General features: G+C 63.4%; 107 protein-coding genes, 1 tRNA gene, 6 pseudogenes and 1 riboswitch (1 of these 115 cut by a window edge). Of the genes and pseudogenes, 39 read left to right on the top strand and 75 right to left on the bottom strand.

Going from position 1 to position 113,140, the window contains the following annotated elements; translation table 11 throughout:
- Positions 1-70: 70 nt before the first annotated feature.
- From OKW38_RS20750 to OKW38_RS20735, 4 genes are all read right to left on the bottom strand, one after another.
- Entirely contained in the window at positions 71-1,861 is a 1,791-nt protein-coding gene (locus OKW38_RS20750) for a M61 family metallopeptidase (RefSeq protein ID WP_429362891.1), read from the bottom strand.
- Positions 1,862-2,006: 145 nt separating this feature from the next.
- Positions 2,007-2,732 carry a DsbC family protein gene (locus OKW38_RS20745; RefSeq protein WP_090802025.1) on the bottom strand — a complete coding sequence of 242 codons (726 nt, stop codon included), beginning with the start codon at positions 2,730-2,732 and terminating at the stop codon, positions 2,007-2,009.
- A gap of 205 nt (positions 2,733-2,937) precedes the next feature.
- Positions 2,938-4,110 carry a UbiH/UbiF family hydroxylase gene (locus OKW38_RS20740; RefSeq protein ID WP_429362890.1) on the bottom strand — a complete coding sequence of 391 codons (1,173 nt, stop codon included), beginning with the start codon at positions 4,108-4,110 and terminating at the stop codon, positions 2,938-2,940.
- Between the two features lie 236 nt (positions 4,111-4,346).
- Positions 4,347-4,715 (bottom strand): hypothetical protein, encoded by a 369-nt coding sequence (locus OKW38_RS20735; RefSeq protein ID WP_429362888.1) that lies wholly within the window; start codon positions 4,713-4,715, stop codon positions 4,347-4,349.
- Between the two features lie 268 nt (positions 4,716-4,983).
- Here OKW38_RS20735 and OKW38_RS20730 point away from each other — a divergent pair.
- A pseudogene (locus OKW38_RS20730) lies at positions 4,984-5,082 on the top strand (GTPase); the annotation flags it as partial.
- A 171-nt stretch (positions 5,083-5,253) separates the two neighbouring features.
- A complete protein-coding gene (locus OKW38_RS20725) occupies positions 5,254-5,421 on the top strand; it encodes a tyrosine-type recombinase/integrase (protein WP_429363791.1) in 168 nt (55 codons plus the stop codon).
- 63 nt (positions 5,422-5,484) lie between these two features.
- Here the strand turns inward: OKW38_RS20725 and OKW38_RS20720 are convergent, their stop codons facing one another.
- Positions 5,485-6,234, bottom strand: coding sequence for a hypothetical protein (locus tag OKW38_RS20720; protein WP_429362887.1), 750 nt, complete (start codon positions 6,232-6,234; stop codon positions 5,485-5,487).
- Positions 6,231-7,124 carry a hypothetical protein gene (locus tag OKW38_RS20715; protein ID WP_429362885.1) on the bottom strand — a complete coding sequence of 298 codons (894 nt, stop codon included), beginning with the start codon at positions 7,122-7,124 and terminating at the stop codon, positions 6,231-6,233. The genes OKW38_RS20720 and OKW38_RS20715 overlap by 4 nt, the downstream gene beginning before the upstream one ends.
- An 84-nt stretch (positions 7,125-7,208) precedes the next feature.
- On the opposite strand from OKW38_RS20715, the gene OKW38_RS20710 reads away from it, so the two are divergent.
- Positions 7,209-7,712 carry a hypothetical protein gene (locus tag OKW38_RS20710; protein WP_429362883.1) on the top strand — a complete coding sequence of 168 codons (504 nt, stop codon included), beginning with the start codon at positions 7,209-7,211 and terminating at the stop codon, positions 7,710-7,712.
- Here the strand turns inward: OKW38_RS20710 and OKW38_RS20705 are convergent.
- The 4 genes from OKW38_RS20705 to OKW38_RS20690 all read right to left on the bottom strand — a co-directional run bounded on the left by OKW38_RS20705 (position 7,687) and on the right by OKW38_RS20690 (position 11,542).
- On the bottom strand, positions 7,687-8,670 hold the full coding sequence (locus OKW38_RS20705; protein ID WP_429362882.1) for an ADP-ribosylglycohydrolase family protein: 984 nt from the start codon (positions 8,668-8,670) through the stop codon (positions 7,687-7,689). The genes OKW38_RS20710 and OKW38_RS20705 overlap by 26 nt on opposite strands.
- Positions 8,671-8,782: 112 nt before the next feature.
- Positions 8,783-9,391: a PH domain-containing protein gene (locus tag OKW38_RS20700; protein ID WP_429362880.1), complete on the bottom strand. Its 609-nt coding sequence runs from the start codon at positions 9,389-9,391 to the stop codon at positions 8,783-8,785.
- A gap of 41 nt (positions 9,392-9,432) precedes the next feature.
- Positions 9,433-9,789 (bottom strand): lysozyme inhibitor LprI family protein, encoded by a 357-nt coding sequence (locus OKW38_RS20695; protein WP_429362878.1) that lies wholly within the window; start codon positions 9,787-9,789, stop codon positions 9,433-9,435.
- Positions 9,790-9,877: 88 nt separating this feature from the next.
- A complete protein-coding gene (locus OKW38_RS20690; RefSeq protein WP_429362876.1) occupies positions 9,878-11,542 on the bottom strand; it encodes a lysozyme inhibitor LprI family protein in 1,665 nt (554 codons plus the stop codon).
- 116 nt (positions 11,543-11,658) lie between these two features.
- On the opposite strand from OKW38_RS20690, the gene OKW38_RS20685 reads away from it, so the two are divergent.
- A complete protein-coding gene (locus OKW38_RS20685) occupies positions 11,659-11,916 on the top strand; it encodes a helix-turn-helix domain-containing protein (protein ID WP_429362875.1) in 258 nt (85 codons plus the stop codon).
- Positions 11,917-12,086: 170 nt separating this feature from the next.
- Here OKW38_RS20685 and OKW38_RS20680 read toward each other — a convergent pair.
- A pseudogene (locus OKW38_RS20680) lies at positions 12,087-12,659 on the bottom strand (recombinase family protein); the annotation flags it as partial.
- A 150-nt stretch (positions 12,660-12,809) separates the two neighbouring features.
- Positions 12,810-13,445 (bottom strand): hypothetical protein, encoded by a 636-nt coding sequence (locus tag OKW38_RS20675; RefSeq protein WP_429362874.1) that lies wholly within the window; start codon positions 13,443-13,445, stop codon positions 12,810-12,812.
- Between the two features lie 133 nt (positions 13,446-13,578).
- Here OKW38_RS20675 and OKW38_RS20670 point away from each other — a divergent pair, with 133 nt between their 5' ends.
- Both OKW38_RS20670 and drt2 read left to right on the top strand, forming a co-directional pair.
- Positions 13,579-14,613, top strand: coding sequence for an HNH endonuclease (locus tag OKW38_RS20670; RefSeq protein WP_429362873.1), 1,035 nt, complete (start codon positions 13,579-13,581; stop codon positions 14,611-14,613).
- 2,524 nt (positions 14,614-17,137) lie between these two features.
- Entirely contained in the window at positions 17,138-18,409 is a 1,272-nt protein-coding gene (gene drt2 / locus OKW38_RS20665; RefSeq protein WP_429362872.1) for an antiviral reverse transcriptase Drt2, read from the top strand.
- A 202-nt stretch (positions 18,410-18,611) separates the two neighbouring features.
- On the opposite strand, the gene OKW38_RS20660 is transcribed toward drt2, so the two are convergent.
- From OKW38_RS20660 to OKW38_RS20645, 4 genes are all read right to left on the bottom strand, one after another.
- Positions 18,612-19,190, bottom strand: coding sequence for a hypothetical protein (locus OKW38_RS20660; protein ID WP_429362870.1), 579 nt, complete (start codon positions 19,188-19,190; stop codon positions 18,612-18,614).
- Positions 19,191-19,212: 22 nt separating this feature from the next.
- Positions 19,213-20,175, bottom strand: coding sequence for a toll/interleukin-1 receptor domain-containing protein (locus OKW38_RS20655; protein WP_429362868.1), 963 nt, complete (start codon positions 20,173-20,175; stop codon positions 19,213-19,215).
- A gap of 105 nt (positions 20,176-20,280) precedes the next feature.
- Positions 20,281-20,964 (bottom strand): hypothetical protein, encoded by a 684-nt coding sequence (locus OKW38_RS20650; protein WP_429362866.1) that lies wholly within the window; start codon positions 20,962-20,964, stop codon positions 20,281-20,283.
- Positions 20,965-21,087: 123 nt separating this feature from the next.
- Positions 21,088-22,293 (bottom strand): tyrosine-type recombinase/integrase, encoded by a 1,206-nt coding sequence (locus tag OKW38_RS20645; protein WP_429362864.1) that lies wholly within the window; start codon positions 22,291-22,293, stop codon positions 21,088-21,090.
- Positions 22,294-22,378: 85 nt separating this feature from the next.
- Here OKW38_RS20645 and ychF point away from each other — a divergent pair, with 85 nt between their 5' ends.
- Positions 22,379-23,473, top strand: a complete 1,095-nt coding sequence (ychF, locus tag OKW38_RS20640; RefSeq protein ID WP_429362862.1) for a redox-regulated ATPase YchF — start codon at positions 22,379-22,381, stop codon at positions 23,471-23,473.
- Between the two features lie 77 nt (positions 23,474-23,550).
- Here ychF and OKW38_RS20635 read toward each other — a convergent pair whose 3' ends face one another.
- The gene (locus tag OKW38_RS20635) at positions 23,551-23,784 is read right to left on the bottom strand and encodes a hypothetical protein (RefSeq protein WP_429362860.1); all 234 of its coding nucleotides are present in this window, start codon (positions 23,782-23,784) and stop codon (positions 23,551-23,553) included.
- A gap of 409 nt (positions 23,785-24,193) precedes the next feature.
- On the opposite strand from OKW38_RS20635, the gene ugpB reads away from it, so the two are divergent.
- The 6 genes from ugpB to OKW38_RS20605 all read left to right on the top strand — a co-directional run bounded on the left by ugpB (position 24,194) and on the right by OKW38_RS20605 (position 31,636).
- Positions 24,194-25,519, top strand: coding sequence for a sn-glycerol-3-phosphate ABC transporter substrate-binding protein UgpB (ugpB, locus tag OKW38_RS20630; RefSeq protein WP_090802032.1), 1,326 nt, complete (start codon positions 24,194-24,196; stop codon positions 25,517-25,519).
- A 72-nt stretch (positions 25,520-25,591) separates the two neighbouring features.
- The gene (gene ugpA, locus OKW38_RS20625; RefSeq protein ID WP_090802034.1) at positions 25,592-26,476 is read left to right on the top strand and encodes a sn-glycerol-3-phosphate ABC transporter permease UgpA; all 885 of its coding nucleotides are present in this window, start codon (positions 25,592-25,594) and stop codon (positions 26,474-26,476) included.
- Positions 26,473-27,318, top strand: coding sequence for a sn-glycerol-3-phosphate ABC transporter permease UgpE (ugpE, locus tag OKW38_RS20620; protein ID WP_429362858.1), 846 nt, complete (start codon positions 26,473-26,475; stop codon positions 27,316-27,318). Before ugpA ends, ugpE begins: the two co-directional genes overlap by 4 nt.
- Before the next feature lie 50 nt (positions 27,319-27,368).
- Positions 27,369-28,457, top strand: a complete 1,089-nt coding sequence (locus tag OKW38_RS20615; RefSeq protein WP_429362857.1) for a sn-glycerol-3-phosphate import ATP-binding protein UgpC — start codon at positions 27,369-27,371, stop codon at positions 28,455-28,457.
- A 231-nt stretch (positions 28,458-28,688) separates the two neighbouring features.
- On the top strand, positions 28,689-30,353 hold the full coding sequence (gene ettA, locus OKW38_RS20610) for an energy-dependent translational throttle protein EttA (protein ID WP_429335371.1): 1,665 nt from the start codon (positions 28,689-28,691) through the stop codon (positions 30,351-30,353).
- 158 nt (positions 30,354-30,511) lie between these two features.
- Positions 30,512-31,636 carry a DUF748 domain-containing protein gene (locus tag OKW38_RS20605; protein WP_429362855.1) on the top strand — a complete coding sequence of 375 codons (1,125 nt, stop codon included), beginning with the start codon at positions 30,512-30,514 and terminating at the stop codon, positions 31,634-31,636.
- A gap of 14 nt (positions 31,637-31,650) precedes the next feature.
- Here OKW38_RS20605 and OKW38_RS20600 read toward each other — a convergent pair whose 3' ends face one another.
- Genes OKW38_RS20600 through OKW38_RS20590 form a run of 3 tightly spaced genes read right to left on the bottom strand, consistent with a single transcriptional unit; the run spans position 31,651 to position 34,419 of the window.
- Complete coding sequence (locus OKW38_RS20600) at positions 31,651-32,274, bottom strand: HAD family hydrolase (protein WP_090802041.1); 624 nt, start codon at positions 32,272-32,274, stop codon at positions 31,651-31,653.
- Positions 32,275-32,307: 33 nt separating this feature from the next.
- Entirely contained in the window at positions 32,308-34,122 is a 1,815-nt protein-coding gene (locus tag OKW38_RS20595) for an aminopeptidase P family protein (RefSeq protein ID WP_429362853.1), read from the bottom strand.
- A gap of 18 nt (positions 34,123-34,140) precedes the next feature.
- The gene (locus OKW38_RS20590; protein WP_429335374.1) at positions 34,141-34,419 is read right to left on the bottom strand and encodes a hypothetical protein; all 279 of its coding nucleotides are present in this window, start codon (positions 34,417-34,419) and stop codon (positions 34,141-34,143) included.
- 229 nt (positions 34,420-34,648) lie between these two features.
- On the opposite strand from OKW38_RS20590, the gene OKW38_RS20585 reads away from it, so the two are divergent.
- The 7 genes from OKW38_RS20585 (at position 34,649) to OKW38_RS20555 (ending at position 40,814) form a co-directional block, all read left to right on the top strand.
- Entirely contained in the window at positions 34,649-35,359 is a 711-nt protein-coding gene (locus tag OKW38_RS20585; protein ID WP_090802046.1) for a response regulator transcription factor, read from the top strand.
- A gap of 79 nt (positions 35,360-35,438) precedes the next feature.
- Positions 35,439-36,725 carry a glutamyl-tRNA reductase gene (gene hemA / locus OKW38_RS20580; protein WP_429362851.1) on the top strand — a complete coding sequence of 429 codons (1,287 nt, stop codon included), beginning with the start codon at positions 35,439-35,441 and terminating at the stop codon, positions 36,723-36,725.
- 121 nt (positions 36,726-36,846) lie between these two features.
- Positions 36,847-37,929, top strand: a complete 1,083-nt coding sequence (gene prfA, locus OKW38_RS20575) for a peptide chain release factor 1 (protein WP_090802049.1) — start codon at positions 36,847-36,849, stop codon at positions 37,927-37,929.
- Between the two features lie 10 nt (positions 37,930-37,939).
- On the top strand, positions 37,940-38,827 hold the full coding sequence (prmC, locus tag OKW38_RS20570) for a peptide chain release factor N(5)-glutamine methyltransferase (RefSeq protein WP_429362849.1): 888 nt from the start codon (positions 37,940-37,942) through the stop codon (positions 38,825-38,827).
- A gap of 112 nt (positions 38,828-38,939) precedes the next feature.
- Positions 38,940-39,251, top strand: coding sequence for a Grx4 family monothiol glutaredoxin (gene grxD, locus OKW38_RS20565; RefSeq protein ID WP_018420101.1), 312 nt, complete (start codon positions 38,940-38,942; stop codon positions 39,249-39,251).
- A gap of 40 nt (positions 39,252-39,291) precedes the next feature.
- The gene (locus OKW38_RS20560) at positions 39,292-39,894 is read left to right on the top strand and encodes a UbiX family flavin prenyltransferase (RefSeq protein ID WP_184052382.1); all 603 of its coding nucleotides are present in this window, start codon (positions 39,292-39,294) and stop codon (positions 39,892-39,894) included.
- Positions 39,895-40,028: 134 nt separating this feature from the next.
- Positions 40,029-40,814, top strand: a complete 786-nt coding sequence (locus tag OKW38_RS20555; RefSeq protein ID WP_429362847.1) for a DODA-type extradiol aromatic ring-opening family dioxygenase — start codon at positions 40,029-40,031, stop codon at positions 40,812-40,814.
- A 117-nt stretch (positions 40,815-40,931) separates the two neighbouring features.
- On the opposite strand, the gene OKW38_RS20550 is transcribed toward OKW38_RS20555, so the two are convergent.
- Positions 40,932-42,527: an APC family permease gene (locus tag OKW38_RS20550; RefSeq protein ID WP_429335379.1), complete on the bottom strand. Its 1,596-nt coding sequence runs from the start codon at positions 42,525-42,527 to the stop codon at positions 40,932-40,934.
- A 430-nt stretch (positions 42,528-42,957) separates the two neighbouring features.
- Between OKW38_RS20550 and OKW38_RS20545 the strand changes: the two genes are divergently transcribed.
- The gene (locus tag OKW38_RS20545) at positions 42,958-43,161 is read left to right on the top strand and encodes a cold-shock protein (protein WP_007180251.1); all 204 of its coding nucleotides are present in this window, start codon (positions 42,958-42,960) and stop codon (positions 43,159-43,161) included.
- Between the two features lie 133 nt (positions 43,162-43,294).
- Here OKW38_RS20545 and OKW38_RS20540 read toward each other — a convergent pair whose 3' ends face one another.
- On the bottom strand, positions 43,295-44,545 hold the full coding sequence (locus OKW38_RS20540; RefSeq protein WP_429362846.1) for an Hsp70 family protein: 1,251 nt from the start codon (positions 44,543-44,545) through the stop codon (positions 43,295-43,297).
- Positions 44,546-44,733: 188 nt separating this feature from the next.
- On the opposite strand from OKW38_RS20540, the gene OKW38_RS20535 reads away from it, so the two are divergent.
- The gene (locus tag OKW38_RS20535; RefSeq protein WP_090802058.1) at positions 44,734-46,227 is read left to right on the top strand and encodes an MFS transporter; all 1,494 of its coding nucleotides are present in this window, start codon (positions 44,734-44,736) and stop codon (positions 46,225-46,227) included.
- A 103-nt stretch (positions 46,228-46,330) separates the two neighbouring features.
- Here the strand turns inward: OKW38_RS20535 and OKW38_RS20530 are convergent, their stop codons facing one another.
- Together OKW38_RS20530 and OKW38_RS20525 are read right to left on the bottom strand one after the other, a co-directional pair.
- On the bottom strand, positions 46,331-46,948 hold the full coding sequence (locus OKW38_RS20530; protein WP_090802060.1) for a nitroreductase family protein: 618 nt from the start codon (positions 46,946-46,948) through the stop codon (positions 46,331-46,333).
- Positions 46,949-47,117: 169 nt separating this feature from the next.
- Entirely contained in the window at positions 47,118-48,401 is a 1,284-nt protein-coding gene (locus OKW38_RS20525; RefSeq protein ID WP_090802061.1) for an MFS transporter, read from the bottom strand.
- A 153-nt stretch (positions 48,402-48,554) separates the two neighbouring features.
- On the opposite strand from OKW38_RS20525, the gene OKW38_RS20520 reads away from it, so the two are divergent.
- Positions 48,555-49,202 carry a TetR/AcrR family transcriptional regulator gene (locus OKW38_RS20520; RefSeq protein ID WP_429362844.1) on the top strand — a complete coding sequence of 216 codons (648 nt, stop codon included), beginning with the start codon at positions 48,555-48,557 and terminating at the stop codon, positions 49,200-49,202.
- 58 nt (positions 49,203-49,260) lie between these two features.
- Positions 49,261-49,815: a DUF1415 domain-containing protein gene (locus OKW38_RS20515; protein ID WP_429335383.1), complete on the top strand. Its 555-nt coding sequence runs from the start codon at positions 49,261-49,263 to the stop codon at positions 49,813-49,815.
- A 20-nt stretch (positions 49,816-49,835) separates the two neighbouring features.
- On the opposite strand, the gene OKW38_RS20510 is transcribed toward OKW38_RS20515, so the two are convergent.
- Positions 49,836-50,678 (bottom strand): class I SAM-dependent methyltransferase, encoded by an 843-nt coding sequence (locus OKW38_RS20510; protein ID WP_184009166.1) that lies wholly within the window; start codon positions 50,676-50,678, stop codon positions 49,836-49,838.
- Positions 50,679-51,066: 388 nt separating this feature from the next.
- Between OKW38_RS20510 and OKW38_RS20505 the strand changes: the two genes are divergently transcribed.
- Positions 51,067-51,387 (top strand): DNA-binding protein, encoded by a 321-nt coding sequence (locus tag OKW38_RS20505; protein ID WP_090802066.1) that lies wholly within the window; start codon positions 51,067-51,069, stop codon positions 51,385-51,387.
- A gap of 135 nt (positions 51,388-51,522) precedes the next feature.
- Here the strand turns inward: OKW38_RS20505 and OKW38_RS20500 are convergent, their stop codons facing one another.
- The gene (locus OKW38_RS20500; protein WP_090805487.1) at positions 51,523-51,732 is read right to left on the bottom strand and encodes a DUF1059 domain-containing protein; all 210 of its coding nucleotides are present in this window, start codon (positions 51,730-51,732) and stop codon (positions 51,523-51,525) included.
- Positions 51,733-52,173: 441 nt separating this feature from the next.
- Here OKW38_RS20500 and OKW38_RS20495 point away from each other — a divergent pair, with 441 nt between their 5' ends.
- Complete coding sequence (locus tag OKW38_RS20495) at positions 52,174-53,445, top strand: TIGR03862 family flavoprotein (protein WP_429362842.1); 1,272 nt, start codon at positions 52,174-52,176, stop codon at positions 53,443-53,445.
- A gap of 15 nt (positions 53,446-53,460) precedes the next feature.
- Here OKW38_RS20495 and OKW38_RS20490 read toward each other — a convergent pair whose 3' ends face one another.
- The gene (locus OKW38_RS20490; RefSeq protein ID WP_429362840.1) at positions 53,461-54,585 is read right to left on the bottom strand and encodes a methyltransferase; all 1,125 of its coding nucleotides are present in this window, start codon (positions 54,583-54,585) and stop codon (positions 53,461-53,463) included.
- Positions 54,586-54,772: 187 nt separating this feature from the next.
- On the opposite strand from OKW38_RS20490, the gene OKW38_RS20485 reads away from it, so the two are divergent.
- Positions 54,773-55,006 (top strand): hypothetical protein, encoded by a 234-nt coding sequence (locus tag OKW38_RS20485; protein ID WP_429335387.1) that lies wholly within the window; start codon positions 54,773-54,775, stop codon positions 55,004-55,006.
- Positions 55,007-55,016: 10 nt separating this feature from the next.
- Here OKW38_RS20485 and OKW38_RS20480 read toward each other — a convergent pair.
- The 7 genes and pseudogenes from OKW38_RS20480 to OKW38_RS20450 form a co-directional block, all read right to left on the bottom strand.
- A tRNA-Thr gene (locus tag OKW38_RS20480) sits at positions 55,017-55,092 on the bottom strand.
- 19 nt (positions 55,093-55,111) lie between these two features.
- Complete coding sequence (locus OKW38_RS20475) at positions 55,112-55,609, bottom strand: ClpXP protease specificity-enhancing factor (RefSeq protein WP_429362838.1); 498 nt, start codon at positions 55,607-55,609, stop codon at positions 55,112-55,114.
- A gap of 66 nt (positions 55,610-55,675) precedes the next feature.
- Positions 55,676-56,287: a glutathione S-transferase N-terminal domain-containing protein gene (locus OKW38_RS20470; protein ID WP_006052302.1), complete on the bottom strand. Its 612-nt coding sequence runs from the start codon at positions 56,285-56,287 to the stop codon at positions 55,676-55,678.
- A 95-nt stretch (positions 56,288-56,382) separates the two neighbouring features.
- Positions 56,383-57,009, bottom strand: a pseudogene (locus tag OKW38_RS20465) (cytochrome c1); the annotation flags it as partial.
- A 152-nt stretch (positions 57,010-57,161) separates the two neighbouring features.
- Positions 57,162-58,542, bottom strand: a pseudogene (locus tag OKW38_RS20460) (cytochrome b).
- Complete coding sequence (petA, locus tag OKW38_RS20455) at positions 58,542-59,162, bottom strand: ubiquinol-cytochrome c reductase iron-sulfur subunit (RefSeq protein WP_090802072.1); 621 nt, start codon at positions 59,160-59,162, stop codon at positions 58,542-58,544. Before petA ends, OKW38_RS20460 begins: the two are co-directional and overlap by 1 nt.
- 220 nt (positions 59,163-59,382) lie before the next feature.
- Positions 59,383-60,129, bottom strand: a complete 747-nt coding sequence (locus OKW38_RS20450; RefSeq protein ID WP_090802074.1) for a Nif3-like dinuclear metal center hexameric protein — start codon at positions 60,127-60,129, stop codon at positions 59,383-59,385.
- Positions 60,130-60,148: 19 nt separating this feature from the next.
- On the opposite strand from OKW38_RS20450, the gene OKW38_RS20445 reads away from it, so the two are divergent.
- Positions 60,149-61,369, top strand: a complete 1,221-nt coding sequence (locus OKW38_RS20445; RefSeq protein WP_090802075.1) for a Do family serine endopeptidase — start codon at positions 60,149-60,151, stop codon at positions 61,367-61,369.
- An 89-nt stretch (positions 61,370-61,458) separates the two neighbouring features.
- Here the strand turns inward: OKW38_RS20445 and tatC are convergent, their stop codons facing one another.
- The 28 genes and pseudogenes from tatC to OKW38_RS20305 form a co-directional block, all read right to left on the bottom strand.
- Positions 61,459-62,244: a twin-arginine translocase subunit TatC gene (gene tatC / locus OKW38_RS20440; RefSeq protein WP_429335389.1), complete on the bottom strand. Its 786-nt coding sequence runs from the start codon at positions 62,242-62,244 to the stop codon at positions 61,459-61,461.
- Between the two features lie 34 nt (positions 62,245-62,278).
- Positions 62,279-62,821 (bottom strand): Sec-independent protein translocase protein TatB, encoded by a 543-nt coding sequence (tatB, locus tag OKW38_RS20435; RefSeq protein ID WP_090802078.1) that lies wholly within the window; start codon positions 62,819-62,821, stop codon positions 62,279-62,281.
- Positions 62,822-62,869: 48 nt separating this feature from the next.
- The gene (gene tatA, locus OKW38_RS20430; RefSeq protein ID WP_090802080.1) at positions 62,870-63,115 is read right to left on the bottom strand and encodes a Sec-independent protein translocase subunit TatA; all 246 of its coding nucleotides are present in this window, start codon (positions 63,113-63,115) and stop codon (positions 62,870-62,872) included.
- A gap of 268 nt (positions 63,116-63,383) precedes the next feature.
- Positions 63,384-63,749 carry a histidine triad nucleotide-binding protein gene (locus tag OKW38_RS20425; RefSeq protein WP_429335390.1) on the bottom strand — a complete coding sequence of 122 codons (366 nt, stop codon included), beginning with the start codon at positions 63,747-63,749 and terminating at the stop codon, positions 63,384-63,386.
- Between the two features lie 93 nt (positions 63,750-63,842).
- A complete protein-coding gene (locus tag OKW38_RS20420; protein WP_184065591.1) occupies positions 63,843-64,238 on the bottom strand; it encodes a DUF4870 family protein in 396 nt (131 codons plus the stop codon).
- 90 nt (positions 64,239-64,328) lie between these two features.
- Entirely contained in the window at positions 64,329-64,724 is a 396-nt protein-coding gene (locus OKW38_RS20415; RefSeq protein WP_090802085.1) for a phosphoribosyl-ATP diphosphatase, read from the bottom strand.
- On the bottom strand, positions 64,721-65,131 hold the full coding sequence (gene hisI / locus OKW38_RS20410) for a phosphoribosyl-AMP cyclohydrolase (protein WP_090802086.1): 411 nt from the start codon (positions 65,129-65,131) through the stop codon (positions 64,721-64,723). The genes OKW38_RS20415 and hisI overlap by 4 nt, the downstream gene beginning before the upstream one ends.
- Before the next feature lies 1 nt (position 65,132).
- On the bottom strand, positions 65,133-65,906 hold the full coding sequence (gene hisF / locus OKW38_RS20405; RefSeq protein ID WP_090802088.1) for an imidazole glycerol phosphate synthase subunit HisF: 774 nt from the start codon (positions 65,904-65,906) through the stop codon (positions 65,133-65,135).
- Between the two features lie 244 nt (positions 65,907-66,150).
- Positions 66,151-66,903, bottom strand: coding sequence for a 1-(5-phosphoribosyl)-5-[(5-phosphoribosylamino)methylideneamino]imidazole-4-carboxamide isomerase (gene hisA, locus OKW38_RS20400; protein ID WP_090802089.1), 753 nt, complete (start codon positions 66,901-66,903; stop codon positions 66,151-66,153).
- A gap of 181 nt (positions 66,904-67,084) precedes the next feature.
- Positions 67,085-67,726 (bottom strand): imidazole glycerol phosphate synthase subunit HisH, encoded by a 642-nt coding sequence (gene hisH, locus OKW38_RS20395; protein WP_184035773.1) that lies wholly within the window; start codon positions 67,724-67,726, stop codon positions 67,085-67,087.
- Positions 67,727-67,887: 161 nt separating this feature from the next.
- The gene (gene hisB, locus OKW38_RS20390; RefSeq protein ID WP_013090696.1) at positions 67,888-68,475 is read right to left on the bottom strand and encodes an imidazoleglycerol-phosphate dehydratase HisB; all 588 of its coding nucleotides are present in this window, start codon (positions 68,473-68,475) and stop codon (positions 67,888-67,890) included.
- A 115-nt stretch (positions 68,476-68,590) separates the two neighbouring features.
- Complete coding sequence (hisC, locus tag OKW38_RS20385) at positions 68,591-69,661, bottom strand: histidinol-phosphate transaminase (protein ID WP_429335391.1); 1,071 nt, start codon at positions 69,659-69,661, stop codon at positions 68,591-68,593.
- A 250-nt stretch (positions 69,662-69,911) separates the two neighbouring features.
- Entirely contained in the window at positions 69,912-71,246 is a 1,335-nt protein-coding gene (gene hisD / locus OKW38_RS20380; protein ID WP_429362837.1) for a histidinol dehydrogenase, read from the bottom strand.
- Between the two features lie 58 nt (positions 71,247-71,304).
- Positions 71,305-72,006: an ATP phosphoribosyltransferase gene (hisG, locus tag OKW38_RS20375; protein ID WP_090802096.1), complete on the bottom strand. Its 702-nt coding sequence runs from the start codon at positions 72,004-72,006 to the stop codon at positions 71,305-71,307.
- Positions 72,003-73,266, bottom strand: a pseudogene (gene murA / locus OKW38_RS20370) (UDP-N-acetylglucosamine 1-carboxyvinyltransferase). Before murA ends, hisG begins: the two are co-directional and overlap by 4 nt.
- 111 nt (positions 73,267-73,377) lie before the next feature.
- Positions 73,378-73,617: a BolA family protein gene (locus tag OKW38_RS20365; protein ID WP_429362835.1), complete on the bottom strand. Its 240-nt coding sequence runs from the start codon at positions 73,615-73,617 to the stop codon at positions 73,378-73,380.
- A 15-nt stretch (positions 73,618-73,632) separates the two neighbouring features.
- A complete protein-coding gene (locus OKW38_RS20360) occupies positions 73,633-74,397 on the bottom strand; it encodes an ABC transporter permease (protein WP_429335393.1) in 765 nt (254 codons plus the stop codon).
- A complete protein-coding gene (locus tag OKW38_RS20355) occupies positions 74,394-75,326 on the bottom strand; it encodes an ABC transporter ATP-binding protein (RefSeq protein WP_090802100.1) in 933 nt (310 codons plus the stop codon). Before OKW38_RS20355 ends, OKW38_RS20360 begins: the two co-directional genes overlap by 4 nt.
- Before the next feature lie 191 nt (positions 75,327-75,517).
- Positions 75,518-75,838, bottom strand: coding sequence for an STAS domain-containing protein (locus OKW38_RS20350; protein ID WP_090802102.1), 321 nt, complete (start codon positions 75,836-75,838; stop codon positions 75,518-75,520).
- Positions 75,835-76,467 (bottom strand): MlaC/ttg2D family ABC transporter substrate-binding protein, encoded by a 633-nt coding sequence (locus tag OKW38_RS20345; protein ID WP_090802103.1) that lies wholly within the window; start codon positions 76,465-76,467, stop codon positions 75,835-75,837. The genes OKW38_RS20350 and OKW38_RS20345 overlap by 4 nt, the downstream gene beginning before the upstream one ends.
- 114 nt (positions 76,468-76,581) lie before the next feature.
- Entirely contained in the window at positions 76,582-77,562 is a 981-nt protein-coding gene (locus OKW38_RS20340) for an MlaA family lipoprotein (RefSeq protein ID WP_090802105.1), read from the bottom strand.
- 19 nt (positions 77,563-77,581) lie between these two features.
- Positions 77,582-78,112, bottom strand: coding sequence for an outer membrane lipid asymmetry maintenance protein MlaD (gene mlaD / locus OKW38_RS20335; RefSeq protein ID WP_090805493.1), 531 nt, complete (start codon positions 78,110-78,112; stop codon positions 77,582-77,584).
- A 91-nt stretch (positions 78,113-78,203) separates the two neighbouring features.
- A complete protein-coding gene (gene mlaE, locus OKW38_RS20330) occupies positions 78,204-78,971 on the bottom strand; it encodes a lipid asymmetry maintenance ABC transporter permease subunit MlaE (RefSeq protein WP_018420057.1) in 768 nt (255 codons plus the stop codon).
- The gene (locus OKW38_RS20325; protein WP_429362833.1) at positions 78,968-79,792 is read right to left on the bottom strand and encodes an ABC transporter ATP-binding protein; all 825 of its coding nucleotides are present in this window, start codon (positions 79,790-79,792) and stop codon (positions 78,968-78,970) included. Before OKW38_RS20325 ends, mlaE begins: the two co-directional genes overlap by 4 nt.
- 91 nt (positions 79,793-79,883) lie before the next feature.
- Positions 79,884-80,987, bottom strand: a complete 1,104-nt coding sequence (thiE, locus tag OKW38_RS20320; protein ID WP_090802106.1) for a thiamine phosphate synthase — start codon at positions 80,985-80,987, stop codon at positions 79,884-79,886.
- Positions 80,984-81,799, bottom strand: a complete 816-nt coding sequence (locus OKW38_RS20315) for a thiazole synthase (protein WP_090805494.1) — start codon at positions 81,797-81,799, stop codon at positions 80,984-80,986. Before OKW38_RS20315 ends, thiE begins: the two co-directional genes overlap by 4 nt.
- A gap of 107 nt (positions 81,800-81,906) precedes the next feature.
- Positions 81,907-82,104, bottom strand: coding sequence for a sulfur carrier protein ThiS (gene thiS / locus OKW38_RS20310; RefSeq protein ID WP_026225709.1), 198 nt, complete (start codon positions 82,102-82,104; stop codon positions 81,907-81,909).
- A 59-nt stretch (positions 82,105-82,163) separates the two neighbouring features.
- Complete coding sequence (locus OKW38_RS20305) at positions 82,164-83,300, bottom strand: FAD-dependent oxidoreductase (protein WP_090802108.1); 1,137 nt, start codon at positions 83,298-83,300, stop codon at positions 82,164-82,166.
- A gap of 221 nt (positions 83,301-83,521) precedes the next feature.
- Positions 83,522-83,645: riboswitch (TPP riboswitch) on the bottom strand.
- A 430-nt stretch (positions 83,646-84,075) separates the two neighbouring features.
- On the opposite strand from OKW38_RS20305, the gene OKW38_RS20300 reads away from it, so the two are divergent.
- From OKW38_RS20300 to OKW38_RS20280, 5 genes are all read left to right on the top strand, one after another.
- A complete protein-coding gene (locus OKW38_RS20300) occupies positions 84,076-85,827 on the top strand; it encodes an ABC transporter ATP-binding protein/permease (RefSeq protein WP_429362831.1) in 1,752 nt (583 codons plus the stop codon).
- A complete protein-coding gene (locus OKW38_RS20295) occupies positions 85,824-86,603 on the top strand; it encodes an SDR family NAD(P)-dependent oxidoreductase (protein WP_429362829.1) in 780 nt (259 codons plus the stop codon). Before OKW38_RS20300 ends, OKW38_RS20295 begins: the two co-directional genes overlap by 4 nt.
- A gap of 205 nt (positions 86,604-86,808) precedes the next feature.
- The gene (locus tag OKW38_RS20290) at positions 86,809-87,282 is read left to right on the top strand and encodes a hypothetical protein (RefSeq protein WP_429362828.1); all 474 of its coding nucleotides are present in this window, start codon (positions 86,809-86,811) and stop codon (positions 87,280-87,282) included.
- A gap of 64 nt (positions 87,283-87,346) precedes the next feature.
- Positions 87,347-88,015, top strand: coding sequence for a hypothetical protein (locus tag OKW38_RS20285; RefSeq protein ID WP_429362827.1), 669 nt, complete (start codon positions 87,347-87,349; stop codon positions 88,013-88,015).
- 101 nt (positions 88,016-88,116) lie between these two features.
- A complete protein-coding gene (locus OKW38_RS20280; RefSeq protein ID WP_184052280.1) occupies positions 88,117-88,860 on the top strand; it encodes a response regulator in 744 nt (247 codons plus the stop codon).
- Between the two features lie 94 nt (positions 88,861-88,954).
- On the opposite strand, the gene OKW38_RS20275 is transcribed toward OKW38_RS20280, so the two are convergent.
- Both OKW38_RS20275 and OKW38_RS20270 read right to left on the bottom strand, forming a co-directional pair.
- The gene (locus OKW38_RS20275) at positions 88,955-89,626 is read right to left on the bottom strand and encodes a flagellar basal body L-ring protein FlgH (RefSeq protein ID WP_429362826.1); all 672 of its coding nucleotides are present in this window, start codon (positions 89,624-89,626) and stop codon (positions 88,955-88,957) included.
- A gap of 121 nt (positions 89,627-89,747) precedes the next feature.
- Positions 89,748-90,233 (bottom strand): annotated as a pseudogene (locus OKW38_RS20270) (hypothetical protein); the annotation flags it as partial.
- A gap of 434 nt (positions 90,234-90,667) precedes the next feature.
- Between OKW38_RS20270 and OKW38_RS20265 the strand changes: the two are divergent.
- Positions 90,668-91,408: a response regulator gene (locus OKW38_RS20265; RefSeq protein WP_184065535.1), complete on the top strand. Its 741-nt coding sequence runs from the start codon at positions 90,668-90,670 to the stop codon at positions 91,406-91,408.
- Complete coding sequence (locus OKW38_RS20260; RefSeq protein ID WP_429362824.1) at positions 91,405-92,712, top strand: ATP-binding protein; 1,308 nt, start codon at positions 91,405-91,407, stop codon at positions 92,710-92,712. The genes OKW38_RS20265 and OKW38_RS20260 overlap by 4 nt, the downstream gene beginning before the upstream one ends.
- Positions 92,713-92,903: 191 nt before the next feature.
- On the opposite strand, the gene OKW38_RS20255 is transcribed toward OKW38_RS20260, so the two are convergent.
- Positions 92,904-93,779, bottom strand: coding sequence for a tyrosine-protein phosphatase (locus OKW38_RS20255; RefSeq protein WP_429362822.1), 876 nt, complete (start codon positions 93,777-93,779; stop codon positions 92,904-92,906).
- A 353-nt stretch (positions 93,780-94,132) separates the two neighbouring features.
- On the opposite strand from OKW38_RS20255, the gene OKW38_RS20250 reads away from it, so the two are divergent.
- Positions 94,133-95,392 (top strand): MFS transporter, encoded by a 1,260-nt coding sequence (locus OKW38_RS20250; protein WP_429362821.1) that lies wholly within the window; start codon positions 94,133-94,135, stop codon positions 95,390-95,392.
- A 28-nt stretch (positions 95,393-95,420) separates the two neighbouring features.
- Positions 95,421-96,686: a D-amino acid dehydrogenase gene (locus OKW38_RS20245; RefSeq protein WP_090802121.1), complete on the top strand. Its 1,266-nt coding sequence runs from the start codon at positions 95,421-95,423 to the stop codon at positions 96,684-96,686.
- Positions 96,687-96,883: 197 nt separating this feature from the next.
- Here the strand turns inward: OKW38_RS20245 and OKW38_RS20240 are convergent, their stop codons facing one another.
- The 3 genes from OKW38_RS20240 to OKW38_RS20230 all read right to left on the bottom strand — a co-directional run bounded on the left by OKW38_RS20240 (position 96,884) and on the right by OKW38_RS20230 (position 104,223).
- Positions 96,884-98,353: a glutamate synthase subunit beta gene (locus OKW38_RS20240; RefSeq protein ID WP_090802122.1), complete on the bottom strand. Its 1,470-nt coding sequence runs from the start codon at positions 98,351-98,353 to the stop codon at positions 96,884-96,886.
- Positions 98,354-98,458: 105 nt separating this feature from the next.
- On the bottom strand, positions 98,459-103,162 hold the full coding sequence (locus OKW38_RS20235) for a glutamate synthase-related protein (protein ID WP_429362820.1): 4,704 nt from the start codon (positions 103,160-103,162) through the stop codon (positions 98,459-98,461).
- A gap of 353 nt (positions 103,163-103,515) precedes the next feature.
- The gene (locus OKW38_RS20230) at positions 103,516-104,223 is read right to left on the bottom strand and encodes a transposase (protein WP_187612932.1); all 708 of its coding nucleotides are present in this window, start codon (positions 104,221-104,223) and stop codon (positions 103,516-103,518) included.
- A gap of 187 nt (positions 104,224-104,410) precedes the next feature.
- Here OKW38_RS20230 and OKW38_RS20225 point away from each other — a divergent pair, with 187 nt between their 5' ends.
- Together OKW38_RS20225 and OKW38_RS20220 are read left to right on the top strand one after the other, a co-directional pair.
- A complete protein-coding gene (locus OKW38_RS20225) occupies positions 104,411-105,136 on the top strand; it encodes an OmpW/AlkL family protein (protein ID WP_187612933.1) in 726 nt (241 codons plus the stop codon).
- 366 nt (positions 105,137-105,502) lie between these two features.
- Positions 105,503-105,883: a DUF883 family protein gene (locus OKW38_RS20220; RefSeq protein ID WP_090802126.1), complete on the top strand. Its 381-nt coding sequence runs from the start codon at positions 105,503-105,505 to the stop codon at positions 105,881-105,883.
- A 100-nt stretch (positions 105,884-105,983) separates the two neighbouring features.
- On the opposite strand, the gene OKW38_RS20215 is transcribed toward OKW38_RS20220, so the two are convergent.
- From OKW38_RS20215 to pilM, 7 genes are all read right to left on the bottom strand, one after another.
- On the bottom strand, positions 105,984-107,186 hold the full coding sequence (locus OKW38_RS20215) for a deoxyguanosinetriphosphate triphosphohydrolase (protein WP_429363789.1): 1,203 nt from the start codon (positions 107,184-107,186) through the stop codon (positions 105,984-105,986).
- 144 nt (positions 107,187-107,330) lie between these two features.
- Positions 107,331-108,416: a 3-dehydroquinate synthase gene (gene aroB / locus OKW38_RS20210; protein ID WP_429362818.1), complete on the bottom strand. Its 1,086-nt coding sequence runs from the start codon at positions 108,414-108,416 to the stop codon at positions 107,331-107,333.
- The gene (locus OKW38_RS20205) at positions 108,416-108,967 is read right to left on the bottom strand and encodes a shikimate kinase (RefSeq protein WP_090802131.1); all 552 of its coding nucleotides are present in this window, start codon (positions 108,965-108,967) and stop codon (positions 108,416-108,418) included. The genes aroB and OKW38_RS20205 overlap by 1 nt, the downstream gene beginning before the upstream one ends.
- Before the next feature lie 114 nt (positions 108,968-109,081).
- Complete coding sequence (locus tag OKW38_RS20200; RefSeq protein WP_429362816.1) at positions 109,082-110,800, bottom strand: type IV pilus secretin PilQ; 1,719 nt, start codon at positions 110,798-110,800, stop codon at positions 109,082-109,084.
- Positions 110,797-111,729, bottom strand: a complete 933-nt coding sequence (locus OKW38_RS20195) for a hypothetical protein (protein WP_429362815.1) — start codon at positions 111,727-111,729, stop codon at positions 110,797-110,799. Before OKW38_RS20195 ends, OKW38_RS20200 begins: the two co-directional genes overlap by 4 nt.
- Positions 111,726-112,412: a fimbrial assembly protein gene (locus OKW38_RS20190; RefSeq protein ID WP_429362814.1), complete on the bottom strand. Its 687-nt coding sequence runs from the start codon at positions 112,410-112,412 to the stop codon at positions 111,726-111,728. The genes OKW38_RS20195 and OKW38_RS20190 overlap by 4 nt, the downstream gene beginning before the upstream one ends.
- Positions 112,409-113,140: the 3' portion of a pilus assembly protein PilM gene (gene pilM / locus OKW38_RS20185; protein WP_090802137.1), read on the bottom strand. 258 nt of this gene lie beyond the right edge of the window; the window shows 732 of its 990 coding nt (coding positions 259-990); its start codon lies off the right edge, out of view — the gene reads right to left on this strand; the stop codon is at positions 112,409-112,411. Before pilM ends, OKW38_RS20190 begins: the two co-directional genes overlap by 4 nt.

Below are 113,140 nucleotides of genomic sequence, written 5' to 3'. Positions count from 1 at the left end.
TCCTCCGCCGATTGACGACGGGACAGGCGACGATCGGTGGACCGCCCGGTGCGGCCCACCACCACGCCGATCACTTCGTCAGCCAGCGCTCAAGGGCTTTGCGCGCGCCGGGACGGTGATCGCTGACCGTGAGCTTGTAGCGGGCCACTTCGGGACCGTCGAGCTTCACCTGCGCGACGCGCAGCTCGTCGCGGCGGAACGCGTGCACGTCGACTTTCGCGCCCGGCTGATAGCGCGACAGCAGAGCATCGATATTCCCGCCGGTCACGCGCAGACCATCGATCGCGATCAGCACGTCGCCAGCGGAGAGGCCGGCCTTCTGCGCGGCGCTGCCCTCGTGCACGGTCGCGAGCGCGCAATCCGCGCCGCCGCGTAGCCGCACGCCGAGCGACGGCTTGCCGTTTTTGTCGACGTCCGGCGCGAGCGCCACGCCGAACGGCGCGAGCAGCGCGTCGAGCGGCAGATCGCGCGTGCCGCGCACGCCCTCGGCGAACAGTTCGGCCAGTTGCGCGCCGCTCGCTTCCGCGAAAATCGCCTCGATCTCGCTTTCGTCGACGCCGACCGGCTTGCCTCGATAAAATTCACGGCCAAAGCGCTTCCACAGCAGACGCATCACGTCGTCGAGCGATTTCTGGTGGCCGGTCTGCGCGCGGATCGTCAGGTCGAAGGCGAGCGCGATCAGCGAGCCCTTCGTGTAATAGCTGACGATCGCGTTCGGCGCGTTCTCGTCCTGCCGGTAGTACTTGACCCACGCATCGAACGAGCTTTCGGCGACGCTCTGCTTGAGGCGCCCGCTGCCGCGCTGCACCCCGCCGATCACCTTGCCGAGCAGGCCGAAATAGTCGTCCTGCGAGATCACGCCGCTGCGTACGAGAATCAGGTCGTCGTAATACGACGTGAAGCCCTCGAACAGCCACAGCATCGACGTGTAGTTTTCGACGCCGAGGTCATACGGCGCGAACTCGGCCGGCTTGATCCGCTTCACATTCCACGTGTGGAAATACTCGTGGCTGCACAGACCGAGATAGGTCCGGTAGCCCTCGCTCATCGGCTCGCGGCCCTGCACCGGCAGATCGGTGCGATTGCAGATCAGCGCGGTCGACGCGCGATGCTCGAGCCCGCCGTAACCGTCGGTGACAGCCTGCGTCATGAACACGTAGCGCTCGACCGGCGCCTTCTTCGACTTCGGTTCGAACAACGCGATCTGCGCTTCGCAGATGCGCTTCAGATCCTTGCACAGACGCTCCATGTCGAGCCCGATCGCGCGACCGCCGATCACGACGTCGTGCGGCACGCCGTGCGCCTTGAACGTCGCGAGCGCGAATTCCCCGAGCGTCACAGGATGGTCGATCAGTTCGTCGTAGTTCTGCGCGCGGTATTCGCCGAAGCCGTAGCGCTTCGTGCCGCGCGCTTCCGGCAGCGCGGTCGCGACGCGCCAGCCGCGATACGCGGCGCCCTGCGGCTTCTGGATATCGACCACGCACTGCGCGTCCTCATGGCCGAGCGGCGACAGGAACACGCTGGTGCCGTTGAAAAAGCCGATCGTGTCGTCCAGATGCGCGGCGCGCACCGACAGGTCCCATGCGTACACCTCGTAGCGCAGCGTCAAGGCTCCCTTGACCGGCGCGGCCTGCCACGTGTGCTTGTCGATCTTCTCGACGCGCACCTTGCGGCCCGCGTCATTCACCGCGCGCAGCGTGACGATGTTGCGCGCGAACTCGCGCACCATGTAGCTGCCCGGAATCCACACCGGCAGCATGAAACGCTGACCGGCCGGATCGGGATCGGCGACGGTCACGGTGACTTCGAACAGGTGGGCGGCGGGGTTACCCGGAACGATGGTGTAGCGGATCGGCTTCATCGGCGGCGCTTGGGAGTGTCAGGAGAGTGAGGCGGAGAAGTTCGGGGCTCGATGCGAAAGGAGGCGCTGCGTGCGCCTCCTTCAGTTTGAACGTTGCATCTGTTGCGCGCCCGGGGCGGGCGTGGCGCTGTGGCCAGCGCGCTGTTCAGTGCACGGCCGACAGTTCCTTGTCGAGCCGATCTGCCGGCACCGCGCCGGGCAGGCGGCGACCGTCGGCGAGAAACACCGTCGGCGTGCCTTCGACGTTCATCGAACGGCCGAGCGCGAGGTTCTTGTCGATCGCGGCGGTGTCGCAGGTGGCGGCGGCGGTCGGCGCCTGACGGTCCTGCATCCACGATTCCCACGCCTTCGCGCGATCGGCCGAGCACCAGATCGACTTCGACTTGGCCGTCGAATCGGGCGACAGCACCGGGTACAGGAACGTGTAGACCGTCACGTTGTCGATCGACAGCAGCGTTTTTTCGAGCTGCTTGCAGTACGGGCAGTTCGGATCGGAGAACACCGCGATCTTGCGCGCGCCGTTGCCGCGCACGACCTTCACCGCGTTGCCGAACGGCAGGCTCGCGAAGTCGATGCGGTTGGTTTCCGACAGGCGTGCCTCGGTCAGATTCTTGCGCGTCTTCGAGTCCACCATGTCGCCGAGCATCAGGTAGTCGCCGCTCGCATCGCTGTAGACGATCTGCGTGCCGAGATTCACTTCGTACAGGCCCGCGATCGGTGTCTTCGACACGCTTTTGATCGTCACGTCGGAAAGACGGGTTTGCAAGGTGGCCTTGAGCTTGTCGGTGGTCTGGTCGGCCTGCGCCGAGCAGCCGAGCATAGCGGCACCGATCGCGAGCGCGGCGGCGGCGATGCGGAAGGTCTTTTTCATGCTGGAGTCCTGGAGTCAGTCGCGCACCTGCGCGTTTTTTACGTTCCGGCCGCGAGTTTCGGCCGCCTATCTGTTCAATCAGGCTCGATCAGGTTCGATCGGGGGTCGGATAAGGGGCGGATCGCAGCGCTTCGATCCGGTCATGATACCTGTCCCGGGCGCCGGTGACCGGCCATCGGCTATCCGCCCGACGCCTCGTCGCGGTTTACCCCAGCGCGGCCGACACCAGCCAGCGCTTGATGAATGGCTGCGCGCCGACGAACGCCATGCCGGTATTGCGCACGGCGCGCGCGAGCGGACCGGGCACCGAGAACAGTTTCTGCAGGCCGTCGGTGGCGATCATCAGCGCGCGAATGTCTTCGCGGCGCGCGCGTTCGTAGCGACGCAGCAGCACCATGTCGCCGAGATCGCGGAACGACTCCTTGTCGCCGATCGTGCTCGCGAGCGCGGCGACGTCGCGCAAGCCGAGGTTCATGCCCTGTCCTGCCAACGGATGGATCAGATGTGCGGCATCGCCAACCAGCGCGACACGCGGGGCGACGAGCCGGTCCACGGTCTGCAACGCGAGCGGGAAGCCCTGCGCGGGCGTCACGCAGTCGAGCGCACCGAACTGTTCACCGCTCACGTGCTCGACTTCGGCGGCGAGCCGCTCGGGATCGAGCGCGAGCAACTGCTCGGCGTGTTCGGTGCGCGCCGACCAGACCAGCGACACGTGGCCGTCCGGCATCGGCAGCAACGCGATGATCTCGCCGTCGCGGAACCACTGATACGCGGTTTCGCCGTGCGGCTTCGCAGCCTTGAAATTGGCGACCACACCGATTTGTCTGTAGTCGCGGCGCACCATCTTCGAGCCGATCTGCGCGCGCACCCACGAGTGCGCGCCGTCCGCGCCGACTACCAGATCCGCTTCGAGCACGCTGCCGTTCGCGAGGCCGACGCTCGCGTTGTCGACGGAGAAATCGAGCGCCTGCGCGCGCGCGTCGAACCACGTGAGGTTCGGCTGGAAGCGCAGCGCGGCATCGAGCGCGCGCTCGATCACCGACGACTCGACGATCCACGCAAGTTGCGGTACCGATGCCTGAAACGCCGAGAAATGCAGCTCGGCGTGCGCGTCGCCGTAGACGCGCATGTCGTAGACGGGACCGAGCCGTGTGTGATCGAGCGCCTGCCAGACCCGCAGCCGTTCGAACAAGGCCTGCGAACTCGACGACAACGCATAGACGCGCGAGTCGAAGACAGCACCGGCGGGCAGCGCCGCGCAAGGCTGCGCGAGCAGTGCGACGCGCAGTCCGGCTTGCGTGAGCGCGAGCGCCGCGGTCTTGCCGACGAGCCCGCCGCCGATCACGGCGGCATCAAAGGTCTGGTGGTGTGCGTTCATGCGCGCATTATAGCCGCGGGGGGTGCGGGGGACGGATCGACGGGCGCGCCGTTGGGCGCTGTGCGCGGGGTCTCGCGGGCTCGTGCCGGACATGGTGTCTGGGGGCAGAGCCTGAGGTTGTCGGCCGGGACTGTGCGAGTCTGATGCCGACCGCTCGCGCAACCCGCACTTCATGCGTTGGCGGCCACGCGCATTTGAGTCCCGGGCCGGTGGCCGCGCGGCCTCGATGCGTCGTGCTAATGCGTCGCGGCGCTTGCCGCGAGCGCCGCGTTCGCCTCGCGCATGCGCATGAAGTCGCGATTGGACGAGAGGTTGCGCCACGCGGCCGCCTCGAGCTCCGCCTTGCGACCGCGCTGATCGCTGCGGACCGCGCAGTCGGGGAACACGCGGTCGAACACGCGCCACAGCGAGTCGTAGTCGTTCTTATCGGCGAACCGCGCGATGTCGGCGTGATCTTCGTGCGACAGGTGGGTCGTCAAACAATCGATGGTCTGCCGGTCCGTGGTGGCTTGCGCTTCGTCGAAATTCGGCGCGACCCATGTCGCGACCGAGCCCACCACGACCGCGGCGACGACGCCGATCCCAACCCATCTGATGAGTCCCACGTTGCTCCCCCGGAAATTGAGCTCTGCCGGCTTTGAACTGACGATTCTACAGTGGCTTCGGGCCAATGCGCCGGCGGGTCCGCGCGGGCGAACGGGTTACAATTGCGCTTTGCGTGAAAACTCGCACTCAATCGTCGAGCCAACGCCCCGATTCGGTGTTTTGTCCGCTCCGCTGAGCCTGCCGCGCCCCACCTTACGCGAAGGCTTTCCGAATCCGCGCGCAGCGTCGAGCGCATCACGCAACCTACTGATTCACTGAAGGATTTCCATGAGCCTCAAATGCGGCATCGTCGGCCTGCCCAACGTCGGCAAGTCCACCCTGTTCAACGCGCTGACCAAGGCGGGAATCGCCGCCGAAAACTATCCGTTGTAACGATTGGGTCAACGTCCGCTTTGTTATCAGATAGTTAGAGGCTGTCTCGGGGATTGAGAGACAAATCAAGTACAAAAATCTGGGCGCACCTGTCTGCTGAATACAGCAGATTCACAATGTTAACAAGTAGGTACGTCGGCTGTCACCTAACACAGAGATACTGGAATCGCCGACATCCACTGGCACGACCTACGGCATACGGCCATTACTCGATTGGCGCAGAAGCTGCCGAACGTCATCGAACGGGCCGCTGTCTCGGGCCACCGCAGCTTGGCGATGTTGAAGCGGTACTACCATCCGTCGGCAACCGAGTTGGCTCGAAAGCTAGGTTGATACATTTTACGGGGCGACGCTCTCGGGGCGTCCTCAGTTCCGCCGCTTCCTAAGATGTCTTGGTCAGGTGGATCGCACACCAGCCAACACGTGCGCCTTGTTCATCGCATAGTCCAGCAAGACCACGCCGTCGAACGACGTGCAAAAGTGATGCGCGAATACCGAATCGTGCACTGACCACGCCGCCGACCCGCTGAATCCCTGCAACACGATCAACAGCCAGACATCTTCGACGCGTTTTCTGTACGCCGCAACCTTGCGTTCCTTTCTATCAATCGTGGCTTGTACATCCGCTGGCGATGCCACCGGAACCCACCATGCACTCACCGGCTGCCACCGAGAGCGTGGACAATTCGGATGATGGTGCAGCCAGACGGACGTGAACAGATCGGACTCGAAATCCGTACCCTCTTCCAGCCTTGCGGCGAACACACCGGTAGGTATCGACGGAATCCGTGAGCCTACTATCGCAACGAGGTTGGTCGCTGCCGCATCTTGGTCTTTCGGCCTCAGCGCCGCGTGCTCCCGAAAGACCACCTTGACGTCAAGACAGTCCGCATTGACGTCTTTCAGGAAGCCTATTTGGGCTTTCTCGCAAATCAATCTGCGTGTTTCCTCGACGGCCCGCACGTCACTACGTATCAGTTCAGTCACTTCGACGCCATATCGACCTGCGGGACCTAGAACAAGAATGTCCGGTTCTTCGCTCGTTGCATCCACGGTTCCATGAGGCCAACAAGTCAGCAACGCTTGCGCACGCTCGAAGAAGATCGATTCAGCAAGCTTTCTGCGTTGTGTCTTCGTCAAGCTCACCCAGCACCCTTCTCGGTTGCGTGCGGCATACGACTTTGAACCGCCAATGCAAACGTCGTCGCGAAATTCACCGCGAATGTCGCGTCAGCAGCGGTCAAGTGTGACGCATCTCGCATCCGGTCCCAAGTAAAATTCCCTGCCATCATGCGATGAACAATCGGAACGACCGACTCGAAACGAATCAGGTCGTTGACGTTAATCGCGAGGGCAAGCATCAGCGAGATACGCTCGCTTCTTGATGCGGTGCCGTCCACATACCTTTCGATGTCGCGGACCAACCGTGCAGCAGGATCGTCGTACCGCAAGCCAGACGACAGGCTCATAGTGTTGCGCCGCCGAGAAAGCAGCACGATCAGTTCGCCGGTTGCGATGTCAACCGCTTCGGCGCTATGTCCGAATGCGGCTTCCAGTTCTTCTTCCAGCAGACCACGTTCAGCGAGTTTCAGCCGCTCCCGCACGGCGGTCGATGTCACTAGATCGGTGATGGAAATGTCGCTAAACCTGACACCGAAAAAGCGTTCCGCTGCGATGTCGAAGAAATCTTGCGCGTAGCCTAGCATTCGACGCGCGTCCGTCTTATCAGGAATCAGTCCATAGTGCTTGAAATTTACGCGTGCCTTGTTGAGTTCTATCAGCTTCGCGCGAAACGGAACATATTTACTCTCATCTTGATCCGCTGCCGCATCAATGTAGTCCATGCACTTGATGAACTCATCGGGGATTTTCTGTCCCGCGACGGGTCGATCTTTCATTACAGCACGCAAAAAAAGCTCGACGGCATCCTGTGCAATCGACACCGCGAGACCGATATGAACAGTGTCATTGCGGACAAGATATGTTTCCGCTTCCGCGTACAGGGCGCGACAAAGCACGACTTGGTGAAGCTCCATATATCTTCCAATGGAAACGCCGACCGCCGATCTTACAATGACGTGTGAGCAAAACCCGAACGCTTTTCTTTTATGAGATCAGAGATGGAAGTAGAAGCAACGTTTCCCCACGTAACCAAGAACGATCTTTATGCCGCGCTGGTTCAGATTGGCGTCGAGAAGGGCTACATTGTCATCCCTGAGTTCCGGGTGCATCTGGACAATGGCAAACGAAAAAAAAACATAGACTTGGTTTGGGTCACCCGAAAAACCAACATGGCCGCTCATCAGGATCGACCAAGTTTGGATTACTGGAACCTGCATGCTACGTTCGAGATCGAATCGTGCGATGTGCGCAATATTCCGGGCAAGGAGTTCGACCGACACATTCGCGACCTTCCAACCATCCAGAACCCCGGGGCCACGGTACCAATTACCCACTTCATAACTTTGTACACAACCGCGCACGACCGGAACTGGAATTTTCGACGAGACGTTGAAGCCGATATAAGCGAACGGAGAGGCTGGGCTAAAGGCGCCAGCATTTCGGTTGTCGATGGTCGCGATCTCACCGTTGTCCTAGCTATGCCTGTCGCGGGCAACCCGTAAGCTTACGAAGCAACGGTTCCGCGAACTCGAAGCCTCGCAACTGCGTCAGCCATCGTTCAGGGATTTCATCGACGCCGAAGCGAATTCCCGCCAACCCACATGCGACCGCCGCTGTCGTGTCTGTATCCGATCCGAACAGGATCGCAGTTCGCGCAACGTCTTCAAACGAATCTTCTTTCAGCGCCTTCCGGGCCGACCAAATAGTATCAAGCACGTAGCCGGTGCCGCATGGCTGATCGGTTTTCCCGAACCGTCTCAGCACGTCCAGTTCGTTGAGAAAGTCGTTCCGGCGGTGCGGTTCGGGCCAGATACGATAGATTTCTTCGAGACGTTGATCGGCCCACGACCAAGGGTCGGCCACCTTTCGCGAGTATCCGCGTGCCGTGAGACAGTAAAACGCGCAAGCGACCAATGAACGTGGGTGTGCGTGCGTCGGCAACGATTGAAGATGTGCGTCGCCGACCAATGCGTCATCGGGACCGGTGTGCCACAGGGCCAGCGGCAATACACGCATCAGGGACCCATTACCATTGTCACGTTCAGTAGCGCCACCCGATTCTCGGGCTGGTACGCCGTCACGAAGCCTACGAATGGCGCTGGCGGTCTGGATTCCGCAGTCGAACACATCGCCATCGACCGCCATGTATCCGTCGTCAAGCCAGCTTACCAATCGGCGCGAAAAATCGGTCAGCGAGAAGAGACCACATTCTTGCAAGCTCGCTAACAGGCAAAGTGCCTGTGCCCCATCATCCGACCACGTGCCCACCGGCACGCCCGCGTGCGACTTCCTGAATCCCGAAGGCGGTTGCATCTCGATCTGATCGCGCGGTGGAAGCAGGCTTGGCGTCTTAAACTCGAAACTCACGCCTAACGCGTCGCCCACAAGTACGCCGATCAGTCCGGCCACACGCGCGTCCGCGCATGGCCGCAGCCTGAGAAACCCTTCGTTGTTGTTCATCTGATCTCCCACAGACACGACATAGTGCTGGCGCTGTGTTGCACCGGGCAGCGAAAGAAAAAGCCGCCATCAGGCTATTGCAATCAAGCGGTTCGCGCGTCCGACGGGATTTTCAGAACTGGCTAACGACCCGTGCCTTGATGGTCTCGAACTCCGAGTCGCTAATCAGACCCGCTTCGAGCATGCTCTTGGCTTTTTTCAACCGTTCCACAGGGTCTTCGGTTGCACTGGCCGATGATCCGTCACCACCCAAGCTCCCCTGAAAACCGCCTGACTTGGCCCGCAGTTCTTCCAGTTCACGGAGACGCCGCTTCTCCCGCCATGCCTGTTCTTGCGCTTGGCAGATTCGGTAGATCGACTGAGCTTCGTCTTTCCGAAGGCCGGAAAACTCGAACGGGCGCACCGCGCCACCAATGGCGAGATCAGGCATAGTCAACGCGGTAACGCGCAAAGTGCTACCGAAAATGCCCGCCTTGATGTGGGCCGACTTGATGTCTTGCCACCGAATATCAACCGGAGTGAATCCACCGATCAAGCCCCGATCCAGCCCGATCAGACGCCCGGTGGTAGCGGCGACGATCGAGCGCCGATGAAGCAAAGCGAACAGCCTACGTTGTACCGCCGTCGATTGAATCTTCTCGCCCGCAACGAGCATCGAATCTAGCGAGCCATACGCCTTTTCGAGGCCCGCTTCGCGCGGCTTCATTTGGTCTTCACTCATGTGTATTCCCCGTTGATGTGGTAATAGTTCTCGTTTCCGGCTTACTGGATGTCTTCGGACTGCACACACGCCGCATGAATCCCGGTGACGACCGGCGCATCGCAGACATCATCAACACGCTTCCGGTACAAATCGGCGAGACACTTCTCGCTCGTACATTTGTTGCGTCGAGCGACCCATGCCCGTTGTTCTTTCTTCAAGCTAGCCCCGCCGTCGCCCAAATCGGAAGCCAGCATGTCGCGGTAGTTGTCCGCCAGCGCATCATCCAGTTTCCCGAGCAACGGACTAGAACAGATCGTCTTCTCGACGTAGGTCGAGGCCTTCTTGCAGTCAAACGAAGTAGCGTGCGCCAGCGGCGACAAGATCAGTAAGGCCGCAATCAGATGTCGAAATTTCATACACTTCCCCCTTGTCACCGTTTAATTATGAAAAACCGCCGATGAACGGCGGTTCTAAAGTCGTTTTTGCGCTCGAATCCTACCAGCGTCACATGGCAGACAGGACTTGGATGCGTGCTTCCGTCGTTTTGATGAGACAGGCTGTATCGTCACAGGCATTCCTCTCCTTCAGCCACTCGCGTTGCTGCTGCTTCAGTGCTGCGGCATCGCTCGCATTCGCAGCCGCCGCCCGATATGCCAACGCGAGCCGCCGATCTGCGTCCGCTGTGGCGGGACTGGAACAGACTAGCTTCTCGATCCTCGACGACGCCTTTCCACAGTCGAATGAAGCCACGACGGACGACTGTGCGGGCGGCAACGGTTCCGCCTTGGTCGAAGTGGTGGTGTTAGGCTGAGTTGTCTGCGCCTGTTGCTGCGGCTGTGCTGTGGTCGGCTGCGCTACTTCACTTCCCGGAACTGCCGCGCTGGCCTGCACTGCCGACGCCGCTACGTCCGCTGCGGACTGATCCCCGAGAACCGATGCAAGGCTCTGGGTCAGCGGGCATTGTTGATCGAGTGCCGCTGCCAGTTTCTTGAAGTTAGGCAACAGGTCGCCGGAGAGCGGTCCAGCGCCTTGCAGGGCGTAACCGATGCGGGCCATCTGCCGTTCGCCGACGACCTTCTCCACTGCATTCATCTGGCACGTGCAACGCTCGACACCACCAGATTTGCTACAACCTTGGACCGTCGCATCCTTGAATGCCTTACTCCACGGCGTAGAGTTCGCCGATGTCGGCGTGATGTCCGGCGTTGCAAACGCGAGAACTCGGTAGTCCGCCATGTAGGTCTTCAGGCGATTGTCTACAGCGGCATCTTCCTGCGTGGTCAGGGTAATGATGGGACCTTGTTTCTGCTCAGAGGCGTCGGACGGCGCCGCAAGTTGATACGTGATCGGTGCGATGAAGGTCGGATCGGTCAGGGTGTCACTCGCATGTTCAACCGCGACATGTTGCAGTCCCTGCACAGCACGCTCGATGTCTTGCTTGGGGAAATCGATCACGAAGTTCGCCGCACAATCGACATTCTTCGCGTCGTTGTTCCGCGCCATCTCATGAATCGTATCGACGTGAACCTTGATGCGGTTGTCCTGCACCGCCCAAACCAGATCAGGGATGCCGCTTTCGACCAGTTGCTTCCCGTAGGCATCGACTATATATGCCTTGACGTTCGGGGCCGCACAATCAAGCCCATGAGCGCCGCCAAGCAGACTTGCAAGGTTGAACGACGATCCACCAGATGACGCCTGATCGATGGATGATCCGTTCACATCTGCTGCACTGAGGGTGGTCGCAAGCAAGCCAAAAACTACAGCAGCATAGGCGATGACACAGGCGAAAGCCGCAAGGACCGGCATCGCCATCGACTTCTTGGCGTAGGTCTTCCCGAAGTTTTCTTTGACGAAGCTGATCTGCTTCCGACCAGACGCGACATACCAGATGAACCAGTAAAGCAGTGCGCCACCGTTGATGATCCCGCGAATGTCGTCATTGCCAGCGGCAGTCTTGCCGACAAAGAGAACCGTGACGACGGCCATCGCGACTAGCACGATCAGGCTGATGTAGAACCAAACCTTTGACGCGGCGGCCCTTTCCGGCTGCCCCAAGGTGCGCCAGTTCGACGCCTGTAGATAACTCCCGAAAGTCGGTGTAAGGATGAAGCTGAGACTGGCGACCCGAGACGGGTTCCAGATCGGTTGATTCTGGGTATTTTGCATATGGATATTCCCCCGAGTTGTTGTACTTCTTTGGTCTCAATCGGGACCCACAATCGGTCCCTGCACGGATGCAAGTCCAAAACTTTATATAAAACCAAACTTATAGTGTGTGGTTTTTGGCAGACAACACCGGAAAACTTCCGGGCATGCCAAACCCAACCCAAACGTGTGATGCGCAGCGCCTGTTCGCGACGAACATGCGGCGCATCCGCAAAGAAAAAGGGTTGACGCAAGAACGAGTTGCCGAAGCGGCGGGGCTACACCCGAACTATGTCAGTTCCGTCGAGCGTGCCGAACGCAATATCTCAATCTGCAATATTGAGCGGATCGCCGTCGCGCTCGATGTCACGATGGCAGAACTCGTTTCCCGGTGAAGCTACTGGCTAAGTTGACACTCGTCGATTGCACTGCGGCTGATTTGCGTCTGTGCATCTTCCGCGCGGCGCAATCATACGTCGCGTGACTTGCCGCGATCCCACTCAATCCACGCACATGGGACACCATCGCTTCCCATACCGGTCAGGTCAGCCCGCGCCGATGATGACATCGACTGCCGTACCCGCATGATGGTTTGCCGACTGGTCTTCATCTCGCGGGCGATCTGGGCGACGGAAACACCGGCGTTCAGTTGTTGGATGACCGTCACACGTTGTGCTTCGGAAAGTGCGGACGGACGCCCGAAGGTTTTCCCTTCTGCCCGAGCGCGACGAAGACCCGATTGAGTACGTTCGATCAGCAAGTCACGTTCGAACTCAGCGACCGCGTTAATCACTTGCATTGTCATCCGACCAGCCGGACTGGTCAGGTCCACGCCGCCAAGGGCGAGACAGTGAACACGGACCCCGATGGATGCCAACCGTTCAACCGTGGACCGCACGTCCATCGCGTTTCTGCCCAATCTGTCGAGCTTGCTCACTATGAGTAAATCTGAATCTTCAAGACGGTCCACCAGCTTCGCGAAGCCCTTGCGTTCGAATGCCGGAACCGAACCGGAGACCGTTTCACAAATGATGCGTTGCTTCGTTACTGCAAACCCGGCTGCTTCGATTTCTTGTACTTGATTGTCGGTCGTCTGGTCGGCGGTTGATACCCGGCAGTAAGCGAATATGCGTGTCATCGGCACCTTAATATGTACGAAATGGGAGTCCGAATAGTACCAGGTGTACGTAACGTATACAAGCTAATTTTTGGACATGCGGTACTTTGGTGTCCGCGAGTGCTGGATTTCGGACATCTAGGAAGCGCACGCGGCTACCGGAAGCGGACTTCAGAACACCGGCGGCTTCCCGCCCACCATGATCGTTGCCTTTTCTCTGCGCTGATCTCCAATACTGAAAGGGATGCCCGCATCGTGTAAAGCCTTCGCAATTTCAATCGCTGCTGGATCATCAGTTTGATAGACGATCAGGCCGGTCCATATAACGCCCAAGGGGAATTCCTTCTTATCTACGACCCACCCTGCATCCGTGAACGTCTTTAAGATGTCAGCGGCGTACATTCCCGATTCAGGATCACCCATCGCTTCCATGTTGAAACTGTTGGGATGCTTCGACAAAATCGCAACCAATTCAGCGTGTTGTTTCGCCGTAATTCGCCGATTCGCGAACTTCTCGCGAAGCTCGATGTTTTGTTTTTCCACTTGCGCGGCGTGCAAGGAGGCTTCCGCAGCGGCTTTGTTCGCCACGGCAGCAGCTTGGTTGGCATGCGCGGCATCGGAACCCGCCCGTGCGGTTTCCATTTCGTTGTTACTTATGCGCAGGTCCGAGTAATGATCTCTGATCTTACCGGTCCAGATCGCGCCCATCGTGGCTACAGCAACGATGATCGCACCAACTATCAGCGCAATATTGAAGGCGTTGAAGAGCGTGTCTGCTGTTTCCGATGAAATGTTCAGGTTAGGCATGTCAGGTTCCACCGTGATATTGGCGTGTACTGGTCCCCATTTGGATGTCCCGCATAATACGATGGCCGCATGCCGCAACCCTAACACCACGACAAACCTGCCATCGTTCTTCGAACAATGAAGGTAAAAAGCAATGAGCAATCCACGCGCATGGTCGCTACTCGCCGTTGATGGCGCCCGACAATACGGCGGAAACACTGGCTATCAGGACGATCCGTCACAGGTCTATCGGTACGATAGTTTCGTCGCCAATCACCAACAGGTCTCGAAGAACGACGTGGTCGTCATTCGTTCATCGCTGGGCGTGCTTGGCGTCGCGCAGATCACCAGCATCGAACTCGGGAAGGGTGAGAAGGAGCGGCAGCGGTGTCCGATCTGCGGCGTTAGCGACATCAAGCGTCGCACTACAATCGAACCACCGTGGGTCTGCCGGAACCGGCATGAATTCGTGGAACCAGTGCGAGAGAAAGTGACCGTAGAAACATTCGCTGCGCACTACGGTGAGACGTTCCGGCCAGCGCCGTCTGGTCTGACGCTGGACCGATTGGCTGCCGCGGTAGTTCGACCCAATGACCAGATGTCGATCAAGGAAATCGACTTGGTGCGAATCGAACCGTGGTTTAGAGATGACGCTGAATGCAACTCATTGCTGAAAAAGTTCGTCCGCGACATCGACATCGATAACGTGGATAACGGTACGGACGCCGATCCACCGCACTCCATCATCGAAGCGCGAAGGCGCGTGCTTCGGGAAGTGAACGAGCGACGCGGACAGGCAAAGTTTCGAAATCGGCTTATTGCCCGATACGGCGCTGCCTGCCAGATAAGTCGTTGCGCATTTGCGGGACTGGTGGAAGCCGCACACATCCGGCCATACGCCGAGACGAATGACAACGGAGCGAACAACGGACTGCTGCTGAGAAGCGACCTGCACACCCTGTTCGATCTCGATCTGTTAGCAATCAATCCGTCAACCCTGACCGTCGCGTTGCATCCAGACGTGCGTGCAGCGGGCTATGAAGCATTTGACGGCATATCTATTTTCCTCAACGGCACGTCTGGCCCTGATCTGGCCGCGTTGGCCGACCGATGGGAGTGTTTCCAACTACGACAAGTAGCGGACGATGCACCAAGTCAATCGGTGCCAGCGGCGATCCTTGTTGAGTAGTTCGCACGATCCGGTTCGGTTGACACTTGGAAACGCGCTTTCCGAACTGGAACCGTATAGGTCCGCTTGGGCCATAGCCAAAAGGGACCCTTGATGGACCGTAGTTCCTCGGAAACTTGCGCATAGAATGAGGCAGATGTCAACAAAAAAGGTTGACATCTGCCCATGTTTGCGGTATAATATCGGTTCTGATGAAAAGTGCGTCGTTCGACCGATCCTTTTCAAGCGGAAACTTGCTCCGCATCTATATGAATTTCCCCGGTGGTTTCCTCGAACATCATTCGTGATGTTGCAAAAAGCCTTGTTCGGGCCTTGCTGTGAAACCGATCCCCTCCGTCTTCACGTCACTCTTATTACTCGCTCGCGTCCGCACTCGGATGTAGGTATGGCGCTGAAGGCATGAAATTTTAGAAATAGATGCGAAACATTAAATCTTCCGAATTCGCAGTTGTAGCTGGCGTAAAGGCAATCCGAGACGCCAAGAAACCTGGTCCCGTCACGGTGATGCAATATGAACACGGCGTCCCGGCATCGTCATGCACGATGTCTGCTAGGGCGCATCGGTCTAGCCGGTCTGCGAATTCTGAAAAATCTCGAATGACTAAATAGTAGTAGAAGAATGTGGTGCGAAGCGTTCCGGCATCAATGACCGGGCAAGCTTCCCCGCAATATACAAGTGAATCACTTCGGAAGTTAAAGCCTTGTGTCGGGCGATTACCAAGACATGGCGAACCTGTTCTAACAGAGACAGTAGCCTTCGAGATTCCGACTCGCTATAAGAAGCAGACAGCAGCGATGGGCTTCAAACATCGTAAATGATGGTGGATACAAACGACCACCTTCGTGCATCTCGTATCAGACCGAGATGAACAACACGAGCGTCATAAGAAAGGGTTAAAGGGGTACAGCGTGACCGCCCCACATCGAAAGATGTCCTAGTCTGGTTGTGTCTTGTTCAGATACAGTTCGGGTCGGACAGCCGAATTGTGTCTGTAACAATCGTTCACTGGTCAATGACTAGTTAAAACAAATCAGTGAACGGGCGCGAAGCGCACGGCCCGAAGGGCATGAATTAGAACCAATGATGAATAACTATTCATAATAGGGCAAGGTCCAGCCCTGCGGGCCGTGCTTCGCACGCGAACTGGATTAACACCAATGAACGACTAACTATCATAATAGGGAAAATTCAGCCCTTCGGGCCGTGCGCTTCGCGCCCGTAAACAGGTAAGATGAATTCGAATTCCTATTCATGACTGGTTATCATCAGGGCCGATATGTGCCTATTCCTAATTCTCTGTAACACCAATCGTTACTTCATGCGCCACAACCAGTGCCGGTCATCTGTCACCGCTGGTTAATCACCGCTGCTGGTTCACTACCACCGCTGGTTAATCACCGCTGCTGGTTCACTACCACTGCTGGTTCACTACCAGTGCTGGTTAATCACCGCTACTGATTCACTACCACTGCTGGTTCACTACCACTGCTGGTTCACTACCGCTACTGGTTCACTACCGCTGCTGGTTAATCACCGCTACTGGTCCACTACCACTGCTGGTTAATCACCGCTGCTGGTTCACTACCGCTACTGGTTCACTACCGCTGCTGGTTAATCACCGCTACCGGTCCACTACCACGGCTGGTCATTCACCACCACTGGTTACACCACCACTAGTTAATCACCACTGCCGGTTCATTACCACTGCCGGTTCATTACCACTGCCGGCCCCATTACCACCACTGGTTCATTACCAACGCTGGTTCACTATCATCCGCTGGTTCATTACCACTACCGGTTCGTTATCATCGCTGGTTCACTACCAGTGCTGGTTCATTACCACTGGTGGTCCACTACCGGTGCTGATTCATTACCACTCGCTGGTTCATTACCACTGCTGGTTCATCACCAGTGCGGTTCACTACCACTGGTGGTCCACTACCGGTGCTGATTCATTACCACTCGCTGGTTCATTACCACTGCTGGTTCATCACCAGTGCGGGTCACTACCACTGACGACCGAAGCGCGCCGGAACTGATCGCGCGCGCGGCACTCCGCAGCCGAAACAATACCAGCTCAATCTGGAATTGCATCATTCGCCGTTGCGCGGGTTACTTATGTCCGATGCGGTGCGGCAGCACCCGTTGTTTGAACGGCGCAAGCATTGAAGCACGATAGGGGGACCCGTTGCATGCACATCAGATTTGCAGTTGCGGAGACGACCCTGTTTGCCTTATATTCCGAAGGCTCCCCGGATTTGCCGGAGAGGAAAGTGACAGGTTGTCAAGCCACGCCGAATTGCTCGCCGAGCACAGACGCAGTGCAGACAACACGTAGACCACGATTTCCGTCATGCGGAACTCCAAGGTTACACTGACATGATATTGCATTTCTAACATTAGCGGCCAAAGCCCGGGCTTATGTCTGGGTGAGATAATGTAAAGAACATTGGTGTATATCCGGGAGTGCGCATTTTTGGAATGCCGCCAACCGCCGCACTCCCGGTTTGCTAGGTAGCCGCGATGAACAATCTTGTTGACTGGTATAAGCCGCGCAGGTATCTGCATTTCGACATTCCAATCAGTGAAAAAGCCGCGATTGCCATTGCAGGTAATCCTGCTGTTGTAGCCCGCCATGCTTTCTACCCACTTGTCAACTTCATCATACACAGCAAAAAGGTGAAATGGGATTCAGCGACTAAAAAACTATCGCTCATTCCGAAGGAGCGACCAGTTAGTTATGCGTCTCATGTCGATAGTCACATATATGCGTTTTACGCGTCGGCACTGAGCGACAAATACGAAGCGCATCTTAAAACAGCCAATTATCAGCCCGCAGTTCTGGCTTTTCGCAAGTTGGGGAAAAGCAACATAGAGTTCGCAAAAGAGGCGTTTGCTGCAATTCGGGAAATCGGCAATGCAGACGTGATCACAACCGACATTCAGGACTTTTTTGGAAACCTCGACCATAATATCTTAAAGGCGGCGTGGCGATCCATTCTAGGCACAGAAGCCTTGCCGAAGGATCATTATAATGTATTCAAATCGCTGACGAGATTTTCTTGGGTCGATAAGCGCAATCTCTACGCCGCGCTCCATATCTCCCTGAATAATCCACGGGCGTCTCGCTCGCGAATATGCGAACCTGAGGAATTCCGCAAAGTGGTACGTGGATGCAAACTGATCCAAACAAACCCACATCCCCGAGGCATTCCACAAGGCTCGCCCATAAGCGCACTCCTGTCCAACATCTATATGGCGAACTTTGATGAGATGATGTGGAATGCAGTCACAGCTTGGGGTGGCAAATACTTCCGTTACTGCGATGACATGCTAATCATCGCGCCGCATGGAAAAGGGAAAGACCTGCTGGCGCTCGCACAGGAATTCGCTGATCTTCACAAACTTCCTCTACATCCGAAGAAGACAGAAACGCGCACGTTTAATTTGAATTCAGATGGTCTAACAGCGGATAAACCCCTTCAGTATTTGGGATTTTTGTTCGATGGTAAGCGGGTAATTTTACGTTCAGCGTCTCTTGCGCGGTATTCTGACAGGATGAAACGCGGCGTCCGGCTTGCCAAGGCGACTATGCGAAGCCGGAATGATCTACGCATGGCGCGTGGTGAGACGCCAACCATCCTGCACAAGCGAAAACTGTATAAACGGTACTCTTACCTCGGCAGACGAAATTTCGTCTCATATGCTTTGCGTGCGGCGGGAATCCTCGAAGCCAAGGAAATTAAGCGCCAAGTGAAACCCTTGTGGAAAAGGCTACGTAAACACATGAAGTAGCACCCGTTGGGGCGTAAGATTTAGCGACGTGAAGGCACGAAAGAAATAACGCTGCACGTCGCACATCGGAAAACCCAATCACACCGCTAATGCATCCGGTTCGCCCTTCGACTCGATCAACTGTCCGACAGTCGGCCTCGGCTGCTGAATGTGGAGACGCGGCAATGACTTCACGATCCTCATGGTTTCGAGACTGACTGTACTAGTCGCCCAATCGGAACGCCGGTAGCGCCAATAACCGAGTCGCCATACTCATCGCGAAAGTGGCATCGGTAAGCAAGTGAGTCTCTGCCGGACTCATACTGTCCACGACGCGACGAGAGAGATTCGACGGGTCGTCGATGGAACGGTAGTGCGTGAGCGGATTACGCAGGTTCATAAGGCGACGTAGATCGTCCGCGTCCTGCTGCGTGATGACATCTCCCGAGACGCATCGCTGCAACGTCTCGTTGAAAGACACCCGATCCGGCAACTTTTCGGCATGAAGTCCAAGGGTCAGGTGCGCGGCAAGCATGTGTTCGGCAAGACCTTGACATAACAACACTGTCGCCACGAAATTGCCGTGAACGAAGCTGGATCGTGCTTCCGTCCAAGCGGCCAAAGCCGTTTCGCCACCCGGCATCATGGTCCCTGCCGAACCGAGCGACATGGAGAGGTCTGCAAGCTGCCGGAATCGCACGACCTTGCCCTCCATGTCGTCGTGCAAGTCCGCCAGCAAGATACGGAACACATCCACGTCTCGGATAGACGACAGCAATTCCGTTTGGATGTGATCGATCATGATTGGTCGAAGAAATCGGTTCTCACGCGTGTGATGCGCCGAGGGACCGACGAAGCATCGGACTGATCTGATGCACAACCGTCACGCCGCCCAATCCTCGGATCGCCTTCACAACCCCTTGGCCTTCAAGGTATCCAATCGCATGATCTACAAGCGGGTAGGGTTCGCCAGTAGCGGCGGCGATGCCCGCGCCGTCAGTTATTCCGTCATTCGTCAAGCACAACCCGACCTTGCGGATCAGCGGTGATTCTTCGCTCCCCAGAACCATCGAGACGCCGTAGGGTTGAACCCGCGCGTGGTAAGGCCCCGGACCCAAGTGTTTGAGTTGTTCGATGTAGCCTTGATGTTCCAATACATCCAAACTATCCGAAACAACCGAGGTATCCAGTCCTTGTTCGGTCGCAGCCGCCAGAACCGCGTCCGGCGACACATAATCCCTACCGCGCATCAAGAAGTTATCGTACAAAACCTTGAGAGTGAAGCGGTCGGCAGAGGACAAGCCTCCGATCTGAGGCAGTGCAACGCTGTGGACATAGGCCGGGGCCGATCCGATAGGCGGCTTTGCTGTATGGCCGAACACCGCATCTACAACGCGAGAAAGGCAATCGCCGAAGTCGTTGACATCCTTCACAGACTCCCACAATAGAGACTTGAGGGCTTCGGGAACCTCGCATTGCTCAAGCACAACCGGGATGATCTTGGTTCCTTTCTGAATGCGGCCTACCACGGCTGCGTTCAATTCTTCACGAACCCAAGGCTTCACGACGCTTGCGTTGGAAATGACGATGACAACAGCGGCAGCTTCCTTCAACCCTTCTTCGAAAATCTTATCGACCAAGCTATCGCCGGGAAGCATCTCCCATCGGTCTACCCATGCGTCGATGCCACGCTCTCTCAGCGCAGTGGCAAATGGAATCACGAAGCGTTGTTTGTCTTCACTGGCGTGACTGACGAAAACCTTGGGTGGTGCAACTGTTGTTTCCATACAGGTCCGTTTAAGGAGAAATCGTTTTGGTCCGCTGCTACCCGGCATGCGAATCGGCAACTGTGGCCCTAGCGCCCCGTTGGACCGCAGTCCCAACCGCCGCGGTCATGGTGAATCCGGCTTGCATGCCTGTGCTGGCGTCGCTTTCAGCAACAGCGTCACCGTGGACGTGCTTCCACCCGATCCGCTGCTTCTCTGCCACTGCATTAAGGTAGGCGCTTTCCCTTCAGCACTGACGCGGTAGGTGCGTGTGAAGTTAGCGTTGGACGGGTTGGGACGCCCAGATTCGTCGAACTGACAGAGCAACTTTGCGTTGATCTTCGCGTGCTGCAACGAAGGCAAAGGGTTGAAGTCGCAACCATCGTACAGCGTGCCGAAACACGCGTCCCTACCAGTCAGACCCGGTTCAAACGAGATGGAATCAGGTCCAAACTTTGGCGGCGCGTCGGTGTAAAGCGTGACCGTCCAACCTAGTTCATCGGTGCGCTGTCGCAAGACAGTGGACACGTCCCCCATGACGTTGATTCTCAGAACTCCGTTTCGGTAGCTTCTTGTCGCGCCGGGATTCAACGTGTAGCCGTTCTGCCATTGAATAGGCGAATCGGCTTGCCAGTCCCAACCAACTTGCGGCTGGCTAGGTGGCGGCATCAACGCGAGAATGACCGAACCCAACTCAAACGATCCCGTTCCTTTAAGTGATTCGGGATAGATTCCTGTGATAGGCGCAGCCGTTGCGGCGTGCGTGATCAGTCCCGCACAAAGGCAAATCGATGCGAATACCGGTTTCATAATCCCCGCTTGCCTTCACTATATGAATGCGGCTGGTCTATCAGTTACTGTCTCTCATCGTCAAATCGTATCGCACAAGTGCCCTGTCCGACGAACTAGTCGTAAGAATGCGACGAACGATTCTCATTCGGCGTATAACAACAATGCCGCTTGAATTTTCGCCAACGGTTCCGCGACATCGATAACATCGAGACTGATGTAGTGCCGATGAAGCACATCTCCGCGTTTTGGCGCATGTCCAAGTATCCGTCGCAAAACGGCATCTCCGATCATCAACCGTGCGCCCACGGTGGCAAGGAGTTTTCGCAGGTCGTGCAGCGTGAACGATGGGGCACCAGCACGCTCTGCCATCTCGGTCACGTGATCGGCTGACAACCCGTCAAACAAACCTTCGTCCGGTTTCAGCCCTGTGCACCGTCGCTCCAAGATTTCGCGCATGTGCAAGGTAATTGGCAGCGAGTGCGGCTTCTTTCCCTTGGTTTCTGGAATCGTGAGCGTGTTACACGCCCAATCAACATCTCGGCACTGAATCGCTCGTGCTTCGTTCTTCCGCAAGCCGGTGAGTGCGACCAGCCGCAGGTAGTCCACTTGCATTTCTGGTAATTGCCCGACCGATTTCCACCAACCGGCAAGATCACGTTCATTTAGCTTTCGAATGCGCGGCGCAGGCCGGCTCGGCATCAACCCGGCAACGCTCAGACGGGCGAAGGGGTTATCAAGCTTGACGCCGTGAACCGCCGCAAGGAACTTGATGATCGAGCCGACAATCCCGCGCCCCAAATCAACTATCGCTGCTCCCTTCGTCTGGGCGAACTGATAGCAGTAATCGCTGAAGGCAGGTTCCTTCATGGCTGAAACCGATCTGTCAAGCCAATCGGCGAAATGAGTTCTGAGAACCGATTCGTATCGCGCCAAGCTGGACGGCTTCACCTTTTTCGCCTTCGCGTATTCCGCCAGAACCTGTCGAAGCGTCGGCAACTTCGGCTGGACGGGCGCGACAGCGTAATCACCAGATCGACATCGCCGCAGGATCGGAAGTGCCAGTTCTCTCGCTTCATCTACTGAGATTAGCGGCCAACGGCCAAGCGTTACGCGCACCTGTCGGCCCCGAACGCTGGTCGCGACGACAAAGCTGTGACTTCTCCGTCCCACTTTGAGACAAAGCCCGGACAAAGTCCGGTCCCGCAACATGGTTCCAGCCCGTCCCGGCCCACGGCCAATCAGGGCGTCCGAAAGGGTTACAATTGCCATTTTTCGAGTACAAAACAAGGACAAAATCGTGGCTAAAACGCCCAATTCGTCCCGTTCTGTCTCGTCCCCTGAATTCACGCTTCGGCTGTCCCTTTCCGGTTCCAAGCAACCGACGCAAGACATACACAACAGCCGCAAGTCATTGATGTAAAAAAGGATTCCCATGAGCCTCAAATGCGGCATCGTCGGCCTGCCCAACGTCGGCAAGTCCACCCTGTTCAACGCGCTGACCAAGGCGGGCATTGCCGCCGAAAACTATCCGTTCTGCACGATCGAGCCGAACGTCGGCATCGTCGAGGTGCCGGACGCGCGGCTGAAGGCGCTCGCCGAAATCGTCAAGCCGGAGCGCATCCTGCCGGCCGTGGTCGAGTTCGTCGACATCGCCGGTCTGGTGGCCGGCGCGAGCAAGGGCGAGGGCCTCGGCAACCAGTTCCTCGCGAACATCCGCGAAACCGACGCGATCACGCACGTTGTACGCTGCTTCGAAGACGACAACGTGATTCACGTCGCGAACAAGATCGATCCGCTGTCGGACATCGAGGTGATCAACACCGAGCTCGCGCTTGCCGACCTCGCCACCGTCGAGAAGGCGCTCGCGCGCTATTCCAAGGCGGCCAAGTCGGGTAACGACAAGGAAGCCGCGAAGAACGCGGCGGTGCTGGAGAAGGTCCGCGCGCAGCTCGACCAGGCGAAGCCGGTCCGCGCGCTCGATCTGACCGATGAAGAAAAGGCTACCCTCAAGCCGTTCTGCCTGATCACCGCCAAGCCGACGATGTACGTCGCCAACGTGAAGGAAAACGGCTTCGAGAACAACCCGCACCTGGACGCGATCACGAAGTTCGCGGCTGCTGAAGGCGCGCCGGTCGTGGCCGTGTGCGCGGCAGTCGAAGCGGAAATCGCCGACCTCGACGAAGCCGACATGGAAGTCTTCCTCGCCGACATGGGCATGCATGAGCCGGGCTTGAACCGCGTGATCCGCGCGGGCTTCAAGCTGCTCGGCCTGCAGACCTACTTCACGGCCGGCGTGAAGGAAGTGCGCGCGTGGACGATCCACGTCGGTGATACGGCGCCGAAGGCGGCCGGCGCGATCCACACCGACTTCGAGCGCGGCTTCATTCGCGCGCAGACGATCAGCTTCGACGACTACATCACCTACAAGGGTGAACAAGGCGCGAAGGAAGCCGGCAAGATGCGCGCGGAAGGCAAGGAGTACGTCGTGCATGATGGCGACGTGATGAAGTTTTTGTTCAACGTGTAAGCGCGAAGCAGCGCAAACTGCGCTGCGCGATTAAGGCCCGCGAACCCTCAGGGGTGGCGGGCTTTTTTGTTTGCGCGCTACGACTTCCGCAACGCGTCGAGACAACGGGCCTTGATGTGCGGATTTGCAGTCGTGACCGCCGAAACAGCGTGCAACGCTTTGGCCTTGTAGTTTTTCGGCGCATCGTCAATAAACGGAATGCCGCACACACGCGATACCGCGAGAATGTGACTGTCGCCTTCGACAGGGTCTACGACCTTCAGCACAGCTGTGGGATTTCTCGGCAACGCATAGGCAAGAGCGATTCCCAAACCTTCCGCGTTCGCGCCGTCGGCCCCTATGGCCAGGCTACCCGGATGACTCTAGCTGTCGCCATGCATGAAGAAGGCGTCCCTGCCGAAAGTGTGCGTTCCCGGATTAGGCGTCAATGGCATGCCGAAAGCTCCGACATGATGGGAATGCCTTGGCGACCCAATCGTGTACGAACCTTCAGGTATCGGCCCGACCGATCGGACGTGTTGCATGAGGCGATTGCTTTTGCCCGCGCCGTGGCCCGAGTTGCATCACCCGTGATCTTTCCGAATAGATTCCCGTTTATTTCCTTTCCGTGACAGCCAATGCTAAATTTCGGCTTCCGGCGCGCCGACGCCGGAATGTCATCGAACACAACTAGAATCGCGCGATTCGCGTCCGCGCCCCTTCCGAACCGGAGACAAATCGATGAATTACAAGCCGCTGTTCCGCTCACTTTCCGTCGCCGCTGTATTGAGCATCGGCGTCAGCCAGGCGGCTCACGCCGCGACCGAAATCCAGTTCTGGCACGCCATGGAAGCCGCACTGGGTGAACGTCTGAACGACATCGCGAACGACTTCAACAAATCGCAAAACGACTACAAGATCGTGCCCGTGTTCAAGGGCACCTACGACCAGACCCTCGCCGCCGGCATCGCCGCCTATCGCAGCGGCAATGCGCCGGCCATCCTGCAGGTCTACGAAGTCGGCACCGCGACGATGATGCAGGCGAAGAAAGCCATCGTCCCGGTCACGCAGGTATTCAAGGACGCGGGCCTGCCGCTCGATCAGAAAGCCTTCGTGCCGACCATCGCGAGCTATTACAGCGACTCGAAAACCGGCGAACTGATCTCGATGCCGTTCAACAGCTCGACGCCGGTGCTGTACTACAACAAGGATGCGTTCAAGAAGGCTGGCCTCGATCCCAACCAGCCGCCGAAGACCTGGGCCGAGTTGCACACCGATGCGCAGAAGCTGAAGGCCTCGGGCATGTCGTGCGGCTACTCGTCGGGCTGGCAAAGCTGGATTCAGCTCGAGAACTACAGCGCGTGGCATGCGGCGCCGTTCGCGTCGCGTAACAACGGCTTCGACGGCATGGACGCGCAGCTCGAATTCAACAAGCCGCTGCAGGTCGCGCACATCCAGTTCCTGCAGAACATGGCGAAGGACGGCACGTTCACCTATGTCGGCCGCAAGGACGAACCGGTGTCGAAGTTCTATAGCGGCGACTGCGGCATCATCACGAACTCGTCAGGCTCGCTCGCGACGATCAAGAAATACGCGAAGTTCAACTTCGGCACCGGCATGATGCCGTACGACGACAGCGTGAAGGGCGCGCCGCAGAACGCGATCATCGGCGGGGCGAGCCTGTGGGTGCTGTCGGGCAAGGACCCGGCCGTCTACAAGGGCGTCGCGAAGTTCCTCGCCTATCTGGCCACGGCGCCAGTCGCCGCGAAGTGGCATCAGGACACGGGCTATCTGCCGATCACGACCGCCGCGTATGACCTGACGCGCCAGCAGGGCTTCTACGACAAGAACCCCGGCAGCGACACCGCGATCCGCCAGATGCTGAACAAGCCGCCGCTGCCGTTCACGAAGGGCCTGCGTCTGGGCAACATGCCGCAGATCCGCACCGTGATCGACGAAGAACTCGAGCAGGTGTGGGCGGACAAGAAGACGCCGCAACAGGCGCTCGACTCGTCCGTCGCGCGCGGCGACGACCTGCTGCGCCGCTTCGAAAAGGCCAGCAACTAAGCATCGCCTGCAGGCAGGGTTCCGGCGCTCCCGCGCGGGAACCCGTCGTTGCAGCACACTCTGGACATTCCGATGGAAAAGCGCTCCTACTTCGGCACCAGCGCGCTGCCCTACCTGCTCGTCGCGCCGCAACTGCTCATCACGCTCGTGTTCTTCCTCTGGCCGGCGGGCGTCGCGCTCTGGCAATCGACGCAAACCCAGGACGCGTTCGGTACGTCGAGCGCGTTCGTCGGACTCGCGAACTTCAAACAGCTGTTCGCCGACCCGCTGTATCTGGCGTCGTTCAACACGACGATCGTGTTCTGCACGCTCGTCACCGTGTCGGGCCTCGTGATCTCGCTGTTGCTCGCGGTCTGCGCGGATCGCGTAACGCGCGGCGCGAAGGCCTATCAAACGCTGCTGATCTGGCCGTACGCGGTCGCGCCCGCGATCGCCGCGGTGCTGTGGTCGTTCCTGTTCAACCCGAGCATCGGCCTCGTCACGTATGCGCTCGCGAAACACGGCATCGTGTGGAATCACGCGCTGAACCCCGGTCAGGCGATGTTCCTCGTCGTGCTCGCGTCGGTCTGGCAGCAGATCAGCTATAACTTCCTGTTCTTCTATGCGGGCCTGCAGGCGATTCCGCGCTCGCTGATCGAAGCGGCCGCGATCGACGGCGCCGGTCCGGTGCGCCGCTTCTTCGGCATCGCCCTGCCGCTGCTGTCGCCGACCACGTTCTTTCTGCTGGTGATCAACATCACCTACGCGTTCTTCGACACCTTTCCCGTGATCGACGCGGCGACCGGAGGCGGCCCCGGCCAGGCCACCCGCACGCTGATCTACAAGATTTTCGCCGAAGGCTTCCAGGGGCTCGACATCGGCAGTTCGGGCGCGCAGTCGGTCGTGCTGATGATCATCGTCGTGGCACTGACCGTCGTGCAATTCCGCTTCATCGAACGCAGGGTTCAATACTCATGATCGAGAACCGACGCGGTTTCGACCTGTTCTGTCACGCGGTGCTGATCATCGGCGTCGTGCTGGTGGTGTTTCCGGTGTACGTCGCGTTCTGCGCGGCGACGATGAGCGAGCACGAGGTGTTCACGGTGCCGCTGTCGCTCGTGCCGAGCACGCATCTGTTCGAGAACATCGTCACGATCTGGACGCAGGGCACCGGCAACGCCGCGGCGCCGTTCAATCGCATGCTGGTCAACAGCCTCGTGATGGCGCTCGTCATCGCGATCGGCAAGATCGCCGTGTCGATGATCTCCGCGTACGCGATCGTCTACTTCCGCTTTCCCTTTCGCACGCTCGCGTTCTGGCTGATCTTCATCACGCTGATGCTGCCGGTCGAAGTGCGGATTTTCCCGACCGTGCAGGTGGTGTCGTCGATGCATCTGAGCAATACGTACACCGGTTTGACGCTGCCGCTGATCGCGTCGGCGACCGCGACGTTCCTGTTCCGCCAGTTCTTCAAGACGCTGCCGGACGAGCTGATGGAAGCCGCGCGCATCGACGGCGCGGGCGCGCTGCGCTTCTTCTGGGACGTCGTGCTGCCGCTGTCTCGGACCACGATGGCGGCGCTCTTCGTGATCACGTTCATCTACGGCTGGAACCAGTATCTGTGGCCGATCCTGATCACCAGCCAGCAGTCGCTGATCACCGCGGTGATCGGCATCAAGGGGATGATCGCCTCGGGCGATACCGCGACCGAATGGCATCTGGTGATGACGGCCACGCTGCTCGCGATGCTGCCCCCGCTCGCCGTCGTGCTGACGATGCAGCGCTGGTTCGTGCGCGGCCTCGTGGATTCGGAAAAATGATCCGGTATGGCGGACTGCGACAAGCACTCAAAATCAAAGGCTAGAACGGCATGGCTGCACTGACTCTGCAAAGCGTTAAGAAAACCTACGACGGCAAACAGTTCGTGTTGCACGGCATCGACGTCGACGTCGCCGACGGCGAATTCGTCGTCATGGTCGGGCCGTCCGGCTGCGGCAAATCGACCTTGCTGCGAATGGTCGCCGGGCTCGAGCGCATCTCCGACGGCAGCATTTCGATCGCCGGCAAGCTCGTCAACGAACTGGAGCCGAAGGATCGCAACATCGCGATGGTGTTCCAGAACTACGCGCTGTATCCGCATATGAGCGTGGCCGAGAACATGGGTTACGCGCTGAAGATCGCGGGCGTCGATCGTGCGCAGATCGCGAAACGCGTCGAAGCCGCCGCGCAGATTCTCGAGCTCGGCGCGCTGCTGCAGCGCAAGCCGCGCGAGTTGTCGGGCGGGCAGCGGCAGCGCGTCGCGATGGGCCGCGCGATCGTGCGCGAGCCGGCGGTGTTTCTGTTCGACGAGCCGCTGTCGAATCTCGACGCGCGTCTGCGCGTGCAGATGCGCCTCGAAATCCAGCGCCTGCATGCGCGCCTCAAGACCACGAGTCTGTACGTCACGCACGATCAGATCGAAGCGATGACGCTGGCGCAGCGCGTGATCGTGATGAACCAGGGCCACGCCGAGCAGATCGGCGCGCCGACCGAAGTCTACGAGCGGCCGGCCACGGTGTTCGTCGCGAGCTTCATCGGCTCGCCGGGGATGAACCTGCTCGAAGGCCGTGTCGCGGACGACGGCTCGACCTTCGACGTTGCGGGCAACGGCCCGAAGCTGCCGCTCGCGGGCGTGCCGTCGATCGGCCGCGAAGTCGCGACAGGCCGCGAGTGGACGCTCGGCATTCGCCCCGAGCATCTGAGCCCGGGCACGGCCAACGCACCGTTCGCGACACTGAGCGTCGATTCTTGCGAAATTCTCGGCGCGGACAATCTCGCGCACGGCCGCTGGGGCAAGCACGATGTGACCGCGCGGCTGCCGCACGCGCATCGTCCCGCGGCCGGCGAGGCGCTGCAGGTCGTGCTGCCCGCGCAGCATCTGCACTTCTTCGATCCGGCGACTGGACGGCGCGCGAACTGAGACGCCCGCGGCGCGCCGCGACGGCGGCCCGCCGCCGGAACCCCCTGCCGCCCGGCCCTCGCCGCGAAGTACAATGCCACCTGAACCACATGCCGCGCGCGGCAGCGTCGTCGAATCCGACGCCGCGCCGGCCGGCGCCGGGTGTTCCGCCCGGCCCTCACACCGATTACCCATTCACCCCCGACTGCCCGCCCGCACGCGGCCGGCGTCGTCAACGTCTACTGCAAGCTAATGGCCCAATACGTTTTCACCATGAACCGGGTCGGCAAAATCGTGCCGCCCAAGCGCCAGATCCTGAAAGACATTTCGCTATCGTTCTTCCCCGGCGCGAAGATCGGCCTGCTCGGCCTGAACGGCTCGGGCAAGTCGACCCTGATCCGCATCATGGCCGGTGTAGACACGGAGATCGAAGGCGAAGCGACACCGATGCCGAACCTGAACATCGGCTATCTGCCGCAGGAGCCGCAACTCGATCCGCAGAAAACCGTGCGTGAAGCGGTCGAGGAAGGCCTCGGCGACGTGTTCAACGCGCAGAAGAAGCTCGACGAAATCTACGCGGCCTACGCGGAGCCGGACGCCGACTTCGACGCGCTGGCCGCCGAGCAGGCGAAGTACGAAGCGATCCTCGCAACGACCGACGGCAGCGCCGAGCAGCAGATCGAAATCGCCGCCGACGCACTGCGCCTGCCGGCATGGGACGCCAAGATCGAGCATCTGTCGGGCGGCGAAAAGCGCCGCGTCGCGCTGTGCAAGCTGCTGCTGCAAAAGCCCGACATGCTGCTGCTCGACGAGCCGACCAACCACCTCGACGCGGAATCGGTCGAATGGCTCGAGCAGTTCCTGACGCGCTTCCCGGGTACCGTGGTCGCCGTCACCCACGATCGCTACTTCCTCGACAACGCCGCCGAGTGGATTCTCGAACTCGACCGCGGTCACGGCATTCCGTGGAAGGGCAACTACAGCAGCTGGCTCGATCAGAAGGAAGAGCGTCTGAAGCAGGAAGAAGCGTCGGAGTCCGCGCGCCAGAAGGCGATCAAGAAAGAACTTGAGTGGGTGCGCCAGAACCCGAAGGGCCGCCAGGCGAAGTCGAAGGCGCGTATCGCGCGCTTCGAGGAGCTGAACAGCCAGGACTACCAGAAGCGCAACGAAACGCAGGAAATCTTCATTCCGGTCGGCGACCGCCTCGGCAATGAAGTGATCGAGTTCAAGAACGTCACCAAGTCGTACGGCGACCGGCTGCTGCTCGATAACGTCAGCTTCAAGATCCCGGCCGGCGCGATCGTCGGCATCATCGGTCCGAACGGCGCCGGCAAATCGACGCTGTTCCGTATGCTGACCGGCCGCGAGCAACCGGATTCGGGCGAAATCGTGCAGGGTCCGACCGTCAAGCTCGCGTACGTGGACCAGAGCCGCGAAGCGCTCGCAGGCACCAAGACCGTGTTCGAGGAAATCTCGGGCGGCGCGGACGTGCTGACGGTCGGCAGGTACGAAACACCATCGCGCGCGTATATCGGCCGCTTCAATTTCAAGGGCGGCGACCAGCAGAAGATCGTCGGCAATCTGTCCGGCGGCGAGCGCGGTCGTCTGCATCTGGCGAAGACGCTGATCGCGGGCGGCAACGTACTGCTGCTCGACGAACCGTCGAACGACCTCGACGTCGAAACGCTGCGCGCGCTCGAAGACGCGCTGCTCGAATTCGCGGGCTCGGTGCTCGTGATTTCGCACGATCGCTGGTTCCTCGATCGCATCGCGACGCATATCCTCGCGTTCGAAGGCGACTCGCAAGTCACGTTCTTCGACGGCAACTACCAGGAATACGAAGCGGACAAGCGCGCGCGTCTCGGCGAGGAAGGCGCGCGGCCGAAGCGCCTGCGCTACAAGCCGATCTCGCGTTAAGAAGCGGGCGGGCGACGGTCCGTCTGGCGCGATGCCGGACGGGCCGCGGGGCATGCGCGTTGCTAATCGTCGCTAGATGGAGGCGCGCGCGTGAAAGTCTCGCGCACGCGACAGACGGTCAACACACCGCCGCGCGACGCGGCGACGAGGAGACAGGCATGGCGATGTCGAAGGGCAGGCGCTGGATCGTCATCGTGGGCGGAACGCTTTTGGCGTTGGTTCTGATCGCGATCGGCGCGCTGCAATTCGCGCAACAGGAAGTCAAGAATCGCGTCAGCGCGGCGCTCGGGCCGCTCGGCAGCGCCGACAGTATCGACGTCGGCCTCACCTCGGTACACCTCACCCACGTCGTGCTAAAAGCGCCGCCTGACTGGCCAGCGGGTGAACCGCTACGCGCCGACGAAATCACGATCACCCCCGACGTGCGCGATCTGATCGCGCGGCGCATGCATATCCGCGAGGTCGTCGTGCGCGGCTTCGACATGGCCGTGTTACGCACGAAGGACGGCTCGCTGAATCTGCTGCCGAACCTGCGCGAATCGCTGAACCGCGGCGATCAGCCGGGCAACGCCGGCACGGCGCCGCCGATCCCGCGCGAAAAGCTGGTCGACCATATCCGCTTCGAACACGGCAACTTCCATTTCTACGACATGACTGTCGGGCCGCCGCCGTTCAAGGTCACGCTCAGCAACGCCAACGCGAGCGTCGACCATCTGCATCTGCCGGCGCTTACCGAACCGACCCATGTCAGCGTTCGCGGCGCGATGAAGGGGCCGGCGCATACGGGCACCGTGACGTTCGACGGCTGGATCAAAATCGCCAGCCGCGATTCGCAGACGACGAGCACGCTGCACGGCGTCGATATTGCGATGCTCGATCCGTATCTGCTGAAGAAGGCCGGCACGCGCGCACAGGTGACGGGCGGCACCGTCGATCTGACGATCGAATCGACGGTGCGGAATTATCATCTCCATGCGCCCGGCACGGTGACAGTCCACAATCTGCAGCTCGCCGAATCCGACAATCCGCTCGAGACGTTCATGTCGATTCCGACCCGCGCCGCCGTCGCGGCGCTGAAGACGCATAACGGCAATATCACGCTGCATTTCGTGCTCGACGGCGATCTGCGCGATCCGAAGTTCTCGGTGCGCGAAGGGATCCTCGCGCGCATCGGCGCGGGGTTTGCGCAGGCGCTCGGGGTCAGCGTCGAAGGCGTCGCGAAGGGTGCGGGCGAGACCGTCAAGGGTCTCGGCAATGCGCTGAAGAATCTGCTGGGGCAGTAGCGGCGGCGGTCAGCTCAAACCGGCAAGCCCAACTCGCGCAGCTTGGCTTCCGTTTGCGCGGCGCTCGTGTGATGCACGCCGTGCCAGCCGAGCGCCTTCGCGGCTTCGGCGTTCTTCGCGTTGTCGTCGATGAAGACGAGTTCGGCCGGCTCGACACCGGGCATTTGCAGTTCGATGCGCCGGCGCATCTCCGCGAAGATCGCCGGGTCGGGCTTCACGAGCTTCACGCGCCCCGACACGACGACGTCGCGAAACCGCCGCAGCACCGGATAATGCTCCCACGCGTACGGAAACGTCTCGGCCGACCAGTTGGTCAGCCCGAAGAGCGGCACCTCGGCCGCTTCGAGCTTTTCCATCAGCGCGATGCCGTCGTCGAGCACACCCGCCACCATCTGGTGCCAGCGCTCATAGAACGCGCGGATCAGCGGTTCGTGATCGGGAAACCGCGCGATCAGCTCGTCGGTGGCTTCGACGATCGGCTGGCCGCCATCCTGGCGGATCACCCAGTCCATCGAGCAGACGTGCGTGAGGAACCAGCGGCGCTCGAGTTCGTCGGGAATCAGCTCGCGGTACAGGTACTCGGGACTCCAGTCGATCAGCACACCGCCGAAATCGAACACCACTGCCTTGATCGCCATGCACCACGCTCCTTTGGAAGGTCGTCGCTACGCTCAGATGGGTTGCGTGCGCAGTTCCAGCCACGCTTTCGCGTCGCCCGATACATGCGGCGCGAGGCGCGCGCGCACCGTCTCGTGATACGCGTTGAGCCACGCGCGCTCGTCGTCGCGCAGCAGCGACAGCTCGATGCAGCGCGCGTCGATCGGGCACAGCGTCAGCGTTTCGAACTTCAGGAAGTCGCCGAATTCGGTTTTTTCCGCGGCCACGTTCAGCACGAGGTTTTCGATTCGCACGCCCCACTTGCCCGGCCGATACAGACCCGGCTCGTTCGACGTGATCATGCCCTCCTCCATCGCGGTCCACGGTTCGGCCGGTGCGTAGTGCGAGATCACCTGCGGGCCTTCGTGCACGTTCAGGAAGTAGCCGACCCCGTGACCGGTGCCGTGGCCATAGTCGGCGCCGGCCTGCCAGATCGGCGCGCGCGCGATCGCGTCGAGCATCGGCGAGCGGATGCCGCGCGGGAATTGCGCGCGTGACAGCGCGATCATGCCTTTCAGCACGACGGTGAAATCGCGGCGCTGTTCGCTGCTCGGCGTGCCGACCGGGACGACGCGTGTAATGTCGGTCGTGCCGCTCAGATACTGGCCGCCCGAATCGATCAGCAGCAGGCCGTTGCCTTCGATCACCGCATGCGACTCCTCGGTCGCGCGATAGTGCGGCATCGCGCCGTTCGCATTGAAGCCCGCGATCGTCGCGAAGCTCAGCGACACGAAGCCGGGACGGCGCGCGCGAGCTGCCGTCAGACGCTCGTCGATCGTCAGCTCGGTGATGCGCTCGCGGCCCAGCGCGCTTTCGAACCACGCGAAGAATTCGGCGAGCGCGGCGCCGTCCTGCTCCATCGTCTCACGCACGTGCGCGGCATCGGCGGCGGTCTTGCACGACTTCATGAAAGTGGACGGATTGACCGCCTCGACCACCTTGACCGACGACGGCACCGCCTGCAGCGAGCCGTACGTGATGCGGCGCGGATCGATCAGCAGTGTGCTGCCGGCTGGCAGCGCAGCAAGCGCGGCGGCGGTTTTCGCGTACGGCTCGACGCTGATGCCGTCGCGCCCGAGCACTTCGGCGAGCGCCGGCGACACCTTGCCGTCGGCGATAAATAGCGACACCCGATCCACGCCGATCAGCGCGTGCGCGACGAACACCGGGTTGTAGCTGACGTCGGCGCCGCGCAGATTCAGCAGCCAGGCGAGGTCGTCGAGCGTCGAGATGAAGTGCCACTGCGCGCCTTTCTCGACCATCGCGCGACGCACCTGCGCAAGCTTGTCCGCACGTGTGACGCCCGCTTGCGGCGCGGCGTGCTCGAAGACGGCGTCGGCGGGCAGCGCCGGGCGCTGCGCCCAGATCGCGTCGAACAGGTCGAGGTCGGTGCGCAATTGCACGCCGCGCGCGTTCAGTGCGGCGCTCAACGCGCGCGCGGCCGCGACGCCCAGCACCGCGCCGTCCACACCGACCGTGCCGCCGCTCGCGACGTTCTGCGCGAGCCATTCGAAATGCGGCGTCGTGAGCTGGCCGCCGGTCATCTTCATCAGCTCGACACCGCTGCCGGCGAGCTGCGCACTTGCCTGCTCCCAGTAGCGGCTGTCGGTCCAGACGCCGGCGAAATCGGCGGTGACGATCAGCGTGCCGGCCGAGCCGGTGAAGCCCGACAGCCACTGGCGGCCTTGCCAGCGCCCTGGCAGATACTCGGACAGATGCGGATCCGCCGACGGCACGAGGTAAGCGGCAATGCCCTCGCGCGCCATCGCGGCGCGCAGGTTCGCGAGGCGCTCGGGAATGGAGGAGGTTTCGGGAAGTCGGGCGTTCATGGAGTTACCTGCAAGGATTCATCGACGGATTGACCGGCGCGTTGATTGACGCGACAAGAGGCCGACCGTCACGGCGACGGCGACGAGCGCGACGGCGGTGCATACCGGCCATTCGAGCATGTCGCCGTCATGGAAGAGACTTGTCACGTTGCCGGCCATCCGCGCGACGCTCGTGCCGAGCACACCGGCCAACAGCGCGGCCCACCAGCGGGCGCGGCTCGCGCGGCGCTGCGGATGCAACCACCAGCCCGCGAGGCCGATCACCGCGCCGAGTACGAGAATGCCTGGCCAACCCATCAGGCGTCGACTCCAGACTGGGCGCTCAAACACGGCAAGATCAATTTCGGATTCGTCTCATAGGCGAAAGGAGCCGCCAACGCTAGCATTTTTGCCTCCTCAACTATACAAGTTCAGCACGGCGCTTTCCGCATAGCGGTTGAGTTTAGGGATCGGGGTGTGCTTAGGCAAGTTGTAAGTCTGACGAAAACGCCTCATGCTTCGCCCGTTGCCAGGCTGACGCAGCGCCATGCGCATCGCCCTTATCGAACCCGACCTGCAACACGCCAAACTGGTTGACCGGCTCATTTTCGCCGGCGGCCACGCGTGCCAGCACTTCACCACTAGCGCCACCTTCCTGCAGCGCGCTACCGACGAATTTTTCGACCTGTTGATCACCGAAAGTTGGGCCGGCGACCATTGCGCCGAAGACGTGATCCCGCGCGCGCGCTCCATTCTGCCGGGCCTGCCCGTCATGATGCTGCTGAGCGCACCGCGCGAATGCCAGATCGTCGCCGCGCTGCATGCCGGCGCCGACGACTGTCTCAGCAAGCCAGTGCGCGGCCCCGAAATGCTCGCGCGTGTCGAGGCGCTGCAGCGCCGTGCGGGCCTGCGGCGGCCGCCCAACCGTCGACGCGACGTGATCGGCGGCTATACGTTCGACGCGGCGAATTTGGCCGTGACATTCCGCGACCTGACCGTGATCCTGACGCCGAAGGAATTCCGCCTCGCGCTGGTGCTGTTCAACAATCTCGCGCGGCCGGTGTCGCGCGCGCATATTCTCGAAACCGTGTGGGCCCGCCGCCGTGACGTAAATTCGCGCACCATCGACACCCACGCGTCGCGCGTGCGCAGCAAGTTGCAACTGCGCCCGGAGCTTGGCTACACGCTGACGCCGATCTATGGTTACGGTTACCAGCTCGACGCGATCCCGCCGGAGAGCCTGACAGGCGCGAACTGACGCATGCGGGATATATGGCGGGCAGAATGTGAGTATCGTGGAAACGCTATAATATAGGGCTGAACGATAGCTCCCCCAAATGCAGCTTCTAACGATCGGAATCAACCATCACACTGCGCCTGTCGCCTTGCGCGAACGCGTGGCGTTTCCGCTCGAACAGATAAAGCCCGCTCTGGATACGTTCAAAGGCATCTGGCTGGGCCACATGGCCCCCAACGCGCCCGAGGCGGCAATTCTGTCCACCTGCAACCGCACTGAACTCTACTGCGCGACCGACGACCTCGCCGCGCGCGAAGCCTCGGTGCAGTGGCTGTCGAAGTACCACAACCTCCCGATCGATGAGCTCGCGCCGCACGTCTATGCGCTGCCGCAGTCCGAAGCCGTGCGCCATGCGTTCCGCGTCGCGTCGGGGCTCGATTCGATGGTGCTCGGCGAAACGCAGATCGTCGGACAAATGAAGGAGGCGGTGCGCACCGCCTCCGAAGCCGGCGCCCTCGGCACCTACCTGAATCAGCTATTCCAGCGCACCTTCGCCGTCGCGAAGGAAGTGCGCAGCACCACCGAGATCGGCGCGCAGTCGGTGTCGATGGCCGCCGCCGCGGTACGCCTCGCCCAACGCATTTTCGACAAGATCGCGAACCAGCGCGTGCTGTTCATCGGTGCTGGCGAAATGATCGAGCTTTGCGCGACGCACTTCGCGGCGCAGCATCCGCGGGAACTCGTCGTCGCGAACCGAACCGCCGAGCGCGGCATGCGGCTCGCCGAGCGCTTCAACGGCCGCGCCATTCCGCTCTCTGAGCTCCCCGCGCGGATGCACGAATTCGACATCATCGTGTCGTGCACGGCGTCCACGTTGCCGATCATCGGTCTTGGCGCGGTCGAGCGCGCGGTCAAGGCGCGCCGTCACCGGCCGATTTTCATGGTCGACCTCGCGGTCCCGCGTGACATCGAACCCGAAGCCGGCCAGCTCGAAGACGTGTTCCTGTACACCGTCGACGACCTCGGTGCGATCGTCCGCGAAGGCAATGCGTCGCGCCAGGCCGCGGTCGCGCAGGCCGAAGCGATCATCGAAACGCGCGTACAGAACTTCATGCAGTGGCTTGATGCGCGCAGCATCGTGCCGGTGATCCGCCACATGCACACGCAGGCCGACACGCTGCGCCGCGCAGAGGTCGAACGCGCGCAGAAAATGCTCGCGCGCGGCGACGATCCGGCCGCAGTCCTCGAGGCACTGTCGCAATCGCTCACCAACAAGCTGATCCATGGTCCTACGCACGCGCTGAATCGCGCGAGCACCGACAACCGCGACAAGCTGATCGAGCTGATGAGCGGCTTCTACAAACACCCCGGCTCTACCGAGCGTTAGCGGCGCAGTGCTCGCCGCACCTCCGCGCGCCACCGCCGCGGCTCGCAAAGTGCTTCCGCCCCGGGCATTCGCCCGTTCCCCTGGCCGCATCCATTCCGGAGTCCGCTCCGCTACCCGCCCGATGAAAACGAGCATGCAACGCAAGCTCGACCAGCTGACCACCCGGCTGGCCGAACTGAACGACCTGTTGAGCCGCGAGGACATCACCGCCAACCTCGACCAGTACCGCAAGCTGACGCGCGAACACGCGGAGCTCGACCCGGTCGTCGAGCATTACGGGCTGTGGCGCCAGGCGCAAAACGACGCCGCCACCGCGCAGGACCTGCTCGCCGACGCGTCGATGCGCGATTTCGCCGAAGAGGAAATCCGCGCAGCACGCGATCGTATGGAGACGCTCGGCGTCGAACTGCAGAAAATGCTGCTGCCGAAAGACCCGAACGACGAGCGCAACATTTTCCTCGAAATCCGCGCGGGCACCGGCGGCGACGAATCCGCACTGTTCGCGGGCGATCTGCTGCGCATGTATCTGCGCTATGCCGAGCGCAACCGCTGGCAGGTCGAGATGATGTCGGCGAGCGAATCGGACCTCGGGGGCTATCGCGAAGTGATCGTGCGAATTGCCGGCGATGCCGCGTATTCGAAGCTGAAGTTCGAGTCGGGCGGGCATCGCGTGCAGCGCGTGCCGGCCACCGAAACGCAGGGCCGCATCCATACCTCGGCGTGCACGGTCGCGGTGATGCCGGAAGCGGACGAGATCGGCGAAGTCGAGATCAACCCGGCCGATCTGCGTATCGACACGTTCCGCGCGTCGGGCGCGGGCGGCCAGCACATCAACAAGACCGACTCGGCGGTGCGCGTCACGCACTTGCCGACGGGCATCGTCGTCGAATGTCAGGACGACCGCTCGCAGCACAAGAACAAGGATCGCGCGCTGAAGGTGCTCGCCGCGCGCATCAAGGACAAGCAGGCGCACGAGCAGCAGGCGAAGGAAGCGGCGACGCGCAAGAACCTGATCGGCTCGGGCGACCGTTCGGAGCGCATCCGCACGTACAACTTCCCGCAGGGGCGCCTCACCGATCACCGCATCAACCTGACGCTGTATCGCCTCGACGCGATCATGGACGGCGATCTCGAAGAACTGATCGCGGCGCTCGTCAGCGAGCATCAGGCCGAACTGCTGGCTTCGCTCGGCGACGCGGACTAACGCCCCGACAATGACCGACGCCTCCCCGGCTCCGCTCGACCCCACCGCTCTGCCCCCCACGGCCGAGGCGCTATTGCGCGCATCGCCGCTGCCGCCGCTCGAAGCGCGGATTCTGCTCACGCATGCGCTCGGTTGGCGGCGCACGCAGCTGATCACGCGCGGCGAGGAGCCACTCGAACGCGCAAGCGTCGAGCGTTATCGCGCGCTCGAGGCGCGGCGCATGGCCGGCGAGCCGGTCGCGCAGCTCGTCGGTGCGCGCGAGTTCTTCGGGCTCGAATTCGAAGTGACGCCGCATGTTCTGATTCCGCGTCCTGAGACCGAGCTGCTGGTGGAGACCGCGCTCGCGGCGATCGAACCTCGGCCGCGCCCACGTGTGCTCGATCTCGGCACCGGGACCGGCGCAATCGCGGTGGCGATCGCGTCGATGCGGCCCGACGCGCAGGTCTGGGCGCTCGACCGCTCGGCCGACGCGCTCGCCGTCGCCGCGCGCAACGGCGCGCGCCTGCTCGACGTGAAACGCCCGGGGGGCGCCGTCGTTTTCCTGCCCAGCGACTGGTACGGCTCGCTCGACGCCGCGTTGCGCTTCGATGCGATCGTCAGCAATCCACCGTATATCGCGAGCGGCGACCCGCATCTGCGTGAGGGCGACCTGCGCTTCGAGCCGCGCGGCGCGCTCACCGACGAGGCCGACGGCCTCAGCGCGATCCGCGCGATCGTCGCCGGCGCCCCCGAGCGTCTCGCCGCCGACGGCACGCTTTGGATCGAACATGGCTACGACCAGGCCGAAGCCGTGCGCGCATTGTTGAGCGAACGCGGTTTTGCCGAGGTCCGCTCGGCGCGCGATCTCGCCGGCATCGAGCGGATCAGCGGCGGCGTGCTGCGCGCCGCTGCGGCCTGAGCGCGGTCGCCGAGGCTAAAACCCCAGGCGCGACGTGGCTGCGGCCGCCCGTAGCGAAATCCGCTATCATTTCAGCCTATTCCCATCCTTTATCGGAACCGCAAGGTCAGTCATGGATACGCAACAACGCATCAAGCAAATCGTCGACGGCAACAACGTCGTTCTCTTCATGAAGGGCACGGCCCAGTTCCCGATGTGCGGTTTTTCCGGCCGCGCCATCCAGATCCTGAAGGCGTGCGGTGCCGGTGAAATCAAGACCGTCAACGTGCTCGAAGACGACGAAATCCGTCAGGGCATCAAGGTGTTCTCGAACTGGCCGACCATTCCGCAGCTTTACGTGAAGGGCGAATTCATCGGCGGCTCGGACATCATGATGGAGATGTACGAATCGGGCGAACTGCAGCAGCTGTTCGCCGCGGCCTGAGCGTTCTACGCTTCGTTCGCTTCATCAGGCGCCGCAAGCCATGCAGCAAGCACGCACCGCGGTGCCTCGGCGGCTGATCGTCGCGATCACCGGCGCCACCGGCGCCATCTACGGCATCCGGCTGCTCGAGACGCTGCGGCGGCTCGGCGGCGTCGAGAGCCACCTGCTGATTTCGAGCGCGGGTTGGCTCAACATCCAGCATGAACTCGAGTTGGGCAAGGAAGACGTGCATCCGCTCGCGGATGTCGTCCATTCGGTGCGCGATGTCGGCGCGAGCATCGCGTCCGGCTCGTTCGCGACCGACGGCATGATCGTCGCGCCCTGCTCGATGAAAACACTCGCGAGCATCGCGCACGGTTTCGCCGACAACCTGATCACCCGCGCCGCCGACGTCACACTGAAGGAGCGTCGCCGTCTCGTGCTGCTGGTGCGCGAAACGCCGTTCAATCTCGCGCATCTGCGCAATATGACGGCCGTCACCGAAATGGGCGGAGTGATCTTCCCGCCGCTGCCCGCGTTCTATAACCGGCCTGCTTCGATCGACGAGATGGTCGACCACACTGTCGCACGCGTGCTCGATCTGTTTGCGCTTGGGCCGGCGTTGTCGCCGGCGTGGGAAGGATTGCGGGGCGCGCAGGATTAACCGCGACAACGCGGATTAACAACGGCTGCGACGCAATCAATTCCCGCCGAACCCATTTATCAAGCTGGCGTGCGGACCTATATTGGTAGCAACCCAATTTCTCCGTGCCGTGCTTACGCGGCCGCGTTGCTGTCATGAACCGCTTACCTTCGCTTTTCCTGTCTCACGGCGCACCCACGTTGCCGATCGATCCGTCGATGCCGTCCGCCGAGTTCGGCGCGCTCGCCACGCAACTGCCGCGTCCCGAGGCAATCCTGATGTTGTCGGCGCACTGGGGCACCGCGCAGCCACTCGCGAGCATCGCGACGGCGCCTGAAACCATCCACGATTTTTATGGTTTTCCGCGCCAGCTCTATGAAATCCAATATCCGGCGCCGGGCGCGCCCGACATCGCACGTAGCGCCGCCGCGCTGCTCGGCGCGAGCGGCATCGTCGCGGACGTGCAGCCGCACGGACTCGACCACGGCGCATGGGTGCCGATGCTGCTGATGTTTCCGCGAGCGGACGTGCCGATCGCGCAACTGTCGATCCAACCGCACAAGGACGCCGCGCATCATTTCCGCGTCGGCCGCGCGCTGCGCGCGCTAAAAGACGAAGGCGTGATGGTGATCGGCTCCGGCCAGATCACCCATAACCTGCGCGCCGCCGATTTCTCCGCGCGCCCGGAAGACGCCGATCCGCGCGTGGCCGAATTCACCGACTGGTTCGAGGACAAGCTCGTCGCGCGCGATCTCGACGCGCTGCTCGACTATCGCCGCCAGGCGCCGCACGCGGTGTTGATGCATCCGACCGACGAGCATCTGTTGCCGGTATTCGCCGCGCTCGGTGCCGCCGACGACGACTATTCGCTCGCGATCCAGTCGCTCGGCACCTACCAACGCTCGCTCGCGATGACGAACTACGTGTTCGGGACCGCCTGATCCGGCGCGGGGTCGCGCACAAAGGTCAACAAAAAGCCCGCCTGATCATCGATCGGGCGGGCTTTTTATCGGCCCCGAAAGACCCGCGTCGAGCGGATCTTCGGTTTCGACCGGCGCTCAATGCGCGCCGATAACTTCGAGCACTTCGTCGTGCACGAGCTGCTCGTCCAGATACTCCGAACGATAGCCGCTGTTCACGCCCCAGAAGTAGAACACCAACGAGAAGGCGATCACGACGAGCATGTCCCAGCCGTACGGCAGAATGCCGAAGCCGCCAAACTCCTTGCTGCCGATCAGCGACAGGATCGCCATGATCGGCAGATACGCGACCAGCCACCAGGCAGCCTTCAGGTCACGGCCCCAGCCCTCGAAGCCCGACTTCGCCTGAAAGTAGAAATACACCGGCAGCGCGACGACCATCAGCAGAATGATTTCGCCGGTCAGCGGCCACCTCGCCCAGTACAGGATCAGCGACGCGCAGACGAACGCGAACGGCGCGATCACCTTCATGCCGGCGATGTGCAGCGGGCGCTCGAGATCGGTTGCCGCGCGGCGCAGTGCCATCAGGCTGATCGGGCCGGTCAGGTACGAGATCACGGTCGCGACCGAAATCACCGCCGCGAGCGAACTCCAGCCGCGGAAGAAGAACAGGAAGATGAACGAGACGAGCAGGTTGAACCACATCGCGTTGCGCGGAACGCCATAGAACGGGTGCACGTTACCGAACATCTTCGGCATCGTGTTGTTGCGCTCCATCGCGTAGATCATGCGCGAGGTGGTTGCCATGTAGGTCGTACCGGTGCCGCTCGGGCTCACGAACGCGTCGACGTACAGCAGGATCGCCAGCCAGTTCAGGTTCAGCGCAATCGCCAGTTCCGCGAACGGCGAAGCAAAGCTGAAGTGGCTCCAGCCCTTCATCACGTCGGCCGGATTCACGGCGCCGATGTATGCGATCTGCAGCAACACGTAGATCACGAGCGCGAGCAGGATCGAGCCGATCACCGCGAACGGCACGCTCCTGGCCGGATTTCGCGCTTCACCGGCCAGGTTGATCGGGCTCTGGAAACCGTTGAATGCGAACACGATGCCGCTCGTCGCGACTGCGGTCAGCACCGCCGACCAGCCGTACGGCGCGAACGTGGTCGTCTGACCAAAGTTCTCGGTGTGGACGCCTGTCATCATCAGGCCGACGATCGTTGCGCCCGGGATCAGGAACTTGAAGATCGTGATCGCCGAGTTGGCGCGCGCGAACAGCTTGACGCCCCAGTAGTTGAGCAGGAAATAGATGATGACGAGCCCGGCGGACAACAGCAGGCCGTTGGTCGTCAACGACCCGTCGACGAACAGCGCATGCGCCCAGGGATAGGGCCAGGTACTCATATATTGGATCGATGCTTCGGCCTCGATCGGGATCACCGACACGATCGCGATCCAGTTGGCCCACGCGCTGATGAAACCGACCAGCGCGCCGTGCGAGTAGCGCGCATAGCGCACCATCCCGCCAGATTCCGGAAACATCGCGCCAAGTTCCGCGTAGGTCAGCGCAATCGCGAGAATCACGACCGCACCGATGATCCATGCGCAAATCGCAGCCGGACCGGCAATTTTTGCAGCCTTCCACGCGCCGAACAGCCAACCCGAACCGATGATCGAGCCCAGACCGGTCAGCATCAGCGCGAATGGCCCGATGTTCCGTTGTATAGAACTTTTCAAGTCTTCTCCTAAATCAGAACCATGTCGGCACCGCGTGACATCGCTTGTGGCGGTGGGGACGGGGTGACGCGCATGTAAGCGCGTCCAGATGCGGAATAGGTGCAACCGACGCGCGGCGCGTAGTTTAACGGTTGCACCGTGTTACTGCAGCGAAACCGCAGCCGAACTAAGGGTTCCCCCTAGCAAAAAGTTGTCCCCCTGCGCAAGCTTTGTAAGAAAGTTTCGGATCAGTCCGGCAAAGTTTCGTCTAGACTGTTGACCTTCGTCCGAATTCGCCGTATAACGTTCGGGCAGGATTTCAAGTGGCGAGTGAAGTGGTTCTTTCGTAGTTCGCCCATCAACGGTACTCCGGTTGGTCCCATTACCCCCTTCCTTGATTTTCATGCACCCCGGGCTTCGGCCTTATTCACCATTTTTAGGAAAAAGTAATATGGAAACCGGTACCGTCAAGTGGTTCAACGACGCTAAGGGCTTTGGCTTCATCACTCCGGACGGCGGCGGTGAAGATCTGTTCGCGCATTTCTCGGAAATTCGCACTGAAGGCTTCAAGACGCTGCAAGAAAACCAGAAGGTCACGTTTGAAGTGAAGACGGGCCCGAAGGGCAAGCAAGCGGCTAACATCAAGCCGGTGTAAGCTCCGCGCTTCCTTCTGGACGCAAAAAACCCCGCCTCGGCGGGGTTTTTTATTACGGCGGCCAATCTGAATGCGCCGATTAACTTCGCGTTACTTCGCAATCCGCGGCGGATTATTTATTGATTATTCGGGATTATCCGAATACACGCCGCGCATGAATACCGAGGCCAGTCGCCACGCTCGCGAGACGATCGCCGAATACCGCTTGCGCGTCTGGAAACGCCGCGGCCAACGCGCCCGACAGAAACGCGAGGCCGGTCGACCCGCCGGTGAAATAGATCGCGTCGACATCGCGCGGCGCGACGCCCGCCGCCTGCACCGTATCGCGCGCGGCCTGCACGATGCGTCGCGTTTCTTCCTCGCCTGCTTTGACGAGCTGCGCTTCGTCGAACGCGAGACGCAGATCCTCTTCCACCTGCTCGAGATCGATCACGGTTTCGCCGCCCGCCGCCACGCCGATCTTCGCCTCTTCCGCGTGGGCGGCGAGCGCGTGCCCGAAACGCTGCTCGACCACGCGCATCAGCCGGTCGTGGTGCTTCGTCTCCGTGAAAAGGTGCCGCATCAGCGCGAGTTCGCTGACGCGCTTCGGCGTGTAGACGGTGTTGATCAGGTGCCAGGTCGCGAGATCGAAATAAATCCGGTTCGGGATTTCGCGCCCTTGCGGATCGAGCGACTGGTAGCCGAGTTCACGCAGTATCGTGGCGAGTTCGACGCGGCGGTCGAAGTCCGTACCCGCGACGTGCACGCCGTGGTGCGCGAGCACATCGTCCTTGCGCTCGACGCGCTTCATCCGTTCCGGCCCCACTCGCACGAGCGAAAAGTCCGACGTACCGCCGCCGATGTCCGCCACCAGCACGAGCCCCTCGGCGCTCAGGTGCGATTCGTAGTCGAACGCAGCCGCGATCGGTTCATACTGAAAGTGGATGTCGCGCAAGCCGGCGGTGCGCGCGGCGGCTTCGAGCTGTTGCTGCGCCATCTGGTCGGCGCGCGGGTCGTCGTCGACGAAGAACACCGGGCGGCCCAGCACCGCGCGGTCAATCGCGCCGCCGGCGCTCGCCTGGGCCGCGCGCTTCAGGTGAGTCAGGAACGTCGCGATCACGTCGGTGTACTTGATCGCACTGCCGTCGCCGAGATCGGTCGTATTCTCGGCGAGCGGCGAGCCGAGAATGCTTTTCATCGAGCGCATCAGCCTGCCGTCGAAACCGTCGATGTAAGCAGCGAGCGCCGCGCGCCCGAATTCGCTGGTGTGTTCGTCGGTATTGAAGAAGACCGCGGTGGGCAGCGTCGTGTACGCGCCTTCGACCGGCGCCAGCTTCAGCTGCGGGCCGATCGGAACCGCGACGGCCGAATTGGAAGTACCGAAGTCAATCGCGCAATAGTTCATGGCAGGAATGGCCGCTCACGGCTGGCGCGCAGAGAAAGGGGAGCGGCTTTGTATCACGAAAACTCCGGCAGCATCAACTGAAGCTGCCGGGACGACCGCAAGATCGTTTGAAATCAGGACGCGGAACGGATCTTGCTGCGTCCGACCGGATATGCCGCCCCATTTCGCCATCGAGGAGACTTCGCGTCATGAGCGTGCCGCCCACCGCTGCCGTCGATGACCAGCACGCCACGCTGATCGAAACCGATCTGCCGTCGCGGCTAGACCGTCTGCCGTGGGGCCGCTTTCATACGCTGATCGTGGTTGCGCTCGGCGTGACGTGGCTGCTCGACGGCCTCGAGGTGACGCTCGCCGGCGCGGTCGCGAGCGCGCTGAAAACCAGCCCGGCGCTGCGCTTTTCGAATGCCGAGGTCGGCCTCGCGGGCAGCGCATACATTGCCGGCGCGGTGCTCGGTGCGCTCGGTTTCGGCTGGCTGACCGACCGGCTCGGCCGCCGCAAGCTGTTTTTCGTCACGCTGACGCTGTATCTGGCCGCGACCGCGGCGACCGCGCTGTCGTGGAATCTGATGAGCTTCATGCTGTTCCGCTTCCTGACCGGCGCGGGTATCGGCGGCGAATACACGGCGATCAACTCGACGATCCAGGAATTCACGCCGGCACGCGTGCGCGGCTGGACCGACCTCGGCATCAACGGCACGTTCTGGGTGGGCGCGGGGCTCGGCGCCGCGGGCTCGCTGGTGCTGCTCGATCCGCACCTGCTGCCTTCCGACTGGGGCTGGCGCGCGTGTTTTTTCATCGGCGCGGTGCTCGCGCTGGTGATCCTGCCGATGCGCATCTGGATACCCGAAAGCCCACGCTGGTTACTCACGCACGGCGACGAGCGCGACGCCCGCACGATCGTCGAGGGCATCGAGACGCGTTTTCGCGACGCCGGTCACACGCTCGCCGACGACGCCCTCACGCGGCTGCGGCTGCGCGCGCGCGACCATACGCCGTTGCGCGAGGTGTTCCACACGCTGTTCAACGTGCACCGGCGCCGCGCGCTGGTCGGTCTCACGTTGATGACCGCGCAGGCATTCTTCTACAACGCGATCTTTTTCACCTACGCGCTCGTCCTCACCGACTTCTATCACGTGCCGGGCGACGACATCGGCTGGTATCTGCTGCCTTTCGCGCTCGGCAATTTCCTGGGGCCGCTCGTGCTCGGGCGGCTGTTCGACGTGATCGGCCGACGCAAGATGATCGCCGCGACCTACGCGATGTCGGCGATCCTGCTGACGCTGTCCGGCTATCTGTTCGAGCAGCAACTGCTGAGCGTCGTCACGCAGACGGTCGCCTGGATGGTCATTTTCTTCTTTGCGTCGGCGGCCGCGAGTTCCGCGTATCTGACCGTGAGCGAATCGTTTCCGCTCGAAATCCGCGCGCTCGCGATCGCGGTTTTCTATGCGTTCGGCACCGCGCTCGGCGGCATCATCGGGCCGGCGTTTTTCGGTCGGCTGATCGATACGCATCAGCGCAGCGAGGTGTTTTCGGGTTATCTGGTCGGCTCGGCGTTGATGCTCGCGGCGGCGCTCGTCGCGGCGATCTGGGGTGTCGACGCGGAGCGCAAGTCGCTCGAACATGTGGCCGCGCCGCTGTCGAGCGTGACGGATGGTGAGAACGGCATGGACGGCGCTGCATGAAAAACGCGCGGACCGTGCCGCGCGTGCCTGACCGCTTAGTTGCTCATCGACTGCTTTCTTCCCTTTACGCGAAATCGCGCGGCAAGCGCGGCGAATCCATCGCTCAGAACGCCTTCTTCCAGGCGCCGGCGTACGCGATATCCGCGAGCGCCGCGCGTTGACGCGGCGCCTTCTCGCGTTCGCGCAGGACCGGGTCCAGTTTGTCGACGTCGCCGTAATGGCCGAGCGAGATCATCGCGATCGGCTCGACGTCCTTTGGTAGTTCGAAGGTGGTACGGAACGCGTTCACGTCGAAGCCGCTCATCTGGTGCGCGGCGAGGCCGAGCGCGTGCGCCTGCAGCACCAGCGACATCGCCGCCGCGCCGGCGTCGTAGAACGCGCAGCGGTTTACCTCGCCCTTGTTGGTCAGTGTGTGCGCGGTCACCGCGATCAGCACCGGCGCGAGCGCATTCCAGCCCTGGTTGAACGGCACTAGCGTGGCGAAAGCCTTCTTGAACGCGACTTCGTCGACGCTGCGATCGAATACCACAAAACGCCAGGGCTGCACGTTATATGAAGACGGCGCCCAGCGCGCCGCTTCGAGCACGGCGCGCAACTGATCGCGGCTCACCGGCTCGCTCGAATACGCGCGAGGGCTCCAACGGCCTGCAATCAGCTCGTGAATGGCAACTTCGGTTGAGGCGGGTTTGGTGGCCATGCGCTTCTCTCGGTAGATATTCATGTTCTCCGGGCGGCTGCCCGAGGCCACATAGCATAACGGGCTTTCGGTGCGCGCTCCAAGTTGCGGCGCGGCGCTATGCGTGCTGGCTGAGAAAACGCGCACGGCCCCGTTATGGGGCCGTGCGTCGTTGCTTCGCTGACGGTGAATCCGCGCGGCTCGCGAGGGCGCCTCAGATTGCCTGCGGCGTCGGCACCTTGGCCGGGCGGTTGATGCGCAGCACGATCACCGCGGCGATCAAACACAAGCCGCCGGAAATCATCGATGCGACGGTGTAGGTGCCAAGACTCGCGCGCAGCATCCCCGCGCCGAGCGCCGCGAACGCCGCGCCGAGCTGGTGGCCCGCGACCACCCAGCCGAACACGATCGGCGCCGATTCCTTGCCGTAGACGTCGGTCGCAAGACGCACGGTCGGCGGCACGGTGGCGATCCAGTCGAGACCGTAGAACACCGCGAACAGCGGCAGTCCGAAAAAGTCGATCCCGAACGCGTGCGGCAGATACATCAGCGACAGCCCCCGCAGCCCGTAATACCAGAACAGCAGCACGCGGCTATTGAAGCGGTCCGACAGCCAGCCCGACATCGTCGTGCCGAACAGGTCAAACACGCCCATCGCCGCGAGCAACGACGCGCCCTGCACTTCGGTCATCCCGTAGTCGCCGCACATCGCGATCAGATGGGTGCCGACATAGCCATTGGTGCTCGCGCCGCAAATGAAGAAGCTGAAGAACAGCAGCCAGAAGTCGCGCGTTTTGCTCGCCGACGCGAGCGTGCCGAATGCGATCGCGAGCGGATTCTGCCTGGTGACGGTCGTCGTGATGGGCGCGTCATGCGGTTCGCCGTACGGGCGCAGCTGCATGCTGGCCGGATGCTCGGGCAGCAGGAACGCGACGAGCGGAATCACGACGCCCGCCGCGAGCGCGACGACCCACACGACCTGACGCCAGCCGTAATGCTCGGCGATGGCCGCGAGCAGCGGCAGAAACACCAGTTGGCCGGTCGCCGAGCTGGCGGTCAGGATACCCATCACGAGACCGCGGCGCGTCGTGAACCAACGCGTCACGACCGTCGCCGACAGCGACAGCGCCGCTACCCCGGTCGAGCCGCCGACCATCACGCCCCAGATCAGCACCATTTGCCACGGATGCGTCATCAGCGACGACAGCGCGACACCCGCGGCCATCGCGCCGAGCGCGCTCAGCAGCGTGGGGCGCACACCGAAGCGCTGCATCGCGGCGGCCGCGAACGGCCCCATCAACCCGTACAGCGCGATGTTCACCGAGATCGCGAGCGAAATCGTCGCGCGGCTCCAGCCGAATTGGTGCTCGAGCGGCACCATCATCACGCTCGGTGTCGCTCGCGTACCCGCAGCCGCGAGCAACACCAGGAACACCACGGCGACGGTCAACCAGCCGTAGTGGAAACGCCCGCCTATCAGTCGCGCAGCCCAGTTCATCGATTCTCCCATCGACGCGGCCCGGGTGGCGGCGTCGTTCGTATTATTACGGCCTCGGTGAATGACTTGTGACAGATCGGTCACAATAGTGTTGCGATCTTAGTTACTGGTCGGTAACATGTCAAGGCGTCAATCTCATTCGGGTGACTTGCCATGTCCGACAGCGAAACCCCCAAGCCCGCCCCTACTCGTGCGCGGCGCGCGCGCGGCGCACAGACCGCCGGGCCGCAGGCGCAGCTGCATCTGCTGCGCGCGGCCAGCGAGTTGTTCTATCGCGAGGGCGTGCGCACGGTCGGCGTCGATGCGGTGGTCGAGCGCGCGGGCGTGAACAAGATGAGTCTGTACCGGCAGTTTTCGTCGAAGGACGAACTCGTGATGGCGTATCTGGAGCAGAAGGACGAGCAGTTCTTCCGCTACGTCGAGAAGAGCTTCGCGAAGCATCCGGGCGAGCCGGCGAAGCAGCTTCAGCAGTACTTCGACGACCTCGCGGTGCGCGCCTCGGTCGACGATTACCGCGGCTGCCCGTTCGTGAACGTGTCGGTGGAGTTTTCGGATACCGCGCATCCGGCGCGGCAGTTCGTGTTCCGCAACAAGCAGCGCTTGATGGCGCGCCTCGTCGAATTGTCGACAGCGGCCGGCGCCGGCGATCCGCAAGCGCTGGCCGATGGGCTCGGTCTGCTGATCGAGGGCGTGTACGCGGCGAGCCAGACTTACGGGCCGGGCTGCGGGCCAATCCTCGCCGCGCCGAAAGTCGCCGCGCAGTTGGTAGCGGCCGCTTGCGCGGAGAAGCCGGTTCGCTGAGCCAGTCCGTCAGCTGGGTCCTTTAGAATTGCGCGTTTTCCCGTCACATCCGTCCGCCATGCCGTTGCCCGCCGAATCCCACGATGCCGTTATCGCCGCGACCCGTCATTGGCTGACGGAGGCCGTGATCGGCCTGAACCTGTGTCCGTTCGCGAAGGCCGTGCATGTGAAGGGGCAGATTCGCTATGCGGTCAGCGAAGCGGACACGCTCGAAGCGGTGCTGACCGACCTGGAAGCCGAGCTGCAGACCCTCGTCGCCGCCGACCCCGCCGCCATCGACACGACGTTGCTGATCCTGCCGCGCGCGTTCGAGGACTTTCTCGGCTTCAACGACTGCCTGTTCTTCGCCGACCGGCTCGTTCAGCAGCTACGGCTCGAAGGCGCTATCCAGATCGCGAGCTTTCATCCGCATTACCAGTTCGAAGGCAGCGAGCCCGACGATATCGAAAACTACACGAACCGGGCGCCCTATCCGATCCTGCATCTGCTGCGCGAGGACAGCATCGAGCGGGCCGTGCAGGCCTTTCCCGACGCGGAAGAGATCTACGAGCGCAATCAGGAAACGCTGCGGCGCATTGGCCTTGCGGGCTGGGATGCGTTGATGAAGCGCTAAGTGAAGCGCTAGGCCGCGCCTCAGGCCGGCACGAAAAATCGCTCCTTCAGCGCATCGAGCCCGAGCGCGTCCAGCACTTCGCCGAGCCGCTCAGCGGGCCGGCGCCGCGGCAGGTCCTTGTACTGCGCGATGATCAACTCGTTTTTCATCGAGTGTTCCCAGCCGACCAGCTCGGTCACGCTGACCTGATAGCCATGCGCTTCGAGCTGCAGGCAGCGCAGCACGTTCGTGATCTGGCTGCCGAATTCGCGCGTGTGCAGCGGATGCCGCCAGATTTCCGTCAGCGCGGTCTTCAGAGCCTTGCCCTTGTTCTGCCGCAGTACGCCGGCTACCTCGGCCTGGCAGCACGGCACGACGACGATGTACTTCGCGTGCTTTTCGAGTGCGAAACGGATCGCGTCGTCGGTGGCGGTATTGCACGCGTGCAGCGCGGTCACGATGTCGATTTCGGCGGGCAACCGCGTCGACGTGATCGACTCCGCCACCGACAGATTCAGAAACGACATCCCCTTGAAGCCGAGCCGCGCCGCCAGCTCTTCAGACTTCGTCACCAGCTCTTCGCGCGTTTCAATGCCGTAAATGTGCGAAGCCCCACCAGCGACATCCTGAAACTCCTTGAAAAACAGGTCGTACAGGATAAAACCGAGGTATGACTTGCCCGCGCCGTGATCGACGAGCGTCAGCGCCCCCTGCTGGTCCTTCAGGTCCTTGAGTAGCGGCTCGATGAACTGGAACAGATGGTAGACCTGCTTCAGCTTGCGACGGCTGTCCTGATTCATCTTGCCGTCGCGCGTGAGGATGTGGAGCTCTTTGAGCAGTTCGACGGACTGGTTGGGACGGATTTCGTGGGTTTTGCCGGACATCGTATGGGCCGCCATCAATTGCAGTGCGAACGTGCGACAGATGACGGAAAAAGAGAAAGGTTGCTGCCAGTTTACCCAAAGTGCGGCAATCCCAGCGAGTACGCCGCCCGGGTCACGCGAGATAGGCGGTCCACCGGGAACACTTCCTGCTCGAAAGGCGCTGCGCGGAAGTGTCTCGAGAATGGCTGAAAACAGCTTGAGCGCCGGCTGAGCCTGCGGGTGCAAGCCGCGTCGCCGAAAACAGGAAGCTGTCCGGCCGTGCAACCGGACACGCGAACCGGATGCATGTGGGGAGAGCGGCCCCGCAACAAGGGGCGAACGTTACGTAACCAGCAGCGGCCGGCTTTGCAACGGGTCGCGCGCTCGGATGATCACAGAAGAGGCGGCAATGGATACGGTACCCAACGGAAATGTCGAACAGAAGTTTCAGGAAATGATGGCGAAGCTCACCGCCGCGCCGGCATGGTCGGAGAAACAGCAACTCGAACTGGAGATGGCTCGCGACATCTCCACGGAAATGCTGCGGCTCGCCGAGGTCATGCGTGACGGCAACGTCGACCTCGAGACCTGCCTGACGATGCTCAAGTACGCCAAGGTGCTCGACTTCGTGATGACGACGCTCGCGTCGCGACGCGACATCAAGCCGCAGACGTTGCGGGTGATCTTCAAGCTCGCCGGGCTGAAGGTCGATGAGGCGTATCCGGGTTAGCGCGTCGGCATGCTGGTTAGATTGGCTTGGTATCGCGTTTCTCGTGTCACCACAAGACTGCTGCAACACCCTCGCCCGCGGGCGGCCGGATGCCGCTCGCGACGCGGGCTTCCACACTCCCCTTCCACGGGTGTCTCAAGCGTGCCGCGCCTCGACGGGCGGCGTTCCCTCATGAAATAGCGTCTTCAGCTGCTCGCGCAGCTCCGGCGAATCCGCGTGCTTGTGAACGCTGACGGCATGCTGGACCGCGGCTTCGAGCAGTTCGCCGTCGCTGTCGGCGGATAGCGCGACAGTGCAGTTCGTTTCGCTCGGAAACTCGCGACAGTCGATATATTTGCGGGTCATGGCAATCTCCTTGAACCAGACGATCGACCCTTCCACCGATTCAACAGGCGCTTCGCGTCGGCTGCCGGCGCGCGGCAGTGAAGCGCGCCGCAGCGGCTGCGTCGCAAGCGACGTGATTGGGGATTGACGCGAGGAACGACGCGAACGGCGTCCGATGGAAGATGTTTGAAAAGTATAGGTCGCGTGCGGCACGAGCCAAGCGGTGAACGCGATGCGCAACGGCCGGGAGAAAGACTGAATCCAGTATTTTCCGGTCTGGGGCGATCGAGCCCGGTCGCCTGGCGAGTAGCCGCCTGTTGGCCAGTACCGAGCACAGTTCGACAGAGTTTGTCGGCGTTTGCCGCGCGCCGCGCGCGGTGTGACAATAGCGCCCTTCGCGCCGCCTATCCGTTCGGTCACCGCGGCGCACCGCCTTTTCTCCCCGTTGATCCGCTGAACCGCATGTCATTCTCGCTCGATTCCGCCCGCGTCGCCGTGATCGGCGGCGGCCCCGCCGGCCTGATGGCCGCCGAGACGCTTGCCGGGCGCGGCGTGCAAGTCCACGTATATGACGCGATGCCGTCGGTCGGCCGCAAATTCCTGATGGCGGGCAAAGGCGGCATGAACATCACGCATTCGGAAGCCCTCGCGCCGTTTCTCGAGCGCTACGGCTCGCGCCGCGAGCGCATCGCGCCGTTACTCGACGCGTTCGGTCCCGACGCGCTGCGCACATGGTTGCGCGAGTTGGGCGTCGAGACGTTCGTCGGCAGTTCGGGGCGCGTATTTCCGTCCGACATGAAGGCCGCGCCGATGCTGCGAGCGTGGCTGCATCGGCTGCGCGAAGCGGGTGTGCAGTTTCATATGCGTCACAAGTGGAGCGGCTGGGCGTCAACATCCGAAGACGGTGCCGCCCACGCGTTGCGCTTCGACACGCCCAACGGTGAGCAGACGATCAGCTGCGACGCGGTCGTGTTCGCGCTCGGCGGCGCCAGTTGGCCGCGTCTCGGCTCCGACGCCGCGTGGGTGCCGCTGATGACGTCGCGCGACGTGCCGGTGACGCCGCTGCGTCCCGCGAACTGCGGCTTCGACGCGGACTGGAGCCCGTATCTGCGCGAGCGTTTCGCGGGTCAGCCGATCAAGACGGTCGCGATTTCCGTCACCGGTGTAGACGGAAAAGTCCACAATCGACAAGGTGAAATACTTTTGACCGAAACGGGCCTCGAAGGGAGCCTGATTTACGCGTTGTCGGCGCCGATCCGCGAGCGGATTCTCGCCGGCGGCGAGGTCACGATCGCGCTGGATCTCGCGCCCGGCTTGCCGCTCGAGCGAATCGTGGAGGAAGTGACGCGGCCGCGCGGCTCACGCTCGATCGCGAGTCATCTGCACGGGCGAATCGGAATCGGCGGGGTCAAGCTGGCGTTGCTGCACGAGATTCTGTCGAAAGAAGCCTTCGCCGATGCACGCGGCCTCGCCCACGCGATCAAGGCGCTGCCGATGCGACTGCTGCGCGCGCGACCGATCGAGGAAGCGATCAGTACCGCGGGCGGAATCCCGTTCGAGGCGTTGGACGCGCATCTGATGATCGACCGGATGCCCGGCGCATTCTGCGCGGGCGAAATGCTCGATTGGGAGGCGCCGACCGGTGGTTATCTGTTGACCGCCTGCTTTGCCAGCGGGCTGGTCGCTGGCCGGGGCGCGTGCGCGTATCTGGAAGCGCACGGCACGTCGGCGTGACGCGCGCAGTCGCCGTCACCGCGCCTTGAGCCGCCACAACGACGTGACCTCGGCCGCTCGCGCAACATACAACGGATCGTTCTGATCGCTGGCCTTCGGATGCCGTGGACGAATGTCCTCGCGTCCCACGACACTGAGCCCCGCGTGCTCGATCGCCGCGAGCAGCCACTCGCGCGTCCGCAGTCCAAGGTGCTCGGCGAAATCCGAAATGATCAGCCAGCCCTCGCCGCCCGGCGTCAGATGATCGGCGAGGCCGTTCAGGAAGCCGACCAGCATGCGGCTGTCCGGATCGTAGATCGCGTATTCGAGCGGCGACGCGGGCCGCGCCGGCACCCACGGCGGATTGCAGACGACGAGCGGTGCCCGACCGTCCGGAAACAGATCGGCCTGTACGATCTCGACCTGCTCGGCGCAACCAAGACGCGCGAGATTTTCACGAGCACACGCAAGCGCGCGCGCATCCTGGTCCGTCGCGACGATCTTGCGCACGCCGCGTTTGGTCAGCAGCGCGGCCAGCACGCCAGTGCCGGTGCCGATATCGAACGCGAGGTCCAACGACGGCAGCGGCGTGCGCGCGACCAGATCGACGTACTCGCCGCGCACCGGTGAGAACACACCGTAGTGCGGATGGATGCGCTCGCCGAGCGCCGTAATCTCGACGCCCTTCTTGCGCCATTCGTGCGCGCCGATCAAACCGAGCAACTCGCGCAACGACACGATCGACGCGTCACCGCTCCCCGGTCCATAAGCTTCGATGCAGGCCTGCCGCACGTCGGGCGCGCGACGCAGCGGAATGGCGTAGTCGGCATCGAGCGGAATCAGGATCATGCCGAGCGTGCGCGCGCGCTGCGACTGCGCCTGCCGATGCTGGTTGAACGCGTCGAGCGGTGTGGCTCCCTGCTTGCGCGGCTTGCGTTCGAGCCGGCGCGTGACGGCCTGCAGCAGTTGGCGCGCGTTCTGGAAGTCGCCGCGCCACAGCAGCGCGGTGCCTTCGCAGGCGAGGCGGTAGGCCGAATCGGCGGTGGTGCGGTCGTCGGCGACGACGACGCGCTTCGGCGGTGGCACGGCCGCCTCGGAACGCCAGCGTGCGGTGCGCGGGCCGTCGGCTTCTGGCCAGGTGAGAGTTGCGGGGCTGGTCATGGTGCAATGGAGTCGATGTGACGTCGCCGGCGACGTGGACCGCGGCAGCGGACCGGAATGTCCGGCGGCTGCCCGCCATCCCGGGCGACGCCCGAATAGTAACGTACCGCCGCCGTGCGGATTCGCGGCGCGGCATGAATTGGTGACGGTGATGAGGTGAATCTAGACGCACCGAAAGTAGACAATCATGTCTACAATCGACAAGGTGAAAGAGATATCGTGGTTTTTGAGCCATCGCGCGGCTCACCTCACGCTGCCCTCGCACGTTTTGACGTGCGTGAAACCCTCGTCGCAAACAAGCCTGGCCAAGGCTTCGGTGATCGGCATCAGCAACGATCCGGGCAATTTCCACCGAAAAAAGAAAAACCCCGCTAAAGCGTGTGCTTCGACGGGGTTTTCTAGCATTTCCAGTTACTGCTGATAAAGCAATCTGGTGCCGGCTGCAGGACTCGAACCCGCCACCTCATGATTACAAGTCAAGCGCTCTACCTGATGAGCTAAGCCGGCATGAGGCCGTGATTCTACTTCATTTCACGATCTTAAGGCGAGCCCTTCCGCCGCCTTTCGAGCCATCGTCGTCGGGCTGCGGTTTGTCGTCGGCGTCGGTGGCCTCGACAGGGTCGGCGGGGGCGGTTTCGACGGCGCGCGGAGCCGCCGGCGTGTCAGCTTCGTCCGCGGCATCCGCGCCCGAATCCTGAGCCTCGCCGCCCGCCGATTCGACCGGGAACGCCATACCCTGGCCGTTCTCGCGCGCGTAGATCGCAAGAATATTGGCGACCGGCACTTCGATCTTGTGGGACTTGCCGGAGAAGCGCGCGTTGAACTCGAGCCACTCGTTGCCCATCTGCAGCTGGCTGGTCGCCTCGAAGCTGATGTTCAACACGATCTCGTTGTCGCGCACGAACTGACGTGGCACGCGCGTCTGATTGTCGACGCGGACCGCGATATGCGGTGTGTAGCCGTTATCCGTGCACCACTCGTAGAGCGCGCGCAACAGATAAGGCTTCGTGGAAATCTCTTGCATCAACAGTCCTCTTGCGGGCGCGGTCGCGCATCGAAGCGATGCGGCGTCCGCGCTCCAAAGCCAAACTCAACGACGCATCACCTTTTCCGACGGCGTCAGCGCTTCGATATAAGCCGGGCGGCTGAAAATGCGCTCGGCGTACTTCATCAGCGGCGCGGCGTTCTTCGACAGTTCGATACCGTAGTGGTCAAGGCGCCAAAGCAGCGGTGCGATCGCGACGTCGAGCATCGAGAACTCTTCGCCGAGCATGTACTTGTTCTTCAGGAAGATCGGCGCGAGCTGCGTCAGGCGATCGCGGATCGCGAGGCGCGCCTTCTCGTGATTCTTCTCCGCTGCCTTGCCCTTCTCGTTTTCGAGCGTGCCGACGTGGACGAACAGCTCTTTCTCGAAGTTGAGCAGGAACAGGCGGGCACGCGCGCGCTGGACCGGATCGGCCGGCATCAGCTGCGGGTGCGGGAAGCGCTCGTCGATGTACTCGTTGATGATGTTCGATTCGTACAGAATCAGGTCCCGTTCGACGAGAATCGGCACCTGACCATACGGATTCATCACGGCGATGTCTTCCGGCTTGTTGAACAGGTCGACGTCGCGGATCTCGAAGTCCATGCCCTTTTCGAACAACACCAGCCGGCAACGCTGGGAGAACGGGCAAGTAGTGCCGGAATACAGAACCATCATGTTTACGTTTCCTCAAAAAGCTGAAGGGCCAGCGCGCGGAAAAACCGTTCAGCAGGTTTTTCCTGGCGCCGGCCCCACGCCATGTAGCGGCGTGATTATTTGATATGTTTCCAGTACGCGGCGTTCAGTCGCCAGGCGAAAAAGCTCAGGATACCGAGGAACAACAGCACCCACACGCCAAGTTGCCTGCGGGTTTGCTGCGTCGGTTCGGACATCCATGACAGGTACGACACGAGGTCGGCCACAGCAGAATCATAATCTACCGGCGACATCGTCCCCGGAGTCAGTTGCTGGAAGCCGAGGAATTTGTGTACTTTTTCGCCGGTTCTTTCGTCGGTTTCGTCGCCGAATTGCGCCGCACGCTGCCCCTGAAGCTGCCACAGCACGTGAGGCATGCTCACGTTTTGGTACACCAGATTGTTCCAGCCGGTCGGCCGCGTATCGTCGCGGTAAAAACTCCGCAGATACGTGTAAAGCCAGTCCGTGCCGCGCGCCCGCGCCTCCACCGACAGATCCGGCGGCGTCGCCCCAAACCACGCTTTCGCGTCCTCCGGGCGCATCGCCACGGTCATCGTGTTGCCGACCTTGTCGGTGGTGAACAGCAGGTTCGCCCGGATTTCGTTCGGCGTGATGCCGAGATCAGTCAGGCGGTTGTAGCGCATCAGGTTCGCGCTGTGGCAATTCAGGCAGTAGTTTACAAACAATTGCGCGCCGCGCTGCAAAGAAGCGAAATTGTTCGTGTTGTCCGGCGCGCGATCGAGCGGGAAATTCTCGTCCGCGTGAACCGGAGCGGCCAACAGCGCAAGCACGGTCGCGCCGACCAGCGCGCACATCGAAAGCAGTTTTTTCATCTTCATGTTCTCCTGGCTCGCGATTAGTGAGGCTTGAACCGCACCCGCTCGGGCGGCTGCTTGAACTTGCCAAGCCGGGTCCAGAAGGGCATGCCGAGGAAAAACGCGAAGTAGATCAGCGCGCAGATCTGGGCGATCAGCGTCGCGGCCGGCGATGGCGGTCGCGTGCCGAGGAAGCCGAGCGTCAGGAACGCGATCACGAAGATCCCGAAGAAAACCTTGTGGAAGAACGGCCGGTAGCGAATAGACCTGACCGGCGACCGGTCCAGCCACGGCAGGAAGAACAGCGAAATCACCGCGCTGCCCATCACCACGACGCCCCAGAACTTCGATTCGGTGAACATCATCGCGACGATCACCAGCACCGCAAGCAGCGGCAGGCCGAGCTTCCACTTGCGCGCGCGCGCGCACGAGCGCCAGCAACCCGAGTAGCGCGATGACGATCATCAGCACGATCTTGAATGGATCGGTGGTGGCGCGCAGCATCGCATAAAAGGCGGTGAAGTACCACACAGGCGCAATTTCCGGCGGCGTCTGCAGCGGGTTCGCGGGGATGAAGTTGTTGGCTTCAAGGAAGTACCCACCCATTTCCGGCGCGAAGAAGATGATCGCCGCGAAGATCAGCAGGAAGATCGTTACGCCCATGAAGTCGTGCACCGAGTAGTACGGGTGGAACGGAATGCCGTCGAGCGGCACGCCATCCGGCCCCTTCTTCGCCTTGATCTCGATGCCGTCCGGGTTGTTCGAGCCGACTTCGTGCAGCGCGACGAGGTGGGCGATCACGAGGCCGATCAGCACCAGCGGAATCGCGATCACGTGGAACGCGAAGAAGCGGTTCAGCGTGACGTCAGAGACCACGTAGTCGCCGCGAATCCATAGCGACAGATCCGGCCCGATGAACGGAATCGCCGAGAACAGGTTCACGATCACCTGCGCGCCCCAGAACGACATCTGGCCCCACGGCAGGAGGTAGCCGAAGAACGCCTCGGCCATCAGGCTCAGGAAAATCAGGCAGCCGAAAATCCACACGAGTTCGCGCGGCTTGCGGTACGAGCCGTACAGGAGCCCGCGGAACATGTGCAGATACACGACGACGAAAAACATCGACGCACCCGTCGAGTGCATGTAGCGGATCAGCCAGCCCCACGGCACCTCGCGCATGATGTACTCGACCGACGAAAACGCGAGCGTCGCGTCGGGCTTGTAGTTCATCGTCAGGAAAATGCCGGTGACGATCTGGTTGACCAGCACCAGCAACGCAAGCGAACCGAAGAAGTACCAGAAGTTGAAGTTCTTCGGCGCGTAGTACTCGGAAACGTGCTTCTTCCACGTGGCAGTCATCGGGAAGCGCTGGTCGATCCAACCAGCCAGCCCGGTCGTCTCTACTTCGTGTTCGCTCGCCATTACGCTTCTCCTTTTTCGTCCTTCCCGATCACAAGGGCCGTCGCCGACGTGAACATGAAGCGCGGGATGTCGAGGTTCTGCGGAGCGGGTTTGTTCTTGAAGACGCGGCCGGCCATGTCGTAGGTCGAGCCGTGGCACGGGCACAGGAAGCCGCCGGGCCAGTCGTCGGGGAGATTCGGCTGCGGGCCTTCCTGGAAGCGCGGCGTCGGCGTGCACCCCAGATGCGTGCAAACGGCGACGGCAACCAGCAGATGCTTGTTCTCGGCGCGTGAACGGAATTCGTTGTTGCAGTAGTCCGGCAGCGGCATCGAAAACGGATTCAGCGAGTGGGGGTCCGCTACCTGGCTGTCGGCTTTTTGAACATCGGCGAGCATGCGGTCCGTGCGGTTGATGATCCACACCGGCTTGCCGCGCCAGGCGACCGTCATCATGTCGCCGGGCTTCAGACCACTGATATCGACTTCGACCGGGGCACCTGCGGCCTTGGCCTTTTCGGATGGTGCAAAGGAACTAACAAAGGGTACGACAACGGCAACACCTCCTATGCCGCCTGCTACGGTCGTCGCTACCAGCCAGTTACGGCGGCTGCCATCGACGCGTTCCTCTTCTTTGTCTCGCATCACACGCCCCACTTCTGAGTTGGATTTTTCCTTCACGTCGCGTCTACCGCCGCTAGTTTGCTCGAATGGAGTCGCCATTTACAAGGGCCGATTGCCAAAAACCGTGCGAAGCCCTTGATAACTCAGGGTTTGTCCGTACCGATCGCAAACTTTTTCGCACCTCCTTTTAAGTGCCTTCTGCGGTATTCCTGCCTTGTTCTTCGTTAATGCAATTCGCAATTCAAACGGGATTGGGGATATCGATAAACAGATGTTCGATATCGAACGATTCGGACAGATGCTTGCCCACCGCCTGCACGCCGAAGCGCTCGGTCGCGTGGTGGCCAGCGGCCAGAAACGCGACGCCGCTTTCCGCCGCCGTATGCATCACCGACTCCGATACCTCGCCGGTCACGTAGACGTCGACACCCGCGTTGATCGCCGCGTCGAACATCCCTTGCGCGGCGCCCGTGCACCAGCCGACGCGGCGCAGCTCCATATCCGGATCGCCAAACACGAGCGGCGTGCGGCCCAGTGTCTGCGCGATTTCCGCGGTGAGGTGCGACAGCGTGATCGGCATTGGCAGCGTGGCGAGCCAGCCGAGATCGTTGTCGCCGAAACGCGCGTCGCTGATCCAGCCCATCTTTTCGCCGATCTGCGCGTTGTTGCCGAACTCGGGATGATCGTCGAGCGGCAGATGGTAGGCGAACAGGTTCAGGTCGTTGGCGAGCAGCAGCTTCAAACGAGCATGTTTGCGGCCGGTGATCTGCGGTGCCTCGTTGCGCCAGAAGTAGCCGTGATGGACCAGCACGGCGTCCGCGCCCCAGTCGAGCGCGGCCTCCAGGAAGGCCACCGACGCGGTAACGCCGGTCGCGAGCTTGTTGATCCGGCGACGTCCTTCGACCTGCAATCCGTTCGGGCAATAGTCCTTGAAGCGCGCGGTTTCAAGGAGATTGTTCAAGTACAATTCAAGTTCAATCCGATCCATATAGACCTCTAGTCTTCAGATGCTTAGACGCTTCTGGCTGTTATTTGCCCAAGCGGTGACGGTGCTGTTGGCGCTGATGTTCATCATTGCGACCCTCAAACCGCAGTGGCTGCAGCGTCAAGGACAATTCGGCAGACAACTCGCCGAACCGATCGTCGCGCTACGGGAAGTGGCGCCGGGCATCGGCACTGGCCATGCCGAAACGTCCTATGCCGAAGCGGCGCAAAAGGCCATGCCCGCGGTCGTCAACGTGTTCTCCAGCAAGGATGGCTCGCTGCCTCCCGACCCGCGCGCCAAAGACCCGCTGTTCCGCTACTTCTTCGGCGACAGGAACAATCGCAAGCAGCAGGAGCAGCCTGCCTCGAATCTCGGCTCAGGCGTGATAGTGAGTTCGGAAGGTTACATTCTAACGAACCAGCACGTCGTCGACGGCGCCGATCAGATCGAAATCGCGCTCGCCGATGGCCGCACCGCCAGCGCGAAGGTCATCGGCATCGACCCCGAAACCGATCTGGCCGTGCTCAAGGTCAATATGACCAATCTGCCCACCATCACGCTCGGCCGGATGGACCAGACCCGCGTCGGCGACGTCGTGCTCGCGATCGGCAATCCGTTCGGCGTCGGGCAGACCGTAACGATGGGCATCGTCAGCGCGCTCGGCCGCAACCATCTCGGCATCAATACGTTCGAAAACTTCATCCAGACCGACGCCCCGATCAACCCCGGCAATTCGGGCGGTGCGCTCGTCGACGTGAACGGCAACCTGCTCGGCATCAACACCGCAATCTACTCGCGCTCGGGCGGCTCGCTCGGCATCGGCTTCGCGATTCCGGTGTCGACCGCGCGCAGCGTGCTCGAGAGCATCATTACGACCGGCACGGTCACGCGCGGCTGGATCGGCGTCGAACCGCAGGACGTCACGCCGGAAATCGCGGAGTCGTTCGGGCTCGATCAGAAGTCGGGCGCTATTGTCGCGGGCGTGCTGAAAAGCGGCCCGGCCGACCGCGCGGGCATCAAGCCCGGCGACATCCTGACGAGCGTAAACGGCCAGGTTATCACCGATACCACACGTCTGTTGAACGTGATCGCGCAGATCAAGCCCGGTACGGCGGCGAAAGTGCATCTGGTGCGCAAAGGTCATCAGATCGATCTCGACGTGATGATCGGCAAACGCCCGCCGCCGCCGAAGCAGGCGCCAGACGATAACGGCGGCGATCAGCCGGATGACGAAGGCGGTTGAAGTAATGCCGCGATTCCACGCAATGAATAAGGGCAGTCCGCAATGAACTGCCCTTTTTCATTTGACACCCGGCACTGACTCGCGGCACTTCAACCAGACGGCGGCGGACTCGCATCCTCCACGACCACCGGCTGCTTGCCGACGATCAACCGCGCCGCGACGATGCCAGCTTCGTACAGCAGAATCAGCGGAACCGCGAGGATCAGCTGCGAAAACACGTCCGGCGGCGTTACGACGGCCGACACCACGAACGCGCCGACGATCACATACGGCCGGATCTCCTTCAGCTTCTTCAGCTTCACCACGTTCATCCGCACCAGCAGCACGACGACGATCGGTACCTCGAACGTGACGCCGAACGCGATGAACATCGTCAGCACGAAGCTCAGGTAATTGTTGATATCGGTTGTCATCTCCGCGCCAAGCGGCGCATTGTAGTGCGCCATCACGCGGAAGATGGTCGGAAACACGACGAAGTACGCGAACGCCATGCCGCACAGGAACAGCGTGTAGCTGCTCGCGACGAGCGGCGCGACGAGCTTCTTCTCGTGCTGATAGAGCCCAGGCGCGACGAACGCCCAGATCTGGTACAGCACGACCGGCAGCGCGATCACGAAGGCGACCAGCATCGTCACCTTCATCGGCACGAAGAACGAGCCGGTGACGTCGGTGACGATCATCTTGCCGTCCTTCGGCAGATTCATCATCAGCGGACGGGCGAGCAGTTTGAAGATGTCCGGCGCCCAGTACACGAGCCCGATGAACACGAGGACGACGGCGAGCCCCGCACGGATGATGCGGTCACGCAGTTCGACGAGGTGGGAAATGAAGGTCTCTTCAGTGCCTTCGCTCTGGGATTGCTGGGGGTCGCTCACACCGGCCCTCGGTTGGGGATTGTCGATCTGAACATCAGAAAAACCGCGTCGGACGACGCAGGTTGGCAGGTGTGTGCCGCGCAACGCGCGCGGCGCCCGACTGCACGCGCGTGCGCCGCAGGCTCGCTCGCTTGTACCAGGTGGGCGTGGCGCTCTGCTGGACGCGCCAGGTCTTGCGTTTGGGCGCGGCGGCCGGCGTACTGACGGGCCACGAGGTGGCACCCGCGCTGCCGCTGGCCCCGCTGCCGGCGTCTTCGAGCGCGCCGCCGGCGATGCTCGGCGATACCGACGTACCGCTATTCCATGCTTCGTTCAGTTCATTCTCGTGCTTGCGCAGATTGTCCTGAACCGCCGTTTCGACATTGCTCGCGGCCTTCTCGAACTCGGTCTTCATGCGCCGCAATTCGTCGAGCTCGATTTCGCGCGTGACTTCGGCCTTAACGTCGTTGATGTACCGCTGTGCGCGGCCGAACAGCGCGCCGGCCGTGCGAGCGACACGCGGCAGGCGCTCAGGCCCGAGGACGACCAGCGCGACGACGCCGATCAGCGCCATCTTGGTTAGACCGAGGTCCAGCATGAAGTGGAATGTCCGTCAGAAACGCGGGAACGGCGCGAAGGCCGCGGCTTAGCGGTAATCGCTCGATTGCTGCGTCTTTTCCTTCGCTTCGACGTCCACCGCGCCGTTGCGCGGCAGCTCGCGCTGCTGCTGTTGCGCGTCGGCCGACGACGAATCGGCTTCCTTCATGCCTTCCTTGAAGCCCTTCACGGCGCCGCCCAGATCGCTGCCGATGTTGCGCAGCTTCTTCGTGCCGAACACGAGCGCGACGATCAACAGAACGATCAACCAATGCCAAATACTCAACGAACCCATGACTACTCTCCTTAACCCCGGCGCCGCATCTTGATGCGGCCAATTTGCACAACCTGAAGCGCGTGCGCTTCGTCTCGATATATCTCTACGTTACATCAGGCTGCACCGCCTCGCTCGCAATGCGGCCATCTTCGCCTGTCATTGTGGCCACACGATCGCGTCGACGTTATTACACAGCGGTAAAAACAACGACGGCGCTATTGTCCTCGACCAAAACTCGCGGCGGTGCGCACTTGCCACGCAGCGCGCCTGACGCGTGATCCGGCGCTCAGCCCATGCGTTGCCAGGGACGCGGTCCCGCGAGAATGTGCGCGTGCAGGTGATACACCTCCTGACCACCGCCCGGACCGGTATTGATTACCGTGCGAAAGCCCGTTTCGCCGCCGTGATAGGCGACCCCCAATTGTTCGGCCAGTCGCGCGGCCAGGACAAGCATTCTACCAAGCAGAGGCGCGTCGCTTTCCGTGCAGTTCGACAGCGTTGCAATGTGCTTGCGAGGAATCACCAGCACATGCGTTTCGGCCGCCGGACGGATGTCGCGGAAGGCGACGAACTCGTCGTCTTCGTGGACCTTGGTCGACGGGATTTCGCCAGCGGCAATCTTGCAGAAAAGGCAGTTCGGATCGTGACTCATCGTATTCCTGACGCGGTATGACTTGGGCGAGCGAAGCCGCCCGCGCCGAGGTTCGATCCGAAAGCCGGCCCGCCCATACGGACCGGCTGGCGTTCAGACCCAACTGGCCGGATTCGCGAACGACTTGTTATCGTACAGATACAGCCAGCCCTTGATAATACGGTACAACATCCATATGCTGACTGCCCACAGCACCGGAATGCCAATCACGACGAGCAGCAGCAACGCGCCGATCGCGTAACCGACGAGGCCCAGCCAGAACGTGCGGATCTGCCATTCGAAGTGCGCTTCGTACGGCGTGCCGGCCACGTCCGACCGTTTGACGTAGTTGATGATGATCGCGACCAGAATGGTGAGCCCGCCGGTCAGCCAGTGGACCGCATACAGCGCGTACAGCACGTGCGTGAGCGTGCGCAGGCTGCGCTCGCGCTCAGGCTCCATCGCGTGGCGGTAGACCGGCGGCGGATAGCTTCCCTGCGGCTGTTCCATGCTTGCGTCCTCCCGGAGGTGCGGTTACCGCTATATTGGTGCCGGCGCGCGCGACTTCAAGCGGAAACACCAGATTTCCGCTCCGGCTGCTCAGTCGCCGTTTTCCTCGCGCTCGCGGCTCTTGCGCAGCGCCTTTTCCTCGATGCCCGACAGGCCTTCGCGACGCTCGAGTTCGGCGATCACGTCGGCGGGGCTCAGATCGAAATGCGACAGCATCACAAGGCAGTGGAACCACAGGTCCGCAACCTCGCCGACCAGCGCCTTCGGTGCGCCGCCCTGGCGCACGTCCTTCGCGGCCAGCACGACTTCGGTGGCTTCTTCGCCGATCTTTTTCAGCACCGCGTCGTCGCCCTTGTGGAACAGGCGCGATACATACGAGATGTCCGGATCGCCGCCCTTGCGGTTGTCGATCACCGCCGCGAGGCGCAGCAGCGTGTCGAGCGTGGAAGCCGTGGCGGGCGACGGGTTTTGCGTGGATTGCGTCATTTGTAGATGTGTTCGGGGTCTTTCAGCACGGGATCGACGGCCTGCCAGTCGCCATCGTCCACCGAGCCTTCGAATTTCTGGAAAAAGCACGAGTGGCGGCCGGTATGGCACGCGATGCCCGATACCTGCTCGACTTTCAGCAGCACGACGTCTTCGTCGCAATCGAGTCGCACTTCATGCACATGCTGCACGTGGCCCGACTCCTCACCCTTGAACCACAGGCGCTGGCGCGAGCGCGAGAAATACACCGCGCGGCCGGTCTCGACGGTCTTCGCGAGGGCCTCGCGGTTCATCCACGCGAACATCAGCACGTCGTTCGTCGACGCTTCCTGCGCAATCACCGGCACGAGGCCGTTCGCGTCCCACTTGACCTTGTCGAGCCAGTTCACTGCCGAAGGATTCGTCACGTCACAACCTCACCGAAATGCCCTGATCGGCCATGAAGCGCTTGGCCTCGCCGACCGTGTGTTCGCCATAGTGGAAGATGCTCGCGGCGAGCACCGCGTCCGCGTGACCGCTCTTGATGCCATCGGCGAGATGCTGCAGATTGCCGACGCCGCCCGAGGCGATCACCGGCACCGGCACCGCGTCCGACACCGCGCGAGTCAGCGCGAGGTCGAAGCCGCTCCTGGTGCCGTCGCGATCCATGCTGGTCAACAGGATTTCGCCCGCGCCCAACTCGGCCATCTTGCGCGCCCATTCGACCGCATCGAGACCGGTGGCCTTGCGCCCGCCGTGCGTGAACACTTCCCAGCGCGGCGTTTCGCCGTCGGCCGACACGCGCTTCGCATCGATCGCGACGACGATGCACTGCGAGCCGTATTTGTCGGTCGCGTCCTTCACGAGTTGCGGATTCGCTACCGCCGACGAGTTCATGCTGATCTTGTCGGCGCCCGCGTTCAGCAGGCGCCGCACGTCTTCGACCGCGCGCACGCCGCCGCCGACCGTCAGCGGAATGAACACCTGCGAAGCGACCGCCTCGATGATCGGCAGAATCAGGTCGCGCTGATCCGAGGTCGCGGTGATGTCGAGGAACGTCAGTTCGTCGGCGCCCTGGTCGTCGTAACGGCGCGCGATTTCGACCGGGTCGCCCGCGTCGCGCAGTTCGACGAAGTTGACGCCCTTGACCACGCGGCCCGCGGTGACGTCGAGACAGGGGATGATGCGTTTAGCTAGAGCCATGATCGTGCAATTCTGCCAATACCGCTGATGGGGCCGCTCGCTTGCGGGCAAGCGGCACGGTGCCGGCGCGAGCGGTTGCGTCGCGCCGCGAGTGAGGTGCCGGCCGGAAGCTGGCGAGGTTCCGGACGCTTAATCGTGCGACGCGCGTTACAGGCAAGCCATCGTTCGAACGCGCCGCAAGCCGACACGAGCGCAACGCCGGCGGCCCGCGCAACCTGCCCAGCACGCGCAGCCGACGCCGTGCTTAAGCGTCGTCCGCTTCGCGCAGCTTGTCCGCGAGCGTCTGCGCGGCCGCGAAGTCGAGGTCGCCCGAATAGATCGCGCGGCCGCAGATTACGCCCTCGATGCCCTCGCCTTCGACTTCGCACAGCGATTCGATGTCCGCGAGGTTCGACAGACCGCCGCTCGCGATCACCGGAATCTTGACCGCGCGCGCAAGGCGCACCGTCGCTTCGATGTTGATGCCTTGCAGCATGCCGTCACGGCCGATGTCGGTGTAGATGATCGACTCGCAGCCGTAGTCCTCGAACTTGCGCGCGAGGTCGGCCACTTCGTGACCGGTCAGCTTGCTCCAGCCGTCGGTGGCGACCTTGCCGTCTTTCGCGTCGAGGCCGACGATGATGTGACCGCCGAACGCGGTGCACGCGTCCTGCAGAAAGCCCGGGTTCTTCACCGCGGCCGTGCCGATGATCACGTACGACAAACCGTCGTCCAGATAGCGCTCGATCGTGTTCAGGTCGCGGATGCCACCGCCCAACTGAACCGGAATCGCGCCGCCCACTTCATCGATGATCGCCCGGATTGCATCGCCGTTCTTCGGCTTGCCGGCGAACGCGCCATTCAGATCGACGAGATGCAGACGACGCGCGCCGCGGTCGACCCAATGTCGGGCCATTGCCGCCGGTTCCTCGGAGAAAATCGTCGCCTGGTCCATATCGCCCTGTTTGAGGCGTACACACTGACCGTCTTTCAGGTCGATGGCGGGAATCAGCAGCATAGCAATCGGGTGTTATCTGGGAGTGGATTGAAGGTCGGCGGCAGCGGCTGGCGAGTCAGCCCGCCGCAATACCGTCTCGCTAGTTTAGTACAACTCGTTCGCCGCTCCAGTGGGGCGCCGGTCGGATGCGGGACCGCGGCACCGCGCGACGCGCGCGCGGCAACGGGATGAAAAAAGGCGTTCACGGGTTCCAGTGCACGAAGTTGCGATACACGCGCAGACCCGCCTCGGCGCTCTTTTCAGGGTGGAATTGGGTGGCAAAGATGTTATCCCGCGCTACCGCCGAGGTAAAGGGCACGCCGTAGACCGTTTCGCCCGACGTATGCGCCGGGTTGTCCGGAACCACGTAGTAGCTGTGCACGAAGTAGAAGAACGCGTTGTCGGCGACACCGTCCCACAGCGGATGCGGCTGCGCCTGACGCACGCGGTTCCAGCCCATCTGCGGGACCTTGAAGCGCGAGCCGTCGTCCTGCACCTGGCCTTCGAGCTCGAAGCGCACCGCCTTGCCGGGCAACAGGCCCAGACCCGGCGTGTCGCCCTCGGCGCTCCAGTCGAACAGCATCTGCTCGCCGACGCACACGCCCATCAGCGGCTTGCTGCGCGACGCCTCGACGACCGCTTCCTGCAAACCGGACGCGCCGAGACTGCGCATGCAGTCGGGCATCGCACCCTGGCCCGGCAGCACCACGCGGTCGGCCGAGCGGATCGCTTCCGGACGATCGACGATCGCCACGTCCGCTTCCGGCGCCGCTTTACGCAGTGCCTGGGCAACCGAGCGCAGGTTGCCCATTCCGTAATCCACAATCGCTATCGAAGTTTTCATTTCAAGTTTGGCCGCTCTGCCCTCGATCCATCGATGCCGCCGCGCGGCGTCAAACGACGTGCCGGCAAATGCGGTCCTGCCCGATGAATCGCTTGAAGGTGAGTGGCCTGAAGACGTTGGAGGCGGTGAAACCCGTGTTAAAGCCTGCTACGGCCGTTACGTTAGAGGCTGCCCTTGGTCGACGGAATCTGTCCGGCCGCGCGCTCGTCGAGTTCGACGGCCATGCGCAACGCACGCCCGAATGCCTTGAACACCGTTTCGAGCTGATGGTGCGCGTTGATGCCACGCAGGTTGTCGATGTGCAGCGTCACGCCGGCATGGTTCACGAAGCCGCGGAAGAATTCGATCGACAGGTCGACGTCGAACGTGCCGATGCGCGCGCGCGTGAACGGCACGTGAAATTCGAGGCCCGGACGGCCGGAAAAATCGATCACGACGCGCGACAGCGCTTCGTCGAGCGGCACGTAGGAATGGCCGTAGCGGCGGATGCCCTTGCGATCGCCGATCGCCTTCGCGACGGCCTGGCCGAGCGTGATGCCGGTGTCTTCGACCGTGTGATGGTCGTCGATATGCAGGTCGCCATGCGCTTCGATCTCGAGGTCGAACAACCCGTGGCGGGCGATCTGGTCGAGCATGTGGTCCAGGAACGGCACACCGGTGGCCAGCTTCTGCTGGCCGGTGCCGTCCAGGTTGATCTTCACACGGATCTGCGTTTCGCTGGTGTTGCGAACGACTTCCGCAAGGCGCATGGCAATTCCTCGAATCTGGCTTAAAAGCGCTAGTAATGTGGGATGGACAAACTGGCGGGCTGCTCAGTGCAGCCGTTCAACGCAGCGGCTCAGTGCCGCCGCTCGATGCGGCGGGTTACCGCAACACGAGTTTCAGGCCGGCGAGCAACTCGGCGTTCTCGTTCGGCGAACCGACGGTCAAACGCACGCAATTGGCCAGCAATGGATGCATTTTACTCACGTTTTTGATCAGAATCCGCGCCGTTAGCAGGGTTTCGAACAATACCGACGCATCGGGCACCCGCACGAGCAGGAAGTTGCCCGCGCTAGCGAACACTTCGGCGCCCGGCAGCGCGGCCACCGCCTGCGCAAGTTTCTCGCGTTCGTCGCGCAATTGCGCGGCCTGCGCATCGAGCACGCCGATGTGGTCGAGCAGGAAATCAGCGGCGGCCTGCGTCAGCACGTTGGTGTTGTACGGCGGGCGGACCTTGTCGAACTCGGTCAGCCACGCGGGCTTGCCGACCAGGTAACCGAGGCGAATGCCGGCGAGGCCCAGCTTCGACACCGTGCGCATCACGACGACGTTGTCGAACTGGTCGGCGCGCGGCAGCCAGCTCTTCTGCGCGAACGGCTGATACGCCTCGTCGATCACGACGAGGCTCTTGCCCGCCGCGGCGATGACGCGCTCGATTTCGGCGTCATCGAACAGCGTGCCGGTCGGGTTGTTCGGATACGCGAGATAGATGATCGCCGGTTCATGCTCGGCGATCGCCGCGAGCATCGCGTCGGTATCGAGCGTGAAGTCGGCTTTGAGCGGCACGCCGACGAATTCGAGATGCGCCAGCTTCGCCGACATCTGATACATGACGAAGCCCGGCACCGGCGCGAGCACCTTCGCGCCCGGCTTCGCGCACGCGACCGACATGATGCTGATGATTTCATCCGAGCCATTGCCGAGCAGCACGTCGCACCCCGCCGGCACGCCCATCACGTGACGAATGCGCTCGATCAACTGCTCGGGGCGCGGCGCCGGATAACGGTTCAACGCGACGCCGGCCAGACGCTCGCCGAGATGCGCGGCAAGTTCCGGCGGCAGCGGAAACGGGTTTTCCATCGCGTCGAGCTTGATGAAGCCGGTGGCGTCCGGAACCGGATAGCTCGTCATTGCGAGCACGTCGCTGCGGATGATGTCTTGAGGTGTCGTCATAGGTTCGGGGGCCGGGCCGGGCGAAAGACGCCGGGTCGGCGTCGTCAGTGCTCGGCGCTCGGCGCTCGGGTTGGTCTCTGTCGTCGTTATTGAACGGGGCGGGTGGGCTCGATCCGTCGCTCGAGCGGGTGGAAGCCGGAAAACATGGAAGCCGGTCGATGCGGCGGCGGTTGCCGCCCTCGCCGCTTCTCCTGCTCCCGCTTACGCCTGCTTGAGCTCCGCCGCGCGCCAGCGCGATCAGCGCTGCGCCTCAGCCGCGTTCGTTGTTGTTCTGCCGCATCCGGTATTCGGCGCTGCGTGCGTGCGCTTGCAGACCTTCGCCGTATGCCAGTTCCGCGGCAATCTCGCCGAGCGTCTGCGCACCTTCCGCGCTGACCTCGATCAGGCTCGAACGCTTGAAGAAATCATAGACGCCGAGCGGCGACGAAAACCGTGCGGTACGCGACGTCGGCAGCACATGATTCGGGCCCGCGCAGTAGTCGCCGAGGCTCTCGCTCGTGTAACGGCCAAGGAAGATCGCGCCTGCGTGACGGATCTGCTGCGCCCACTGATGCGGCTCCAGCGCCGAAATTTCAAGGTGCTCCGGCACGATGTCGTTGGCGATCGCGCAGGCCTCGGCCATGTCGCGCACCTTGATCAGCGCGCCGCGGTTTTCGAGCGACGTGCGGATCACTTCGCGGCGCGGCAGGGTGGGCAGCAGTTCGTCGATCGCTTCCTGCACGCGCGCGATGAACGCGTCGTTGGGGCACAGCAGGATCGACTGCGCGAGCTCGTCGTGCTCGGCTTGCGAAAACAGGTCCATCGCGACCCAGCGCGGGTCGGTCGTGCCGTCGCACAACACGAGGATTTCCGACGGCCCGGCGATCATGTCGATGCCGACCGTGCCGAACACGCGACGCTTCGCCGACGCGACGTACGCGTTGCCGGGGCCGCAGATCTTGTCGACTGCGGGCACGGTCGGCGTGCCGTACGCGAGCGCAGCTACCGCCTGCGCGCCGCCGATCGTGAACACGCGGTCGACGCCACCCAGCAAAGCCGCCGCGAGCACGAGCGGATTCTTCACGCCTTCCGGCGTCGGCACGACCATCACGATTTCGCGCACGCCGGCCACCCGCGCCGGTATCGCGTTCATCAGCACCGACGACGGATACGCGGCCTTGCCACCCGGCACGTAGATCCCCGCGCGATCGAGCGGCGTGACCTTCTGGCCGAGCACGGTGCCGTCGGCTTCGGTGTACTGCCAGCTATGGCTGCCGCACTCGATCTTCTGCTTCTCGTGATAGCCGCGCACGCGTGCCGCCGCCGCTTCGAGCGACGCGCGCCGCTTCGGCTCGAGACTTTCGAGCGCCGCCTCGAGTTCGGCCATCGGCAGTTCGAGCTCGGCCACGCTTTTCGCATCGACGCGATCGAAGCGATTCGTGTACTCGAGCACCGCCTCGTCGCCGCGCGCCTTCACGTCGTTCAGAATCTGCGCGACCGCGCGCTCGATGGCTTCGTCTTCGCTCGCCTCGAACGCGAGCACCGCATGCAGCGACTTCTGGAAGTCGCGAGCGGTGGAATCGAGTTTGCGAATCTTGGTAGACATACAGGTATCCGTTTCGGTAAGGCGCGCTATCAGTGCAACGTCACATTGCCATCGTCAGTCAGGCCGCCGGGGCGGCGGTTTTCGACGAAGCATTGGCAAACGCGTCGAGAATCGGCCGCAACGCGGCGCGTTTGAGCTTCAGCGCTGCCTGGTTCACGACGAGACGCGACGAAATCTGCATGATCTCCTCCACCTCGACCAGATTGTTCGCGCGCAGCGTATTACCCGAGCTGACCAGGTCGACGATCGCGTCGGCGAGACCAACCAGCGGAGCGAGTTCCATCGAACCGTACAGCTTGATCAGATCGACGTGAACGCCCTTGGCGGCAAAATGCTCACGAGCGGTTTCAACATACTTGGTCGCGACCCGCAGACGCGCGCCCTGGCGCACCGCGTTCGCATAATCGAAACCGGCCGCGACCGCGACCGACATGCGGCAACGCGCAATGTCCAGATCCACCGGCTGATACAGGCCGCTGCCGCCATGCTCGAGCAGCACGTCCTTGCCGGCCACGCCGAAGTCGGCCGCGCCGTACTCGACATAGGTCGGCACGTCGGTCGCGCGCACGACGATCACGCGCAGGTTCGGGTCGGTGGTCGGCAGAATCAGCTTGCGCGAGCTCTCCGGATCTTCCGCTACCTCGATGCCGGCCGCCGCGAGCAGCGGCAGCGTTTCCTCGAAGATACGCCCTTTCGACAACGCGAGCGTGAGCGGCGCGCTGACCGCCGGCGACGACGACGTTTGCGGCATCGAACTCATGCCCCGCTCCCGGAAACCCGGCGCACCTTCGCGCCGATCGCATTGAGCTTCGCTTCCATGCGGTCGTAGCCGCGATCGAGGTGATAGATGCGGTCGATCAGCGTCTCGCCCTCGGCGCGCAGCGCGGCGATCACAAGACTCGCGGACGCGCGCAGATCGGTGGCCATCACCTTCGCGCCGGACAGTTTTTCGACGCCGGTTACGAGCGCGGTGTTGCCGTCGATCGTGATGCTCGCGCCGAGACGGTTCAGTTCCTGGACGTGCATGAAACGGTTTTCGAAGATCGTCTCCACGACTTGCGACGTACCGTCCGCGATCGTGTTGAGCGCCATGAACTGCGCCTGCATGTCGGTCGGAAACGCCGGGTATTCGGAGGTGCGGAACGTGACCGCGCTCGGGCGCTTGTCCATGCGCACGCGCATCCAGTCGTCGCCTTCCTCGACCGTGACGCCCGCTTCGCGCAGCTTTTCGGTGACGGCTTCGAGCAGCAGCGGACGCATCTTGCGCAGCATGACGTCGCCGCCGGCCGTCGCGACCGCGCACAGGAAAGTGCCCGCTTCGATGCGGTCCGGAATCACCGTGTGCTTCGCACCGTGCAGCTTGTCGACGCCATGGATCACCAGACGGTCGGTGCCGATGCCTTCGATCTTCGCGCCCATCGCGACGAGCAGACGCGCGAGGTCGACCACTTCGGGTTCGCGCGCTGCGTTCTCGATGACCGTCTCGCCTTCGGCGAGCACCGCCGCCATCAGCAGGTTCTCGGTACCGGTCACGGTGATCATGTCGGTGACGATGCGCGCGCCCTTCAGACGCTTCGCGCGCGCTTCGATGAAGCCGTGCTCGATCGTGATCTCGGCGCCCATCGCCTGCAGACCCTTGATGTGCTGATCGACCGGACGCGCGCCGATCGCGCAGCCGCCCGGCAGCGACACGCGCGCATGACCGAAGCGCGCGACGAGCGGACCGAGCACGAGGATCGACGCGCGCATCGTCTTCACCATTTCGTACGGCGCGACGAGGTTGTCGACCCTTCGACGCGTCGAGCGCGACGCGCCCTTCGCCGGCTTCGATACGCACACCCATCTGGCCGAGCAGCTTGAGCATCGTGCGCACGTCCTGCAGATCGGGCACGTTCTCCAGATGCACCGGATCGGCGCTCAGCAGAGCCGCGCACAGAATCGGCAATGCCGCGTTTTTCGCACCCGAGACGACAACTTCACCGGAGAGCGGGTAGCCACCTTCAATGATGAGTTTATCCATGCCTGTCGGTTCCTGATCGGCCCGGTTCGCGTCCGGACCTGCTTTGTCTGTGTTCGGCGCGCCGCTAGCGGTGTCGCGCCCTTCCTGAGTAATTCGCACAAAATTTCCAGATTACGCGTTCTGCCATTCGGCGGGCGTCAGCGTCTTCATGCTGAGCGCGTGGATTTCTTCGCGCATGCGGTCGCCGAGCGCCGCATACACGAGTTGGTGACGCTGGATCAGGCGCTTGCCTTCGAAGTTCGGCGAGACGATCGTCGCAAAGAAATGCTGACCGTCGCCTTCGACTTCGAGATGCTCGCACGCGAGTCCAGCTGCAATGTACTGTTTGACCTGTTCGGGAGTCGGGAACATGAGAGAAGCTCCTCGTCAGTGGCGCAGCTTGTAGCCGGTAGCGAGCATGCGCATCGCCACAGCGGCCAGCACCACGAAGAAACCGGCGACGATCGCGAGGCTCACCAGCGGGTCGATATCCGACACGCCGAAAAAACCATAGCGAAAGCCGTCGATCATGTAGAAAAACGGATTGAGCCGCGATACTTCGCGCCATACGGGCGGCAGCGTATGCGTCGAGTAGAACACGCCCGACAGGAACGTGAGCGGCATGATCAGAAAGTTCTGGAACGCGGCGAGCTGGTCGAACTTCTCGGCCCAAATGCCGGCGATCAGACCCAGCGTGCCGAGAATCGCCGAGCCGAACATCGCGAACACGATGATATAGAGCGGCGCGGTGAAGGCGAGCGGCACGAACCAGATCGTCACGATGAACACGCCGAAGCCGACACTCAGCCCGCGCGCCACGGCCGCGAGCACGTAGGCCGCGAACATCTCGTGGTGCGACAGCGGCGGCAGCAGCACGAACACGAGGTTGCCGGTGATCTTCGATTGAATCAGCGACGAAGAACTATTCGCGAACGCGTTCTGCAGCACGCTCATCATCACGAGGCCCGGAATCAGGAAGCTCGTGTATTCGACGCCCGGATAGACCTGCACGTGGCCGCGCAGCGCGTGGCCGAAGATGGTCAGGTAAAGCAGCGCGGTGATGACCGGCGCGAGCACGGTCTGGAACGACACCTTCCAGAAGCGCAGCAGTTCTTTGTAAAACAGCGTGCTAAATCCACTGTACCCGCTCATGCAAGCCCCTCGATCACTTCTGGACCGTTCATCACCTGAACGAATACGTCTTCGAGGTCGGCCTTGCGGACCTCGATTTCTTCGAATGTACAACCGGCCGCGCGGCATTGCGCGAGGATGCGCTCGACGTCGTCGTAGCTCGTCAGGCGCAGCAGATGCTGGCGGCCATTGCCGTTGCCGGCGCCGCTTTCCGCCTCGAGCGGACGCAGCTCGGCGGGCAGCACGCCCTGCGCGAAGCGAACGAACAGTTGCATGCCGGCGAAACGCTGCAGCAGTGTGCTGGTGCGATCGAGCGCGACGACCTCGCCACGGCGCAGCATCGCGATGCGGTCGCACAACGATTCGGCTTCTTCCAGATAGTGCGTGGTCAGCACGATCGTGTGGCCTTCGCGATTCAGGCGCGAGATGAACTTCCACAGCGTCTGGCGCAACTCGACGTCGACACCCGCGGTCGGCTCGTCGAGCACGATCACCGGCGGGCGGTGCACGAGCGCCTGCGCGACCAGCACGCGGCGCTTCATGCCACCCGACAGCGCGCGCATGTTGGCATCGGCCTTTTCGGTGAGATCGAGATTGGCCATGATCTCGTCGATCCACGCGTCGTTGTTGCGCAGCCCGTAGTAGCCGGACTGGATGCGCAAGGTTTCGCGCACCGTGAAGAACGGATCGAACACGAGCTCCTGCGGCACCACGCCGAGCGCGCGGCGCGCGTTGCGGAAATCGTCGACGACGTCGTGACCGCGCACCGCGATGCTGCCTTCGTCGGCGCGCGCGAGACCCGCGAGTATGCTGATGAGCGTCGTCTTGCCCGCGCCGTTCGGACCGAGCAGTCCGAAGAACTCGCCTTCTTCGACCGTGAGGCTGACGCCCTTGAGCGCCTGCAAGTCCTTGTAGCGCTTCTTGACGTTACGAATTTCTATGGCTGACATGACTATGGGCCGCGTGCGTCGCGGCGCCTGAAGTAGCCCCAATGGAGCTTGGGGATGCGCAAATGCTGGAAGAAACGGGAACCGGGGCCGATTAGGGGGCCAGTTCGACGCCCCAAAAAAACGTTTGATTATAGGGCAAAAACTGACACCCCCGGCCTGGCCGGAAGGGAGGAGACGACGCTAGAGGAGCGTCAATGTCGCGCTGACGCAACCATGCTGGAGGCGCCAGAAGAGAGAAGTGTATCGACGCCGTAGGCCTGCGCGAGACTGGCGAGCCCAGCCGGCAGATTGACGATTTCGAACTTGCCGCCGCGCGCCGCCGCGGCCCGCACCCACGCGAGCAGGACGGCGAGCGCCGACGAATCGAATTGCGTGAGCGGCGCGCAATCGACGCCGCCCGCACCCGCCGCGATGCGTTGCAGACCTGCCGCGAGCGCGGCCTTCGCGCTCGCGTGGGTCAGCGTCGTGCCGCTGTCGAAGCGGTTCGCCACCGGGTTCAGCACGTCGCTCACGACTGCTTGCCCGCGGCGAGTTGCTGATTGCGCTGCGTGAGGAACTGGATCAGTCCGTCCACACCCTTCTGCTGGATCTGCTCGTTGAACTGCTGCTGATACGCCTGGATCAGCCACGCGCCGAGCACGTTGATGTCATACACGCGCCAGCCCTGCGCCGTCTTGTACAGGCGGTAGTCGAGTTCGATCGGCTGGCCGTTGTTCATCACGACCGAGCGCACCACCGTGTCGGTGTCGTCCGGGTTCATGCGGAACGGCTTGTACTGGATCTGCTGGTCGCGCACCTGCGCGAGCGCGCCCGCGTACGTCCGGATCAGCAGCATCTTGAACTGCTCGACCACCTGGTTCTGCTGTTCGGGCGTCGCGGTGCGCCAGTTACGGCCCATCGCGAGCTGGGTGGTGCGGCGGAAATCGATGTACGGCAGGATCTTTTCGTTGACGAGCGCCGTGATGTGCCTGATGTCGCCCTGCTGGATCGACTTGTCGCCCCGAATCGCGTCCATCACCTGCTGGGTGACGGTCTTGATCAGCGCGTCGGGCGAGCTGGTGTCGACGGTTTGCGCCGATGCGCCCGCGCTGATGAACGAAAACAACGCGGCAAACAACGGAATCAGGAAGAATTTTTTCATATCGAGCTTTGCCTCAAAAATAATGCAACAGTTTGAACCGACCTTATCACGCGAGTTCGACGGCAATCGATGCGCAAACTGCGAGAGTCGTATCGATCTGTTACGGCTGCACGTTCAATGCAATCTTAAGGACGGGAAGTTGAAGCGCGTGGGCGGCACCAACTGACCGGCCGGAACTTGCGTTTCCGGGCCGCCTTTCAGGTCGAGAGGCGGTGTTTCGGCGCCCGACGCGGCCTCCGGTGCCGACGCGCCTTGCGGCGTGCCCACGGCCGCGCCGGATGCGGGAGCCGGCTTGGCCGGCGCACCTGCCGCGCCCGTCTCGCCTTCGTCGTACTTCGGCAGCGGCGCTTCCTCGTCGTAGCTCGGCAGTTCCTGCGGACGCCGGCGGTTATCCGACAACAGATACTGCCGGCGCTGCAGATACGCGTTACGCACGAACGAGTATTTGTCGAGCGCTGCGCCTTCCAGCAGGTTGCTCGCTCCGAGCAGGTTCGCGCGCGTGTTGACGATGTTCAGGCCATACAGCGCCCAGCTCAGGCCCGGCGGGTCGACGTAGCTGATCGGGTTCACGTAGTAGTTGCCGAGCGAGCCGACCGCATCGCGCACCGTGCTCGGCCCGAACAGCGGCAGCACCAGATAGGGGCCCGCCGGCACGCCGTAGTGGCCGAGCGTCAGACCGAGGTCGTTGTCGTGCTTCGGGAGCTTCGCGAGCGTCGCGACGTCGAACAGGCCGCCGACGCCGAACAACGTGTTGATCACGATCCGCATGATGTCGGACACGCCGTCGGCGATGCGCAGCTGCAGCAGGTTGTTCGCCGCGATATAGACGTCGCCGATGTTCGAGAAAAAGTTCGTCACGCTGTCGCGAACCGGCTGCGGCGTGACCCAAACGTAGCCCTGCGCAACCGGCTTCAGCGCGTACTGGTCGATCTTGTCGTTGACGGTGAAGATCGTACGGTTCAGCCCTTCGAACGGGTCGCCCTTGGTAGGCGTCTGCACGGTCGTGCAACCGGCGAGCAGCGCAGCCGCCACGGCGACCTTGCCGAACTGTAGGACGCGCGCGCCGCTGCGCGCGGTCTGCAGTGTCGTCTGCATCTAATTCTCCTTGTTGGCCTTACTGGGCGGCAGCGCCGGAGGCCGGCGCGCCGGGCGCCGGTGCAGGGGCGGATGCGGCGGGCTTCGCCGCGCCGGAATCCGCGGCCTTGCTATACAGGAACTGGCCGATCAGGTTTTCCAGCACGATCGCCGATTGCGTCATCGAGATCGTATCGCCGGCCTTCAGCATTTCCGAGTCGCCCCCCGGCTCGAGCCCGATGTACTGCTCGCCGAGCAGACCCGAGGTCAGGATCTTCGCCGAAGTGTCCCTCGGAAACTGATATTGCTTGTCGATATCGATCGTGACGAGCGCCTGGTAGGTGTTGCTGTCGAAGCCGATCGACGCGACCCGGCCGACCGTCACGCCGGCGCTCTTCACCGGCGCGCGTGGCTTCAGCCCGCCGATGTTGTCGAACTTCAGCTTGACCGGGTAGGTTGCCTGGAACGACAACGAGCTCATATTGCCGGCCTTCAGCGCAAGAAACAGCAACGCCACGAAACCCAGCACCACGAACAGGCCGACCCAGAAGTCGAGAACATTCTTTTTCATCGTCATCCCAAAGTGAATCCGCCGCGCCGCCGCCACCTCCCGCCGTGCGCGGCGCATCATGCACCGCCGGCAGCCGGCATGCTGCGCGGTCTTAGCTGAACATTAGTGCGGTCAGCAGGAAATCGAGCCCGAGCACCGCGAGCGACGCGTACACGACCGTGCGGGTCGTCGCGCGCGACACGCCTTCCGGCGTCGGCTTCGCCTCGTAGCCCTGAAACAGCGCGACGAAGGTCACCGCGAGGCCGAACACCACACTCTTGACGACCCCGGCGCCGACATCGCGCCACACGTCGACGCCGCTTTGCATCTGCGACCAGAACGCGCCGGCATCGACGCCGATCAGCAGCACGCCCACCACGTAACCGCCCAGAACGCCGACCGCGCTGAAGATCGCGGCGAGGATCGGCATCGACACGATGCCGGCCCACAGGCGCGGCGCGATCACGACCTTGACCGGATCGACGGCCATCATTTCCATCGCGGTGAGCTGCTCGCCCGCCTTCATCAGGCCGATTTCGGCGGTCAGCGACGTGCCCGCGCGCCCGGCAAACAGCAGCGCGGTCACGACCGGCCCGAGCTCGCGCACGAGCGACAGCGCGACCAGCAACCCGAGCGCCTGCTCGGAGCCATAACGGTTCAGCGTGTAATAGCCCTGCAGCCCGAGCACGAAGCCGACGAACAGCCCCGACACCGCGATGATCACTAGCGAATAATTACCGACAAAGTGGATCTGCTTCGTGACAAGACGCGGGCGGCGCAGCAGCGGGAAAAACTCGAGCACGAGCCGCAGGAAGAAGCGCGTCGCGTAGCCGGCGGTGCCGAGCCCGGTGATGACCGAGCGACCGATCGTACTGATCATGACTGGCCTCCGCCGATGCCGAAGTCCGCCGCGAGCGGCGTCTGCGCCGGATAGTGGAATCTGAACGGGCCGTCCGGCGCGCCGTCGATGAACTGCCGCACGGTCGGATCGGTCGACGCGCGCAGTTCGTCGGGCGTGCCCTCGGCAAGCACACCGCCGTTGGACAGGAAGTACACGTAGTCGGCGATCGCGAATGATTCCGGCACGTCATGCGTGACGAGAATCGACGTGGCGCCGAGCGCCCGGTTCAGCGTGCGGATCAGGTTCGCGGTGATGCCGAGCGAGATTGGGTCGAGACCGGCGAACGGCTCGTCGTACATCATCAGTTCGGGGTCGAGCGCGATTGCGCGCGCGAGCGCCACGCGCCGCGCCATGCCGCCGGAAATCTCGGACGGCAGCAGGTCGCGCGCGCCGCGCAGGCCGACCGCGTTGAGCTTCATCAGCACGAGGTCGCGCAGCAGTTCTTCGGGGAGATCGGTATGCTCGCGAAGCGCGAAGGCGACGTTTTCGAACACCGACATGTCGGTGAACAGCGCGCCGAACTGGAACAGCATGCCCATCTTGCGGCGCAGCGCGTAAAGGCCTTCGCGCGTCTGCTCGCCGATGTCCTCGCCATGGAACAGCACCTGGCCGCGCTGGGCGCGCACGAGGCCGCCGATCAGCCGCAGCACCGTGGTCTTGCCGCAACCCGAGCCGCCCATGACCGCGACGACCTGACCGCGACGAAAGCGCAGATTCAGATTCGACAGGACGAGCCGGTCGCCGTAACCGAAGTCGACGTCGCGCAGCTCGAGTAAGGTCTCGGGATAGGAAGGCACCACACTGACAATCCTTTTACAGGGAAGGCCGAATTATAGGGCCATCGTGCAAAAGCTGCCGTGAGGTGCCCCGTTCCTTGACTATGCCTGACGATTATTGCGTAAACGTGTGTTGCAGTGCAGACACGGCGGCGGCCGGGTCGGCCGCTTCCGTCACCGCGCGCACCACGGCCGCGCAGCCGACGCCGGTCGCGAGCACGTCCGGCAGCACCTGCAGATCGATCCCGCCGATCGCGACGAGCGGCACCACGCCGTCGAGCAGCCGCACATAGCGTGCGAGGCGGCGCAAGCCCTGCGGCGCGGTCGGCATGACCTTGGTCGTGGTCGGGAACACGGCGCCCAATGCAATGTAGCTCGGCCGGAAATGCAGCGCCTTCAGCATCTCGTAGAAGCCATGAGTGGACAGGCCCAGGCGGATGCCCGTGTCGGCCAGCGCGGACAGATCCGCGGTATGCACGTCTTCCTGGCCGAGGTGCACGCCGTATGCGCCCGCCGCGAGCGCCGCCTGCCAGTGATCGTTGATGAACACCTGCGCGTCGTGCGCGCGGCCGGCCGCCACGCAGCGCGCGATTTCGCGCTTCAGCTCGTCGGCGGGTTCGGCCGACTTGCGGCGCAACTGCACCGTCTTCACGCCGAAGCCGACCACCCGTTCGACCCAGTCCGCGGTCGGCAACACCGGATACAGGCCGAGCCTTGCCGGGCAGCGCGGGAACGCCTTGGCGGGTGCCGCCGGCAGGTCGGTAAGGCGCGGAAAGCGAGCGAGGTCGGCCGGGAAAGCATCGTCGGCGCGGGTCTCGTCGCCATCGCGCCACGCGAGCGCGAGCACCAGCGCGTCGTGCGGATCGAAACCGCAGTCGAGGAACGCGGCAAGCGCGGGAATCCAGTCTTCCGCCAGATGGCCTTCGAGGCCGTACTTCTCGCCGCCCAGATGCAGCGTCGCGCGGTTTTCCGCGGCGACGATCACACCCGCACCCCGCGTCAGCCAGCGCGCGATCTGCTCGCCGTGCGGCTGTGCGTCGGCGGTCACGATCAGGTCGCCACCGTTCGGTTCGTCGGGTGCGATCAGGCAGATGCGCCACGGCGCGTGCGTCGGCGGCCAGTCGCCGAGACGTGCGCGGATGCGCTCGGCGGCTTCGATGAGTTCGTCGGCCGTCGGCCAGAACAGATCGCGGTCCTTCAGCGTCAACGACTGAGTCATGCGGCACCTCCATCCTGATGCCAGAACGGCATGCCGACCACCGGCGTGCTCGCGTGCGCGCTCTCGCGCTCGGCCATCGGGCCCGCGAGATACGCTTGCCGACCCGCCTCGACGCCCAGCGCGAACGCGCGCGCCATCGCGTCGGGGTGCGTCGCCTGCGACACGGCCGTGTTCAGCAGCACGCCGTCGAAGCCCCACTCCATCACCTGGGCCGCATGCGACGGCACGCCGAGCCCGGCGTCGACGATCAGCGGCACGTCCGGCAGCCGCTCGCGCAACACGCGCAGCCCGTATGGATTGATCACGCCCTTGCCGGTGCCGATCGGCGCGCCCCACGGCATCAGCGCCTCGCAGCCGGCGTCGAGCAGACGGCGGCCGATCACCAGATCTTCGGTGCAGTACGGCAGCACCTTGAAGCCATCCTTGACGAGCCGCGCGGCGGCTTCGATCAGGCCGACCGGGTCGGGCTGCAGTGTGTAGTCGTCGCCGATCAGTTCGAGCTTGATCCACTCGGTCTCGAAGATTTCGCGCGCCATGTGCGCGGTCGTCACCGCTTCACCGACGCTCAGGCAACCCGCCGTGTTCGGCAAGAGCGGCACGCCATGGCGCTTGAGCAGATCGAAGAAGCCGGCTTCGGCGTGGCCCTCGTTCATCTGACGGCGCAGCGCGACCGTCACCATGCCGGGGCGCGCGGCGTCGATCGAATCGGACAGCGATTGCAGCGACGGATAGCGCGATGTGCCGAGCAGCACGCGGCTTGCAAAAGTTTGACCGTATAGCGTCAGCGCGTCGGCGGTCTCGTGAGAAGTCATTTGCATCATCCTGGTTTGCCCTCGCGGCTAGAACCGACCGCGTTGCGGCAATGGGTTTTCGGCGACGGTTGTTGCGTTCGGTAAGCGACAGGCTGGCGCGGTCGCGCTCAGCCGCCCGCGACCGGCTGCACGACGTCGAGCCGGTCGCCCGTTTGCAACGCGCGCGCCGCATGCTGCGCACGCGCGACGAAATCGCCGTTGAGCGCGACCGCGAACGGCGGACGCGCGCCAAAGGCGGCGAGCGCATCGGCGACGGTCGCGCCCTCGGGCAGCGACAACGGCTTCTGATTGATATGAATGTCCATGGTGTTCGAATGCGGTTCAATCGATGGCGCAAGCGGCATCGCGCGCGGCACGTTGGCCGCTACGCTCGGGCCGGCTCGCGCGCGAAATGCTGCTGGAACAGCTCGCTCCAGCGTGAGTCGCGCCGCCAGCCGGCGAATGCGTCGGCATCACCGACGCGGCCGTCGAGCAGCGCGCTCGCGAAGCGCACGGCTTCGTCGGCGACTTCGGGCGCGATCATGTAGCCGTGCCGGTACAGGCCGTTCACGCGCAGCGTGCGCGCGCCGTCCCACAGCAGCGCGGGACGATGATCGGGCAAGGTCGGCCGGCACTGCGAATTCAGCTCGAGAATGCGCGCCTCGCCGAAGCCCGGGTGCACCGAAAACGCCGCGCTCAGCAACTCGAGCGCCGAACGCACGCTGACGGGCGACATGTCCTCGCCCTCCACCTCGGTCGCGCCGATCACGTAGAGGCCGTTCTGCTTCGGCGCGATATACAGCGGGTAACGCGGATGCAGTAGCCGCACCGGGCGCGTCAGCTGCAGGTGAGGCGCATGCACGCGCGCAACTTCGCCGCGGATGCCGCGCAGCGTCGGCAGCACCGGCTTCGCGCCGAGCCCGCGGCAATCGATGGTGATGCCGGCCTCGGGCAGCGACGCGTCGTCGATCGGCGTGTTCCAGTGCGTGTCGACGCCGCGCTCGGCAAGCCCGGCCGCGAGCGCGGACAGCACCTGGCGGTTGTCGAGCTGGCCTTCTCGCGGCAGCAGCCAGCCTTGGCTGAAGCGGCCGGCCAACGCGGGTTCGGCGGCGCCGAGCTGCGCGCCCGCCAACGCAACGAAGCCGCCGTCGAGCAACTCGGCCGGCGCGTTCGCACGCACGCGCCGCTCGAATAGCGGCGCCTCGGTGCGATCCGCGTGATGCCAGACGACGAGCGTGCCGTTGCGCTGGAAAAACACCGGCTCCGGCAGTTCGGCAAGCACGCGCGGCCAGCTTTCGAGCGAACTCGCGCCAAGCCGCGTGATCAGCAGCTCGGCGCTCGCGGCCTCTGCCAGCGGTGCGAGCATCGCGGCGGCGACCCACGCGGCAGCCTGCGAACCGGTGGCATCGCCGCGCTCGTAGAGCGCCACGCGATGCCCGTCGCCAGCGAGGCGCCACGCGACCAGGCGGCCGCACAGGCCGCCGCCGAGCACGGCGAAATCGGGTCGGGCGGGACGGTTCATCGCGCGCGCTCCGTTCGACTGCGGTGGGCAAAACCAAAACGGCACGGCTCGCCCGAGGCGGCGTGACGAAGGGAAAAATGCATGTCTGAAGAATAGGCGGTCATCGAGTCCTTTCCGTACGGCCAAAAACGCACGTACCCAGGACGAAACCGGCGGGTGAAGCCGGCCGGTCACGACGTGCACATGTGAGCTGCGCTCGCCGCCCGGCGGGGAATGGAAGACGGTTGCTTCCGGAAACTTCCCGCGCCGGTATTACCCGGATCGGGTGCAAAGGGTCTCTCTCAGCCTCGCCGCCCCGGCATGAAAGTCATGCCGCCTGTGGGCGAAGCACCCCTGTTTCGTCGCAGGTCATTAGACCATAAAAGGCGCGGCGCCCGCAAACCAGCGCTCCGCGGTCGCCACCCCAATTTTGATCTGGCACCGTCTATCGAGATGCCGGTGCGAAGCGGCCCGGCGCTCTGGCACAATGCCGTGATCGGTGCCGCAAAAACGCGGCGCGCGCGGCACTCGTGGCCGCATGCGTGGCGGCGGCACCCCAGCGGATGCCGGCCCCGAAAATTAATTTTCGCTTAAGGGCGTCACGCCAGAATCGGGCGCCCGTCCGGACTCGCGTCATCGAGCGTGATGGCGCGATGACCGGCCAGGTATCGCAGACCCGCGGCAGCCACACCCTCGCAAAGGCGCCTGCTGTTCGCGGGATCGCCCGACATGGGTCAACCAGATCGGACCCGTACGCCGGAATGGCACTTCGGGTCAGCACTTCATCAGGATGCTCATGACACCACATACTTCCGCCAGCCCCGCGCTGCCGCCCGACGAAAAGGTCTCCGCGTGGACCCTGATCAAGCCCTACTGGGTTTCCGAGGAACGAGGCATCGCGTGGGGGCTGCTCGTCACGATCATCGTGATGAATCTGCTCGTCGTCTGGATCAACGTGCGCCTGAATAGCTGGAGCAGGGACTTCTACAACGCGCTGCAGGCGAAGAACGTCCACGACTTCCCGCACCTGCTGATGATCTTTACCGGACTCGCGTTCGGTTTCATCATCCTCGCCGTGTATGGACGCTATCTGCGCCAGATGCTCGGCTTCCGCTGGCGCCAGTGGCTGACCACCCGCTACCTGAACGAGTGGCTCAACGACAGCGCGTTCTACCGCATCGAGCGCGACCGCCTCACCGACAACCCCGACCAGCGGATCAGCGACGACCTGCAGTCGTTCGCGACCACCACGCTGTCGCTAACGCTCGATCTGCTGTCGACCGTCGTCACGCTCGTGTCGTTCATCACGATCCTGTGGTCGCTCGCGGGCGCGTTGAGCATCTCGCTCGGCGGCATGCCGCTGCAGATCCCCGGCTATATGGTGTGGGCCGCGGCGCTGTATGCGGTGGGCGGCTCGCTCGTCACGCAGAAGGTCGGCCATCCGCTCGTGTCGATCAACTATCAGGCGCAGAAAGTCGAGGCCGATTTCCGTTTCGGCTTGATACGGCTGCGTGAGAACGCCGAGCAGATCGCGTTCTACAACGGCATGGAAACCGAGAAGACGAACGCGCGCACGCTGTTCGGCCGCATCCGCGACAACTGGTGGCAGGTGATGAAGTACACGAAGCGCCTGACCTTCGTGCTGAGCTTCTACGGCCAGATCGCGATCATTTTCCCGATCGTCGTCGCCTCGCCGCGCTACTTCGCGGGCGCGTTCACGTTCGGCGTGCTGATGCAGATATCGAGCGCGTTCGGCACGGTCAGCGATTCGTTCTCGTGGTTCATCAACAGTTATACGAGCCTCGTCGAATGGCGCGCGACCGTGAACCGGTTGCGCGAATTCAAGCGCGTCGTGCATTCGCCGCGTCTGAAGGAATCGGTGTCGCCGGCCACGGAACATGGCGGCATCAATCTGCATTTCGTCGACAGCAACACGCTTACCACCGACAGCCTCCAGCTCGCGCTGCCCAATGGCAACCCACTGTCGCGCATCCGCGATATCGTGATCCGGCCGGGCTCGCGCTGGCTCGTGCGCGGTCCGTCGGGCGCCGGCAAGAGCACGCTGATGCGCGCGCTCGCGGGCCTGTGGCCGTTCGGCGACGGCTCGATCGACGCACCGGTCAACGCGCGCATGATGTTCATCCCGCAGGTCAGCTACATGCCGATCGGCACGCTGAAGGCGGCGCTCGCGTATCCGTCGGCGGCGGACACCTATGACGACGACGAATGCCGCGACGCGCTCATCACCTGCCATCTGTCGGAATACGCGGACCGTCTGCAGGAAACGGCGCACTGGACTCGCGTGCTGTCGCCGGGTGAACAGCAGCGCTTCGCCGCCGCGCGCGTGCTGCTGCACAAGCCGGACTACCTGTTCCTCGACGAAGCGACCAGCGCGCTCGACGCGGAAAACGAGGCGCGGCTCTATCGGCTGTTCACCGAGCGGTTGCCGAAGGCTGCGATCGTCAGCGTCGCGCATCGCGAATCGCTCGCAGCGTTCCATCACGAAACGCTCGACGTCGAGCGTTCTGTCGAAGCGGTCGCGGCGTGAGCGACGCTCACGGCACCGCCGCTCGCGTCGTGCTGATCACCGGCGCCGGTTCCGGCATCGGCGCGGCGCTCGCACGGCGCCTCGCGGCGCCGCATACGTCGTTGATGCTGCACGCGCGCGGCGCAGACGACGCCTCCCGTCGACGGCTCGTGCAGGTTGCCGCCGACTGCACGGCAAGCGGCGCACGCTGCGCGACCGTGTTCGGCGACCTCGCCGAGCGCGGCGCGGCGGAGCACGTGATCCATCAGACGCTCGCGAGCTTCGGCGCACTCGATCAACTGGTCGCGAACGCCGGCCATGCGCAGCGCCAAACGCTGGCCGCGCTCGATCCCGACACCTTCGGCGCCGCCTTCGCCGCGATGCCAGCCGCCTTCGCCGCGCTCGTGCGGCGCGCGATGCCCGCGCTCGAAACATCGAAGCGCGGTCGCGTGGTCGCCTTGAGTTCGTTCGTCGCGCATCGCTATCGCGCGGATGCGCCATTCGCCGCGACGGCGGCCGCGAAAGCGGCACTCGAAGCGCTTGCGAAAACGGCGGCCGCGGAACTCGCGCCGCTCGGCGTGACCGTCAATTGCGTGGCGCCGGGCTACACGCGCAAGGATGGCGGCCCAAGCGCCGACAACGCGGCCGTGTGGGCGCACGCCGCCGAAGCCACGCCGCTCGGTCACGTCGCCGAACCGGACGACGTCGCCGCGCTGATCGCATTCCTGCTGTCCGACGCGGCACGCCACATCACCGGCCAGGTGATTCACGTCGATGGCGGCTTGACGCTCGGTTAAGCCTCGCCTGCGCGCCGGCACCTCCGGGCGCAACATCCGGAAAGACACGAGAAGAGTTCGAAAGCATTTGCGGAGCGCGCAAGCTGTTCCGCGCTTTGAAAATGCCTGCGAGCAGCGACGATAGTCGTACGGGCCGCGCCATGCGCCGGCCGTCGTTGATGTCAGTCACGTCTTTCATCGCAACCGCTCTTCGGACTCCTCGCCCATGTCATTCGCTCGCCGTGTTTCACCTTTGCTCCCGTCTTTGCTCCCGCGCATCGCCCTCGCCTGCGGCGCGGCGCTGCTGCTCACGAACGCCGTCGATGCCGCGCAAACGACCGGGGCGAACCAACCCGCCGATATCTGCGCGGCGCTCACGCACATCGTCGATGCGAGCGATTTCCGGCGACTGCCAAACGAGACCGCCGCGCAACTGCCGGGCGTCTCCAATACGGACGATTGCCGCGCCAGCCCGCACGCGTACGACTGCCACTGGCGCGCGCACTGGCAAGCCGACGGCGTCATCAACGATCCGCTCGAAGAACTCGGCGCCGACATCGCCGCCTGCTTTCCGCGCGTCGTGCACGACGTCAACACACCCGTGCGCCAGCATTTCGTCGTGACCACCGACGCCCGTCGCGTGAACGTCACCGCGAGCGTGCAAGGTCAGAACGAACTGCGACTGCGCGTGACGCGCTGAGCGCGCGGCCGTCGCTGCTTTTGATGCTCCATCGCATTTTGTGACCGGGATCGGGCGCTGCCTCATGACCTCGTCGCCGACCGTGCGCGCGCCAGCGGCAACCAGGCATTCGCGCCTGTGTCTGGTCGCCTCGCTGATATGCCGGCGTCGTTGCGCCCTCGCCGCCTTCGCCGCGACGCTGACGCTCGCGCTCGACGGTTGCGCCTGGACGCTGATCCAGGCCGCCGACGCCACCGGCTCCGTCATCCAGGCCGGCTACGCGATCGCGTCGAACTACTCGTCGCCGACCTTCGTCAACGGCCGGCCCGCGGATTTGCAGCACCTCTGCATCGAAGTGAACCCGACGGTGTCGGTCGGCGATTTCGTGCCGGCGCTGCAGCTCGCGCTCGAGCGGCGCGGTATTCGTTCGGACGTCTACAATCCGGGCACCTCGCCGGCCGGCTGCGAAGCGCGGCTCGTCTACGACGCCGCGATCGACTATGGCCGCCGCTCGTTCAGCGACGAATCGATCCAGTACCTGTCGATCATCGATCTGACGCTGATCCAGAGTGGCCGCATTCTGGTCACCGCGCGCTATCAGACCGGCGGCCTGAACACCGACCGTTTTTCGTCGGCCTCGGTCAAGCTCGGCGGACTGATCGAGCGGATGGTGGTCGATCGGACCGATTTCCCGCATCAAGCGCAGCAACAGCAGACCCTGCAAACCTCGCAGGCTTTCCCGCCGCCCCACTGAGTGCTCGCGGCTTTGCTTTCGCTTGCAGCGCCTTACACGGGAAAGGATTGGAAAGCGGTATACGCTTTGCGCGGCCCGTGCGCATCACTAAGATGACCTGAATGAACCAGACCATCCTGATCGTCGATGACGATCCCGTCGTACGCGAGCTCGTCGGCGAATATCTGCACGGCCGCGGCTTCAAGGTCGCCATGCTGGAAAATGGCTTGGCGTTGCAGCGCAGATTGCAGCAGGAGCGTCCCGCGCTCGTCGTGCTCGACATCATGATGCCGGAGCTCGACGGCATCAGCGCGCTGCGCGCCTTGCGTGTCGCCGGCGACGACATTCCCGTGATCCTGCTGACCGCGCGCGCCGATCCGATCGATCGCGTGATCGGCCTCGAACTCGGCGCCGACGACTATCTCGGCAAGCCTTTCGAACCGAGCGAGCTCGTCGCGCGGATTCGCACCGTGCTGCGGCGTCGCGGCTCGATCGCGCCGGGCGCGCCCGAACAGCGCGCGCCCTATCATTTCGGCCGCTTCGAAGTGAACTTCCCCGCGCGCGAACTGCGCCGCGACGGCGAACGCATCACGCTGCGTTCGAGCGAATTCGCGATGCTGAAGGTGTTCGTCACGCACGCGATGACCGTGCTCACGCGTGCGCAGCTGCTCGAAAAACTGCACGGCAATAGCGAAGCGCATCGCAACCGCAGTCTCGACGTATCGATCTGGCGCTTGCGTCGATTGATCGAAGTGGATCCGTCGGAACCGCGCTACGTGCAGACGGTGTGGGGACGCGGCTACGTGTTCGTGCCGGACGGCGAGATCGGCGCGGCCGAACGCGGGCTTGCGCCGCCGCTCGGTTAGCGGCGCCTGACGGTCGAAGCCGGTTGATGCGGCCCACGCGTCGCACGTAACGCGCAGCGCGGTGTCGCGCGCACCGCGCTGACCCGGCTGACGGTCAAAACGTCAGCACACTCAGAAACATCCTCTGCAGCCGGCCCATCGTCGTCGCATCGTTGACCATGCCGAGGCCCGCCTGCTCGATGCGCGCGTTCGCGACCTTGCTCGACGCGACGTAATTGCCTGCTTCGATGTCCTTGGGATTGACGATGCCCGAGAGTCGAAGACGGTCGCGGGTCCCGCTCATCGCGATCACCTTCTCGCCTGACACGACGAGATTGCCGCCCGACACCGTGCCGATCACGGTCACGGCTAGCGTGCCCGTCATGTCGCTGATGTCGCTCAGATTGCCCTGCCCTTTGTAGTCGGTGCCGGCAGAGCCGATGTTGAACAGTTTGGCGAGTCGCGCGGCGGCATTCGTCGATTGATCCGCGGCAGTCGCGGTGATGCTGCTCGTGCGGTTCGCCGACGCGCTCGCGCTGTTGTTGCCGCTATACGATTCCGACAGCCGGATCGTCAGCACGTCGCCGACGTGCTGCGCGCGCGGCGTCTCATACAGCAGCAGCGGCGCGCCGGCCTGATAGATCGCGCCTTGCGTGTTGACGTTCAACGGCGCGGACGCGAGCGGCGGCGCCATCGGCGTTTCGACGATCGACCCGGTCTGCGCGCTCGAACAGGCCGCGAGACAGCTCGCGGCGCCGAGCACGAGGGTGAGACGTAGCGCGGTCATGCTGGCTCCGTGGCGGAAAGGATGAAAGGAGTCGAAGTGAGGCGGCCTATCCGGACACCGCCCGGTTTCGGCGTTGGGATCGCACCGGTAATCAGGGTTGCCTGGCAAACGTCAGCCCGCGTCAGCCCGCGTCGGCGCCGCTCGCCTGCCACTGCCGCACGACCGCTTTCATCCACGCATCCGAGCCCTTCAGCAGATACGTGAGCGTGCCGTTGCGGCTGCCGGGCAGAAAGCACAGCGTGATCGAACTCACCGCGTTCTCCCATACGTACATCGGCATCGCGCCCGGCGCCGCCGCGTTGCGGGTCGCGAGACGCGGTGGCCCGTAACGATCCTCGAGCGCGTCGCGCAGATCCTCCGCGGTCAGCTCGTCGATCACGAACGACATCTCGTAGAGACGCAGCGCGCCCTGCCCGTCGATGCGCGCGAAGCGCATCACGCGTTCGAGCGCCGGCGCACCATCGACCACGGCCTGCGACACCGCCCAGCGTTCATCATCGCGATGCGCCCAGCGGCACGCGACGCTCAGGCTATCGTGCGACTTCAGCCGCATGCCGAGCGCTCCGGCCTGCACGTCCGTCTCGCAGATCGGCACGCTGCCGACCGGCGAGGAGAAAGGCGTGGAACTGAGCGTATTGTGGATCGTCATGATGGACCTCGCGAAGGTGCGCATTGCGCACCGGTGTCGGTTGAACGCCGCGCGCCGTCGTCCGAGGCAGCGGGCCTCGTTCGGCGTGCGGCGCGACTTGCTGCGGAACGAATCATCGCGCCGCGCGGGTGCCGACGATGGGCGAAGCAAAGCACGCTTTCGCGCGGTTGTTACGATCCGTTCCGTGGGCTTGCGAGGGCTTTCGAGTGCTTGCCAACTGTTGTCATCGCTTGCCTGTCGTCGCGCAGAGCCGGATCAGGCAGTGCTAAAGTAAGCGCTGCACCTTCGCTGATCCGCCCCGGCGCGAGCCCGCCAGCACCGAGCGGCGCACAGTAAGCGTTGGTAAGGAAATGCCCGGTCGCGCGTCGGGCGGGCCAGTCTAGAATTTCGCCATGAATCCACAGGTCCTTATCGTCGACGACGATCCGGTCGTACGCGATCTGCTTTGCAAATTTCTGCAGTCGAACGGCTTCGATGCGTCCGTGCTGCATGACGGCACCCATTTGCAGCGTCGTCTCGAGCGTGAGCGGCCGTCGGTCGTCGTGCTCGACATCATGATGCCGAACACCGACGGCCTGCGCGCGCTCACCGCGTTGCGCGCCGCCGGCGACGACATCCCGGTGATCTTCGTGACCGCGCGCGGCACGGTGGCCGACCGCATCGTCGGTCTGTCGCTCGGCGCGGACGACTATCTGACCAAGCCGTTCGATCCGCGCGAACTGCTCGTGCGGATCCAGACCGTGTTGCGCCGGCGCGGGCCGTCCACCACGAGCGCGCCCGAAGCACGCAAGCGCTATCGCTTCGGGCCATTCGAACTGGACTTCGCCACGCGCTCGCTGAGCCGCGACGACGCCAAGCTGCCGCTGCGCGACAGCGAATTCGCGCTGCTGAAGATCTTCGTCAACAATCCGTATAAGGTGCTGTCGCGCGTGCTGATTCACGATCTCGTGCATCGCGACAACCTCGCGTTCCGCGACCGTAGCCTCGACGTACCGATCTGGCGCCTGCGCCGCGTGATCGAGGACGACCCGTCGAACCCGTGCTACGTTCAAACGGTGCGCGGCAAGGGCTACGTGTTCGTGCCCGACGCCAACGGCGCACCCTTCGAGGACGGGGCCGCCCCGAGCGCATGAGAAATCCGCTGAACACGCTGTTCGGCAGAATGGCGTTGCTGTCGGCGGCGGTGCTGTTCGCGATTCAGGCGAGCTGGTTCGTGCTGGTGACGATGCAGCCGCCGCGCCATGAAATCGACGGCTTCGCGCGCGGCATCCTGCTCGTGCTGCAGGCGATCAACGGCGAGCCGATCAAGGGCGCCGCGCTCGCGCCGGCGATGCGCGTGCATCTGGTGCCCACCTGGAACATGCCGACCAGCGTGCATCTGCGCGAGCCGCACGAGCATATGGTGGTCGAACTGAGCCGGCACCTGCGTGAGAACCTGCCGGCCGGCACGCAGATCGCCGTCGACGATCTGCGTCCGCCGCAACTGTGGGTGCTGGTCCCGGGCAAGTCGAACTGGGTCGTCGTGCCGGTCGACCTGCCGCCGCCGCCGCGCTTTCTGATCGAATCGGTGTCGATGCTGGTCGCCGGGCTGATCCTGTCGTTGTTCGCGGTGTGGCAGATGCAACGGCCGTTGTCGCGCGTGGCCGATGCGTCGCGGGCGTTCGGCTCCGGCGGCCGGCCCCAACCCGTGCCGGTGCAGGGCCCGCGCGAGCTGCGTGAGCTGATCGGCTCATTCAACGACATGATGCGGCGCCTGAACGAAGCCGGCGACGACCAGGCGGTGATGCTCGCCGGCGTCGCGCACGATCTGAAGGCGCCGCTCACGCGCCTGAAGCTGCGCGCAAGCGTGCTGGTCGACGAAAACGAGCGCGCGGGCCTGATCCGCGACGTCGATTCCCTGACCAACATCGTCCAGCAGTTCCTCGAATTCGCGGGCCAATCGGCGGACGCCGGAGCGCCCGTCGAAGTCGACGAGTTCTTGCGCGAGCAGTTTTCCTCGGGCGATTACGCGGAGGCCGCTGAAACCGCCGAAGCGGCGGACCCAGCCGAAACCCCGCTGTTCGCGCTCGATCTGCGCGCCGGCCCCTCGTTCACGCTGCCGCGCACGCTGCTCGACCGGCTCGTGACGAACCTCGTCGACAACGCGCTCGAACACGGCATGCCGCCGGTGGAAATCTCGACCGCGTGCAGCGACCGTCATTGGACGATCAGCGTGCGCGACCACGGCGCCGGCATTCCCGACGACCGCATTGCCGCGGCGATGAAGCCGTTCGTGCGGCTCGACGCCGCGCGCGGCGGCGAAGGCCATTGCGGGCTCGGTCTCGCGATCGTCGCGCGGCTCGCGCACGATCGCGGTGGACGCTGCCTCGTGCGCAATCACGCGCAGGGGGGGCTCGAAGTGCGGATCGAATTGCCGGTGGACCCGGCGCTGTCGTAAGGATGTTCGCAGGCAAACGCGGCGCGGACCGGACACTTACCTGCCCTTACCGCATCGACTGTCGCGCGGGGTGCGGCCTTATAGTCACCCCCGGCAACCTCGATGCAGCCCTTCCCGGTCCGCCCGCACCTCTGCGGCGGACTTTTTTTTGCGCTGTAAGGAAGGCCACCAAAGCGCGCCAGCGAAGCGCGTCAATGCACGAGCCGATTGCGCAGCGCGTCGACCGTCGCCGTGGAAAGACCGAGGCCTTGCGTCAGGTAGCTCGCCATCGTGCCGTAGCTCGCCTGCACCTGGTCGAAGCCCGCCAGCAGATAATTCTCGTCGACGTCGAGCAACGGCGCTCTCGCCGTCGCGATGGCCGCGCCTTCCTGCGCGCGCAGCGTGGTGGTTTGCGCGGCGATCGATGGCGCGAGATAGACGTTGCTGAGCAGGTAGTCCTGCATGATCACGTCGAGCGGAACGTTGGCGATGCTGAGCAGCAGCGCCGCGACCCAGCCCGCGCGATCCTTGCCCGCGTTCGAGTGGAATAGCTGCGCGCCCGTGCCGTCGGCGAGCGCGCCGAGCAGCGCGCCATAGGCGGCTCGCTGCGGGCCGCCCGTCACATACGCGCGCGCCTGCGCCTGCATGAACGCGACGGCGTCGACCGGAGAATCGACCGGGGGCGCGACGAAGTCGTTCGTGCCGAGCACGTTCAGCGTCGAGGATGTCGCGCCGCTCGGCAGCACGTCGGCGGTGCGTGCGATTTCGGCGGGCGTGCGCAGGTCGTAGACCGACACGATACCGAGCTTGTCGAGCGTCGCCGTGTCGGTGCCGCTCAGCGTCAGCGCGTTCGCGCGATAGAACACGCCGCGCCGCATCTGTTTGCCGTCGACGGTCAGATAGCCGGCACCCGCGCCGCCGACATCGCGGAAGTTGCTGACCGACACGAGCCGCGGCGTAGCCGGCTGATCGGCTTCGAGACTACCGCCGCAGGCGGACAGCAGCGTGCTGCCGAAACCCGCGGCCAGCATCGCACCGGCCGAGCCCCTCAGAAAGCGTCGCCGCGCCGCCGACGCTTCGCCGGGCATGCCGCGCTCCACGGGCACGATCGTGCTCGCAAGGGCGCGGAAAGGCGAACGGTTTTTCGCGGTAACGGACATCGGGGCGACAGGTGTATAGGAGGATTGCGCGGGGCAGCCGGGGCTGCAGACGCAGTTTAACGTTGACCAGGAAGTTTTGCGTTACATCGTAGGGGTTAGTAAGAAAAAAGAGGGACGGTTGGCCCACCGATTTCCGTTCCCTTGCGGTGCCTTATCGGCCGTTGCCGCGCGCACGCCCTTTTTGACCCCAACTGGCCTCACGACGCCGCATCCCCGTAGAATACTGACACCCTCCCATCCGGCCCCCGCAGGCACAAGAAACCTGGAGACCACAACCAAACATGTCTTCTCTCCAATGGTTCACCGAGCTGACCCCGCGCGAGCGTCGCACGCTATTCGCCGGTTTCGGCGGATATGCGGTCGACGCGTTCGACTTCATGATCTACTCGTTCCTCATCCCGACGCTGATCGCGACGTGGGGCATGAGCAAAAGCGACGCAGGCATGATCGCCACCAGCTCGCTGATTTCGTCGGCGATCGGCGGCTGGCTCGCCGGCATTCTTGCCGATCGCCACGGCCGCATCCGTGTATTGCAATGGACGATCGCCACCTTCGCGATCTTCACGTTCCTGTCTGGCTTCACGCAGTCGTTCTGGCAGTTGCTCGCCACGCGTACGCTGCAGGGCATCGGCTTCGGCGGTGAGTGGTCGGTCGTGACGATCATGATGGCCGAGACGATCCGCTCGCCACAGCATCGCGCAAAGGCGGTCGGCACCGTGCAGAGCAGCTGGTCGTTCGGCTGGGCGGCTGCGGCGATCGTCTACTGGGCGGCTTTCGCGCTGCTGCCCGAGCAGTACGCGTGGCGCGCGTGCTTCTGGGTTGGCCTGCTGCCCGCCGCGTGGATCATCTATATCCGCCGCAACGTCAGCGACCCAGACATCTTTGTCGCGACGCGTCGCGCGCGCGAAAGCGGCATCAACACGTCGCACTTCATGCAGATCTTCTCAGCCGCGCATCTGAAAACAACTGTGCTCGGCAGCGCGCTGTGCACCGGCATGCTCGGCGGCTACTACGCGATCACGACGTGGCTGCCCACCTATCTGAAGACGGAGCGCCATCTGTCGGTGTTCAATACGAGCGGCTATCTGATCGTGCTGATCGTCGGTTCGTTCGCCGGCTATATCGTCGGCGCGATTCTGTGCGACAGGATCGGCCGGCGCGCGTCGTTCGTGCTGTTCGCGCTCGGCTCGTTCGTGCTCGGCATGGTCTACACGATGCTGCCGATCACCGACGCGATGATGCTCGCGCTCGGCTTCCCGCTCGGCATCGTCGTGCAGGGGATTTTCGCGGGCATCGGCGCGTATCTGTCGGAGCTGTATCCGAACGAGATCCGCGGCTCGGGGCAAGGCTTCTGCTACAACCTCGGGCGCGGGCTCGGCTCGTTCTTTCCGATACTCGTCGGCACCTTCGCGCAGACGATGACGCTCGTGAAGGCGATGGGCATCGTCGCGGGCGCGGGGTATCTGCTCGTGATCGTCGCCGCGTTGTGCCTGCCGGAAACGAAGGGCAAGGTGCTAGGGGCGGCCGGCTCCGCCGCTTGAGATCGTCTGACACCGCAGTTCCACAATCATGAAAACGATCGTACTCGGCGGCGGCGTCATCGGCGTCGCCACTGCTTTTTATCTGTGCCAGCAAGGCTGCGACGTGACAGTGATCGAGCGCGAACCCGACGTCGCCCTGGCCACGAGTTTCGGCAACGCCGGCGTGATCGCGCCGGGCTACGTGACGCCATGGGCCGCGCCCGGCATGCCGGCGAAAATCCTCAAGTACCTGTTCAAGCCGGCCTCGCCGCTGATCTTCCGGCCGACGCTCGATCCGGCCCAATGGCGCTGGATCGCGCGCTGGCTGCGCGAGTGCGACCTCGACCGCTTTCGCGTGAACAAGCAGCGTATGCAGCGCATCGCGTACTACAGCCGCGCTTGCCTGCACGAATTTCGCGGCCGTCATCCGTTCGATTACGGCCGCAGCCAGGGCTATCTGCAACTGTTTCGCAGCGAGTACGACGTCGAACTCGCGCAGCCGGCGCTCGCGGTGCTGCGCGATGCGGGCATCGTGCATCGGGAAGTCAGCGCCGCGCAGTGCGCGGAGATCGAGCCCGGTCTGCGCTGGGCGCGTCAGGCGCCGTTCTCGGGCCTCTATCTGCCCGACGACGAAGCCGGCGACTGCGCGCGCTTCACCCGCGAACTGCGCGCGATCTGTGAACGCAATGGCGTGAGCTTTCGCTTCGACACGCGCGTCACGTCGCTCGATGTCGAGGGAGCGACGGTGCGCGGCGTGCGTATTCAAAGCGAGCAGGGCGCGCAGACGCTGCCGGCCGACGCGGTGGTCGTCGCGCTCGGCGTCGATAGCGCGGCGCTGCTCGCGCCGCTCGGCGTGAAGGTGCCGCTCTATCCGGTGAAGGGCTATTCGGCCACGCTGCCTGTGACCGACGAGGAAAAAGCGCCACGGGCGGCACTGATGGACGAATCGCTGAAGACGGCGATCACGCGCTTCGGCAACAACCTGCGCATCGCGGGTACGGCGGAGCTCGGCAATCGCCAGACGACGTTGCGCGAGCAGGCGCTGCAAACGCTGCTCACGGTGCTGCGCGACTGGTTTCCGCACGCGGCCAATCCGACTTCCGCGCACTTCTGGGTCGGCCGCCGGCCGATGACGCCCGATGGCGCGCCGCTGCTCGGCCCGTGCAACATCGACAACTTATGGCTGAACCTCGGGCACGGCTCGACGGGCTGGGCGATGTCGATGGGCTCGGCGCGCGTGGTCGCGGATCTGATCGCGCAGCGCAAACCGGAGATCGATCTCGACGGTCTGACGCTCGCGCGCTATCGCCAATGAGGCGGACATAACGCACCGCGACGAGATAAAAGAAAACCGGGCTCCCCCTTTCAGGCGAGCCCGGTTTCTTTTTTACTGCATTGCTTTCCCGCTACAGGTGCCCTTCATGGGACGCCTTGTCGTCTCCACGTCTTCCTGCAAATCGTGGCCGGCGCGCGCGGCATGGAACGCCAGGCACGCACACCGGCTGAAGACGCTTAACGCGGCAGTTCCGAATGCCCCATCAGGAACGCATCGACCGAACGTGCGCACTGACGGCCTTCGCGAATCGCCCACACCACGAGCGACTGGCCACGGCGCATGTCGCCTGCCGTGAACACCTTGTTCACCGACGTGTAGTACGCCTTGTCGCCCTCGGTCGTGGCGCGCACGTTGCCGCGCGCATCCTTGTCGACGCCGAACGCTTCGAGCACCGGCGACACCGGCTGCGTGAAGCCCATCGCGAGCAGCACGAGGTCGGCCTTCATTTCGAATTCGGAGTTCGGCACTTCGACCATCTTGCCGTCCTTCCATTCGACGCGCGCGGCGATCAGCTTCTCGACCTTGCCGTTCTTGCCTTCGAGACGCTTGGTCGCGACCGCCCAGTCGCGCTCGCAGCCTTCCTCATGCGACGACGACGTGCGCAGCTTGATCGGCCAGTACGGCCATACGAGCGGCTTGTTCTCTTCTTCCGGCGGCTGCGGCAGCAGTTCGAATTGCGTGACGCTCTTCGCGCCGTGACGGTTCGACGTGCCCACGCAGTCGGAACCGGTATCGCCGCCGCCGATCACGACGACGTGCTTGCCCTTCGCGACGAGCTGGTTCGGCACTTTGTCGCCGGCGTTGACCTTGTTCTGCTGCGGCAGGAATTCCATCGCGTAGTACACGCCTTCGAGCTCGCGGCCCGGCACCGGCAGATCGCGCGGCATTTCCGAACCACCGGCGATCACGACCGCGTCGAACTGTTCGTTCAGCTCGGCCGGCGTGATGGTTTCCTTCGCGGTGTTGCCGATGTGCGCCGGCAGCGAGTCAGGCTTGCCGATGAACACGTTGGTGCGGAACGTCACGCCTTCGCCTTCCATCTGGCGCATGCGGCGGTCGATCTGCCACTTCTCCAGTTTGAAGTCGGGGATGCCGTAACGCAGCAGGCCGCCGATCCGGTCGTTCTTCTCGAACACGGTCACGTCATGACCGGCGCGCGCGAGCTGCTGCGCGGCCGCGAGACCCGCGGGGCCCGAGCCGACCACGGCGACCTTCTTGCCGGTCTTGTGCTTCGGCGTCTGCGGCGCGACCCAGCCTTCGGTCCAGGCTTTGTCGATGATCGCGTGCTCGATCGACTTGATGCCGACCGGATCGTCGTTGATGCCGAGCGTGCACGCCGCTTCGCACGGCGCCGGACAGATGCGGCCCGTGAACTCGGGGAAGTTGTTGGTCGAATGCAGCACTTCGATCGCGTTCTTCCAGTCCTGACGGAACACCAGGTCGTTGAAGTCCGGGATGATGTTGTTGACCGGGCAGCCGCTGTTGCAGAACGGGATGCCGCAGTCCATGCAACGCGCGCCTTGAATCTTCGCTTCGTCGTCGGTCAGTGCCGCGACGAATTCCTTGTAGTGCTTCACACGCGTGAGCGGAGCCTCGTACGTCTCGTGGCGACGTTCGAACTCGAGAAAACCGGTTGCCTTGCCCATGTGGTTCTCTTCTCTATCTGTATCTAGGGGGTAATCTGGACCCGCCGCGCGTCGATTGGTCGGAACGCGGCGGGTACGTCTAAAGTTGACTTCCGTGAAGGCAGCTCAGGCGGCGAGCACTTCGCTGTTCGCCTTCTTCGCGGCGAGTTCGCCGAGCGCGCGCTTGTATTCGGTCGGGAACACCTTCACGAACTGACGGCGTGCCGCGTCCCAGTTTTCGAGCAGCGCCTTCGCGCGCGGAGAGCCCGTGAACTGGAAGTGACGCTCGATGAGCCCCTTGAGCAGCGCTTCGTCGGTCGTGCCGCGATGCCACACGCCCTGATCGACCGTGCGCTCCTGTTCGGCCTGTTGCAGCACCGGTTCGAGCGCGACCATCGACTTGTTGCACTTGCTCGCGAACATGCCGTCCGGATCGAACACGTACGCGATGCCGCCCGACATACCGGCCGCGAAGTTACGGCCCGTCTCGCCGAGCACGACGACCGTGCCGCCCGTCATGTATTCGCAACCGTGGTCGCCCGTGCCTTCGACGACCGCCGTCGCGCCCGAGTTACGCACGCAGAAACGCTCGCCGGCCACGCCGCGGAAGAAGGCTTCGCCTTCGATCGCGCCGTACATCACCGTGTTGCCGCAGATGATGTTCTCTTCCGACTTGCCGCGGAAATCGTTGGTCGGACGGATGATGATGCGGCCGCCCGACAGGCCCTTGCCCACGTAGTCGTTGCCGTCGCCGACCAGATCCAGCGTGATGCCCTTCGCGAGGAACGCGCCGAAGCTCTGACCCGCGGTGCCCTTCAACTGGATGTGGATCGCGTCGTCCGCGAGTCCTTCGTGGCCGTACTTCTTCGCGATCGTGCCCGACAGCATCGCGCCGACCGTGCGGTTCACGTTGCGCACCGGCTGGATGAACGACACGTGCTCGCCTTTCTCGATCGCGGCCTTCGCCTTCTCGATCAGCGTGTGGTCGAGCGCGCGGTCGAGGCCGTGATCCTGCACGTCGACGTGCTTGCGCGCGACTTCAGCCGGCACTTGCGGCTGGTAGAACACACGCGAGAAGTCGAGGCCCTTCGCCTTCCAGTGCTCGATACCCTTCTTCGTGTCGAGCAGTTCCGCGCGACCGATCAGGTCGTCGAACTTGCGGATACCGAGTTGCGCCATGATTTCGCGCGCCTCTTCCGCAATGAAGAAGAAGAAGTTCACGACGTGTTCCGGCTGGCCCTGGAACTTCGCGCGCAGCACCGGATCTTGCGTCGCGACGCCGACCGGGCACGTGTTCAGATGGCACTTGCGCATCATGATGCAGCCTTCGACGACGAGCGGCGCCGTCGCGAAGCCGAACTCGTCAGCGCCGAGCAGCGCGCCGATCACGACGTCGCGGCCGGTCTTCATCTGACCGTCGGCCTGCACGCGGATACGGCCGCGCAGCCGGTTCAGCACCAGCGTCTGCTGCGTTTCGGCGAGACCCAGTTCCCACGGCGTGCCCGCATGCTTGATCGACGACAGCGGCGATGCACCCGTGCCGCCGTCATGACCGGCGATCACGACGTGGTCGGCCTTCGCCTTCGCGACACCCGCGGCAACCGTACCGACGCCCGACTCCGACACGAGCTTCACCGAGATGCTCGACGACGCGTTCACGTTCTTCAGATCGTGAATCAGCTGCGCCAGATCTTCGATCGAGTAGATGTCGTGGTGCGGCGGCGGCGAAATCAGGCCGACGCCCGGCACCGAGTACCGCAGCTTGCCGATGTAGTCCGACACCTTGTGACCCGGCAGCTGACCGCCTTCGCCCGGCTTCGCGCCCTGCGCCATCTTGATCTGGATCTGGTCGGCCGACGCGAGGTACTCCGCCGTCACGCCGAAGCGGCCCGACGCGACCTGCTTGATGCGCGAGCGCAGCGAGTCGCCCTCCTTCAACGCAATGTCGACGACCACTTCGTCGCCGATCACGGACTTCATCGTGTCGCCGTTCTTGATCGGAATGCCGCGCAGTTCGTTGCGATAACGGTTCGCGTCTTCACCGCCTTCACCGGTGTTCGACTTGCCGCCGATGCGGTTCATCGCGACGGCGAGCGTGGCGTGCGCTTCGGTGCTGATCGAGCCCATCGACATTGCGCCGGTCGCGAAACGCTTGACGATTTCCTTCGCCGGTTCGACTTCGTCGAGCGGGATCGCCTTGGTCGGATCGAACTTGAACTCGAACAGGCCGCGGAAAGTCATGTGGCGCTTGGTCTGATCGTTGATCAGATGCGCATATTCCTTGTACGTCTGGTACGAGTTGCTGCGCGCCGAGTGCTGCAGCTTGGCGATCGCATCCGGCGTCCACATGTGTTCTTCGCCGCGCACGCGGTATGCGTACTCGCCGCCCGCGTCGAGCATGTTCGCGAGGACGGGGTTGTCGCCGAATGCTTCGCGATGCAAACGGATCGCTTCTTCCGCGACGTCGAACAGACCAATGCCGCCGACTTTCGACGACGTGCCGTGGAAGTACTTCGACACCAGATCCGCGGCAAGACCGACCGCTTCGAAAATCTGCGCACCGGTGTATGACATGTAGGTCGAAATACCCATCTTCGACATGACCTTCTGCAGGCCCTTGCCGACTGCCTTCGTGAAGTTGTAGACCGCCTTCTCCGCCGACAGGTCGCCCTTCAGGCCGGCCGCGAGCTGGCTCAGCGTTTCCATCGCGAGGTACGGGTGCACGGCTTCCGCGCCATAGCCCGCGAGCAGCGCGAAGTGGTGCGTTTCACGCGCCGAACCGGTTTCGACGACGAGACCCGTGCTCGTGCGCAGACCCTGCTGCACGAGGTGCGTGTGGATCGCGGCCGTAGCGAGCAGCGCCGGAATCGCGACGTTGTCGCGGTCGGTCTTGCGGTCCGACACGATCAGCATGTTGTAGCCGGACTTGACCGCATCGACGGCTTCCGCGCACAGCGACGCAAGGCGTGCCTCGATGCCTTCCTTGCCCCAGGCGACCGGATAGCAGATGTTCAGTTCGTACGAGCTGAACTTGCCGCCCGTGTACTGATCGATCGCGCGGATCTTCGCGATGTCCTTGAAGTCGAGCACCGGCTGCGACACTTCGAGACGCATCGGCGGGTTGATATTGTTCGTGTCGAGCAGGTTCGGCTTCGGGCCGATGAACGACACGAGCGACATCACCATGTTTTCACGGATCGGGTCGATCGGCGGGTTCGTGACCTGCGCGAACAGCTGCTTGAAGTAGTGATAGAGCGTCTTGTTCTTGTTGGACATGACCGCGAGCGGCGAGTCGTTGCCCATCGAGCCGACGGCTTCCTCGCCCGCTTGCGCCATCGGCGCCATCAGGAACTTCAGGTCTTCCTGGGTGTAGCCGAACGCCTGCTGGCGATCCAGCAGCGCAGCAGCTTCGCGGCGTTCCGTCACGACGTCTTCGGCCTTCGCCTCGATCTCGTCGAGCTTGATGCGCACGGCGTCGATCCAGCTCTTGTACGGCTTGGCGTTCGCGAGGTTGTCCTTCAGTTCCTTGTCGTCGATGATGCGGCCGTGCTCCATGTCGATCAGGAACATCTTGCCCGGCTGCAGACGCCACTTCTTGACGATTTTCGACTCGGAAATAGGCAACGTGCCGGCTTCCGACGCCATGATGACGAGGTCGTCGTCGGTGACGATGTAGCGCGCCGGGCGCAGACCGTTACGGTCGAGCGTCGCGCCGATCTGGCGGCCGTCGGTGAACGCGATGGCGGCGGGGCCGTCCCACGGCTCCATCATGGCGGCGTGGTATTCGTAGAACGCGCGGCGATTTTCGTCCATCAGCGTGTGCTGTTCCCAGGCTTCCGGAATCATCATCATCATCGCGTGGACGAGCGGGTAGCCGGCCATCACCAGCAGTTCGAGACAGTTGTCGAACGATGCCGTATCCGATTGGCCCGGATAGATCAGCGGCCACAGCTTCGGCAGATCGTCGCCGAGTACGTGCGAGGCGATCGCGCCGGTACGCGCGTTCAGCCAGTTGACGTTGCCCTTCACCGTGTTGATTTCGCCGTTGTGGGCGATCATGCGGTACGGGTGAGCCAGTTCCCACGCCGGGAACGTGTTGGTCGAGAAGCGCTGGTGCACGAGTGCGAGCGCCGAGATGGTGCGGTCGTCCTGCAAGTCGCGGTAGTACACGCCGACCTGGCCCGCCAGCAGCAGACCCTTGTAGACGACCGTGCGCGCCGACATCGACGGCACGAAGTATTCCTTGCCGTGCTTGAGCTTCAGCGCCTGGATGCGATGGCTCGCGGTCTTGCGGATGATGTACAGCTTCCGCTCAAGCGCGTCGGTCACCATGATGTCCTTGCCGCGGCCGATAAAGATCTGGCGGATCAGCGGCTCGCTCGCCTTCACGGTCGGCGAGATCGGCATGGCGTGGTCGACCGGCACGTCGCGCCAGCCGAGCACGACCTGACCCTCGGCCTTCACCGTGCGCTCGAGCTCCTGTTCGCAGGCGATGCGCGACGCGTGCTCCTTCGGCAGGAAAATCATGCCGACGCCGTATTCGCCAGCCGGCGGCAGCGTCACGCCCTGCCGGGCCATCTCTTCGCGATAGAAGCCGTCCGGAATCTGGATCAGGATGCCCGCGCCGTCGCCCATCAGCGGATCGGCGCCGACGGCGCCCCGGTGATCGAGGTTCTCGAGAATCTTCAGGCCCTGCTGGATGATTTCGTGACTCTTGTGGCCCTTGATATGGGCGACGAAGCCGACGCCGCAGGCATCATGCTCGTTTTGCGGGTCGTACAGACCTTGGGCGGCGGGAACCGGGTGAATCGGTTGCTGGTGGTCGTTCATGGGGACACCGTCTGTGAGGAGGCCGGACAGGCCGTTAAACCATTGTGTTTTTGCCGCAGTGCGCTTCGCGATTACGACGGCGCTCTTTCTCGCAGCAAGACTGCGCGGGACGAAAAGCGTCGGAAATCGGAATATACGCGACGAATCAAGGAAATAGCAAATAAAACCTAATGATAAGACCCCGATTATCAAATTGGTGCAGTGCGGTTATTTTTTATTGGTGCCACATCAACTTGGGGCAAAAGAAAACGGCATCCGACGTGCCGTCTTCATGCAGTCCCTTGATGCAAATCGCTTTAATCCGATTTAAAGCGGCTCTATCGGCGCCGCCGGGGTATCGCCCTGCCGCCGCCTCACTGCGTATGCGGCGTCTCGCGCACCTTGCGTGGTCGGCCACGCGGTAGGGGTGACACACGTCGATTGGCGGCGCGCGCCGCCCATTCGCGGTACGTGTCGCTGCCGAGCACCCAGCCCTTCAACGTGGCTTGCTGGAGCTGACTTGCCTCGCGCTCGTCGAGCGGCTGCTCGCACAGTTCGCGATAAGCACGCTGTCGCTCGAACGGCGTATTGCCGAGCGACCAGTAAAGGGGGTGATCCGTGATCAGACTGTCGAGGGTGAGGCCGATGTGATGACGGTAGCTCGACCAGCGATAATCGTCGGCCGCGTTGACCAGCTGCAAGCGCACCGGACACATTTCCACGACCCGGCTCGCAAGCAGGAAGTAGCGCTCACCCTCGATCACGGTGGCCCGGTAACGGCCTTCCCACAAGGTGCCGCGACGCGCATAGCGCCGGTTGAAGTGCGCGACATAGCGCCGCCCGACGGCCTGCATCGCCTTGGGCAGGCTCGACTCCTCGGTGGGCGTGACGAGCAGTTGCACGGCGCCCGGCATCAAGGCGTAAGCGTGGATCGAAAGGTGATGGTCCCGGGAGGCCGCCTTCAGACAGTCGATGAAAAGCTCGTAGTCCTGGTCGTCGACGAAGGCGGGCTGCTGGTCGAGCCCGCGGAGGATGACGTGCTGCGGCTGGTCGGGGACATAAAGACGTGCAAGCCGTGCCATGCTGGAGTGTCCAATAGTCGCGTTGGTATATACCCGAAGGTCCGAAGAGCCGCATGGGCGCAAGGTTCGGCGCCATGCGGCCAAGCCAGAAACCACGCGGTGCTTAGGGAGAAAACTCTAACCGCCGCGTATGGTTTGTTTCAAACGTTGTAGTCATAATGAGCGGGCCTTTTTTGGAGGAGCACATATGAAATTAAAACAGGCCGTAACGGGGATGGCAGTGCTAGCCTGCATGAGCACGGCAGCGCACGCACAATCGGCCGGCACCATTTACTTCTCGACGGGCTGGTTCCATCTTGCGCCCCAATCGAGCAGCGACCCACTGACCGTGACCAGCATTGGCGGTAGCCCAACCAACATCACCGAAGCCAACACCGGCGCCTCGCTGAGTTCGGCCGATACCATCGGTTTCACCGCCGGCTACTTCGTCACCGACCATATCGCAACCGAATTCGTCATTGGCGTCCCCCCTACTTTCGATCTGTACGGCACGGGCAGCTTCGCGCAGTTCGGCAAGCTCGGGCAGGCCAAACAGTGGAGCCCGACGCTGCTGTTCAAGTACTACTTCAACGCGCCGACCGCTTCGTTCCGCCCGTATCTCGGTCTCGGTGTGAGCCGCATCTGGTTCACCGACGCACACATTTCCAACAGCGCATTCGTAGCCAACGTTCTGCATGGTCCGACCAGTGTGTCGACGGATAGTTCGTGGGAACCTGTGTTTAATGCGGGCTTCACGTACGCCTTCAATCAGCATTGGTTCGCCGGCGTGTCGATCTCGTACCTGCCGCTCAGCACGACCGCAAAGCTCAGTTCGGCATCGGCCACGCCGGTCGGCACGCTGACCGTGCAATCGCAAACCAAGATCAAGCTGAACCCGATCGTCACTTACGTCAACGTCGGTTACCGTTTCTAACGCTTCGCTAGAGCGGGTAGCTTAAATTAGGGTAGTCGAATTTTCGCGACCTTGGGAACGCCGTCATCGAACCGATCACGGCGTTTGCATTTGGCGTCTCTGTTGCATCGGGGTGGCAGCGTCATCCGGCATCAGCGTTTGTAAATTTGACGCGAATTCGGCGCGTCCATGTGCAAAATCGGCGACGATCCGGGCACGCCCCATCCTGTCGTGAGCCGCACGCGTGCAGCGGTACCGGCGATGCAGCGCTTGGCATCGAAGTTGCGTTTAGATGGCGTTTCCTATGCGACGACGTGATACTGCGTCTGCGCATTGCGTGTCCGCGCGACGATGCGCGGGGCCTTTCAACTCATCGACGGAGCGACCATGACAGCACTTCCAAATACGCGAGACGCCCTCGGCGAATCCTGGACCAGCGCGAGTCGCCGCGCGCGGCGCATCGCTCGCCACAGCCGCCACGCGGCCGAAGACATCGCGGTCGAGTTGCGCACCCTGCTGTCGGAACTCGAATCGACCTTGGCCGACGGCACGCAGGCCGACGCCGTGGCCCTGCGCGGCAGGCTGCGCAAACAGTTGGACGCCGCGCGCGAGCGGCTGAACGACACGCGCGACGCGATGCGCGATCGGGCCGGCGTCGCGATCTCGGACGCCGATCACTACGTGCATGAAAATCCGTGGCAGACGATTGCGATCGTCGGCGGGCTTGCGCTGGTGCTGGGGGCGCTGTTCGCGTCCCGTTCGCGATGACGCTGGCTTGCCCGGTTTGACGGTGCTGGCAAGGGGGCGCGACGGCCGCTCGATGCGAAGGCTGAACGTTACACCGCTTGCCGCGCCCAGCCGCTAGCGCCTAGTTGTCGTCGATCACGAACAGCCGCCGATACTCCTTCAGCGCGTAACGATCGGTCATCCCGGCGATGTAATGCGCGATCAAACGCGGCTGACGCGTCGCATCGGCCGACTGATAGTCCGGCGGCAGCAGCCGCGGGTCGTCGGTGAACGCGTCGAACAGGCCGACCACGACGCGGCGTGCCTTGTTGGCCATGCGCATCACGCGATAGTGACGGTACATGTTTCTGAACAGGAAGCGCTTGAGCGCCGCGGCCTGCGCGGCGATCGCATCACTGTGCGCGACGAGCGGGGGCGCCGCGCGCACGTCGTCGAGTGACGCCGGCGCGTGGCGCGCGAGATTGGCCCGTGTCGTTTCGATCAGATCGACGATCAGCGTATTGATCACGCGCCGCACCGTCTCGTGAATCAGCCGACGCCCCTCGATCTGCGGATAGTCGCCGCGCGCCGCCTCGCAGTGCGTCTGCCAGAGTTCCACTTCGGCGAGCTGCTCGAGCGACAGCAGACCGGAGCGCAGACCGTCGTCGACGTCGTGATTGTTGTACGCGATTTCGTCGGCGACGTTGGCGATCTGCGCTTCGAGCGACGGTTGCCGCCCTTCGAGAAAGCGCTCGCCCAATGTGCCGAGCCGGCGCGCGTTGTCGCGTGAGCAATGCTTGAGAATGCCCTCGCGCGTCTCGAAGCACAGGTTCAACCCATTGAACGCTCCGTAGTGCTCTTCAAGTTCGTCGACGACCGTGAGGCTCTGCAGGTTGTGCTCGAAGCCGCCATGCTCGCGCATGCATTCGTTCAACGCATCCTGGCCGGCATGGCCGAACGGCGTATGGCCGAGATCGTGCGCCAGCGAAATCGCTTCGACGAGATCTTCATTGACGCGCAGATTGCGCGCAACCGAGCGCGCGATCTGCGCAACTTCGAGGCTATGGGTGAGGCGCGTGCGAAACAGGTCGCCCTCGTGGTTGACGAATACCTGAGTCTTGTATTCGAGCCGCCGGAATGCGGTCGAGTGGACGATGCGGTCGCGGTCGCGCTGAAACTCGGTACGCGCGCTCGGCGCGGTTTCCGCATAGCGACGCCCACGCGACTGGCTCGAATGCGCCGCGTACGGCGCGAGATGCGCTTCGAGCGCCTGCTGGGTCGGCGCGGGGACGGCGGGTGTGGCAACCGCGGCAGCGGCATCCGCGGTGCTGGCCGTGGCGGCGATGACGCCGTTCCCGGCGCCTGCGCGCGCGCTCGTCGTGTCATGCTCGATATCGTCGCTGCGCCTGTCAGTCACCGGGTCCTCCGAAACATGGGCGGCGCCTCGTGACGCGGGTGCGTGAAGCGTGGCTGCAGGGCCGTGTTGAATCTAGACGGCGGCGGCCAGCGTCGCATGCACGTCGGCGTCGGGCGCGCGGGTGATCAGTGTCTCACCGAAACGCTTCAGCAGAATGAACTTGATCGCGCCGGCTTCCGCCTTCTTGTCGATCTGCATCAGCTCGATGTAACGATCCGCGCCGAGCGCGGGAGCACGAGTGGGCAGATGCGCGGCAAGCACGACGTCGACGAGCCGCTTGCGCGACGCTTCATCGAGATGGCCGAGCCTCACCGACAGATCCGCCGCCATCACCATTCCGCAGCCGACCGCCTCGCCGTGCAGCCACTCGCCATAGCCGAGTCCGGCTTCGATCGCGTGGCCGAACGTGTGACCGAAGTTGAGGATCGCGCGCAGACCACCTTCGCGCTCGTCCTGCGCCACCACCGACGCCTTGATCTCGCACGAGCGTTTGACTGCCAGGGTCAACGCCTCCGGTTCGCAGCGGTTCAAAGCCTCGATATTGGCCTCGATCCAACTGAAGAATCCGGCGTCGGCGATTGCGCCGGTCTTGATGACCTCGGCGATGCCCGCCGCGAGTTCGCGTTCGGGCAACGTACGCAATGCGCCGATGTCAGCGATCACCGCCCGAGGCTGGTAGAACGCGCCGATCATATTCTTGCCCAGCGGATGATTGATGCCGGTCTTGCCGCCGACCGACGAATCCACCTGCGACAGCAACGTGGTCGGCACCTGGATGAACGGCACGCCGCGCATGTAGCAGGCGGCGGCAAACCCGGTCATGTCGCCGATCACACCGCCACCGAGCGCGATCAGCGTGGTCTTGCGGTCGGCGCGCGAGCCGAGCAGCGCGTCGAAGATCAGGTTCAGCGTCTGCAGATTCTTGTGTGCTTCGCCGTCCGGCAAAATCACCGTGGACACCTGCTTGTTCAGCGGCGCAAGCGCTGCGCGCAGCTTGTCGCCGTAGAGCGGATCGACGGTGCTATTGGTGACGATCGTGACCGAGTTGCCGGCGATATGCGGCGCGAACAGCGCGGTCTGGCCGATCAGGCCGGCACCGATATGGATGGGGTAGGCGCGCTCGCCCAGTTCGACGTTGACGGTAATCATACGGTCCATTATGAAGCAGGATGTTTGGCGACGCCGGCCATCTCGAGCTGCATCAGAACCATGTTGACGAGTCCGTTGACCGAGGGCCGGCCGGTTTCGATCACGAAGTGCGCGCATTCGCGGTACAGCGGGTCGCGCACTTCATAGAGCGCTTCGAGGCGCGCCTTGGGGTCTTCCGTTTGCAGCAGCGGGCGATTCTTGTCGCGCCGCGTGCGCAGCCACAGGTCATGCGGATTGGCGCGCAGATAGATCACGAGGCCACGGCTTTTCAACGCTTCGCGGTTTTCCGGCCGCAGGACTGCACCGCCGCCGGTCGCGAGCACGATATTGTCGCGCCCGGTCAGCTCGGAGATCACGCTCGCTTCGCGATCGCGAAAGCCCGCTTCGCCCTCGAGCTCGAAGATCACGGGAATGCGCGCGCCCGTGCGCGCCTCGATTTCATGGTCGGAATCGAAGAACGGGCGCTCGAGACGGCGCGCAACCGCCCGACCCACAGTGGTTTTTCCTGCCCCCATGAGCCCTACGAAAAAAACATTGGCGTGTGCGTCCCGCGCTTGCAACGGTGTCCTCTGGCTAATCCGGTGTAGTTCGTGCCGCAGCTTACTGGCAAAGCGGCTGCCTTGTCGAGCCTGCGCGCCGCCGGCGGACGGCGGTGCATGCGTGCCCTATATGCCCTAATTTTCCCGCACCACGCGCGGCGTGATGAAAACCGCCAGTTCGCTACGCGTGTCGCGATGACTCCGATGGCGGAACAATGCGCCCAGAACCGGTATTTTGCCGAGGAGGGGCACCCGCTCGACGTCGTCACGGTCGTCGGTCTCGTAAATTCCGCCGATCGACACCGTACCACCGTCCTCGACCTCGACGCGCGTTTGCACGTGCTTGGTGTTGATCGCGGGCCCGGCGTCGGTCTGCTCGCCGACGCTGTCCTTCGCGACGTCGAGATCGAGCACCACGCGGCCATCCGGCATGATCTGCGGCTCGACCTCCAGTTTGAGCGTCGCCCGGCGAAACTGCACGCCCGATACGCCCTGGCCGACCTTCGCCTGATACGGCAGCTCGGTGCCCTGCTCGACGATCGCCTTCATCCGGTCCGCGGTGACGACCCGTGGGCTCGACACGATTTTCCCATGCCCTTCGGACTCGAGCGCCGAGAGTTCGATATTCAGCAGCCGGGTCGCGTGAGCCGCGAACAGCGTGAGGCCGGCGGTCGCGGCATCGAATCCGGAGATCGGTCGGGCCGACAGATCGTACACGGAGCCGTCCGTTCCACCCGTCAGCCCTCTCGACGTACCGTCCGCGCTGGTGCCGGCGAGCGACAGCCGCACCCCGAGATTGCGCGAAAAGCCCTGGTCGCCTTCGACGATCTGAGCCTCGATCAGCACCTGGCGAGTCGGCCGGTCGACGGAAGCGATCAGCGCCGCGATCTGCTCGAGCCGCCCCGCGAGATCGGTGACGAACAGCAGGTTGGTGCGCGGATCAGCGGTGACGGCGCCACGTTTGGACAGCACGCGCTGCGTGCCGGAACCGGTCAGCAGGCGACGCACGTCCTCGGCGTGCGCGTAGTGCAGCTCGAACGTGCGGCTCGCGAGCGGCTCGAGGTCCGCGGCGCGCGCGTGGGCTTCGAAGCGCTGACGTTCGCGCGCGGCGAGCTCGGCGGCAGGCGCGACCCAGATTACGTTGCCGTGGCGCTCCATCGCCAGATTATTGACATCGAGCAAGGTGTCGAACGCGGTGCGCCACGGCACCTTGTCGAGACGTATCGACACGGCGCCGCGCACTTTGTCGCTGGCGACGATGTTCAGGCCGGTGAACTCGGCGAACGCTTTCAGGACCGCGCCAAGTTGCGCACGCTGAAAGCTCAGCGAGATCGGCTCGTTGCCCGCGGGAAGGCCCGAGTCCGCACTGGCCGATGCGTCGGCGAGGCGCGGCCGCGGCGGCAGCGGGACCGGCGGGCCTTCGAGACCAGGCGTGCCGGCACTGTCGTCGCGAGCCGGGGTGGCGGGTTGTGTTGGCGAAGGCGGCGGCATCGGGCCGTTGGCGAGGTCGTCCGGGGAGGCGTCGGGCGCTATCGCGGAACGCGCGGCCGGCTGGAGCGTGTCCGGCTCCTGGGCCCCGCCTGGCGTGGAAACGTCGCCGAACGGATTCGCCGCCTGGCCGATGCCGCCGCTCGGCAGCGGCGCCGTCTCGTAGGCGGTGTTGGCCGATACGGCCGGGTCGTCGAGCGCCGCGTAAGTCGGCAACGGCGGCGGCAGCAGTGGCGTCGCTGCCTGTGCGACGCCGGCACCCAGCGTCGCGGCGACGTAGAGCCCGAAACACCGTCCGGAGACGACGCGGACCTCGCGTCCGACACCCAGCGTCGCCACGCTCCATCGCTTGAGCGGGCGCATCATGACGCCTCCGTCAGCGTCAGCGTGCGCGTCGCGCCGCCGTTCGCGAGCGTAATGCCAAGCGCGTCGAGCTGTGTGACCCGCTCGACGCCCAGTCGTTGCCCAGCCGCGACCGTCGTCGTGCCGTCTGGCGTGTCGAGCAGCGCGAGCCCGCGGGTACGATCGCGCAGCAAACCGACAAGGCGCAACTCAGAAGCATCGCCCAGCTCGCCGCTCGCGGAGATCTGCGACTTCGCAAACGGATCGAAGAACACGAGGCCTTCGTCGTCATCGTCGGCAGCCTCGTCGGCGTCAGGGCTCGCCTCGGCGCTCGCAGCCGGGGTGTCGGGCACCGGTCGCAGCGCGGCGTACACCTGCAGCGTCGCGGCCACCGCGAGCCCTTTGCCGTCCTGCTTGACGGTCACGTCGACGGGAACGATCAGCACCGGCAGTTGCGAGAGTCCGTGGAAAAACGCCATCAGGTGAACGAAGTCGGTGCGCGCGGTGAGCTGCAGCACGCGCATCCGCTCGACGCCCTCGCCGCTCGCCGCGCCCGGTTCCACCGCAAGCAGCGCGACGCCGCTTTGCGTGGCCAGCTCGGAGACGATGCGCACGTCGTCGGCGGAGTTCCACGACACGGCGCTCGACGCCGTGGCCGGCATCGCCGCGGCTGCACGGCGCAGCGACGGCAGTTGTGCGAGCGTGTGCCGCGCGGCCGCGAGACGCTGCGTGCTGACCGCGAGCGCCGCGCGGCTCGCTTCCAGTCCGGCGAGATCAGCCGCGTTCCAGCCGTACGCGCCGACGCCGAACACGAGCGCGGCAAGCGTCGCCGCGACGAGCCAGCGACGGCGCCGACTCCACGCCTCGAGCGGCATACGCGCCCGCTTGACCCAGCGCGAAAAACCCGCGGACCCATGCGCCGCACCACCCGCCTCGAAAAAGGTCGTGCTCATCGCGCACCTCCCGTTCGTGCGGCCTTCAGGGCGCGCGTCGCTTTGTGCGGCGGATCGCCCCAGCGCAGGCGCGCATCGAACTCCACGGGCCCGCCTATCGCCTGTTCCGTCGACGCGCCGCCCTTCCCCGTCGGCCGATGCAGATCGCGCATCTCCGCGCCCTGCACGCCGTGGATCGCGCCGAGCCGCTTGAGCCACTCAGCCGATGCGATATGGCCGCTCGAAGTCGCCAGCAATTCAGTCTCGTACTCGCGCTGGCGCAACTGCCGCAACACGACGCGATCGCCGGGTTCGAAGCTCAGCGCGTCGAGCAGATCGCGCAGATGTGCGAGCGGCCTCGCGAGACTCGCGGCGCGCGCCGCGGCTTCGCGCTCATCCTGTTCGGCCCGCGACAGCTTCGCGTGCTCCGCGAGCGGCACGGCGAGCGGAGTCAGCGCCTGCCCGGCCGCCGCGCGCCGCGCATCGAGCCGCGCTGCAGCGAAGCTCTGCCAACCGGCGACGAGCAACACACCCGCGGCACCGACACAAGCGGCCACAGCCCAGTCGCGCATACAGCGGCGCCGCGCGAGTCGCGCGTTGCGTTGGCGATACGGCAGCAGATTGAAGCCGCCCAGCCACGGTACAGCGGCGCGCTGATCGGCACTCGCGGCGACGCCAGACGAAAACGACAGAACGGCCCTCATTCCAGCACCCCGCGCAACGCGAGCCCAAACGCGACCGCGCCAGCCGGCTCGTGCAGCAAGGCGTCGTCGAGCGGCCGCGCGTGGCTGCCGAGCAGCGCGCATTCGAACGGCAGCGCCGAGCAGCCGAGCACGTCGCCAATATCGGCGAGTGAAAAGCCGACGCCGTCGAGCAGATCGATTTCGCCGCCAATCAGCGCGCAGTCGAACTCCGGCCCGCGCATGAGATCGCGCAACGCGTCGGCGAGATCGGCATGCTCCGGCGCCGGGTAGCGCATCTCGCCGACGCTCGCGCCATCGACGACGCTCCAGCCGTACACGCCGTCCGTACCGACCCACACCGCCGCGTACGGCTCGTTCGGGTCGAGCTCGCGACTGGCCGCGTGGCGCAGCGCGCGCAATGCCGCGTGCGGTTCGCCATCGATCGCGGACAGCGAAATCCCTGCGGTCGCGGCGCATTCGATCCGCGCTTCGAGATGCTGGCGCGCGGTCGCGGCGATCTTGACCGAGCGCACCGGCGACGGCGTCTCGTCGACGTACCAGTCGACCGCGAGCGCATGACGCTCGAGGCCGGCGATGCGCTCCGCCTCTCCCATCACCGCGGGCGCAAGTCCGGCGAGCGCAACGCCGCCGTCCTCCGCCTCGCAGTCGCTCTGAGCGGCGAGCCGCGCGAGCGGCACTGTCGTCGTCAGCGTGGCCGACGAAGGCACGGCCATCGCGCAGCGCAGCGC

This window comes from Paraburkholderia sp. MM5496-R1 (assembly GCF_050436205.1).
Lineage (GTDB): Bacteria > Pseudomonadota > Gammaproteobacteria > Burkholderiales > Burkholderiaceae > Paraburkholderia > Paraburkholderia tuberum.
The sequence above is the reverse complement of the archived record's forward strand: the minus strand, read 5'-3'. Positions and strand labels throughout refer to the sequence as shown.

What these genes read in the sequence shown, in the direction of transcription:
- OKW38_RS20750 (WP_429362891.1), bottom strand. Translation starts at nt 1,861, where the DNA reads ATGAAGCCGATCCGCTACACCATCGTTCCGGGTAACCCCGCCGCCCAC.
- OKW38_RS20745 (WP_090802025.1), bottom strand. Translation starts at nt 2,732, where the DNA reads ATGAAAAAGACCTTCCGCATCGCCGCCGCCGCGCTCGCGATCGGTGCC.
- OKW38_RS20740 (WP_429362890.1), bottom strand. Translation starts at nt 4,110, where the DNA reads ATGAACGCACACCACCAGACCTTTGATGCCGCCGTGATCGGCGGCGGG.
- OKW38_RS20715 (WP_429362885.1), bottom strand. Translation starts at nt 7,124, where the DNA reads ATGGAGCTTCACCAAGTCGTGCTTTGTCGCGCCCTGTACGCGGAAGCG.
- OKW38_RS20710 (WP_429362883.1), top strand. Translation starts at nt 7,209, where the DNA reads ATGGAAGTAGAAGCAACGTTTCCCCACGTAACCAAGAACGATCTTTAT.
- OKW38_RS20705 (WP_429362882.1), bottom strand. Translation starts at nt 8,670, where the DNA reads ATGAACAACAACGAAGGGTTTCTCAGGCTGCGGCCATGCGCGGACGCG.
- OKW38_RS20700 (WP_429362880.1), bottom strand. Translation starts at nt 9,391, where the DNA reads ATGAGTGAAGACCAAATGAAGCCGCGCGAAGCGGGCCTCGAAAAGGCG.
- OKW38_RS20695 (WP_429362878.1), bottom strand. Translation starts at nt 9,789, where the DNA reads ATGAAATTTCGACATCTGATTGCGGCCTTACTGATCTTGTCGCCGCTG.
- OKW38_RS20690 (WP_429362876.1), bottom strand. Translation starts at nt 11,542, where the DNA reads ATGCAAAATACCCAGAATCAACCGATCTGGAACCCGTCTCGGGTCGCC.
- OKW38_RS20675 (WP_429362874.1), bottom strand. Translation starts at nt 13,445, where the DNA reads ATGCCTAACCTGAACATTTCATCGGAAACAGCAGACACGCTCTTCAAC.
- OKW38_RS20670 (WP_429362873.1), top strand. Translation starts at nt 13,579, where the DNA reads ATGAGCAATCCACGCGCATGGTCGCTACTCGCCGTTGATGGCGCCCGA.
- drt2 (WP_429362872.1), top strand. Translation starts at nt 17,138, where the DNA reads ATGAACAATCTTGTTGACTGGTATAAGCCGCGCAGGTATCTGCATTTC.
- OKW38_RS20660 (WP_429362870.1), bottom strand. Translation starts at nt 19,190, where the DNA reads ATGATCGATCACATCCAAACGGAATTGCTGTCGTCTATCCGAGACGTG.
- OKW38_RS20655 (WP_429362868.1), bottom strand. Translation starts at nt 20,175, where the DNA reads ATGGAAACAACAGTTGCACCACCCAAGGTTTTCGTCAGTCACGCCAGT.
- OKW38_RS20650 (WP_429362866.1), bottom strand. Translation starts at nt 20,964, where the DNA reads ATGAAACCGGTATTCGCATCGATTTGCCTTTGTGCGGGACTGATCACG.
- ychF (WP_429362862.1), top strand. Translation starts at nt 22,379, where the DNA reads ATGAGCCTCAAATGCGGCATCGTCGGCCTGCCCAACGTCGGCAAGTCC.
- ugpB (WP_090802032.1), top strand. Translation starts at nt 24,194, where the DNA reads ATGAATTACAAGCCGCTGTTCCGCTCACTTTCCGTCGCCGCTGTATTG.
- ugpA (WP_090802034.1), top strand. Translation starts at nt 25,592, where the DNA reads ATGGAAAAGCGCTCCTACTTCGGCACCAGCGCGCTGCCCTACCTGCTC.
- ugpE (WP_429362858.1), top strand. Translation starts at nt 26,473, where the DNA reads ATGATCGAGAACCGACGCGGTTTCGACCTGTTCTGTCACGCGGTGCTG.
- OKW38_RS20615 (WP_429362857.1), top strand. Translation starts at nt 27,369, where the DNA reads ATGGCTGCACTGACTCTGCAAAGCGTTAAGAAAACCTACGACGGCAAA.
- ettA (WP_429335371.1), top strand. Translation starts at nt 28,689, where the DNA reads ATGGCCCAATACGTTTTCACCATGAACCGGGTCGGCAAAATCGTGCCG.
- OKW38_RS20605 (WP_429362855.1), top strand. Translation starts at nt 30,512, where the DNA reads ATGGCGATGTCGAAGGGCAGGCGCTGGATCGTCATCGTGGGCGGAACG.
- OKW38_RS20600 (WP_090802041.1), bottom strand. Translation starts at nt 32,274, where the DNA reads ATGGCGATCAAGGCAGTGGTGTTCGATTTCGGCGGTGTGCTGATCGAC.
- OKW38_RS20595 (WP_429362853.1), bottom strand. Translation starts at nt 34,122, where the DNA reads ATGAACGCCCGACTTCCCGAAACCTCCTCCATTCCCGAGCGCCTCGCG.
- OKW38_RS20590 (WP_429335374.1), bottom strand. Translation starts at nt 34,419, where the DNA reads ATGGGTTGGCCAGGCATTCTCGTACTCGGCGCGGTGATCGGCCTCGCG.
- OKW38_RS20585 (WP_090802046.1), top strand. Translation starts at nt 34,649, where the DNA reads ATGCGCATCGCCCTTATCGAACCCGACCTGCAACACGCCAAACTGGTT.
- hemA (WP_429362851.1), top strand. Translation starts at nt 35,439, where the DNA reads ATGCAGCTTCTAACGATCGGAATCAACCATCACACTGCGCCTGTCGCC.
- prfA (WP_090802049.1), top strand. Translation starts at nt 36,847, where the DNA reads ATGAAAACGAGCATGCAACGCAAGCTCGACCAGCTGACCACCCGGCTG.
- prmC (WP_429362849.1), top strand. Translation starts at nt 37,940, where the DNA reads ATGACCGACGCCTCCCCGGCTCCGCTCGACCCCACCGCTCTGCCCCCC.
- grxD (WP_018420101.1), top strand. Translation starts at nt 38,940, where the DNA reads ATGGATACGCAACAACGCATCAAGCAAATCGTCGACGGCAACAACGTC.
- OKW38_RS20560 (WP_184052382.1), top strand. Translation starts at nt 39,292, where the DNA reads ATGCAGCAAGCACGCACCGCGGTGCCTCGGCGGCTGATCGTCGCGATC.
- OKW38_RS20555 (WP_429362847.1), top strand. Translation starts at nt 40,029, where the DNA reads ATGAACCGCTTACCTTCGCTTTTCCTGTCTCACGGCGCACCCACGTTG.
- OKW38_RS20545 (WP_007180251.1), top strand. Translation starts at nt 42,958, where the DNA reads ATGGAAACCGGTACCGTCAAGTGGTTCAACGACGCTAAGGGCTTTGGC.
- OKW38_RS20540 (WP_429362846.1), bottom strand. Translation starts at nt 44,545, where the DNA reads ATGAACTATTGCGCGATTGACTTCGGTACTTCCAATTCGGCCGTCGCG.
- OKW38_RS20535 (WP_090802058.1), top strand. Translation starts at nt 44,734, where the DNA reads ATGAGCGTGCCGCCCACCGCTGCCGTCGATGACCAGCACGCCACGCTG.
- OKW38_RS20530 (WP_090802060.1), bottom strand. Translation starts at nt 46,948, where the DNA reads ATGAATATCTACCGAGAGAAGCGCATGGCCACCAAACCCGCCTCAACC.
- OKW38_RS20525 (WP_090802061.1), bottom strand. Translation starts at nt 48,401, where the DNA reads ATGAACTGGGCTGCGCGACTGATAGGCGGGCGTTTCCACTACGGCTGG.
- OKW38_RS20520 (WP_429362844.1), top strand. Translation starts at nt 48,555, where the DNA reads ATGTCCGACAGCGAAACCCCCAAGCCCGCCCCTACTCGTGCGCGGCGC.
- OKW38_RS20515 (WP_429335383.1), top strand. Translation starts at nt 49,261, where the DNA reads ATGCCGTTGCCCGCCGAATCCCACGATGCCGTTATCGCCGCGACCCGT.
- OKW38_RS20510 (WP_184009166.1), bottom strand. Translation starts at nt 50,678, where the DNA reads ATGTCCGGCAAAACCCACGAAATCCGTCCCAACCAGTCCGTCGAACTG.
- OKW38_RS20505 (WP_090802066.1), top strand. Translation starts at nt 51,067, where the DNA reads ATGGATACGGTACCCAACGGAAATGTCGAACAGAAGTTTCAGGAAATG.
- OKW38_RS20500 (WP_090805487.1), bottom strand. Translation starts at nt 51,732, where the DNA reads ATGACCCGCAAATATATCGACTGTCGCGAGTTTCCGAGCGAAACGAAC.
- OKW38_RS20495 (WP_429362842.1), top strand. Translation starts at nt 52,174, where the DNA reads ATGTCATTCTCGCTCGATTCCGCCCGCGTCGCCGTGATCGGCGGCGGC.
- OKW38_RS20490 (WP_429362840.1), bottom strand. Translation starts at nt 54,585, where the DNA reads ATGACCAGCCCCGCAACTCTCACCTGGCCAGAAGCCGACGGCCCGCGC.
- OKW38_RS20485 (WP_429335387.1), top strand. Translation starts at nt 54,773, where the DNA reads ATGTCTACAATCGACAAGGTGAAAGAGATATCGTGGTTTTTGAGCCAT.
- OKW38_RS20475 (WP_429362838.1), bottom strand. Translation starts at nt 55,609, where the DNA reads ATGCAAGAGATTTCCACGAAGCCTTATCTGTTGCGCGCGCTCTACGAG.
- OKW38_RS20470 (WP_006052302.1), bottom strand. Translation starts at nt 56,287, where the DNA reads ATGATGGTTCTGTATTCCGGCACTACTTGCCCGTTCTCCCAGCGTTGC.
- petA (WP_090802072.1), bottom strand. Translation starts at nt 59,162, where the DNA reads ATGCGAGACAAAGAAGAGGAACGCGTCGATGGCAGCCGCCGTAACTGG.
- OKW38_RS20450 (WP_090802074.1), bottom strand. Translation starts at nt 60,129, where the DNA reads ATGGATCGGATTGAACTTGAATTGTACTTGAACAATCTCCTTGAAACC.
- OKW38_RS20445 (WP_090802075.1), top strand. Translation starts at nt 60,149, where the DNA reads ATGCTTAGACGCTTCTGGCTGTTATTTGCCCAAGCGGTGACGGTGCTG.
- tatB (WP_090802078.1), bottom strand. Translation starts at nt 62,821, where the DNA reads ATGCTGGACCTCGGTCTAACCAAGATGGCGCTGATCGGCGTCGTCGCG.
- tatA (WP_090802080.1), bottom strand. Translation starts at nt 63,115, where the DNA reads ATGGGTTCGTTGAGTATTTGGCATTGGTTGATCGTTCTGTTGATCGTC.
- OKW38_RS20425 (WP_429335390.1), bottom strand. Translation starts at nt 63,749, where the DNA reads ATGAGTCACGATCCGAACTGCCTTTTCTGCAAGATTGCCGCTGGCGAA.
- OKW38_RS20420 (WP_184065591.1), bottom strand. Translation starts at nt 64,238, where the DNA reads ATGGAACAGCCGCAGGGAAGCTATCCGCCGCCGGTCTACCGCCACGCG.
- OKW38_RS20415 (WP_090802085.1), bottom strand. Translation starts at nt 64,724, where the DNA reads ATGACGCAATCCACGCAAAACCCGTCGCCCGCCACGGCTTCCACGCTC.
- hisF (WP_090802088.1), bottom strand. Translation starts at nt 65,906, where the DNA reads ATGGCTCTAGCTAAACGCATCATCCCCTGTCTCGACGTCACCGCGGGC.
- hisA (WP_090802089.1), bottom strand. Translation starts at nt 66,903, where the DNA reads ATGCTGCTGATTCCCGCCATCGACCTGAAAGACGGTCAGTGTGTACGC.
- hisH (WP_184035773.1), bottom strand. Translation starts at nt 67,726, where the DNA reads ATGAAAACTTCGATAGCGATTGTGGATTACGGAATGGGCAACCTGCGC.
- hisB (WP_013090696.1), bottom strand. Translation starts at nt 68,475, where the DNA reads ATGCGCCTTGCGGAAGTCGTTCGCAACACCAGCGAAACGCAGATCCGT.
- hisC (WP_429335391.1), bottom strand. Translation starts at nt 69,661, where the DNA reads ATGACGACACCTCAAGACATCATCCGCAGCGACGTGCTCGCAATGACG.
- hisD (WP_429362837.1), bottom strand. Translation starts at nt 71,246, where the DNA reads ATGTCTACCAAGATTCGCAAACTCGATTCCACCGCTCGCGACTTCCAG.
- hisG (WP_090802096.1), bottom strand. Translation starts at nt 72,006, where the DNA reads ATGAGTTCGATGCCGCAAACGTCGTCGTCGCCGGCGGTCAGCGCGCCG.
- OKW38_RS20365 (WP_429362835.1), bottom strand. Translation starts at nt 73,617, where the DNA reads ATGTTCCCGACTCCCGAACAGGTCAAACAGTACATTGCAGCTGGACTC.
- OKW38_RS20360 (WP_429335393.1), bottom strand. Translation starts at nt 74,397, where the DNA reads ATGAGCGGGTACAGTGGATTTAGCACGCTGTTTTACAAAGAACTGCTG.
- OKW38_RS20355 (WP_090802100.1), bottom strand. Translation starts at nt 75,326, where the DNA reads ATGTCAGCCATAGAAATTCGTAACGTCAAGAAGCGCTACAAGGACTTG.
- OKW38_RS20345 (WP_090802103.1), bottom strand. Translation starts at nt 76,467, where the DNA reads ATGAAAAAATTCTTCCTGATTCCGTTGTTTGCCGCGTTGTTTTCGTTC.
- OKW38_RS20340 (WP_090802105.1), bottom strand. Translation starts at nt 77,562, where the DNA reads ATGCAGACGACACTGCAGACCGCGCGCAGCGGCGCGCGCGTCCTACAG.
- mlaD (WP_090805493.1), bottom strand. Translation starts at nt 78,112, where the DNA reads ATGAAAAAGAATGTTCTCGACTTCTGGGTCGGCCTGTTCGTGGTGCTG.
- mlaE (WP_018420057.1), bottom strand. Translation starts at nt 78,971, where the DNA reads ATGATCAGTACGATCGGTCGCTCGGTCATCACCGGGCTCGGCACCGCC.
- thiE (WP_090802106.1), bottom strand. Translation starts at nt 80,987, where the DNA reads ATGACTCAGTCGTTGACGCTGAAGGACCGCGATCTGTTCTGGCCGACG.
- OKW38_RS20315 (WP_090805494.1), bottom strand. Translation starts at nt 81,799, where the DNA reads ATGACTTCTCACGAGACCGCCGACGCGCTGACGCTATACGGTCAAACT.
- thiS (WP_026225709.1), bottom strand. Translation starts at nt 82,104, where the DNA reads ATGGACATTCATATCAATCAGAAGCCGTTGTCGCTGCCCGAGGGCGCG.
- OKW38_RS20305 (WP_090802108.1), bottom strand. Translation starts at nt 83,300, where the DNA reads ATGAACCGTCCCGCCCGACCCGATTTCGCCGTGCTCGGCGGCGGCCTG.
- OKW38_RS20300 (WP_429362831.1), top strand. Translation starts at nt 84,076, where the DNA reads ATGACACCACATACTTCCGCCAGCCCCGCGCTGCCGCCCGACGAAAAG.
- OKW38_RS20290 (WP_429362828.1), top strand. Translation starts at nt 86,809, where the DNA reads ATGTCATTCGCTCGCCGTGTTTCACCTTTGCTCCCGTCTTTGCTCCCG.
- OKW38_RS20285 (WP_429362827.1), top strand. Translation starts at nt 87,347, where the DNA reads ATGACCTCGTCGCCGACCGTGCGCGCGCCAGCGGCAACCAGGCATTCG.
- OKW38_RS20280 (WP_184052280.1), top strand. Translation starts at nt 88,117, where the DNA reads ATGAACCAGACCATCCTGATCGTCGATGACGATCCCGTCGTACGCGAG.
- OKW38_RS20275 (WP_429362826.1), bottom strand. Translation starts at nt 89,626, where the DNA reads ATGACCGCGCTACGTCTCACCCTCGTGCTCGGCGCCGCGAGCTGTCTC.
- OKW38_RS20265 (WP_184065535.1), top strand. Translation starts at nt 90,668, where the DNA reads ATGAATCCACAGGTCCTTATCGTCGACGACGATCCGGTCGTACGCGAT.
- OKW38_RS20260 (WP_429362824.1), top strand. Translation starts at nt 91,405, where the DNA reads ATGAGAAATCCGCTGAACACGCTGTTCGGCAGAATGGCGTTGCTGTCG.
- OKW38_RS20255 (WP_429362822.1), bottom strand. Translation starts at nt 93,779, where the DNA reads ATGCCCGGCGAAGCGTCGGCGGCGCGGCGACGCTTTCTGAGGGGCTCG.
- OKW38_RS20250 (WP_429362821.1), top strand. Translation starts at nt 94,133, where the DNA reads ATGTCTTCTCTCCAATGGTTCACCGAGCTGACCCCGCGCGAGCGTCGC.
- OKW38_RS20245 (WP_090802121.1), top strand. Translation starts at nt 95,421, where the DNA reads ATGAAAACGATCGTACTCGGCGGCGGCGTCATCGGCGTCGCCACTGCT.
- OKW38_RS20240 (WP_090802122.1), bottom strand. Translation starts at nt 98,353, where the DNA reads ATGGGCAAGGCAACCGGTTTTCTCGAGTTCGAACGTCGCCACGAGACG.
- OKW38_RS20235 (WP_429362820.1), bottom strand. Translation starts at nt 103,162, where the DNA reads ATGAACGACCACCAGCAACCGATTCACCCGGTTCCCGCCGCCCAAGGT.
- OKW38_RS20230 (WP_187612932.1), bottom strand. Translation starts at nt 104,223, where the DNA reads ATGGCACGGCTTGCACGTCTTTATGTCCCCGACCAGCCGCAGCACGTC.
- OKW38_RS20225 (WP_187612933.1), top strand. Translation starts at nt 104,411, where the DNA reads ATGAAATTAAAACAGGCCGTAACGGGGATGGCAGTGCTAGCCTGCATG.
- OKW38_RS20220 (WP_090802126.1), top strand. Translation starts at nt 105,503, where the DNA reads ATGACAGCACTTCCAAATACGCGAGACGCCCTCGGCGAATCCTGGACC.
- aroB (WP_429362818.1), bottom strand. Translation starts at nt 108,416, where the DNA reads ATGGACCGTATGATTACCGTCAACGTCGAACTGGGCGAGCGCGCCTAC.
- OKW38_RS20200 (WP_429362816.1), bottom strand. Translation starts at nt 110,800, where the DNA reads ATGATGCGCCCGCTCAAGCGATGGAGCGTGGCGACGCTGGGTGTCGGA.
- OKW38_RS20195 (WP_429362815.1), bottom strand. Translation starts at nt 111,729, where the DNA reads ATGAGCACGACCTTTTTCGAGGCGGGTGGTGCGGCGCATGGGTCCGCG.
- OKW38_RS20190 (WP_429362814.1), bottom strand. Translation starts at nt 112,412, where the DNA reads ATGAGGGCCGTTCTGTCGTTTTCGTCTGGCGTCGCCGCGAGTGCCGAT.